This window comes from Ralstonia insidiosa, from assembly GCF_008801405.1.
Taxonomy (GTDB): domain Bacteria; phylum Pseudomonadota; class Gammaproteobacteria; order Burkholderiales; family Burkholderiaceae; genus Ralstonia; species Ralstonia insidiosa.
On record NZ_VZPV01000002.1, the window covers coordinates 514452 to 628546 of the forward strand.

106 protein-coding genes, 1 tRNA gene and 2 pseudogenes (2 of these 109 cut by a window edge) are annotated in these 114095 nt (G+C 63.8%); 43 read left to right on the forward strand and 66 right to left on the reverse strand.

What is annotated here, in order from left to right:
* Positions 1-627 carry the 5' portion of a restriction endonuclease gene (locus tag F7R11_RS19080; protein WP_418324525.1) on the reverse strand. 294 nt of this gene lie to the left of the window's left edge, so 627 of the gene's 921 nt are visible here — the first part of the coding sequence; its start codon is at positions 625-627; its stop codon lies off the left edge, out of view.
* 464 nt (positions 628-1091) lie between these two features.
* Here F7R11_RS19080 and F7R11_RS19085 point away from each other — a divergent pair, with 464 nt between their 5' ends.
* From F7R11_RS19085 to F7R11_RS27540, 11 genes and pseudogenes are all read left to right on the forward strand, one after another.
* Positions 1092-1400, forward strand: coding sequence for a YcxB family protein (locus tag F7R11_RS19085; protein WP_167317183.1), 309 nt, complete (start codon positions 1092-1094; stop codon positions 1398-1400).
* A gap of 33 nt (positions 1401-1433) precedes the next feature.
* Positions 1434-2174, forward strand: a complete 741-nt coding sequence (locus tag F7R11_RS19090) for a metallophosphoesterase family protein (RefSeq protein WP_064808706.1) — start codon at positions 1434-1436, stop codon at positions 2172-2174.
* A 15-nt stretch (positions 2175-2189) separates the two neighbouring features.
* Positions 2190-2903: a hypothetical protein gene (locus tag F7R11_RS27330; RefSeq protein ID WP_231973322.1), complete on the forward strand. Its 714-nt coding sequence runs from the start codon at positions 2190-2192 to the stop codon at positions 2901-2903.
* A gap of 358 nt (positions 2904-3261) precedes the next feature.
* Positions 3262-4344 carry a DUF4272 domain-containing protein gene (locus F7R11_RS19100; RefSeq protein WP_064808704.1) on the forward strand — a complete coding sequence of 361 codons (1083 nt, stop codon included), beginning with the start codon at positions 3262-3264 and terminating at the stop codon, positions 4342-4344.
* 33 nt (positions 4345-4377) lie between these two features.
* On the forward strand, positions 4378-4986 hold the full coding sequence (locus tag F7R11_RS19105) for a DUF4291 domain-containing protein (protein ID WP_064808702.1): 609 nt from the start codon (positions 4378-4380) through the stop codon (positions 4984-4986).
* 64 nt (positions 4987-5050) lie between these two features.
* Complete coding sequence (locus F7R11_RS19110) at positions 5051-5503, forward strand: hypothetical protein (RefSeq protein ID WP_064808700.1); 453 nt, start codon at positions 5051-5053, stop codon at positions 5501-5503.
* Between the two features lie 210 nt (positions 5504-5713).
* Positions 5714-6598 carry a DUF2242 domain-containing protein gene (locus F7R11_RS19115; RefSeq protein ID WP_064808698.1) on the forward strand — a complete coding sequence of 295 codons (885 nt, stop codon included), beginning with the start codon at positions 5714-5716 and terminating at the stop codon, positions 6596-6598.
* A 576-nt stretch (positions 6599-7174) separates the two neighbouring features.
* Positions 7175-7318, forward strand: coding sequence for a hypothetical protein (locus F7R11_RS27070; RefSeq protein WP_156669039.1), 144 nt, complete (start codon positions 7175-7177; stop codon positions 7316-7318).
* Positions 7319-7426: 108 nt separating this feature from the next.
* Positions 7427-7798: a DUF6697 family protein gene (locus F7R11_RS19120; RefSeq protein WP_064808696.1), complete on the forward strand. Its 372-nt coding sequence runs from the start codon at positions 7427-7429 to the stop codon at positions 7796-7798.
* Positions 7799-7924: 126 nt separating this feature from the next.
* Positions 7925-9661 (forward strand): potassium-transporting ATPase subunit KdpA, encoded by a 1737-nt coding sequence (gene kdpA / locus F7R11_RS19125; protein WP_064808694.1) that lies wholly within the window; start codon positions 7925-7927, stop codon positions 9659-9661.
* Position 9662: 1 nt separating this feature from the next.
* Positions 9663-9950 (forward strand): annotated as a pseudogene (locus F7R11_RS27540) (MFS transporter); the annotation flags it as partial.
* On the opposite strand, the gene F7R11_RS19130 reads toward F7R11_RS27540, so the two are convergent.
* The 6 genes from F7R11_RS19130 to F7R11_RS19155 form a co-directional block, all read right to left on the reverse strand.
* Positions 9943-10545, reverse strand: a complete 603-nt coding sequence (locus F7R11_RS19130; protein ID WP_064808690.1) for a GNAT family N-acetyltransferase — start codon at positions 10543-10545, stop codon at positions 9943-9945. The pseudogene F7R11_RS27540 and the gene F7R11_RS19130 sit on opposite strands and share 8 nt — an antisense overlap.
* Before the next feature lie 40 nt (positions 10546-10585).
* Positions 10586-11290 carry a hypothetical protein gene (locus F7R11_RS19135; RefSeq protein WP_064808688.1) on the reverse strand — a complete coding sequence of 235 codons (705 nt, stop codon included), beginning with the start codon at positions 11288-11290 and terminating at the stop codon, positions 10586-10588.
* A 100-nt stretch (positions 11291-11390) separates the two neighbouring features.
* Positions 11391-12776 (reverse strand): ATP-binding protein, encoded by a 1386-nt coding sequence (locus tag F7R11_RS19140; protein WP_064808686.1) that lies wholly within the window; start codon positions 12774-12776, stop codon positions 11391-11393.
* On the reverse strand, positions 12773-13435 hold the full coding sequence (locus tag F7R11_RS19145) for a response regulator (protein WP_064808684.1): 663 nt from the start codon (positions 13433-13435) through the stop codon (positions 12773-12775). The genes F7R11_RS19140 and F7R11_RS19145 overlap by 4 nt, the downstream gene beginning before the upstream one ends.
* 283 nt (positions 13436-13718) lie before the next feature.
* Positions 13719-15251, reverse strand: coding sequence for an FAD-dependent monooxygenase (locus F7R11_RS19150; protein WP_064808682.1), 1533 nt, complete (start codon positions 15249-15251; stop codon positions 13719-13721).
* 264 nt (positions 15252-15515) lie between these two features.
* Positions 15516-15947 carry a hypothetical protein gene (locus F7R11_RS19155; RefSeq protein WP_031328791.1) on the reverse strand — a complete coding sequence of 144 codons (432 nt, stop codon included), beginning with the start codon at positions 15945-15947 and terminating at the stop codon, positions 15516-15518.
* Between the two features lie 222 nt (positions 15948-16169).
* On the opposite strand from F7R11_RS19155, the gene F7R11_RS19160 reads away from it, so the two are divergent.
* Complete coding sequence (locus tag F7R11_RS19160; protein WP_064809119.1) at positions 16170-16739, forward strand: cysteine hydrolase family protein; 570 nt, start codon at positions 16170-16172, stop codon at positions 16737-16739.
* A gap of 26 nt (positions 16740-16765) precedes the next feature.
* Here F7R11_RS19160 and prpR read toward each other — a convergent pair whose 3' ends face one another.
* Positions 16766-18718 (reverse strand): propionate catabolism operon regulatory protein PrpR, encoded by a 1953-nt coding sequence (gene prpR / locus F7R11_RS19165; RefSeq protein ID WP_064808681.1) that lies wholly within the window; start codon positions 18716-18718, stop codon positions 16766-16768.
* A 194-nt stretch (positions 18719-18912) separates the two neighbouring features.
* Between prpR and prpB the strand changes: the two genes are divergently transcribed.
* The 4 genes from prpB to prpF all read left to right on the forward strand — a co-directional run bounded on the left by prpB (position 18913) and on the right by prpF (position 25086).
* Positions 18913-19821: a methylisocitrate lyase gene (gene prpB, locus F7R11_RS19170; RefSeq protein ID WP_064808679.1), complete on the forward strand. Its 909-nt coding sequence runs from the start codon at positions 18913-18915 to the stop codon at positions 19819-19821.
* Positions 19822-19858: 37 nt separating this feature from the next.
* A complete protein-coding gene (gene prpC, locus F7R11_RS19175; protein WP_064808677.1) occupies positions 19859-21028 on the forward strand; it encodes a bifunctional 2-methylcitrate synthase/citrate synthase in 1170 nt (389 codons plus the stop codon).
* 270 nt (positions 21029-21298) lie between these two features.
* The gene (acnD, locus tag F7R11_RS19185) at positions 21299-23896 is read left to right on the forward strand and encodes a Fe/S-dependent 2-methylisocitrate dehydratase AcnD (protein WP_064808675.1); all 2598 of its coding nucleotides are present in this window, start codon (positions 21299-21301) and stop codon (positions 23894-23896) included.
* Complete coding sequence (prpF, locus tag F7R11_RS19190) at positions 23893-25086, forward strand: 2-methylaconitate cis-trans isomerase PrpF (protein WP_064808672.1); 1194 nt, start codon at positions 23893-23895, stop codon at positions 25084-25086. The genes acnD and prpF overlap by 4 nt, the downstream gene beginning before the upstream one ends.
* A 51-nt stretch (positions 25087-25137) precedes the next feature.
* Here prpF and F7R11_RS19195 read toward each other — a convergent pair whose 3' ends face one another.
* The 7 genes from F7R11_RS19195 to F7R11_RS19225 all read right to left on the reverse strand — a co-directional run bounded on the left by F7R11_RS19195 (position 25138) and on the right by F7R11_RS19225 (position 31822).
* Positions 25138-26469, reverse strand: a complete 1332-nt coding sequence (locus F7R11_RS19195) for an ATP-binding protein (protein WP_064808670.1) — start codon at positions 26467-26469, stop codon at positions 25138-25140.
* Complete coding sequence (locus F7R11_RS19200) at positions 26466-27131, reverse strand: response regulator (protein WP_064808668.1); 666 nt, start codon at positions 27129-27131, stop codon at positions 26466-26468. Before F7R11_RS19200 ends, F7R11_RS19195 begins: the two co-directional genes overlap by 4 nt.
* Before the next feature lie 35 nt (positions 27132-27166).
* Positions 27167-27940 carry a thiol:disulfide interchange protein DsbG gene (gene dsbG, locus F7R11_RS19205; RefSeq protein ID WP_231973320.1) on the reverse strand — a complete coding sequence of 258 codons (774 nt, stop codon included), beginning with the start codon at positions 27938-27940 and terminating at the stop codon, positions 27167-27169.
* A 50-nt stretch (positions 27941-27990) separates the two neighbouring features.
* Complete coding sequence (dsbD, locus tag F7R11_RS19210) at positions 27991-29805, reverse strand: protein-disulfide reductase DsbD (protein WP_082932970.1); 1815 nt, start codon at positions 29803-29805, stop codon at positions 27991-27993.
* Between the two features lie 159 nt (positions 29806-29964).
* The gene (locus tag F7R11_RS19215; RefSeq protein WP_064808663.1) at positions 29965-30378 is read right to left on the reverse strand and encodes a hypothetical protein; all 414 of its coding nucleotides are present in this window, start codon (positions 30376-30378) and stop codon (positions 29965-29967) included.
* Positions 30379-30417: 39 nt separating this feature from the next.
* Positions 30418-31209, reverse strand: a complete 792-nt coding sequence (locus F7R11_RS19220; RefSeq protein ID WP_064808661.1) for a COG4705 family protein — start codon at positions 31207-31209, stop codon at positions 30418-30420.
* Positions 31210-31513: 304 nt separating this feature from the next.
* Entirely contained in the window at positions 31514-31822 is a 309-nt protein-coding gene (locus F7R11_RS19225; RefSeq protein ID WP_021193089.1) for a putative quinol monooxygenase, read from the reverse strand.
* A gap of 109 nt (positions 31823-31931) precedes the next feature.
* On the opposite strand from F7R11_RS19225, the gene F7R11_RS19230 reads away from it, so the two are divergent.
* A complete protein-coding gene (locus F7R11_RS19230) occupies positions 31932-32891 on the forward strand; it encodes a GlxA family transcriptional regulator (protein ID WP_064808659.1) in 960 nt (319 codons plus the stop codon).
* Between the two features lie 62 nt (positions 32892-32953).
* On the opposite strand, the gene F7R11_RS19235 is transcribed toward F7R11_RS19230, so the two are convergent.
* The 6 genes from F7R11_RS19235 to F7R11_RS19260 all read right to left on the reverse strand — a co-directional run bounded on the left by F7R11_RS19235 (position 32954) and on the right by F7R11_RS19260 (position 40120).
* Complete coding sequence (locus F7R11_RS19235) at positions 32954-34168, reverse strand: collagen-like triple helix repeat-containing protein (RefSeq protein WP_064808657.1); 1215 nt, start codon at positions 34166-34168, stop codon at positions 32954-32956.
* A gap of 354 nt (positions 34169-34522) precedes the next feature.
* Positions 34523-35230 carry a GNAT family N-acetyltransferase gene (locus F7R11_RS19240; protein ID WP_064808655.1) on the reverse strand — a complete coding sequence of 236 codons (708 nt, stop codon included), beginning with the start codon at positions 35228-35230 and terminating at the stop codon, positions 34523-34525.
* A gap of 15 nt (positions 35231-35245) precedes the next feature.
* Positions 35246-37294 carry a transglutaminase TgpA family protein gene (locus tag F7R11_RS19245; RefSeq protein WP_064808653.1) on the reverse strand — a complete coding sequence of 683 codons (2049 nt, stop codon included), beginning with the start codon at positions 37292-37294 and terminating at the stop codon, positions 35246-35248.
* On the reverse strand, positions 37291-38376 hold the full coding sequence (locus tag F7R11_RS19250) for a DUF58 domain-containing protein (RefSeq protein WP_064809117.1): 1086 nt from the start codon (positions 38374-38376) through the stop codon (positions 37291-37293). The genes F7R11_RS19245 and F7R11_RS19250 overlap by 4 nt, the downstream gene beginning before the upstream one ends.
* A 12-nt stretch (positions 38377-38388) precedes the next feature.
* Positions 38389-39369 (reverse strand): AAA family ATPase, encoded by a 981-nt coding sequence (locus F7R11_RS19255; protein WP_031328795.1) that lies wholly within the window; start codon positions 39367-39369, stop codon positions 38389-38391.
* A 97-nt stretch (positions 39370-39466) separates the two neighbouring features.
* Complete coding sequence (locus F7R11_RS19260) at positions 39467-40120, reverse strand: TetR/AcrR family transcriptional regulator (protein WP_064808650.1); 654 nt, start codon at positions 40118-40120, stop codon at positions 39467-39469.
* A gap of 179 nt (positions 40121-40299) precedes the next feature.
* Here F7R11_RS19260 and F7R11_RS19265 point away from each other — a divergent pair, with 179 nt between their 5' ends.
* The gene (locus F7R11_RS19265) at positions 40300-41607 is read left to right on the forward strand and encodes an MFS transporter (RefSeq protein ID WP_064808648.1); all 1308 of its coding nucleotides are present in this window, start codon (positions 40300-40302) and stop codon (positions 41605-41607) included.
* Here the strand turns inward: F7R11_RS19265 and modA are convergent, their stop codons facing one another.
* From modA to F7R11_RS19285, 4 genes are all read right to left on the reverse strand, one after another.
* On the reverse strand, positions 41608-42381 hold the full coding sequence (modA, locus tag F7R11_RS19270; RefSeq protein ID WP_064808646.1) for a molybdate ABC transporter substrate-binding protein: 774 nt from the start codon (positions 42379-42381) through the stop codon (positions 41608-41610). It abuts the gene before it with no gap.
* A 109-nt stretch (positions 42382-42490) separates the two neighbouring features.
* Positions 42491-43363, reverse strand: coding sequence for a LysR family transcriptional regulator (locus F7R11_RS19275; protein WP_064808643.1), 873 nt, complete (start codon positions 43361-43363; stop codon positions 42491-42493).
* Positions 43364-43413: 50 nt separating this feature from the next.
* On the reverse strand, positions 43414-43857 hold the full coding sequence (locus F7R11_RS19280) for a VOC family protein (RefSeq protein WP_021193100.1): 444 nt from the start codon (positions 43855-43857) through the stop codon (positions 43414-43416).
* Positions 43858-44104: 247 nt separating this feature from the next.
* On the reverse strand, positions 44105-44683 hold the full coding sequence (locus F7R11_RS19285) for a GNAT family N-acetyltransferase (protein ID WP_064808641.1): 579 nt from the start codon (positions 44681-44683) through the stop codon (positions 44105-44107).
* 132 nt (positions 44684-44815) lie between these two features.
* On the opposite strand from F7R11_RS19285, the gene F7R11_RS19290 reads away from it, so the two are divergent.
* The 7 genes from F7R11_RS19290 (at position 44816) to F7R11_RS19320 (ending at position 50386) form a co-directional block, all read left to right on the forward strand.
* A complete protein-coding gene (locus tag F7R11_RS19290; protein ID WP_031328796.1) occupies positions 44816-45358 on the forward strand; it encodes a winged helix-turn-helix transcriptional regulator in 543 nt (180 codons plus the stop codon).
* A gap of 190 nt (positions 45359-45548) precedes the next feature.
* Positions 45549-46382, forward strand: coding sequence for a GntR family transcriptional regulator (locus tag F7R11_RS19295; RefSeq protein WP_104577574.1), 834 nt, complete (start codon positions 45549-45551; stop codon positions 46380-46382).
* A gap of 123 nt (positions 46383-46505) precedes the next feature.
* A complete protein-coding gene (locus tag F7R11_RS19300) occupies positions 46506-47735 on the forward strand; it encodes an MFS transporter (protein WP_064808639.1) in 1230 nt (409 codons plus the stop codon).
* A 98-nt stretch (positions 47736-47833) separates the two neighbouring features.
* Positions 47834-48133: a type II toxin-antitoxin system RelE/ParE family toxin gene (locus tag F7R11_RS19305; RefSeq protein WP_021193105.1), complete on the forward strand. Its 300-nt coding sequence runs from the start codon at positions 47834-47836 to the stop codon at positions 48131-48133.
* A 2-nt stretch (positions 48134-48135) separates the two neighbouring features.
* Entirely contained in the window at positions 48136-48438 is a 303-nt protein-coding gene (locus tag F7R11_RS19310) for an addiction module antidote protein (protein WP_064808637.1), read from the forward strand.
* Between the two features lie 198 nt (positions 48439-48636).
* Entirely contained in the window at positions 48637-49941 is a 1305-nt protein-coding gene (locus tag F7R11_RS19315; RefSeq protein ID WP_064808634.1) for an MFS family transporter, read from the forward strand.
* Positions 49942-49993: 52 nt separating this feature from the next.
* A complete protein-coding gene (locus F7R11_RS19320; RefSeq protein ID WP_231973311.1) occupies positions 49994-50386 on the forward strand; it encodes a hypothetical protein in 393 nt (130 codons plus the stop codon).
* A gap of 49 nt (positions 50387-50435) precedes the next feature.
* Here F7R11_RS19320 and F7R11_RS19325 read toward each other — a convergent pair whose 3' ends face one another.
* The 10 genes from F7R11_RS19325 to F7R11_RS19370 form a co-directional block, all read right to left on the reverse strand.
* On the reverse strand, positions 50436-50828 hold the full coding sequence (locus F7R11_RS19325) for a RidA family protein (protein WP_064808632.1): 393 nt from the start codon (positions 50826-50828) through the stop codon (positions 50436-50438).
* A gap of 25 nt (positions 50829-50853) precedes the next feature.
* Positions 50854-51270 carry an acyl-CoA thioesterase gene (locus F7R11_RS19330; protein WP_064808630.1) on the reverse strand — a complete coding sequence of 139 codons (417 nt, stop codon included), beginning with the start codon at positions 51268-51270 and terminating at the stop codon, positions 50854-50856.
* Positions 51267-52886 (reverse strand): AMP-binding protein, encoded by a 1620-nt coding sequence (locus F7R11_RS19335; RefSeq protein WP_064808628.1) that lies wholly within the window; start codon positions 52884-52886, stop codon positions 51267-51269. The genes F7R11_RS19330 and F7R11_RS19335 overlap by 4 nt, the downstream gene beginning before the upstream one ends.
* Positions 52887-52912: 26 nt before the next feature.
* Positions 52913-54088, reverse strand: a complete 1176-nt coding sequence (locus tag F7R11_RS19340) for an acyl-CoA dehydrogenase family protein (RefSeq protein WP_064808626.1) — start codon at positions 54086-54088, stop codon at positions 52913-52915.
* A 1-nt stretch (position 54089) separates the two neighbouring features.
* Positions 54090-54941, reverse strand: coding sequence for an enoyl-CoA hydratase family protein (locus F7R11_RS19345; protein ID WP_064808624.1), 852 nt, complete (start codon positions 54939-54941; stop codon positions 54090-54092).
* Between the two features lie 17 nt (positions 54942-54958).
* On the reverse strand, positions 54959-55534 hold the full coding sequence (locus F7R11_RS19350; protein WP_064808622.1) for a MarR family winged helix-turn-helix transcriptional regulator: 576 nt from the start codon (positions 55532-55534) through the stop codon (positions 54959-54961).
* A complete protein-coding gene (locus tag F7R11_RS19355; RefSeq protein WP_064808619.1) occupies positions 55531-56304 on the reverse strand; it encodes an SDR family NAD(P)-dependent oxidoreductase in 774 nt (257 codons plus the stop codon). Before F7R11_RS19355 ends, F7R11_RS19350 begins: the two co-directional genes overlap by 4 nt.
* A gap of 1 nt (position 56305) precedes the next feature.
* Complete coding sequence (locus F7R11_RS19360; RefSeq protein ID WP_064808617.1) at positions 56306-58669, reverse strand: bifunctional salicylyl-CoA 5-hydroxylase/oxidoreductase; 2364 nt, start codon at positions 58667-58669, stop codon at positions 56306-56308.
* 136 nt (positions 58670-58805) lie between these two features.
* The gene (locus F7R11_RS19365; RefSeq protein WP_064808615.1) at positions 58806-59621 is read right to left on the reverse strand and encodes a dienelactone hydrolase family protein; all 816 of its coding nucleotides are present in this window, start codon (positions 59619-59621) and stop codon (positions 58806-58808) included.
* A gap of 21 nt (positions 59622-59642) precedes the next feature.
* A complete protein-coding gene (locus F7R11_RS19370; RefSeq protein WP_231973309.1) occupies positions 59643-60125 on the reverse strand; it encodes a tautomerase family protein in 483 nt (160 codons plus the stop codon).
* Between the two features lie 70 nt (positions 60126-60195).
* Between F7R11_RS19370 and F7R11_RS19375 the strand changes: the two genes are divergently transcribed.
* The 3 genes from F7R11_RS19375 to F7R11_RS19385 all read left to right on the forward strand — a co-directional run bounded on the left by F7R11_RS19375 (position 60196) and on the right by F7R11_RS19385 (position 63524).
* Positions 60196-61167 (forward strand): GlxA family transcriptional regulator, encoded by a 972-nt coding sequence (locus F7R11_RS19375; protein WP_064808611.1) that lies wholly within the window; start codon positions 60196-60198, stop codon positions 61165-61167.
* 102 nt (positions 61168-61269) lie between these two features.
* Positions 61270-61965 (forward strand): DUF2076 domain-containing protein, encoded by a 696-nt coding sequence (locus F7R11_RS19380; RefSeq protein WP_064808609.1) that lies wholly within the window; start codon positions 61270-61272, stop codon positions 61963-61965.
* Positions 61966-62453: 488 nt separating this feature from the next.
* Positions 62454-63524, forward strand: coding sequence for a glycosyl hydrolase family 18 protein (locus tag F7R11_RS19385; protein ID WP_080981216.1), 1071 nt, complete (start codon positions 62454-62456; stop codon positions 63522-63524).
* 242 nt (positions 63525-63766) lie between these two features.
* Here F7R11_RS19385 and F7R11_RS19390 read toward each other — a convergent pair whose 3' ends face one another.
* From F7R11_RS19390 to F7R11_RS19410, 5 genes are all read right to left on the reverse strand, one after another.
* Positions 63767-64705, reverse strand: a complete 939-nt coding sequence (locus F7R11_RS19390) for a hypothetical protein (protein ID WP_151180550.1) — start codon at positions 64703-64705, stop codon at positions 63767-63769.
* Between the two features lie 134 nt (positions 64706-64839).
* The gene (locus F7R11_RS19395) at positions 64840-65898 is read right to left on the reverse strand and encodes a hypothetical protein (RefSeq protein ID WP_064808605.1); all 1059 of its coding nucleotides are present in this window, start codon (positions 65896-65898) and stop codon (positions 64840-64842) included.
* A gap of 3 nt (positions 65899-65901) precedes the next feature.
* Positions 65902-67209, reverse strand: a complete 1308-nt coding sequence (locus tag F7R11_RS19400) for a glycosyltransferase family 2 protein (RefSeq protein ID WP_064808603.1) — start codon at positions 67207-67209, stop codon at positions 65902-65904.
* Between the two features lie 54 nt (positions 67210-67263).
* Complete coding sequence (locus tag F7R11_RS19405; protein WP_151180551.1) at positions 67264-67998, reverse strand: glycoside hydrolase family 16 protein; 735 nt, start codon at positions 67996-67998, stop codon at positions 67264-67266.
* A 242-nt stretch (positions 67999-68240) separates the two neighbouring features.
* Positions 68241-69611, reverse strand: a complete 1371-nt coding sequence (locus F7R11_RS19410) for a nucleotide sugar dehydrogenase (RefSeq protein ID WP_082932969.1) — start codon at positions 69609-69611, stop codon at positions 68241-68243.
* A gap of 338 nt (positions 69612-69949) precedes the next feature.
* On the opposite strand from F7R11_RS19410, the gene F7R11_RS19415 reads away from it, so the two are divergent.
* Both F7R11_RS19415 and F7R11_RS19420 read left to right on the forward strand, forming a co-directional pair.
* Entirely contained in the window at positions 69950-70372 is a 423-nt protein-coding gene (locus tag F7R11_RS19415; protein ID WP_082932995.1) for a barstar family protein, read from the forward strand.
* Between the two features lie 66 nt (positions 70373-70438).
* Positions 70439-71092, forward strand: coding sequence for a glutathione S-transferase family protein (locus F7R11_RS19420; protein ID WP_064808599.1), 654 nt, complete (start codon positions 70439-70441; stop codon positions 71090-71092).
* A 51-nt stretch (positions 71093-71143) separates the two neighbouring features.
* Here F7R11_RS19420 and F7R11_RS19425 read toward each other — a convergent pair whose 3' ends face one another.
* Positions 71144-71791, reverse strand: coding sequence for a LysE family translocator (locus F7R11_RS19425; protein ID WP_021193129.1), 648 nt, complete (start codon positions 71789-71791; stop codon positions 71144-71146).
* Positions 71792-71894: 103 nt separating this feature from the next.
* On the opposite strand from F7R11_RS19425, the gene F7R11_RS19430 reads away from it, so the two are divergent.
* From F7R11_RS19430 to F7R11_RS19445, 4 genes are all read left to right on the forward strand, one after another.
* Positions 71895-72743: a LysR substrate-binding domain-containing protein gene (locus tag F7R11_RS19430; protein WP_021193130.1), complete on the forward strand. Its 849-nt coding sequence runs from the start codon at positions 71895-71897 to the stop codon at positions 72741-72743.
* Positions 72744-72802: 59 nt separating this feature from the next.
* Positions 72803-73618, forward strand: coding sequence for a HEAT repeat domain-containing protein (locus tag F7R11_RS19435; protein ID WP_021193131.1), 816 nt, complete (start codon positions 72803-72805; stop codon positions 73616-73618).
* Positions 73619-73855: 237 nt separating this feature from the next.
* Positions 73856-74248 (forward strand): VOC family protein, encoded by a 393-nt coding sequence (locus F7R11_RS19440; protein WP_064808597.1) that lies wholly within the window; start codon positions 73856-73858, stop codon positions 74246-74248.
* A gap of 97 nt (positions 74249-74345) precedes the next feature.
* Positions 74346-74915, forward strand: a complete 570-nt coding sequence (locus F7R11_RS19445) for a YdeI/OmpD-associated family protein (protein WP_064808595.1) — start codon at positions 74346-74348, stop codon at positions 74913-74915.
* Between the two features lie 101 nt (positions 74916-75016).
* Here F7R11_RS19445 and F7R11_RS19450 read toward each other — a convergent pair whose 3' ends face one another.
* From F7R11_RS19450 to F7R11_RS19475, 6 genes are all read right to left on the reverse strand, one after another.
* Positions 75017-75940 (reverse strand): recombination-associated protein RdgC, encoded by a 924-nt coding sequence (locus tag F7R11_RS19450; RefSeq protein WP_064808594.1) that lies wholly within the window; start codon positions 75938-75940, stop codon positions 75017-75019.
* 163 nt (positions 75941-76103) lie between these two features.
* Positions 76104-77612, reverse strand: a complete 1509-nt coding sequence (gene mctP, locus F7R11_RS19455) for a monocarboxylate uptake permease MctP (protein WP_064808592.1) — start codon at positions 77610-77612, stop codon at positions 76104-76106.
* Complete coding sequence (locus F7R11_RS19460; protein ID WP_064808589.1) at positions 77612-77791, reverse strand: DUF3311 domain-containing protein; 180 nt, start codon at positions 77789-77791, stop codon at positions 77612-77614. The genes mctP and F7R11_RS19460 overlap by 1 nt, the downstream gene beginning before the upstream one ends.
* 461 nt (positions 77792-78252) lie before the next feature.
* Positions 78253-81315, reverse strand: coding sequence for an autotransporter outer membrane beta-barrel domain-containing protein (locus F7R11_RS19465; protein WP_064808587.1), 3063 nt, complete (start codon positions 81313-81315; stop codon positions 78253-78255).
* Between the two features lie 774 nt (positions 81316-82089).
* Positions 82090-82779: a glutathione S-transferase family protein gene (locus F7R11_RS19470; protein WP_064809113.1), complete on the reverse strand. Its 690-nt coding sequence runs from the start codon at positions 82777-82779 to the stop codon at positions 82090-82092.
* Between the two features lie 98 nt (positions 82780-82877).
* Positions 82878-84245 (reverse strand): MFS transporter, encoded by a 1368-nt coding sequence (locus F7R11_RS19475; protein ID WP_231973420.1) that lies wholly within the window; start codon positions 84243-84245, stop codon positions 82878-82880.
* Positions 84246-84383: 138 nt separating this feature from the next.
* Here F7R11_RS19475 and F7R11_RS19480 point away from each other — a divergent pair, with 138 nt between their 5' ends.
* Positions 84384-85109, forward strand: a complete 726-nt coding sequence (locus tag F7R11_RS19480; RefSeq protein ID WP_064808583.1) for an ArsR/SmtB family transcription factor — start codon at positions 84384-84386, stop codon at positions 85107-85109.
* A gap of 9 nt (positions 85110-85118) precedes the next feature.
* On the opposite strand, the gene F7R11_RS19485 is transcribed toward F7R11_RS19480, so the two are convergent.
* Positions 85119-85958 carry an OXA-22 family class D beta-lactamase OXA-574 gene (locus F7R11_RS19485; RefSeq protein WP_064808581.1) on the reverse strand — a complete coding sequence of 280 codons (840 nt, stop codon included), beginning with the start codon at positions 85956-85958 and terminating at the stop codon, positions 85119-85121.
* A 190-nt stretch (positions 85959-86148) separates the two neighbouring features.
* Between F7R11_RS19485 and F7R11_RS19490 the strand changes: the two genes are divergently transcribed.
* Positions 86149-86233 (forward strand) — tRNA-Leu (locus F7R11_RS19490).
* Between the two features lie 110 nt (positions 86234-86343).
* Positions 86344-86916: a dienelactone hydrolase family protein gene (locus F7R11_RS19495; RefSeq protein ID WP_082932967.1), complete on the forward strand. Its 573-nt coding sequence runs from the start codon at positions 86344-86346 to the stop codon at positions 86914-86916.
* A 241-nt stretch (positions 86917-87157) separates the two neighbouring features.
* On the opposite strand, the gene F7R11_RS19500 is transcribed toward F7R11_RS19495, so the two are convergent.
* From F7R11_RS19500 to pip, 4 genes are all read right to left on the reverse strand, one after another.
* Positions 87158-88306, reverse strand: a complete 1149-nt coding sequence (locus F7R11_RS19500) for a DSD1 family PLP-dependent enzyme (RefSeq protein ID WP_064808577.1) — start codon at positions 88304-88306, stop codon at positions 87158-87160.
* On the reverse strand, positions 88303-88971 hold the full coding sequence (locus tag F7R11_RS19505; RefSeq protein WP_390624387.1) for an HAD-IA family hydrolase: 669 nt from the start codon (positions 88969-88971) through the stop codon (positions 88303-88305). The genes F7R11_RS19500 and F7R11_RS19505 overlap by 4 nt, the downstream gene beginning before the upstream one ends.
* Positions 88972-89074: 103 nt before the next feature.
* Positions 89075-89980 (reverse strand): LysR family transcriptional regulator, encoded by a 906-nt coding sequence (locus F7R11_RS19510; RefSeq protein ID WP_064808574.1) that lies wholly within the window; start codon positions 89978-89980, stop codon positions 89075-89077.
* A 9-nt stretch (positions 89981-89989) separates the two neighbouring features.
* Positions 89990-90943: a prolyl aminopeptidase gene (pip, locus tag F7R11_RS19515; RefSeq protein ID WP_064808572.1), complete on the reverse strand. Its 954-nt coding sequence runs from the start codon at positions 90941-90943 to the stop codon at positions 89990-89992.
* A 130-nt stretch (positions 90944-91073) separates the two neighbouring features.
* Between pip and F7R11_RS19520 the strand changes: the two genes are divergently transcribed.
* From F7R11_RS19520 to F7R11_RS27075, 3 genes are all read left to right on the forward strand, one after another.
* Positions 91074-91703, forward strand: coding sequence for a TetR/AcrR family transcriptional regulator (locus tag F7R11_RS19520; protein WP_064808570.1), 630 nt, complete (start codon positions 91074-91076; stop codon positions 91701-91703).
* Positions 91703-94240, forward strand: a complete 2538-nt coding sequence (locus tag F7R11_RS19525) for a PEP/pyruvate-binding domain-containing protein (RefSeq protein WP_064808568.1) — start codon at positions 91703-91705, stop codon at positions 94238-94240. The genes F7R11_RS19520 and F7R11_RS19525 overlap by 1 nt, the downstream gene beginning before the upstream one ends.
* A gap of 108 nt (positions 94241-94348) precedes the next feature.
* Positions 94349-94495: a hypothetical protein gene (locus F7R11_RS27075; protein WP_167317182.1), complete on the forward strand. Its 147-nt coding sequence runs from the start codon at positions 94349-94351 to the stop codon at positions 94493-94495.
* Between the two features lie 56 nt (positions 94496-94551).
* Here F7R11_RS27075 and F7R11_RS19530 read toward each other — a convergent pair whose 3' ends face one another.
* From F7R11_RS19530 to F7R11_RS19540, 3 genes are all read right to left on the reverse strand, one after another.
* On the reverse strand, positions 94552-95238 hold the full coding sequence (locus F7R11_RS19530; protein WP_064808566.1) for a Fe2+-dependent dioxygenase: 687 nt from the start codon (positions 95236-95238) through the stop codon (positions 94552-94554).
* Positions 95239-95295: 57 nt separating this feature from the next.
* Positions 95296-97551 carry a TonB-dependent receptor gene (locus tag F7R11_RS19535; protein ID WP_064808565.1) on the reverse strand — a complete coding sequence of 752 codons (2256 nt, stop codon included), beginning with the start codon at positions 97549-97551 and terminating at the stop codon, positions 95296-95298.
* Between the two features lie 268 nt (positions 97552-97819).
* Positions 97820-98722 carry a LysR family transcriptional regulator gene (locus F7R11_RS19540; protein ID WP_064808563.1) on the reverse strand — a complete coding sequence of 301 codons (903 nt, stop codon included), beginning with the start codon at positions 98720-98722 and terminating at the stop codon, positions 97820-97822.
* A 136-nt stretch (positions 98723-98858) separates the two neighbouring features.
* Between F7R11_RS19540 and F7R11_RS19545 the strand changes: the two genes are divergently transcribed.
* A complete protein-coding gene (locus tag F7R11_RS19545; protein ID WP_064808561.1) occupies positions 98859-100136 on the forward strand; it encodes an MFS transporter in 1278 nt (425 codons plus the stop codon).
* Between the two features lie 6 nt (positions 100137-100142).
* Here F7R11_RS19545 and F7R11_RS19550 read toward each other — a convergent pair whose 3' ends face one another.
* From F7R11_RS19550 to F7R11_RS19560, 3 genes are all read right to left on the reverse strand, one after another.
* Positions 100143-101585 carry a ClcB-like voltage-gated chloride channel protein gene (locus F7R11_RS19550; RefSeq protein WP_064809111.1) on the reverse strand — a complete coding sequence of 481 codons (1443 nt, stop codon included), beginning with the start codon at positions 101583-101585 and terminating at the stop codon, positions 100143-100145.
* 61 nt (positions 101586-101646) lie between these two features.
* Positions 101647-101964 carry a YciI family protein gene (locus tag F7R11_RS19555; RefSeq protein ID WP_082932966.1) on the reverse strand — a complete coding sequence of 106 codons (318 nt, stop codon included), beginning with the start codon at positions 101962-101964 and terminating at the stop codon, positions 101647-101649.
* 119 nt (positions 101965-102083) lie between these two features.
* Complete coding sequence (locus tag F7R11_RS19560; protein ID WP_064808558.1) at positions 102084-103082, reverse strand: quinone oxidoreductase family protein; 999 nt, start codon at positions 103080-103082, stop codon at positions 102084-102086.
* 198 nt (positions 103083-103280) lie between these two features.
* Here F7R11_RS19560 and F7R11_RS19565 point away from each other — a divergent pair, with 198 nt between their 5' ends.
* A complete protein-coding gene (locus F7R11_RS19565; protein ID WP_064808555.1) occupies positions 103281-104153 on the forward strand; it encodes a LysR family transcriptional regulator in 873 nt (290 codons plus the stop codon).
* 106 nt (positions 104154-104259) lie between these two features.
* Here the strand turns inward: F7R11_RS19565 and F7R11_RS19570 are convergent, their stop codons facing one another.
* From F7R11_RS19570 to F7R11_RS27500, 7 genes and pseudogenes are all read right to left on the reverse strand, one after another.
* Positions 104260-104985, reverse strand: a complete 726-nt coding sequence (locus tag F7R11_RS19570; protein WP_064808553.1) for an ABC transporter ATP-binding protein — start codon at positions 104983-104985, stop codon at positions 104260-104262.
* The gene (locus tag F7R11_RS19575; protein WP_064808551.1) at positions 104982-105761 is read right to left on the reverse strand and encodes an ABC transporter ATP-binding protein; all 780 of its coding nucleotides are present in this window, start codon (positions 105759-105761) and stop codon (positions 104982-104984) included. Before F7R11_RS19575 ends, F7R11_RS19570 begins: the two co-directional genes overlap by 4 nt.
* A 10-nt stretch (positions 105762-105771) precedes the next feature.
* Positions 105772-106668, reverse strand: coding sequence for a branched-chain amino acid ABC transporter permease (locus tag F7R11_RS19580; protein WP_064808550.1), 897 nt, complete (start codon positions 106666-106668; stop codon positions 105772-105774).
* A gap of 10 nt (positions 106669-106678) precedes the next feature.
* A complete protein-coding gene (locus F7R11_RS19585) occupies positions 106679-107560 on the reverse strand; it encodes a branched-chain amino acid ABC transporter permease (RefSeq protein ID WP_064808549.1) in 882 nt (293 codons plus the stop codon).
* A gap of 107 nt (positions 107561-107667) precedes the next feature.
* A complete protein-coding gene (locus tag F7R11_RS19590; protein ID WP_021193160.1) occupies positions 107668-108828 on the reverse strand; it encodes an ABC transporter substrate-binding protein in 1161 nt (386 codons plus the stop codon).
* A gap of 474 nt (positions 108829-109302) precedes the next feature.
* A complete protein-coding gene (locus F7R11_RS19595) occupies positions 109303-111984 on the reverse strand; it encodes a sensor domain-containing diguanylate cyclase (RefSeq protein WP_064808548.1) in 2682 nt (893 codons plus the stop codon).
* A gap of 110 nt (positions 111985-112094) precedes the next feature.
* A pseudogene (locus F7R11_RS27500) lies at positions 112095-112536 on the reverse strand (surface-adhesin E family protein).
* A gap of 127 nt (positions 112537-112663) precedes the next feature.
* Between F7R11_RS27500 and F7R11_RS19605 the strand changes: the two are divergent.
* A complete protein-coding gene (locus F7R11_RS19605; RefSeq protein WP_064808547.1) occupies positions 112664-113464 on the forward strand; it encodes a YhfC family intramembrane metalloprotease in 801 nt (266 codons plus the stop codon).
* A gap of 22 nt (positions 113465-113486) precedes the next feature.
* Here F7R11_RS19605 and F7R11_RS19610 read toward each other — a convergent pair whose 3' ends face one another.
* Positions 113487-114095, reverse strand: partial view of a sigma-54-dependent transcriptional regulator gene (locus F7R11_RS19610; protein WP_064808546.1) — the 3' portion only. It continues 753 nt past the right edge of the window; the window shows 609 of its 1362 coding nt (coding positions 754-1362); the start codon falls outside the window, past its right edge — the gene reads right to left on this strand; it ends in the stop codon at positions 113487-113489.

Sequence of the window (114095 nt, forward strand, 5' to 3'; positions counted from 1 at the left end):
CTTGACCTTGTGCGCCAGCATTGAGCCGCCCAGCGCCCGCACCTGCTCCACCTTCACGGGCTTGGACCACGCCTTGCACTGGACCACCGCCACTGGCGCGTCCAGGCCGGCCTTGTACAGCGTGGCGTCAATGCCGCCATCCGGGCCGTGCGGCACCGTCTTGACCGTGAACCCCATCAATTCGTAGTACTGCACGCACAGCAGCTCGAACCGCTTCCACTCAAGCGACTTGATGGCTTCCAAGGTCCAGCTCTGGGGTGCGGCGGCTTCTGTCTGCATGGGTGCTGGCTGGGGCGTGGCGGTGTCGCGCGTTGCGTTGGGAGCATCACCACCCACTGTTTGGCGTGCGGGCTGGGATGGCGCTTTCACCGGTCGGGGTCGCATGGCCGGTTCGCTGCGTGCGGGGTCGAGCCGGGCATCGGCCTGCTGGCGACGCTCCTGCAAATACGACAACACGGCAAAGAAGGCGAGCAGCAGCGCGGGCACCCACGCCAGCCCGCGAATCATCATCACGACGATGCCCAGAAACGGATTGGCCGCAAACGCCGCCGGGAGGATGTTGTGGAAGATCAGATAGCTGGCCGCCGAGCCAATCGCCAGCATCCACCACGGCAGTGCCAGCAGCACGTCGCTCGTGGAGGGTTGTTTCTTTCTCCTGCGCCCCATTTGCCTGACCCTTGTGAAGGTTTTCTTTCTTGGGAACCGCCTTTTAGATCATTAGGATTAGGCGATTTTTTATAATCCGAATAAGGTAATGGCACTCGGATTTTGTCGGCAAATAGCATAGCCCACGTTTTGGGGTTGAGAAGCCCTCTGCGGTGGGGATTTCTGACGGTACGTTAATAAAACTAAGCGCTACAGGTGCTGACTGACGCAAAAGCACTCAGGTACGATGCGTCACCTAATCCGCACATCCCCATGCCGCACCCATTCCAGACAACAGAACAAGAGGTGATTGCCGGATACCGGCTTCACTACACCATGAGCCGCGCAAAGGCTGCGTGGTTGGCCGCCGCGTTTGTATTGGGGGTCGCGGCCTATATCGCAACAGGAAGCCCGTACGCGGCTGGTTTGGCGGGGGCTCGGTGGGCGTGGCCGTGCTGCACATCGTGGTCCGCTACCTGCTCATTCCAAATCGGGGCCGGCGCATCTATCACCAACAGAAGAACCTGCAGCGCGAATATCAGTTTTCGTGGGACGACCAGGGCGTCACCGTCCATGCCGAGGGTTATCTGGAAAATCTGCGCTGGGCTGACATCACCAAGGCCAAAGAGAATGAGGCGATGGTGCTGCTGTATCGGTCTGACTACAACTTCAGCCTGTTCCCCCGGCGCTGCTTTTCTGGCGCGGAGGAGTATGCGCAATTCCGCTCGCATCTCGTGCCCCGGCTTCTCGGGTAATGCCGAGGCAAACCGCACTCTCCAAGAATCCCCATGAGAATCGCCGCCCTCTCCGATATTCACGGCAACCTGGCCGCGCTGGACGCTGTGCTGGAAGACATTCATGGCCAGGGGGTGGATCTGATCGTCAACCTTGGCGATATTGCGTCCGGCCCGTTGCAGCCGAGCGAGACGGTCGACCGGTTGATGGCACTGAACCTGCCGACCATTCGCGGCAATCATGAAAGGCAGGTTCTCGCGGGCGATCCGTCACGCATGGGGGCGTCGGATCAGTACGCATTTGCCGAGCTGCGGCCCGACCAGCTCGCATGGTTTGCCAGCCTGCCGGAGCTTCGGTACATCGAAGACGATGTTCTGCTCGTTCACGGGTCTGCTGAGAGCGACGTGACCTACTTTCTGGAAACGCTTTGGGAAAAGGGCTGCCGCGCGGCCACGCACGATGAGGTGCTCTCCCGCGCTGTTGATGCCGACGCCAAGCTCGTGCTGTGCGGCCATACCCATGTGCCACGTGCAATGAAACTGACGGACGGCCGCTTCATCGTCAACCCTGGCAGCGTTGGGCTGCAGGCGTACAGCGACACGCATCCCTTCGCCCACTCCATTGAAGTGGGCAGCCCGCATGCGCGTTACGCCATCGTGACGCAGCAAGCAGATGACTGGGCCGTAGAGTTTCGCGCGGTCGAATATGCGTGGGATCACGCGGCAGAGCTTGCAGAGCAGCACGGGCGGCCGGACTGGGCTGTAGCGTTACGCACAGGCAGGGCGAATGTGTAGGGAGGGCTGTGTGCCATGACGCAATCGCCTGACATCGTCACGCTGTTGGAGCAGCCCTATCGGCATGACTTGCCCGCCGCACAGGTTCGGGCCGCGCTGCTGACCGCGCTCGCGTGGCCGACGTCTTATTGGTCAGACTTGGCGGTGGGGTGGATCGAGCACGGGGCGCCTGTCGACATGGAAGTACAAATTGCGCTCGCCCAAGTGGCAATGAACAGCCGCTTCCCGCAGCGCTTGCGGCACAGGGCATTCGCCCTCACGCGCAAGCGCAGTAAGTCCAACGCCACAGGCGCAAACGTGATGACGTGCCAGTTGTCCGTTGAGGGCTCAGCCCTCTGGGCCGGCATGGCGGATATCGAGCTGATCACGCCAGACGGCCGCCACCAAATCTATCTGGGCTTTGAAGGTGAGCCGCCACACGGCGATTCCTATCACTCGATCTGGATCAACAACGTTCGGGCGCCTGGCTATGCGTGGGGGTGCCTGTTTGCGTGCACGCCGGACTCACGCTTTCTGGCGATGAGCTGGATGGAAAAGCTGTTCGAGCGAAAGACGGCGGTGTTTGATCTGGAGGAGCGGCGGTATTTCGTGCTGCCGTTCTATCTGCAGAGCTTTCGGTTTCGTTGGCCGCGCCTGGAGAGCACGGAGATTGAGTCTGACGGGCGCTCGTATGAATTTAATGGCGCTGAGGTTTGGCGCGCTTCGCACTCACTGGTCGAATCTCAATGACTCACCACTCGCGCCCACCTGACCTCATCGTCAAATTCCAACTCACGGCGCCCGACCGATTCGTACGGTCCGGATACCGCCCCACCTACGGAATTCGACCGGACTATTGGTCCAGTGCCTACCATGCGTTTATTGGCACCAATAGCGCAAAGACAGGCGAAGCTTGCCAAGCAGAAGTCTGGCTGCTGACGCCGGAGGCGTACCCACATACCTTGTGGGTTGGGCGCCAGCTTGACGTTGCCGAAGGCCCTCATGTTGTTGGAACAGCCGAGGTCCTGCAGATACTCAATCCGTTGCTGGAAGGCGCAGCGCCAAGTACCTAGCCCACTAGCCACTGTTGGAACGATTCACAAACCCCATGCTCAACCGACTCAAAACCCTGCTTGGCGGCACCAAACCCACGCCCGCTGATGCACTCCTGGTCAACGCCTACAGCACCCTGACCACGCTGCCCGCGATCGACTTTCCGCATCAGGTGCAAGGCCAGCGAGACCTAGGCGATCCGGAACTCAAACCACATCTGGATGGCTTCATCGGCTACGTGCTCAGCCGTGGCGACGGCCAGATGACCCGCACGCGCTATCACCTGATGCGGCACCTGCAGCGCGTGCAGCAGCACGTGAGCCTGTCGATCTCGGCCGCAGACCACGCAGCGTTCTCGCGCTGGGCAGAACAGGCAAATGCCGTGGCGTTCATGGAAGATGGCAGCGTGCGCGACCCACAGGGGCGCATTCTGCTCAACGGAGCCGGGCAGCAAGACGTAGAGGCGCAGGTGCCCTATCCGCAGTCCGCATGGCAACGCAAAGCGCGCAGCGAATTCCTGCTGGCCGAGCATGGCATTCGTGTAGCGAGCAGCCTGCCACCGCTGGTGAGCGAGCCCGAATTGCAGTTGCGTCCGGCGGCCGAGGTAGCTGGCCGTGTCATGGCACTACTAGCGGTGGCGGCGCGGGCGGAAAGCCTGAACGATCCCAACAGCAAGCCGCTCACGATTGACGCACTCCGGCAACGGCTGGCCCCCGCGTTCTCCTATCTCTCGCCACGGGAGCAGGCATATCTGCAGGATGACGCACCTGAAGAGAAAGCCACCATCCAGATGGTCTGGCGTTACGAAAGCCTGGCGTTGCTCGAATGGGCGCTCGGCCTTCTGCCGGAGCTACCGTTTCCCACCGGGATTTGCGACGTGCCGCAGGTCGCGCGGAATGTGCTGGACATCGCCTCAGAAGATTGGCCGGCCAAGGTGCAGTTGCGCCCCGCTGCAGAGATCCTCGATGCGCTGGACTTGCACTACCGCCTGCACTGGATCAAACGAGAAGCGGAACTGGGCCGGCAGGCGTTGCCCGATGGCCTGGTGCCGGGTGTCATCCTCGAACGGCACTACGCGCTCAATTGGCTGGTGCGATTCGAGAATGCGGATTGGGATGAGGTGGATACGCCATCCTGACAGGACACACTCCCATGCCCAACTGAAGAACCTATGCAATATCAACCGTATCTGGAACAACTCCAACACTGGCCCAGCGCGGGCCAACACATCATGGCGCAGTACGACGCAGATTCGATCTACGTCTACCAAGCCTACAAACCATCGATTGCCGAGTACGCCGTCGCCCACCAAGCCTTTGGCGGCGATTTCAGCTTTAGCCGCATGAGCTGGATCAAGCCGAACTTCCTCTGGATGATGTTCCGCGCCGGCTGGGCAACCAAGGAAGGCCAGGAACACATCCTCGCCATTCGATTGCCGAGAACATTCTTCGACGAGTTGCTGCGCACCGCGGTGGCATCATCGTTTGCCGCATCCGACTGCGCGACCGAAGAGGAGTGGCGTGCGCAAGTCACGCACTCCGATGTCCGCCTTCAATGGGACCCAGACCACGATCCGACCGGGCGCCCAATCGAGCGTCGCGCCATCCAGCTCGGCCTGCGCGGCCGCACGCTGGAACGGTTTGGGCGTGAAGTGCTGTTGTCGGTGGAAGACATCACGCCGTTTGTTGCTGAACAACGAGAGAAAGCCACGGGGGATTTTCAAGGGCTGATCGTGCCTGCGGAGGCCTCCTATATTCCGGGCGATTCTTCGGCAGGCTGACCCCGCGCGAACAAGAGCCAGCACATTACAGTCTGGCCACTACTCCCCCCTTCGGAACGTGTCCATGACCCGCGAGAGTCTCAAGCAAGCCCACAGTCGAGCGTATTGGTATCTGGCAATGGGGATTGGCGGCATCGCACTGACTGCCTACACCATCGACAGAATTGCGGCCGCACTGAACTCGCTTGCCAATCCGCTCACATTTGTCGTCATGCTCGTCTTGGCTGCCTGCCTATTCGTTGTCGCGACGTGTGCGGGATTTGGCTTGGCGTTCCTGTTCTCCAAGCGTTTCGTTGCCGAGGTCCGTTGTGATGGCTCGACTTTCACACTGATCTCCGCGTCAGGCCTGCCCTTGGTTCGAGCCGATGCCGTTCGGGTGATCAAGCGAATGGGCAACCCCTTTGAAATCCCACCACCGGAAGAAGACCTCTTCACCATCTTCTCGGCAGACAAGCGCTGGTGGATATGCCCATCAGCGGGCTATGCACCAGGGTTGGTTGCGGAAAAGCGCACCTAGGTCATCACACGCATCTGGCCCCAGCCGGGAAATAGACGGCCTGTCCCCGAAGGACCGCTCGGTCGCGTCTTAGCCACCCAACAAACTTATAATGACGCCCGGCCACGCAAACCCACGTGGCCGCCAGCCAGCGTCGCGCACAAAACTTGCGCCGCACCCGCGATGTCAAAGCACCGCACATCGCCAGGCCTTGCCCTTTTGACCCACACCATGCCCTACCGCTTCCGCCTGTTGTCCGCCTCGTGTGCCGTTGCCGCCCTGTTGTCGGCATGCAGCTCTGCGCCCACGCCGCTCTATCAGCAAGAGCAGTTTGACGCGGCGGCCAGCCCGTACTCGCGCACGTTCCACGCCAAGGCGGATGCCACGTGTGAGGCCGCGCGCCGCGCGCTGCTGAGCCAGGGGTATGTGTCGACATCACCGCGCGCTGACACGATCGACGGCAGCAAGAATTTCCAGCCGAGCAATGACTCGCACGTGGTGATTGCCTTCCACGTGGTGTGTGCAGACGCCAATGCAGACGGCACGTCCAGCACGGCGTATGTGAACGCGGTGCAAGACCGCTACTCGCTCAAGAAGACGAGCACGTCGGCCAGCGTGGGGTTGAGCATCCTGGGCTCGGTGTCGCTACCGATCGGCTCGGGTGACGATTCCATGGTGAAGGTGGCCAGCGAGACAATTCCGGCCGGCGTGTTTTACGAGCGCTACTTCAACCTGGTTGATCACTTCCTGAAGATCGACCCGGTGCGCCGTGACCGCGCGGCAGTGAAGGCGGCGGAAGCGGCCGAGAAGGAACACGTGGCCCCATTGCCCGAGCCCGCACCCACGGCGCAAGGCGAGCCGATGAAGATGACCACGCCCGTGGTGCCGACGCCGGCGGCTCCGCCGGTGCCTGTGGAGCCGCCCAAGGCAACGCCTGCGCCGGCTCCATCTGCGGCCCCTGCGTCTGCATCGGCTCCAGTTGCTACGCCGCCAGCGCCGGAGGTCAAAGCGCATGCTGAATCCGCACCGGCTTCGACGCCTGCGGCAACCACGCCATCGACGATGCCGACGCCGGCACCGGCTTCCGCCCCCGCAGCCACAGGCGGCGCGAACTGAGCGCACGGCATGCCGAATTTACGCAATCTTTATTTGCTGCGTGCCATACTGCCCGCACTTTGATTGCAGGCCCATTCACCCCGACAGCCCTGGCAAAAACGCCATGAACCGAGTGCGCATCAACGTTGCAGTTGTTCCGACGGCCGTTGCCGACCTGCGGGTCAAGGCACTGGCGGAACACGCTCGTGCGCGTGCTGGCATCGCTGGAATTGGGCGCAGTGTCGTGGTGCCGCCCAAGCCGTGCCGATCGCACACAAACCATCCGCGGAGTCGTCCTTGGGGACCGTCACAACGCGCACGGAATGCGTCCATGCGCTAGATCGAAAGCTCGATCCAACCCTCAAGCCCGGTGATCCGCTCAGGATGCCGGGCTTTTGTTTTGGGTGGTTGATGAACGCGGCAAAACACGACAGCCCGCTCAGCAATCAAGAACAGAAACACAACAGGAGGTAACGCTATGCCCGCAGACGACAGTCGACCTCGACCTTACCAAGCAGACCTTCGCTAATTCGTCTCCGACGCAGTCCAGGCATTGATCGGCCTCGGCGCTCTGGAGACCGCTCCAGGAGCCGCGCCATGTTGTTCGCACTACTCGTCGCACAGGATCGCCACCACGATGACGATCACACCCCCATCGTCCAGACAGCGGTAACGCACGCGCAACCAAGCCTGTGGCAACGGCTGATGCACCGCTTTAGCCGGCGCGCCTCGCACGGCTGAGCGCTCTCACCGCCAGTCTGATCCGTCATTCCCTTGACAGCCCGGGCCGCCCGCGCGGCCCGGCAGGGCCCGTTTTTTTTTTTTTTTCAGTGATGCAAGGAGCATCCCATGTTTGAGCAAGGCAAGGAGTACACACGTGAAGACATCCATGTCATCTGCGGTGGCAACAAGCAATCGCATTTGCCAACCAAGAACGGCAAAGTCGTGGCCGCATGCCTGCGCCCCGATCTGAACCCGCAGGCCCCTGATGTGATCGTCTGCAATAGCGGGGCCGCAGCCCGCGCTGCGGGCCGGACGCTGGCGCACCAGGCAGAGGCGATTCCTGTCTTTATCGAGTTGACGACGGACCGGCTGCGCTACGTGGGTCAGTACAAGGTTGCGGAATCGCTGACGACGCCGCTGGATTGCGCACCGTACGCACGGGGCACGAGCTTCACCAGCGGACAAGTGTCTCGCGTGCTGAAGATGCAGCGTTGCTAAGCGCTATCGCAATGGGGTCTCTTGCGTGGAGACCCCCTCAGGCCTGGAAGATGTCTTGACGCCATTTTTACGGTGGGTCGTGCAAATTTGCCGCCGTCTTTGCGTGCCGAGTGCTGCAATACAGGCATGCAAGCCTTCATACCACCACCGCACCTGCTGCTGTACGCGCTGTTTCTGGGCATCGTCACGCTGCTGGTCAAACCAGTCGGCCGCTATCTTGTCTGCGTGTTCAACGGCCAGCCCACTTGGCTGGATCGCGGCTTGCGCCCCGTGGAGCGCGCCATCTACCGCATCGCCGGCGTGAATCCACAGCAGGAGATGGGTTGGCAAGCGTACGCCACGGCCTTTGTGCTCTTCAGCCTGCTCGGCACCCTGTTCATCTACGGCCTGCTCCTGCTACAACCGCTGCTGCAGCCGGGCGACCCCAACTACCACCCCGGCCCGTTGGGCCACCTGCTGGCCATCAACACGGCCGTCAGCTTTGCCACCACCACCACTTGGCAGGCCTACAGCGGTGAAGCCGCGCTCAGTTATCTGAGCCAATCCCTGGCGCTGACATCGCAGAACTTTCTTGCCGGTGCTGCCGGCCTGGCTGTGGGCTTTGCATTCATCCGGGGCTTCGGCCGGTCGCACAGCCGCACCATCGGCAACTTCTGGGTGGATGTCACACGTGCAACGCTGTGGGTGCTGCTGCCCATTTCCGTGATGGGTGCGCTGCTATTGATCGCACTGGGCGTGCCGCAAAACTGGAGCCCCTACACGGTGGCACGCACTCTTGAGGGCGCCAACCAACTGTTGCCACAAGGCCCGGTGGCCACGCTGGAGTTCATCAAGAACCTGGGCACCAACGGCGGCGGCTACTTTGGTGCCAACGGTGCGCATCCGTATGCCAACCCAACGGGGCTGACCAACTTCATCGGCATGCTGGCCATTGCCGTGATTCCCGCCGCAATGACGTATGCCTTTGGCAGCGTGGCACGACGCCGTGCACACGGGTGGATGCTGTACACGGTCATGGCGGCATTGTTTGCCGTGGGGTTGTGCGTGTACGACCATGCCGAGCAAATGGGCAGTCCGCAGTTGGCCGCACAGGGCATCGACCTGCGTGCTGGCACAGATCAGGCTGGCGGCAACATGGAGGGCAAAGAAACGCGCTTCGGCATTGCCTCTTCAACCTTGGCGGCCATCACCACCTCCAATGGCGCAACCGGCTCGCAAAACCAATCCATCGACAGCAACACGCCGCTGGGCAGTGCAGTGCTTCTGGTGAACATGCTGCTGGGTGAGGCCATCTTTGGCGGGTTGGGGACTGGCCTGTACAGCATGGTGCTAACCGCGCTGTCGGCGGTGTTTGTGACCGGGCTGATGATCGGCCGCACACCGGAGTACCTGGGCAAGACGGTCGGGCCCAGAGAGGTGAAGCTGGTCGGGCTCTATATCGTGATCGGCCCGGTGGTGATCCTGGCGCTGACAGCCCTGGCGGTGGTTACGAGCGCGGGCACAGCGGCCTTGAGCACCAACCACGGCGCCCATGGCTTTACGACCATTCTGTTTGCCTATGCTTCGTGCTTTGTAAATAACGGGCAGACGTTTGGCGGATTGAGCGCAGACGCGCCGTTCTATCACGTGACCACCCTCATCGCCATGTTGGCGGGGCGCTTTGGGTTGGCCATTCCGGCGCTGGCGTTGGCCGGTCGCTTTGCCAACCAGGGGCGTCGCGCCATCTCGCTGGGCACCTTGCCGACCGATGGCCTGATGTTTGCCATGGCGCTGGTCGGCGCCCTCTTCCTGATTGGTGTGCTGAGCTATCTGCCGGCACTGGCCTTGGGCTCGATTGCCGAGCACCTGCAAATGTGGTCCTGACGCTATCTGCACAGTGATCATGATCGGCCGCAGCTCAGACCGCACCAAGGAGCGCCGCTGGCACGTTGCGCTGCCGGCAGTGGTTGGTGCGTTGGGTCTGATGGCCAGCACGCTGGTGTCGCATCAGCCTGCCATGGCGGTCCTGGCACTCACGTTTGCAACGGTCGGCATTCTGGGCGCGCTGTGCCAGTTCTGGTCGATTCCGCCGGCATTCCTGGGCGGTGCAGCGGCCGCAGCGGGCGGTGCGCTGATCAACTCGGTGGGCAATCTGGCGGGGTTCGTCAGCCCCTAGCAAGCTTGTCTGCCAGCATGGCCTTCACCTCCGGCCATTCGGTATCGATGATGCTGAAGCGCACCGAGTTGCGCTTTCGACCATCGGGCATGATTCGCTCGTGGCGGACGATGCCCTCTTGCTTGGCGCCGATGCGCAGAATTGCCGCGCGGGATTTTTCGTTCAGCTCGTCGGTGGTGAACTGCACGCGCACGCACTGCATGACGTCAAACGCAAACGTCAGGAGCAGCAGCTTGGCCTCGGTGTTGATGATCGACCGTTGGGCCGACCGGCTCAGCCACGTATGCCCGATTTCGAGCTTCCGGTTGGCGCGGTCGATCTTCCAGAAGCGCGTGCTGCCGACGATCTGGTCGGTGTCACGCCGGACGATCACAAACGGCATGACGGTGCCGGCCTGGCGCCCTTGCAGCGCCGTCGCAATGTAGCCGTCCACCGTGTCTGGGCCAGGCACCACCGTCACCTTCAGATTCCACAGCTCGCCATCTGCCGCAGCGGCAACGAGTGCCGCGGCGTGATCTGCCTGCAGGGGGCGCAGTTCGACGTTGCTGCCAACCAACGTGGGTTGCGGGTTGTCAGGCGTGGGGGCGGTCATGGCTTTTCAGATGGCGTGCTGGCAGACACCACATGATCGCCTATCCGATACCGGTCTCGGAAAGCGTGGCCGGTTTGGGTGCGGCCAGTGCCGTCTGAAAGCTGTCGGCCAGGCGCAGGATGGTCAGTGCGGTCAGCCGCCCGAACAGCGCGTCGTAGTCCTTCTCATACTTGTGCAGCAGACGCGTGCAGTTGGCGTCTTCCCATAGCCAACCGAGCTTCTTGCGCGTGGTGTTCATCTGCGCGCGGGCGTCATCCGGCACGTCACCCAGGGCTTCTTCCCACTCCCACAGGTAGCTGGGTGCGCCCGTTCGGGTGAATGGCACGCCGAGCAGATTCGCCACCTGTTGGTCATGCCTGGCGGTAAAGTCGACGATCTCCACGCGGGGCCGGTTGGGCGCGTCGTCGTGCAGTGATTGAATCCAGCAGTGGTACTCCCTGAGCTCCGACAGCTTGCGCGCCGTGCGTCGCGCAGCCCTGGAAGGATTCAGCACAACGTAGCGGCCGCTACCGCAGTCGATGAGCTCGCCGCCAGAGACCGCCACATAGGGATGGCGGGTCAGCAAGGTCAGCACCCGCGCACCAACGATTGCGTAGTCGCCACATCGTCCGATGGGCCCAGCCTCAAGTCCGGAACTCGACGCGGCCTCCTCCAGAATCGCATTGATGGTCTGGTCGATCAGCGACCGTAGAACGGGCGGCACCGGCACGGGCAGTATGGGTGCAGAAGAGGATGTGGCTTGCATTGACTGATCGACCAAAATGAATGAGATACAACGCCGCGCGACGGCGTGCCCGTTGTTGACGGTACCACTACCGCGCGCGGATACCGGGAGCGAGCCCGGCCTAGTCCTGAACGTATCGGCGTGCTGCGGTGTCTGCGAACGGAAACTCGGCGGCTTTCCGGTCGACCGGTGGAAACGCAACGGTGACGACAAGACCATGCCCCGCCGGGTTGTCGCTCAACGCAACGGTGGCGTGGTGGCGCTCGGCAATGTTCTTGACGATGGCAAGACCAAGACCGCTGCCGACCGTCGCGGCGTCGACCAAGCGGTAGAAGCGGTCAAACACGCGCAGGCGCTCCTGCCACGGAATGCCCGGGCCGGAATCCACCACGCGCCATGCCGGCGCATCGTCCTTCCACAGCGCGGCCACTTCCACGCGGCCACCTGGCGCGGTGTAGCGCACAGCGTTGTCGACAACATTGCTGAGCAGCGTGCGCAGACCGTCTTCGTCTCCTTGAACGCGGGAGGGCACATCGCCCGTCGTGTCCAATGTCAGCGCAATGTCCTTGCTCTCCGCCAGCGGTACGAAATCGGCCACCACCTGATGCGCGAGCTTGGCCAGATCGACAGGACGCATGTCCTCATCTTGCAAACCCCGCTCGTGACGCGCCAGGGTGAGCAACTGGAGCACCAGATGCGTCGCCCGATCCAGGCGGGCATGCAGCTTGGCGAAGGCTTTGACGCGCTGCTCGTCGGTTTGCACGCGCTCGGCCAACTGCAGTTGCAGCTTCAACGTGGTCAACGGTGAACGCAGTTCATGCGCGACTTCCGCGGTGAACTCCTGCCGCCAGATCAGCTCGCGCTCCAGGCGCTTCATCAGGCTGTTCAGCGCATCGACCATCGGGCGCAGCTCACGCGGCAATGCGAGCGTCTCCACCGGTTCCAGCGCATTGGGCCCACGTTGTTCGATGGACGCAGCGGTGCGGCGCAACGGGCTCAGACCCCGGTGGACGGTGAACCAGATGATGGCCGCCAGCATCGGGACCAGCACAAAGAACGGCGCCAGCGCCAGCCAAATCAGCCGCAAGCCCAGGGCCTTGCGCACACCAATCGGCTGCGCCACCTGCACGAATTGCCCTGAGCGTGCCTCGCCATACACCCGCCAGCGCTCACCACGAAATGGAACGGTCTTCAGTCCGTCATCGGGGTAGCGCGGGAAGATGAGCGCCGGACGCGACGTGTAGATCAGCTTGCCGCTGGTGTCCCAGACCTGCACCACGATGCCGTCATCCGGGGCATCGCTTTCGTCGGTGCCTGGCTTGCCAGGCTCGGTGGTCAGCGGCGGCAAATGGATCAGCAACGACCCTGCGATGTGCTTGAGCTGGTTGTTGAACAGCTGGCGGTTTTCTGCCCGCACAACGTTGTACAGCAAGACACCGGCAATGAACGTGCAGAGCAGCATGCCGCCGATCAGCCAGGCCAGGAGGTACCCCCGGATCGTCTTCATGACGCCTGCGTCAGCTTGTAGCCCACGCCCCGTACGTTCTTGATGACGTCACGCCCGAGCTTGCGGCGCAACGCGTGGATGTAGACCTCAACGGTATTGCTCTCGATGTCGGCATCCCAGTCGTAGAGCTTTTCTTTCAGAAGCTCGCGCGACACGACTTCGCCGCGCGCGTCCATCAGCACAAGCAGCAAGGCAAACTCGCGCTTGGACAGATTAAGCGGCTGATCACGCAGGTGCGCTTCGTGCGTGCCGGGGTTCAGACTGAGGCCGCCGTACGCGATGGTGGCGGAGCGCCGACCGGAGCGCCGACGGAGCAAGGCGCGTATGCGCGCCATGAGTTCGCCAAAATCGAATGGCTTGATCAGGTAGTCGTCCGCTCCGGCATCCAGCGTTATCACACGGTCGGCTGGCGTGTCCCGCGCAGAGATGATCAGTGCGGGAATGTCGCCGCCCTGATCGCGGTAGGCCTTCAGGACTTCGCTTCCGGAGCGGCCCGGCAAGCCCAGATCCAGCAGTAGCAGGTCATACACCTGCTGGCGCAGGGCAAGCACCGCGGCTTCGCCATCGCGCACCCAATCCACCGCATAGTTTTCTTGGCGCAGCCCCTCTTCGAGGTCCTCCCCGATCATCGGATCGTCCTCGACCACCAGCAATCGCATTGCGCCTCTCCCCAAAACCGCATGCGGCTGCGACGGCTCTGTCGCGCACTGCATTGCGGTGATACGGCCAGCCCACGTATGGATCTGGCCCATTTTTTGATTTGTTCGCCCTTGAAAGCCGTCACATCAGGCCTCCAGAGCACACCCCGTAATAAATCGTAACAGTCGATTCGTTAAGGAAAACTTAAAAAATCGCCTTGCATGGGGCTTCCGTAAGGAAGCTGTTAACACCGAAAGCGACGCTGACGACGGGCCGCCTCCGGCACCTCGCGGCCTGGCATTGTCAGGCCGCGCCAAACCATTGCAATACGGCTTGCGTCAACGCTGCCTGGTCGGCCGCCCCCTCCCCCGCCCAGGCAACGACGCCGTCGGGGCGCACCAGCACCGCGGCAAGGCCAAGCCTGTCGGTGGCATCGCTTGCGACATAGGCGATACGGCCGTGCCATCGGCTTGCCAGCGCCCGCAGCGGTGCACGCGCGTCAAAGTCCAGCAGAAGGCCCTTGGCGTTGCGCAAACGCTCGCCGAGCCGGGTGCCGTCGGCGAGTGCGAAATCGGGTGCACTGCGGCCGACCAGCGGATGGCCACCGCCGCTGCCGCCCATCTCGTAGCGCAAGGACAGTCCCCAGACGCGCTCGGCAAAGTAAGTCGCGCCGTCGCGTGTCTCGATGAGATCGCGCATGATAGCTGCCAGCGCGCGCGTACTCCGGCTCGGCCGCATGAGTGCAACCTGCGCGCGCGACCAGTCCAGGATCTGTGCGCCCACCGGATGCCGTTCCGCCTCATAGCTGTCGAGTAGACCGTCCGGCGCATCGCCGCGAAGGGTGGCCGCGAGCTTCCAACCGAGATTCATGGCGTCGCCCAGCCCGAGATTCAGCCCCTGACCGCCCAATGGGGAGTGAATGTGCGCCGCATCCCCGGCAAGCAGCACACGCCCGTTGCGATAGGTCGTCGCCTGGAAGGCGCGGTCTGTCCAGGTGGTCGCCTGTTTGAGCGCCGTCACAGTGACAGCGGTGCCGGACACCTGGCGCAGCACCCGCTGCACATGGTCCTGCGTGATCGGCTGGGTGCGATGGAAGGCGCCGCCGTCAAAATCCACCATGGCGATGGTGCCCGGCGGTTGATACGTGAACATGCCCGTGGGCGTGTACTGCCGCCCCGGGGCGAGCGTGTGCGGATCGGCCAGTTCTACCACGACGGAATAGCCGGTGAACTCGGGTTCGGTGCCGACAAATTCAAAACCGCCTGCCTTGCGCACTGCGCTGCGCCCACCATCGCACCCGACAAGCCAACGCGCACGGAAGGTCTGGCCGCCGGCGCGAACGATCACGTCTGTGTCGGTCTGCGCGACGTCATCCACACAGTAGCCGCGCCGGATCTCCACACCCAGCACGTTGGCACGCGTGGCCAGAACGGATTCGATATGCGCCATGTCGCTGGCCATGTGGGTGCCGGCCGGGCTCGGCAGGCGGTACGGCCACTCCGACTCGTCGACCCTGTCGTGGAAGAACTGGATGCCCGCAAAGTGACCACCGGGGCCACCGCGGCGCGGGGTCTGCTGCCTCCAATGCGTGGCTGGCACCGCTGCGCGCTGCGGTGCAGCAACGTCATCCAGCAAGCCGCGGCGGTAGAAGGCTTCAAGGGTGGGAGACGACAGCCCGCGCAAGCCGAACGGCAGCTGTTTCAGGGGCGAATGTGGATCTTCGGCTTGCTCCAGCACCAGCACCGAGAGGTGGGCGAGGCTCAGCTCGCAGGCCAGAAACAAGCCAACCGGGCCTGCGCCGGCAATGACAACGTCGTAGATGGGTACATCGTGCATGAGCGACTCCGTGATGGTCGTTCGACCGGAGCAGCTCGATGTCTTGAGAACCGCACGGACGAACAGAAAACAACGCCTGAGCGGCGTCGATGTTCGTCGTGGGACTCATGCACGAGGCATGGACAGAGCTTCCGCTGGATCTTGCTCAGGGAAGGACTTGGGCTGGACCACACCAAGTCTGCCTTTTTCGACTGGGCGTCAATGTAACGTCGGAACCCGTAACCTGCAACGCTGGGCGGATCGTCTTTGCTGACGATCCGCAAATCACCCGCGCATGCGCAGCAGATCGGCATACGAAACCAGTTTCCGTTTTCCGGCGCTCAGCGTCTTGCGTTTTGACGTGGAACGGGCGGGCTTGCTGCGCTCGAACTTGGCAGCGGCGCGGGCGTCTTCCTTGGCATGAATGCTTGCCGTCTTGGCTTCTGCCTTCAGGCGATCGGCTTCCAGCTTGGCGGCAACGCGCTCTTCTCGGGCAACATCCTGCGCGGCCGACAGGATCTCGGCCTTGAGCTGTGCGCGCCGTTGCTTGGCCGCTACCCGAGCGGCCTGCAATTGCGCTTTCCTTTGCTTCAGCCAGTCTTTCCGGCTCACCGGCGCGGGTCTGGCCTCTGGCGGCACGCTCAGGCGTAAAGCCCGGCTGACGGCGGCTTTGTCCGTTTGAAGCGTGCGCCGTGCGTCCTGTTTCGCATCACTCACGGTGCGTCACTCTCCTCAACAGCACATTCATGTGGCCCATGCACCCACCGTTAATGCGTGTGCACGGGCAAGACTTCTCAACCGTACCATAGGACCCCACGTCGCGCTCAGGTGACGGGCGTCAGCCAAATTGACGCAAAACCGCCACGCGTGGTTGCCTGAAATTCGGCGCCAGGGGGCCGTGATAGAGTCGGCCACCACCGCCCACCACCCAACATGGCCATGCCGACTCCGACCATTGTTCCGTCGCAAACCGCGCTGTTGGTCATGCATTACCAGACCGACATCATGGGGTTGTTTCCGTCGGTCGCGCCCACGCTGCTCTCCAACACGCGCACGCTGTGCGACGCGGCACGGGCCAAGGGCATCCGCATCTATTTCGCCAAGTTCCACTTCAGCCCCGGCTATCCGGAAGTCAGTCTGTTGAACAAGAACGGGCAAGGGGTCAAGCAGCTTAGACTGTTCGTTCACGACCGGATCTCGCCGGAGCTTGGCCAGCAGGACGATGAACCGCTCGTCATCGCACACCGCGCCAGCGTGTTCTATGGCACCGACCTGCAGGTTCGGCTGTCCGCGCAGGGCATCAATACCTTGATCATGGTGGGCGTTGCATCAACGGGCGTGATGCTGTCGTCAATTGCGCACGCGAGCGATGCGGACTTCCGGTTATTCACGGTCAAGGATTGCTGCTACGACCCGGATCAGGTCGTGCACGATCACCTGTTTGCTACGGCTTTCGAGTCGCGCACCACGGTGCTGTCGCTGGTGGACGCGTTGCGGTTGCTGGAATAGCGCAACAATCCTGACGGGGGACTCCGTTACCCCGCCTGCAACCGCCGCCACAACGTCGTCTTGCTGATGCCCAACGCCGCGCACACGGCGTCGCGGTCTCCGTCATGTGCCGCCAGCGCTGCGCGTATCTCTTCTGCTTCCACTCCCCGGCTACGCTCGCGCAACGTCAGCGCGGGCGTCTTGCTGCGTGCACCATGGGCAAACACTTCCGGCGCAATCAGGCGCAGCACGTCTTGCGTGATGGTGCCCGCGTCGGCGTCGTCTGCGTGGGCCAGCTCCACTGCAATGCGCTCAACCACGCTCTGCAGCTCACGCACATTGCCGGCCCAAGGGTAGTGCCGTAGTGGCTCGGCAACGTCGGCCAGGACTTGCGCGGCAACTTCGGTATCGGGAATACGCAACAGCAGGCGCGGCTCGCGGCGTGCGGCCTGCACGAGCAACTCGGCGGCCAACGTCATCACGTCTTCTGGGCGTTCGCGCAGCGGCGGCAGCGCGATGCTGAGGATGTTGAGGCGGTAATAGAGATCGGCGCGGAAGGTGCCGGCCTCCACCGCATCCGTCAGCGCGCGATGCGTGGCGGCTACCACGCGAATGTCCACGCGCGTGGGTTCCGTGGAGCCCAACCGCACCACTTCGCGCTCCTGCAGCACGCGCAACAGACGGCTTTGCAGCGGCAGCGGCATCTCGCCAATCTCGTCGAGGAACAGCGTGCCGCGGTGCGCAGCTTCAATCAGCCCGGTCTTGCCGCCCTTGCGTGCGCCGGTGAAGGCGCCCTCTTCGTAGCCGAACAGTTCGCTCTCCAGCAGCGCCTCAGGAAACGCACCGCAGTTGATGGCGACAAACGGAAAGTCGCGCCGTGCGCTGAGCTGATGCATGCCCTGCGCGACCATCTCCTTGCCGGTGCCGGATTCGCCCAGCACGAGCACGGTGGCGTCCGACTTTGCATAGCGGCGCACCAGCGTACGCACACGCTCGATGGGCGCGGATTCTCCCACCAGATCATCCAGCCGGTAACGCGCGCTGAACTGTTGCGGGCGCTGGCGTGAGCGCAGCGTGCGGTCCAGCCGCTCCACCGCGCGGGATTCCTGGAAGGTGAACACGGTGCCTTCCGAGGCGCCCGCGCCCGTGCTTGCAAGCGGGCCGCGATGGATGACGTAGTTCACGCCGTGCACAGTGCCCAGCGTATCCCCCTCGGTATCGGGCAGCAGGCCCAACAGGTTGGGGGCGATGTTGAGCAGCGGCTGGCCGACAGCCTGCTTGGCGTCGATGTCCAGCGCGGTGGCAAGCCGCTGGTTGATGGCCTCCACGCGGCCTTGTGCGTCCAGCGCGACCACACCGTCGCGCAAGTGCTGCAGCAGGTTGTCGAGCCGCTGGCGGCGCGCCGATTCTCGACGGGTAGCCTGCACGACTTCCAACGCGGTGTCGAAAGCGGCCCTCACGGAATCACGCGAATACAGAAACACCGCGTTCATGCCTGCCTCCGTGGCTAGGTCCGTCACCAAGCCGGGGCCGACCACTACGCCCACCCCGCGGTCGCGCAAATCCAGCACGCAGCTCTCTGCACCCTGGCGCGAGGTGTACGAGGCAAACACCACGTTCATGCCATAGGCAGCAACGAAGCGGCGCACTTCATCCGGCGTGTCGCCGTGAGTGACGAGCGCTACCGACTCTGCATCACGCCGCGCACGGGCCAACGCGTGCATCACGTCAAAGCCGCTCGGGTTGATGACGACCACGGGCAGCGACAGACGCGGTTTCAGATACGCACCATTGGACCCGCCCGCGACCACTACGTCGGGGCGGTCAGCACCGGCTGCGTCGATCTCGCGCACGATGTCTTCAAAACCGCGCGTGACGACGCGCAGCTCGGCGCGGTCGTTGTACTCGGCAGCAATGTCGAGGAACAGGTCGCTCAAGCGGCTGATGCCGCAGGCCCAGATGCGCGGGCGGTCGGCTTGATCAGCGGGGGCGGGGCTCATGGTGCGGTGCGGGATGCAGAAACGGCGGTCCGGTCATTATGCGCCGCGCATTTCCACATTGAAATCTAAAATTTCATTTTTGAAATGATGTGCGCGAGGGCGGCAACGTCACTTCCATACAAATCAACGGGTTACGTTGGGTGGTGAAGGTGGCCCGCTTCCTGCTGTATGGGGCCAACCTTTTTGGAGCCCACATGAGCACAACCCAACGACACCCCACCAGCGCCGGCGCCAAATTCCGCGCTGCCGTTGCCGAATCACAGTCACTGCGCCAGCCGCTGCAAGTGGTGGGCGCCATTACCGCCTACGCCGCCAAGATGGCGGAGCAAACCGGCTTCAAGGCCGTGTATCTGTCGGGCGGCGGTGTGGCAGCCAACTCGCTCGGTATTCCGGATCTGGGCATCAGCACGATGGAAGATGTGCTGATCGATGCCCGTCGCATTACCGATGCCGTGCAGGTGCCGTTGATGGTCGACATCGACACCGGCTGGGGCGGTGCCTTCAACATCGCACGCACCGTCCGCTCGTTCATCAAGGCAGGCGTGGCCGCCGTGCACATGGAAGACCAGGTCGGCCAGAAGCGCTGCGGCCATCGCCCGGGCAAGGAAGTGGTGCCCATCGAAGAAATGGTCGACCGCGTGAAGGCCGCTGTGGATGCCCGCACCGATGACGACTTCGTCATCATGGCCCGCACCGATGCGGCTGCCTCGGAAGGCGTGGACGCCGCCATCGAGCGCGCCGTGGCCTACGTGGAAGCGGGTGCGGACATGATCTTCCCCGAAGCCATGAAGACGCTGGACGACTACCGCCGCTTCAAGGCCGCCGTAAAGGTGCCCATCCTGGCCAACCTGACCGAGTTCGGCAGCACGCCATTCTTCACCACGCAAGAGCTTGCCAGCGCCAACGTGGACATCGCCCTGTACTGCTGCGGCGCGTACCGCGCGATGAACGCGGCTGCGCTCAACTTCTATCAAACCGTGATGCGTGACGGCACCCAAAAGGCCGCCGTGGAGACCATGCAATCGCGCGACGATCTGTACAAATACCTCGGCTACCACGCGTACGAAGACAAGCTCGACGCACTGTTTGCTGCACAGAAATAACGCCTACACATTCCACGCATCCAAGGAGACCATCACCATGAGCGAAGCCGATAACAGCACCCCGAACGCCGGCGCTTTCAAGCCTAAGAAATCCGTGGCCCTGTCGGGCGTGACAGCCGGCAATACCGCACTGTGTACCGTCGGCCGCACCGGCAACGACCTGCACTACCGCGGCTACGACATCCTCGACCTGGCCGGCGCGTGCGAGTTTGAAGAAGTCGCCCACCTGTTGGTGCACGGCAAGCTGCCCAACAAGGCCGAACTGGCCGCCTACAAGGCCAAGCTGAAAGCCCTGCGCGGCCTGCCCGCCAACGTGAAGGCCGCACTGGAATGGGTGCCCGCCTCCGCCCACCCGATGGACGTGATGCGCACCGGCGTGTCCGTGCTCGGCACCGTGCTGCCCGAGAAGGACGACCACAACACCCCCGGCGCGCGCGACATCGCTGACCGCCTGATGGCGAGCCTCGGCTCGATGCTGCTGTACTGGTACCACTACAGCCACAACGGCAAGCGCATCGAAGTCGAAACGGACGACGACTCCATCGGCGGCCACTTCCTGCACCTGCTGCACGGTGTGGAGCCGTCCAAGTCGTGGGTCGACGCGATGCACGTATCGCTCAACCTGTATGCCGAGCACGAGTTCAACGCATCGACGTTCACTGGCCGCGTGATTGCCGGCACGGGCTCCGACATCTACTCGGCCATCACCGGCGCCATCGGCGCGCTGCGTGGCCCCAAGCACGGCGGCGCCAACGAAGTCGCGTTCGAAATCCAGAAGCGCTACGACACCCCGGACGAAGCCGAGGCCGACATCCGCCGCCGCGTTGAAGCCAAGGAAGTCGTGATCGGCTTCGGCCACCCCGTGTACACCGTATCCGACCCGCGCAACAAGGTCATCAAGGAAGTCGCGCGCAAGCTGTCGAAGGAAGCGTCCAACACCAAGATGTTCGACATTGCCGAACGCCTGGAAACGGTGATGTGGGACATCAAGAAAATGTTCCCGAACCTCGACTGGTTCAGCGCCGTGTCGTACCACATGATGGGCGTGCCGACCGCGATGTTCACCCCGCTGTTCGTGATTGCACGTACGTCCGGCTGGGCCGCACACATCATCGAGCAACGCATCGACAACAAGATCATCCGCCCGAGCGCCAACTACACCGGCCCGGACGATCTGAAGTTCGTGCCGATCGCAAAGCGTCCGTAATAAGTCAGAAGGAACGTCAGCCCCAGCCCACAGACGGTTTGGCCGTTGACGTTCCTGCCCTAGATGGCGCCTTGAATTTCTGTAAGCGGGCGGAAAAAAGAAGGAGGCTTGTTTGAGCGAAGCGAGTTTGCCTCCTTCTCCGCCCGGTTACAGAAATTCAAGGAGGCTTTCGCCATCTCGGGCGCGCCTTTCTTTGCTTACTTTCTTTGGCAAGACAAAGAAAGTGAGTCAGCCCCGGCAGGGGATGAAACAAGGGATGTACCAGACACCATGAACACCACCCACAGAAAGCCCCTCCCCGGCACAACGCTCGACTACTTCGACGCTAGAGAAGCTGTAGAAGCCATTCAACCAGGCGCCTACGACAAGCTGCCGTACACCTCCCGCGTCCTAGCCGAGAATCTGGTACGCCGCTGCGACCCGGCCACGCTCATCGATTCCCTCAAGCAACTGATCGAACGCAAGCGCGATCTCGATTTCCCCTGGTTCCCCGCCCGCGTGGTCTGCCACGACATCCTCGGCCAAACCGCACTGGTGGACCTCGCCGGCCTGCGTGACGCCATCGCAGACCAAGGCGGCGACCCCGCCAAGGTCAACCCCGTCGTGCCGGTCCAACTGATCGTCGACCACTCCCTAGCCGTGGAATGCGGCGGCTTCGACCCCGACGCCTTCGCCAAAAACCGCGCCATTGAAGACCGCCGCAACGAAGACCGCTTCCACTTCATCGACTGGACCAAGCTCGCGTTCAAGAACGTCGACGTGATCCCGGCAGGCAACGGCATCATGCACCAGATCAATCTGGAGAAGATGTCGCCGGTCATCCAGGCACACGACGGCGTGGCCTACCCCGACACCTGCGTCGGCACTGACAGCCACACACCGCACGTCGATGCGCTGGGCGTGATCGCCATCGGCGTGGGCGGCCTGGAAGCCGAGAACGTGATGCTCGGCCGCGCGTCGTGGATGCGCCTGCCGGACATCGTCGGCGTGGAGCTGACGGGCCAACGCCAGCCTGGCATCACCGCCACCGACATCGTGCTGGCCCTGACCGAATTCCTGCGCAAGCAGAAGGTGGTAGGCGCGTACCTGGAGTTCTACGGCGAAGGCGCATCGAAGCTCACGCTGGGCGACCGCGCCACCATCTCCAACATGGCCCCCGAGTACGGCGCCACCGCCGCGATGTTCTCGATCGACGACAACACGCTCGACTACCTGCGCCTGACCGGCCGCAGCGATGAGCAGGTCAAGCTGGTGGAGACGTACGCCAAGGCCGCAGGCCTATGGTCCGACACGCTCAAGCACGCCGAATACGAACGCGTGCTGCGCTTTGACCTGTCGAGCGTGGTGCGCAACATGGCCGGCCCGTCGAACCCGCACGCACGCGTGGCCACGACGGACTTGGCCGCCAAGGGCATCGCCGGCAAGTGGGAAGAGACCCCGGGCCAGATGCCGGATGGCGCGGTCATCATCGCCGCCATCACGAGCTGTACCAACACCAGCAACCCGCGCAACGTGATTGCCGCCGCGCTGCTGGCGCGCAATGCCAACCGCCTGGGGCTGACGCGCAAGCCGTGGGTGAAGAGCTCGCTGGCACCGGGGTCCAAGGCAGTGGAGTTGTATCTGGAAGAGGCCGGCCTGAAAGCCGAACTGGAAAAGCTCGGCTTCGGCATCGTCGCGTTTGCCTGCACCACGTGCAACGGCATGAGCGGCGCGCTGGACCCGAAGATCCAGCAGGAGATCATCGACCGCGACCTGTACGCCACCGCCGTGCTGTCGGGCAACCGCAACTTTGACGGCCGCATCCACCCGTATGCCAAGCAGGCGTTCCTCGCCTCGCCGCCGCTGGTGGTGGCCTATGCGATTGCCGGCACCGTGCGCTTCGACATCGAGCGCGACAGCTTCGGCACCGATGCCAACGGCCGCCCGATTCTGCTCAAGGACCTGTGGCCGACCGACGAAGAGATCGACGCCATCGTGCGCGCCTCGGTCAAGCCGGAGCAGTTCCGCAAGGTCTACATCCCGATGTTCGAGCAGCGCAGCGCGTCTGTGGCCAACGTGAGCCCGCTGTACGACTGGCGCCCGCAGAGCACCTACATCCGCCGCCCGCCGTATTGGGAAGGTGCGCTGGCTGGCGAACGCACGCTCCAGGGCCTGCGTCCGCTGGCCGTGCTGGGCGACAACATCACGACCGATCACCTCTCGCCGTCCAACGCCATCCTGGCCAGCAGCGCCGCCGGCGAATACCTTGCCAAGATGGGCCTGCCGGAAGAGGACTTCAACTCGTACGCCACGCACCGCGGCGACCACCTGACCGCGCAGCGCGCGACGTTCGCCAACCCCACGCTCATCAACGAGATGGCCGTGGTGGACGGCGTGGTGAAGAAGGGTTCGCTGGCGCGCATCGAGCCCGAAGGCAAGGTCACGCGCATGTGGGAAGCGATTGAGACCTACATGGACCGCAAGCAGCCGTTGATCGTGATTGCCGGCGCCGACTACGGCCAAGGCAGCTCGCGCGACTGGGCTGCCAAGGGCGTGCGCCTGGCCGGTGTGGAAGTCATCGTGGCCGAAGGCTTCGAGCGCATCCACCGCACCAACCTGATCGGCATGGGCGTGCTGCCGCTGGAGTTCAAGCCGGGCACCACGCGCCTGACGCTGGGCATTGACGGCACCGAAACCTATGACGTGATCGGCGCGCGCAAGCCGCGTGCAGACCTGACGCTGGTGATCCATCGCAAGAACGGCGAACGTGTGGAAGTGCCCGTCACGTGCCGCCTGGACAGCGATGAGGAAGTCTCGATCTACGAAGCGGGCGGCGTGCTGCAACGCTTTGCGCAGGACTTCCTGGAATCGAACAAGGAGGCGGCATGAGCCATCCCGCACAGATCAAAGTCCCCGCCACGTACATCCGTGGCGGTACCAGCAAGGGCGTGTTCTTCCGCCTGCAGGATCTGCCGCAAGCCGCGCAACAGCCGGGCGCTGCCCGCGATGCGCTGCTCATGCGCGTGATCGGCAGCCCCGACCCATACGGCAAGCAGATCGACGGCATGGGCGGCGCCACGTCCAGCACCAGCAAGACGGTGATCCTGGCCAAGAGCACGCGCCCGGACCATGACGTCGATTACCTGTTCGGCCAGGTCTCCATCGACAAGCCGTTTGTGGATTGGTCGGGCAACTGCGGCAACCTTTCGGCCGCTGTCGGCCCGTTCGCCATCAGCAACGGCTTGGTAGATGCGAGCCGTCTTCCGCCTAACGGGCAGAACGGCACCGCCATCGTGCGCATCTGGCAAGCCAACATCGGCAAGACCATCATTGCGCACGTGCCCATCACCAACGGCGCGGTGCAGGAGACGGGCGACTTTGAACTGGACGGCGTGACCTTCCCGGCGGCGGAAGTCCAGCTCGAATTCCTCGACCCGGCAGCGGAAGAAGACGGCGACGGCGGCGGCGCGATGTTCCCCACCGGCAACCTCGTCGATGACCTGGAGGTGCCCGGCGTGGGCACGTTCAAGGCGACGATGATCAATGCCGGCATCCCGACAATCTTCGTGAACGCCGAGTCCATCGGTTACACCGGCACCGAGCTGCAGGACGCCATCAACGGCGATGCAAAGGCGCTGGCGATGTTCGAAACCATCCGCGCGCACGGCGCGGTGCGCATGGGGCTCATCAAGAACATCGATGAAGCCGCCACGCGGCAGCACACGCCCAAGGTGGCATTCGTTGCGCCGCCGAAGGACTACGTCGCCTCCAGCGGCAAGAAAGTCGGTGCGGGCGATGTGGACCTGCTGGTGCGTGCCATGTCGATGGGCAAGCTGCACCACGCGATGATGGGCACGGCTGCCGTGGCCATCGGCACGGCAGCGGCCATTCCGGGCACGCTGGTCAACCTGGCGGCCGGCGGTGGCGAACGTGGCGCAGTGCGCTTCGGGCATCCGTCCGGCACGCTGCGCGTGGGCGCGGAAGCGAAGCTCGTCGACGGTGAATGGACCGTCACCAAGGCCATCATGAGTCGCAGCGCGCGCGTGCTGATGGAAGGCTGGGTGCGCGTGCCGGGTTGAACCGGCGCCGACACTGTTGAGCAAGAGGCGGCAAGCATGCCGCCCTTGCGCTCAGGTGAAGGGAATCTGTAGCGCTGCGACCAGGCCCCCGCTTTCGCGGGGCGTCAATTCCAGCGCGCCGCCAAAGCGCCCCATGATCGCCCGCACGATCGAGATGCCCAGGCCGGCGCCTTCCCCCTGGCGCCGCCCCTGGTCGCCTCGCCAGAAGCGCTGCCCGATCTGCTCGGCCTGCTTGTCGTTCAACCCCGGCCCGCAATCGGCCACTTCGATCCGGCAACGCTTGGTCCCACGGTCAAACACCACATTGAGCGCGATCGGCTGATCTGCGGGGGAGTACCGCAACGCGTTGTCTACCAGATTGCGGATGCTGGTATCGAGCATGTGCTTTGGAATCGGGGTACCGGCATCCGGGCCGTCGGTGGTCAGCACAATGCGGGCGCGCGAAGGTGCATCCATGCGCGCGAGCATGTCACTGACCACCGTGGTGATGGATGCGCACGGGTCCACGTTCTGCATCGCACCTTCGGTACGCGCCAGCGTCATCATCTGATCGAGCGTATGCCGCAAGCGCCGGACGCCCGCCTCTGCCTGCCTCAGCGAGACTTGGGCTTCGTCCCCGTCAACCAGCCGGGCCACCTGCAAATGCGTGTCGATAGCAGTCAGGGGCGTGCGCAATTCATGCGCGGCGGCATCGGTAAAGGCACGTTGGTGCGCCAGTGCCTGGGCCAGGCGGCCCAGCAACCCATTCAGCGCGCCAATCACGGGTTGCAGTTCAGCAGGGGCATTCCCGGCATCAATGGGGCTGGTGTCATCCGTGCGTTTGTCGCGCAAGGTCTGGCGCAGGGCCTTCAAGGGGGAGAGCCCCCGGTCAATGCCGATCCACAGCGCCACCAAGCCGCCAATCACTGCAATCAGAAAAGGGATGCTGGCCGCGCGCAGCATTTGCGTGGTCAAGACATCTCGCTTGTCGATACGGTCGGCCGTGATGATCTGGTAACCGCGCTTGTTTTGCAGAAGGTAGATGCGCCACAGCTTGCCATCGACATCGCGCGTGCTGTAGCCCACTGGCAACGCGTGGCCCATCGCGCCTGGGCTGGTATCGGTCTGGGCGAGCACCGCCCCCTGCTCTGTGCGGATCTCGCAGGCAATGCCGTTCTGCCCGCTGACGCGAATCACGTCCGCCCAGTCCGGCTGCGGCACGTTGGGCGACAGCGCCGCTCGCGCAAGCAGCCCTGAGACCATATGCGCAGACATGGCCAGCCGTTCGTCCAGCGCATGATCGAGGTTGGTCCGAACGCCGTGCATCATCCATGCCGCCGCCAACGCCCACGGCACGATCAGCGCAATCCCGGCAATCAATACGGCACGCCAACGCAGGCTCACGACAACCTCCAGCCCAGTCGATAGCCCAGGCCGCGCGAGGTCTCGATCACGTCCCCGCCCAGCTTGCGGCGCAAGTTATGGATGTGCACGTTCAGGGCGTTGCTACTGGTGGACTCGGTCAGCCCGTACAGGCGTTCGTGCAGCATCTCGGGCGTGAGCCACCTGCCGCCGGTGTTGGCCAAGTGCGTCAACAGGTCGATCTCACGGCGGGTAAGTTCGACGGGCTGGTCATTGAGGCATGCCAGACCGCTGTCGGGCTCCAGGCGCAAGGGGCCCGCCTGGATCACCTGGGTCGTGCGGCCCTGTGTGCGCCTGACCAAAGCGTACAGGCGCGCCGCCAGTTCGCGCAGGTCGAAAGGTTTGACCATGTAGTCATCGGCACCGCCATTGAAACCGGTCAACCGGTGCTCAATCGCATCGCGCGCGGTGAGTATCAAGACCGGCAGCGAGGGCTCCACCGCCCGGATCACGGCCAGCAAGTCCATGCCGTCCCGGTCCGGCAGGCCGAGGTCCAGCACAAGCGCGTCGAAGGTGTTCTCGGCATGCGCCATCTCGGCCGACTGTGCATCCTCCACATGTTCAACTGCAATGCCATGCGCGCGCAAGCCAGCGATGACGCCGCTTGCGATCAATGGATCATCTTCCACCAGTAACACGCGCATGGATTCACACCTTGAGTGGACGAGGGGCCCTAGTGTCAGCGTGGCCCCAACACCTTGGCAAGTGCCGCCTGCAGTGGCATGCCGTTTATCTTCTGGATCAGCCCCTGCTCATCCTCGTAGACGATGCCGGGCGTTCCGCGAAAACCCAGCGCCCCCATCAGGGCTGTGTTGGTATCGATCGTGCGCTTCAGGTTGTCGGGCACGCTGGCCACTGGCTCGATACCGCCTTTGGAGAAATTGCGTTCGTTCTGGAACAACGCCGCTGTCTTGTCTTTTGCCCCGAGAATGGCTGCGGCCTTGGCACTACTGTCTGCTTTGATCACCCCCACGAGGATGTGCCGCAACTGCACCTTGCCGGAATCCACCCACGGGCGGGCTGCCTCAAAGAAACGGTTGCAGTACGGGCAATTCGGATCGGTGAAGACATACACGGTGCGTGGTGCACTCTCTTTGCCGTCCTGCACCCAGGTGGAGGCCGCGAGGTTCGACCAGATGCCTGCACTCATCGGCTTGGCCACCAGATTCTGCAGGCGTTGATCGTCAAGCGCCCGCCCATCCGCCGCCACGCGAACACCGATCACAGCATTGCCATCCGGCGTGACATACACGGCTAGCGGCTTTTGCTCTGCAACACCGCCAAAGCCGCGCAGACCACTACCTGCCGGAAACTCCTCGACAATGGTCACCCCCTGCTTCTCCAGCGACTGGATCACCGCTGGGCGATCCTCGCCTGCGGCAACACTGGATGTAGCAACAGCCAATGCGGCCAGACCTGCAAACAACGGAACACAATGCATGCTTCGAGACATCAATGACTCCTGGTTGGATAGACGTTGGGTTGTTCGCTCAGGCACGGGCATCACGGTGCGCCCGCGGCATCAAGACGGCTGATGAAGTTGCGTGCGTCCAGTTCACCCACCATCCGATGCGCACGCACTTCCTGACCATCCGGCCCGATCAGGATCAAGGTGGGGGGACCAAGCACGCCCCAATGCTTCATCAGCGCCTGATCCGTTGCGTCGTTGTGGGTGACGTCGGGGCGCAGTACCTGCATCCTGGCCAGCCGCGCATTGACTGCGGGGTCGCTGAAGACGCTTTTCTCGATCACCTGGCAGCTCACGCACCAGTCCGCGTAGAAGTCGATCAGCGTCCATTGGCCGCGCGTAGCAGCTTGCGCAATGCGCGCATCTACGTCCTGCACCGACTTCACGCTCGCGTGACTGGCGGCCGCAGCGCTGCCGTTGGCGTTGGTGTTGGCAAAGCCACCCACGGCGCGCAACGTCTGCAACGGCTGCGTGGGGGACGCACTGCCGGCCGCAGCGCCGGTCAGCATCATCACCGACCACACGCCGACAAAAACCGCCCAGAACGCCAACAGCCAACTCAAGCGATGCTGCAGCGTGATGGCATGAATCCATCCGATCAGCCCCACCGACACGGCCAGGCCGAATGCACTCCACAGCATCAGGCTGACGTTGCCGGGCAGAAAGCGAGCGAGCATCAGGATCGCCATGCCCACCATCACGTAACCGAACACCACGCGCACACGCTCCATCCATGCGCCGGGGCGCGGCAGAACGCGCGCGCCAAACACGGCAATCACCAGCAGTGGCAAGCCCATGCCCACACCCAGCGCAAAGAGCGCCACACCGCCCATCACTGCGCTACCCGTCTGTCCGATGTATAGCAGCGCACCCGCGAGCGGCGCCGTCATGCATGGCCCCACCAGCAAGGCGGACAGCACGCCAAGCACGGCGGCGCCCAGCACGCTTCCGCCTGCCTGGCTCTGACCCGATGCGTTGAGACGGTCCATCAAGGCCGCAGGCAAGCGCAGCTCAAACGCCCCAAACAATGAAGCCGCCAGCACCAGAAACAACCCTGCAAACGCACCCAGCAACCACGGCGATTGCAACGCCGCCTGCAGGTTGGCCCCCGCCAGACCCGCCGCCACACCAACAGCGGCATAGGTAGCGGCCATCGCCAGCACATACGACAACGTCAGCATGAACGCGCGCCGAGGCTTGGCCTGGCTGCCCACCACCATCGTCGAAACAATCGGGATCATGGGCAGCGTGCACGGCGTGAACGACAGCAGCAGCCCGAAGCCGAAGAACAGCAGTGCCCCCGCAACGGGCCCAAGCGCGGCCAGGCGTTGTGACACGGCCTGATCCTCTGCGACTGCCCCAGCCGCCGCACCATCACCCGCCGCCACGGCCAATGACGACGACGCCTGCGCGGTGGGCACACGCGCGGGCAAGTCGATCTTCATCGTCTGCGGCGGATAGCAGATACCGGCTTGCGCGCACCCTTGCCAATGCAGAACCACAGGCCCAGGCGTCTGGGCCGGCAAGCGCAACTGGAGGGCATCGCCCGTATAGATGTCGACGTCCCCGAAGAATTCGTCGGTGTGATGCGTTCCGGGCGACAGCGTCACGTCAACCGCCGTGCCGCGCGCATCGTCAAGCCGCAAGGACTTGCGATACACGTAGTAGCCATCCGCAACATGTCCGGCAGCGACCACGTGATCGCCTTGCAACTGCGGGGCACTCAGTGTGAAAACCTGTGACGCATCCAGGAAATCCGTCTTGGCTTGCCACGGCAACGGGCCGGCAGCCCAAGCGGCGCCCATGGTGAAGAACGTCAACACCAGGGTGATGAGATTGCGACGAAACAAGATGAACCCCTCTCCGTACCGAATAGGAGCAAGGGTCTGTGAAACCGATTAACCGAAAATTAAGCGGCACCGACACGCGTGACTGATGCGTGATCGTGAAGCGTGCGCCCCGATCTGGCGAGCGTCAGACCGGGGCTTTGGTGATTGTGTGCAGCACGCTCAGCGCTTGCCGCTGACCTGATCCATCGTCCGAATCAGGTCAGCCAACGTCTGCTTGCAGTTGGCAGCATCGGGCTTGCTGGCGCGCAAGGCTTCAAGCGCGCGGTCGATGGCCTTGTCAACGACGTGCCAGTCCGATGCGGCACGCGGCTTGAGGCCGGCCTCGGCGCTGTCCCACGAGACTTCCAGATCCTTGATGCGGGTCTTGGCACCGGCCAGGTCGCCCTTGTCGACAATGGCAGCCGTGTCGACCGCAATCGCGCGAAACGGACCCAGATCGCCCAGCTTGGAGGGCGTGGCCGCCTGCACGGTTTTCACCGGGCCAAAGTTGGCGGGCACCAGATGGCCGGCACCCGCCATGAACAAAACGAGCGCGGCAGCCGCCAGCGGCGGCGTCAGTTTGACGAGCTTCATGACATCTCCAGGGTTGGATGAAAAGCAGGGGCTTGCGGATCAGGCAGTCGACACAGCGTGCGCCGCACGGGCAATACGACCTTCGTGGCGTTGAGCAAACGCCACCAGCACAACGATGACGGCGAGGAAGACGGCACTGGTCAGCATCGCGCCCAGGCCCAATCCACCATAGCTTTGCGATTGCGACAGGAAGTCCCCCAACGCCGCACCCAGCGGGCGCGTGAGGATGTAGGCCAGCCAGAACGCCAGCACCTTGTTGGCGCCCAGCAAGTACGCAACGGCAGCCAACGCAATGAGCGCGCCAAACGCCACGATGCCTAGCTGGAACCCGAGGCCAAGCGCTTCGGTGGCAAGGTCACCAGCGGCCGTGCCCAGCGCGAACGTGCAGAGAATGGCCGCCCAATAGAACAGCTCTCGGCGGCGTGTATCGATGGACTGGATCGACAGCGTGTGTTCCACGCGATACCAGATCGCAAACAACGTGATCAGCACCACGCTAAAGACGGCGGTGCTCACGTACAGGCTCACGCCCAGCTTGTCGGTCAGCAGGTCGGTGATCTGCGTGCCGACAACGCTCACCAGCACCACCGTCAGCCAGTACAACCACGGCACATAGCGCTGCGCGCGCACCTGCGCCACGAGTGCAACAGCAAGCAAACCCGCCATTGCACCGCCGGTGATGGCCGTACCCAGCCCAACGTTGACGGCCAGAAAATCCGCGCCCGTCTCACCCACCGTGGTGGAAAGAATTTTGATGATCCAGAAGCCCAGCGCCACCTGGGGCACCTTGTTCAATAGGCTAGGCACTACGCGTGCCGGTCGTGTGTGCATTGCTTCCTCCGTCAATTGCGCCGTCAACTTCGCGAGCGCGAAACAGTGATGACGGTGACAGGCTAGGCACGCAGACTTAGATGCCACTGAGATGTGGCGAGTGGATGGAATGGCGTGATCAGTGGCCCGCTGCCGCGGGCGCCATGCTGCTCGGCAGCGCCACAAAGTCGCCCGCATGGCGGATAGCTTGCAGTGCACGCAACAGTGCCTCGGGCGGACACTTTTCTTGCGTGATGCATCAGGCCGCTTGCTGCTGCGCGCGACCTGACGCATGGGCCAATCCCTCGGACAGGCTCAGACAAGATCAGCCTGCCAGCGTGTTCTTCAAGCCCAGCACTTCAATCGGTGCGATCTCGGGCGGCGAGGCCAGCAGCGCGTCTGCGTTGGCCATGAGCGCCTTGGCAATTGGGCCATCCAGGTGGGCCTGGCGGTTCTGCTCGCTGGTAAAGGCATCGAAGATGCCGAACACGTTGGGCGCAATGCGCAACGCAAACCAGATCGGGGTGGTGGCTTCCTGATTGGCCATCTCCAGGCCGGCCTGCAGAAAGTCAGCCACAGCCTGCTCCTTGCCCGGCTTGGCAGTCAGCCGGGCGAACAATGCGTACTTGATCATCTTGGGTCTCCAGATGCCGCGCAGGGGGTCTGCTCGGACAGACGTACTTTACAAAGCGGTCGTGACGGAAAATACTGTCTCGATTGACAACTTTGATATCGATACTGCCATGCGGATTGTCGTGCTCACGCTGGAAGGTGTGTTCGATACGGGGCTGGCCACGGTGCTCGATGCCTTTGCCACGGCCAATGAACTGGCGCGGGTGGCCGGCATTGATGTGCCGGCGTTTGAAGTGGCAGTGGTCGGTATGCGGCCGCAGGTGCGCAGCGGGCTGGGCCTGCAGGTGCCCGTGTGCAGCGTGGGCGATGCGCCCTCCCCCAACTGGGTGATCGTGCCGGCCATCAGCGCCAAGATGCCCGACGTGCTGGTGCCCGCGCTGGGCCGCGAAGATGTGGTGGACGCGCTGCCCGCGCTGCGCACGTGGTCGGCTGGTGGTGCGCGCATGGCGGCTGCCTGCATCGGCACATTTGTGTTGGCAGAAAGCGGCCTGCTGGACGGCCATGACGCCACCACCACATGGTGGCTCACGCCGCTGTTTCGTCAGCGCTACCCGCAGGTGCGGCTCGACGCGCATCGCATCATCGTGCCCAGCGGCACGATGCTCACGGCTGGTGCCGCGCTCAGCCACATCGACATGGCGCTGTGGGTGATCCGCCAGAGCAGTCCGGAGCTGGCCGCGCTGGTGGCGCGGTACCTTGTGTTCGACACGCGGCCGTCGCAATCGGCCTACGTGATTGCCGACCACCTCTCGCATGCCGACCCGCTGGTCGAACGTTTCGACCGCTGGGTGCGCGAGCGGCTCGACACCGCCATCACGCTCGACGCGGCTGCGGGTGCGCTGGCCACCAGCAAACGCACCCTATCGCGACGGTTGAACGAGGTCCTCGGCAAAACGCCCATCGCCTACATCCAGGATTTGCGTATCGAGCGTGCGGTGCATCTGCTCAAGACCAGCAAGCACAGCGTCGACCAGATTGCCGAACAGGTGGGCTATGCCGATGGCGTGACACTGCGCACGTTGCTGCGCAAGCGGCTTGGCAAGGGCATTCGCGAGCTGCGCGCGACGTAGGCCGTGTCCATAAAAAAAGCCGTCCAGCGCAAGGCATGGACGGCCCATCGGCACAGCGTGAATCAATGATGCGGCGCGCCCCCCAGCGCACCACCCACCGTCCCCACCGCACCACCCACAGCGCCCGTGACCGGGGCCAGCGGCGTGGCCGCACCGGTTGAGCTGAGCGACGAGCCCAAACCAGTCAGCAACGAGCCAACCGGCGCCGTCACACCGGCTGCCGGGTTGCTTCCCCCCGCCGCAGCGCCACCCAATGCACTTGTCACCGGGGCCAGCGGGTTGCTCCCCGCGCCACCACCTGTGGCACCGCCCAGAGCCCCCGTCACCGCACCCAGCGGATTGCTGCCGCCCGCAGCACCGCCCAGCGCATTGGTAATGGGCGCCAGCGGGCTGCCCGATGTGCCGCCGCCCGGCGTGGAAACCGCGCCGCCCAACGCCGCTACCGTTCCGCCCGTGGCGGTCACCACGCCGCCCAAGTTGGACACCACCGGCGCATTTGTGCCGGTGATCGACGTACCGACGTTCGCCACCGTACCGCCCACGGTCTGCAGCAAGTTGGTCGCGGGGGCACCCAGGCCTGTGGCATTACCCAGTGTCTGCGTGGTGGTGGTGACTTGCGAGGTGAGCGGCACCACGGTCGAACTGAGCTGTTGCGTGACCTGCTCCACTGGCCCGGTCGACAGGACCGTACCCAGCGTGCCGCCCGCATTGGCCACGGCCTGCCCCACTTGCGAGACCGCGCCACCCACCGGCGTAGTCACCGGCGCGAGCGGCTGAAGCGGGCCCGTGCCCAGGCTGGTCAGCAGACCGCCCGTGGCATTGACGGTATTGCCGACCTGGGTGACCACGTTGCCCGTGCTGGACACCGTGGTCCCCACCGGGTTCGGATTGGTGCCCATGCTGCCCAGGCCGGACTGCACGCCGGTGCCGAGCGCGGAAACGGTGTTGCCGACGTTGTCGACCACGCTACCCAATCCAGACGCACCCGGCGCATTGGAGCCCCCCACAACTGCACCCAAGCCGCTGATGGCACCGCCCGTGGCCGTGAGCACGCCGCCGCCCTTGTTGGCGACGTTGCCTGTAGGCGTGGTCGAGGCTGTGGAGGTGGACCCGCCTGTGCCGCCCGAGTTGCCCGAACCACCGCTGCCGTTGTTGGCGGAAGTGCCGCCACCGCTGGTTCCGCTCATGTCGCCCGATCCCGAGCTTGCGCAACCGCCCAGTACCAGCAACCCGGCCAGCGTGGCTGAAACCAGCGTACCGCGATGCATTTTCGCCATGTCAGTCTCCCGTTTCAAAAATGCGCTTGATAATGTACCAACCCACTCAACCCCATTCATGATTCAAATGGGCCAGCCCATTAACCGCATATCGGCTTGAAATGCAGTCTATGAAGCCATATTGGCTGAATTGCAAACATTTTCAAACGGTGCAGAACCCTGACCGAAGCCGCCCTGCCTTGATGGCAAGCGGCACGAATCCAGCCGCAGCAAGGGCGCAAACGTTGACGAGAAACGGAGAAAAAACGGGATTATGTTCTGAAGGCTGACTCTAAATTACTCAATATGAGTAATATACCGACACGCGTGCAAATAAAATCACCGCGCCGCGCCACAGCGTTGGAAAACGTCCGATTACGCCTCCAGGCGGGTGACCTTGGTCAGGTAAAACGACTGCCGGATTGCAAACCCCAGGCGCTCATATAGCGCAATCGCCACACGGTTATGGTCGAACACGTGCAGGAACGGCGTCTGCCCGCGCTGGGCGATGTCATGTTGCAAAACGCGGATGAGCCGGTTGGCAAAACCTTTGCCGCGGTGAGCATCGTCCACGCAGACAGCGCTGATCTCCACGTAGTCATCCAGTTGCATGCGCTCGCCGGCCATGGCGATCAGCCGGCCGCCCTCGCGAATGCCGATGTACTGGCCGGTCTCCTGCGTGCGTGTGCGGAACGGGCCAGGCTTGGTGCGCTCCGCCAGGTCGAACATGTCGGCCGCATCGGCACGCCCCAAGCGCACGATGCCCGTGGTATCAACGGGCCCGCCAGGGTCACGCACCACCATCATCTGCTGCAGGAGGCCCGCCCGCTCGACGGCAAACTCCTGCGGCACATCAATGGCCGAACGCGCAAACAGTGACAGTTGCTCACCCGGTTCGAGCAACCGGTGCAGTGCCTGCCATGCGGCGGCCGTCTCGTCAGAGCTGGCAACAATGGCCGCAAACGGTGCAACGTCGGCACGGTAGCGGCAGGCAAGCGGGCCGCCCTGCCGGAAATGCAGGTGGCCACTCGCCAGCGATGACCAGATGGGGTTGTCGAGCACGTGCGCGTCAGGTGCAGCCATTTCGTCGTCCTTGGGTCATGCGGACACGCGCAGCGCGGCCACATAGTCTTTCCAACGCGCCAACGTCTGGGCACGCGCCTGCGTATCGCCATCATCACGGCCATAGCGCAGCGCGATATAACCGGCGGCCACGCGGCGCAACGCCTCAGCCGATTGCGGAAACCGCACGGCGGCACGCTCGGCGTAGGCCATCGGCCCTTCAGTCGGGCTGCGCGGGCAGCCGTGCCGCGCGAGCTGGTTGCACACGCGCTGCCATTGCACTTGTACTGGGTCAGGCTTGGGCTTGCGCTGCTGCCACAGCAGCGGCAACGCCGCCAACAGGAAGATGGCCGACACCCCCCACAGCACCGCACGCGGGTCTGCCGCCTCCAGCCCCAGCCACGCAAAGAGCTGCGCCTGCCGGTTGCGGTCATAGCCGAGCACCCAGCGGTTCCAGCCGCTGATGAGGCCATCCAGCCCCCAGCGCACGCTGCGCAGCCACGCGGGTTCCTCCACGCGGCGCGAGCGAAATTCGCTGGCGGGCACGGCAGCAGCCAGGCCACGTTCCACGCGCTGCGGCGCGACGGCGGCGGTCGGGTCCACACGCACCCAGCCACGTCCGGCCAGCCACACCTCCGCCCAGGCATGCGCATCGGACTGGCGCACGATGATGTCGCCGCTCACGGCGTTCACCTCGCCACCGAGGTAGCCCACCACCACGCGCGCCGGCACGCCCGCCGCGCGCATCAGGAAGACGAAGCTGCCCGCGTAGTGCTCGCAAAAGCCGCGATGCGTGCGGAACAGAAAGTCGTCAATCTGCTCGCCCTGCAGCGGCTCGGGGTCGAGCGTGTAGGCAAACGGGGCGCTGCCAAACAGCTTGAGCGCTGCCGATACGCGGTCGGCCGGCGGCAGCTCTGCCCATTGCACGGCCAGCGCGCGCGTCTGGTTGTTGCCCGGCGGCAGCGCCAATGCGGTCTGCAGCGTGAGCGGGTCCAGCGGCTGTGCATCATCCACGCGACTACGATCAGGCAAGCGTGAACGCGCGTGGTAACGCATGCGCTGGTCGATCGGCTGCCGGCTGAGGAACTCCGCATCGACACTGCGCCCGATGTCGTCACGCGCATCGATCGATACGCCGCGATCGAGCGCAAACAGCCAGCGCTGGTGCGTCGTTTCCAGCGTGATGTTGTAGTCGACCACGCCCGGCAGACCCGCAATCGCCCCACCTTCCGCGCTCGCAGAATTGGGTACGCTTCCGGGCACGGCCCGTTGCCGCATCGACGCTGCCGTCCATGCCTGGCCATCAAAACGCCACAGCACCATGCCGCGCCAATAGAGCGTATCGAGTGGTGGCGGCGTCCCCGCAAAGTCGGCGCGGAAGGCCAGGTCATCCGACAGGATCAACTGGCCGATGGAGCCAGGCGCCATGCGATCCGTGATGCCGCTGGTGCCGGTTTCAGCGGAGCGCGGCAGGCTCCACAGCGGATGATCCAGGCGCGGAAACAGCAGGAACAGTACGGCCGCGCATGGCAAGCCCATCGCCACCAAGCGCCCCAACACACGCACGGCCGACACCCGCATGCGCGCCTGCGGATGCAACAGCAGCAGCCAGTTGCGCAGCAGCAGCGCCGCCGTTGCCAGCAAGGAAACGGCCATCCAGGGCGGCTGGTCGAACAGCGTTTGCGAGAGCAGCAGGAAACAGCACAGCTGCGTCGCCAGAATGCCGTTGCGCACCGTATGCGATTCCATCAGCTTGAGCACCAGGAACGCGCCCAACAACGCCACCGACAGGTCTCGGCCGATGTTGCCGCCGGTGCGCAAGGACAGCGCCAGCGTCACAAGCAGGGTCGCCACACCTGTGAGGCCGAGCACCCATTTACCTGGCAACGGCGCGCGGCGTACCCACAGCAGGGTGCGCCAGAGCAGCAGTACGCCAAACACGGCACACGTCACCAGCGGCAGCGCGCGCAGCAACGGCACCAGCACGACGGCAAGCTGTGCGATCAACCAACCGTGCTCGCGGTGTGTGAGGGCGCGGGCCGAACCAAAAGCCGCAGCCTGCGTGCCGATGGTGGCGGTGCTCATGCTGATTCCTCAGGCATTGCCGGCTTGCCCCACAGCGCCAGTGCGCGCAGACAGGCATCACGATGCGCAGGCCCGCGCGACGGGCCAATCGAGATGCCCGGCAAGGTCAGCGTGTATTCGGGTTCGTCACCGGCAGGTGCGTGTTCGGCGGCCAGCACCCAGGCGCACAGACGCGACAGGCGCTGCTCCGCATTCATGGATGGCGGCAGTGCCTCCCACGCGAGCACGCACTGCGCATGGCGTACCTGTTGGCCGGTGCGGCTCATCCACATGTCGAGCCGGGCACTGTGCTTCCAGGCGATGCTGCGCAGCGGATCACCCGGGCGATAGGCACGCAATTGGTCGGCGGCTTCTTCGACCTGGGTACGCGCGGCACGCGGGTTGTCTTCCTCGCCCGGGTCGGGCGCGAAGCTGGCGGGCAGCGGCGGCGCAGAGGGCTCGGGTTCGGGATAGACCAGCAGCGTGAGCGGCGCATCGGCATAGCTCCATGCGCGAAACAGGCCCAGCGGAAAGCGCGTCGATACCGTCAGACGCGGCAGTTTGAACCAGCCGCGCGGTTGTGCTGCAAACGCCAATGCCGCCACCGTGGCGTCCTGCGCATCAAGCGCGGCTTCAACCGGTGCGGCCTCGCGCGCGCTCACATCCAAACCCACGCGCGCCCAGGGTGTTACGTTGGCCAACGCCACGCTCACGTTGAGCGCATGCCCGGCAAACACCGCCTCGCCCGCCGCGCCGCGCACTTCCAGGTCGACGAGGTTGCGGTGCGTCTGCCACATGGCCGACGCTGCCACACCAGCCAGCACGAACGTCAGCAGAAAGCCCAGGCTCACGTTGTAGTTGAGCGAGGTGACGAGCATGACCACCAGCAGCAGCGCAAAGCCGGCACCCGATGCGGTGGGCAGAATGTAGACGTGGTTACGGTCCAAGCGGATGCGGCCTTCGCGCGGCTTGCGCGGCCGTTGCAGGAAACGCTGCACGCGTGCTCGCGCAAAGCGTACGCCCGGCAACGCCGCCAAGCCTGCACCCAGGATGCGAAACAGCGCGCGGAACGGTGCCGCCAGCCAGGAGGTGAAACGCGCCATGGCGCCGTGCACTTATGGAATGGCGACCGTATCGAGCAGCCGCTGCGCCAGCGCCGTGGCCGACAACGTACCGCCCGTCGGCAGCAGCCGGTGCGCCGCCACGGCCTTGAACACGGCCTGCACATCTTCGGGCAGCACGACATCGCGGCCGTCGATCAGCGCCCACGCGCGGGCCGCCGCCAGCAGCGCCAGACCAGCACGCGGCGACAGGCCCATCTGCACCTGTGTATCGGTGCGCGTGGCATTGACCAGCGCAAGCACATAGTCGACCAGCGCGGGTGCCACGTGCACGGCATCCGCAGCCGCTTGCAGGGCGACGACCTGCGCGGCAGTCAGCACGGGCTGAATGTCCTGCGGCGCGCCGCCACCCAGATACAGCGCGCGTTCTGAGCTTTGATCGGGATACCCGAGCGAGAGCCGCATCGTAAAACGATCCAACTGCGACTCCGGCAGCGGATGCGTGCCAATCTGGTTCAACGGGTTCTGCGTGGCAATCACGAAGAACGGTTCGGGCAGCGGATACGTGGCGCCATCGTGTGTCACCTGCCCTTCGGCCATCGCTTCGAGCAGTGCACTCTGCGCTTTGGGCGTGGCGCGGTTGATTTCGTCGGCCAACACCACCTGGGCGAACAGCGGGCCAGGATGGAATTCGAACGCGCTCTTTTCTTTTACGTAAATCGACACGCCGATCAGGTCGGTCGGCAACAGATCGCTGGTGAACTGCACGCGCTGATATTGCAGCCCGAGCGTGCGGGCCAGCGCGTGTGCAAGCGTGGTCTTGCCCACGCCCGGCAGATCCTCCAGCAGCAGGTGCCCGCGTGACAGCAGACACGCCAGCGCCAAACGAATCTGCAGCGGCTTGCCGAGCACGATGCGGTCGAGTGCGCGTTGCGCCTGCGACAACGCTGCCGACAGCGACAGCATTGCAGGCGGCTGTACCGGAGCAACCGGCGTCGAACGAACGGGAGAAAGCGGGACTTGGTTGGGCGTCATCGAATCGGGTGCGGCCGAAGCAACAATGCCAGCGAGTGTAGCGGCATCGTGCAGCGCCGGTACGCGCCCGTTTCCACTCCGTGCTGCGGCTACAACATCAGTTCGACTTGGCTGCGGGAATACCGGCGTCCAGCAGCACGCGTGCCGTACGCGGCAAACTCTTGATCAGCCGCGGCGCGTCGGTGCCGAACGTCTGGCTGGCGGTATAGGCGCCCTCGATCAGGAAGGCAAGATCATCGGCCAGCGCATCCGGGTCAGTGGCGCCGGCAGCTTCGGCGCGATCACGCAGGCACGCGAGCAACAGGGCCTTGTTGCGTTGGACGAATTGCCGCGCTGCATGCGACAGGTCCGGAAACTCCGCCGCCACATTCACGAACGGGCAGCCCCGGTAACCCGGGCGCGAGGCACGCTCGGAAACATCAATAAAGAACTGCAGCAGTTGCGCACGCGCATCGTCCGGGTGCTTGGCCATGCTCGCGTTGAAATAGCCCCAGAAGTTCTCGTCACTGCGCTCCAGGTAAGCGAGGACGAGGTCATCCTTCGACTTGAACTGGCGGTACAGGCTCATCTTGTTGACGCCTGCCTTCTCAACCACCGCCTCCACGCCCACGGCACGCACGCCTTCGTAGTAAAACAACTCACGCGCGGCTTCGAGCAGGCTGGCATGCGCATCCTCACCGCTGATGCGGCGGGAAGTCGGCTTGGGTTGCTCGACGGAAGGAGAAACGGCGCGTGGACCGCGTGCTGCCATGAGGGTGCTCCTGCAGACACGGCGGGTCACAAACCCCAGCCGTGTCGATGACATTCGATTGCTGCTTGACATGTTACCGAGCGGTACCTACCATCGCAAGCACGTTGTTACCGGTCGGTAACGAATAGCGCATTGTCGAGCCCACAAGAATCGAAGAACCGGAACCGGACACCCCTCCCATGCAGAGACTTGCCCGCCTCATCGCCCCACGTTTTCACTACAGCTGGATCGCCCTGGCGGTGGTGTTCCTGATCCTGCTGTGTGCGGCCGGCACGCGCGCCACGCCCAGCGTGATGATGCTGCCGCTTGAGCACGAGTTTGGCTGGAGCCGCGGCACGATCTCGCTGGCCATCTCGATCGGCATTGCGCTGTACGGGCTGACGGGGCCGTTTGCGGCGGCGTCGATGCAGTACTTCGGTATCCGCCGCACGGTGCTGGTCGCGCTGGCCGTGCTGGTCTCGGGCACGGCGCTCTCGGCGATGATGAGTCAGCCATGGCAGATGGTGCTGCTGTGGGGCGTGATGGTGGGCGGTGGCACGGGCGTGGCGGCCATCACCTTGGGGGCCACGGTAGTCAACCGCTGGTTCACGAGCCACCGCGGGCTGGCCATGGGCATCTTGACGGCCAGCTCCGCCACCGGCCAGCTCGTCTTCCTGCCGATGATGGCGGCGGTGGTCGAGCGCTACGGCTGGCGCCCGGTGGTGCTGATCGTGGCCGGCGCGCTGACACTGCTGCTGCCGATCGTTGCGATGCTGCTGCCGGAGTCGCCCAAGAGCGTGGGCCTGCGAACCTATGGTGAACCCGCCGATGCGCCGGAAGTCGACCAAGGCCCGCGCGCCAACCCAATCGTGCTGGCCATGAACACGCTCGTGCAGGCGGCACGCAAGCGGGATTTCTGGCTGCTGTTCTTCAGCTTCTTCATCTGCGGCGCCAGCACCAACGGCTATATCGGCACGCACTTCATCGCCATGTGTGCAGACCACGGCCTAACCGAGGTCAAGGGCGCCAGCCTGCTGGCTGTCATGGGGATCTTCGATCTGGTGGGGACCACGCTGTCGGGCTGGCTGTCCGACCGCTACAACAGCCGCGTGCTGCTGTTCTGGTACTACGGCCTGCGCGGGCTGTCGCTGATCTACCTGCCGTATGCATTCGGCTTCGAGTTCTTCGGCCTGCCGGTGTTTGCGCTCTTCTACGGTCTGGACTGGATTGCCACCGTGCCGCCGACCGTGCGCCTGACCAACGATGTGTTTGGCAAGGCAGCAGCGCCCATCGTCTTCGGCTGGATCGTTGCTGGGCACCAGCTGGGCGCGGCGTTTGCCACGCTGGGCGCGGGCATGATGCGCTCCACGCTGGGCAACTACACGCTGGCCTCAATGATCTCGGGCGGGCTGTGCGTGGCAGGCGCCTTCCTGGTGCTGCGCATCCACCGCACGCCCAAGCAAGATGCTGGGCGCGCGGGTCAACCAGTTACCGCACCCTCGGCGTAATTACGGCTTCAAGAAACCGTACTTGGCCAGCACTGCCTGGCCAGCCGGCGACATCACGAAGGCTACAAAGTCGGCCGCCTGCTGCGGCTGCTTCGTGCCAGACGTCACGGCAATCGGGTAGGTGAGCGGCACGTTCAGCGGCACGGGGCTCGCCACCTTCACCTTGTCGGCGGCGATGGCGGCATCGGTGGAGAACACCAGGCCCGCTTCGACCTCGCCGCGCGACACATAGTCCAGCGCCTGGCGCACGTTCTGCGCCAACACCGCCTTGGTTTCCACCGGCCCCCACAGCTTGGCGGCTTCCAGCGCACGCTTGGCATAGCGGCCCACCGGCACCGACGCCGGGTTGCCGATCGCCACACGCTTCACCTCGGGCTTGGTCAGATCATTGAGCGCATGCACGGGCACCGTACCGGTGGTCGGCACGATCAGCACGAGCTGGTTCGCCACGAAGTCATGGCGCGTTTCGGTCTTGATGGCCTTCTCGTCCACGGCCTTGTTCATCGCTTCCTGGTCGGCAGAGGCAAACACGTCGGCGGGGGCGCCGCGCACGATCTGCTGCATCAGCACGTCCGACGCGCCAAAGTTGAGCACGACCTTGGTGTCCGGATGCTGCGCTTCGTATTGCTGGGCGATTGTCTTGAAGGCGTTGGTCAGGCTGGCGGCAGCCGAGACGACCAGATCAGCAGCGTGTGCCGGCGCGGCCAGGCCCAACGACAACACGGCAACCAGACCCATGGCGCGCACGTGCGGGCGAAGCGAGAAACGTTGCATGAAAGACCCAGATGAATGGAGGAAGGATCACCGTAATATACGAGCCGATATAACGCTCGGTCAACGCGCAGTGGCGCATGCCGGGTATCACGCGATGCTCATGGCTGGTTCAGACGCCGCGCGCCGCTTCATCGATGCAATCGGCCAGGCGGCCGGCAATGGGCTGGCGACTGTGGCGCGGGCGCTCGATCAGGCCGATCTCGCGGGTGAAGGTGTCGTCGCCCAGGCTGATGGTGCGCACGCCGGGTGGCCAGGCGCCCTGTGCAGCGGTCTGCGGGGCAAGTGCCACGCCCTGCCCGCGCGCCACAAGCAGCGTCATGCCTTGCAGCTCGTCGAGTTCGATCACGTCGTGTGTGGTGATGCGCTGATCGCGCAGGAACTGATCAACGCGGCGGCCGCCGAACGAGCGGCGGTCATAGCGAATGAACGGCTGGTGCTCCAGCACGACGCGCCAGTCGTCGCCGGGCAGGCTATCGGGCACCAGCAGTACGAAAGGCTCCGCCACCAGCGTGCGCCATTCCAGATCGGCCGGCACCGCAAACGGCGGGCGGATCAGCACGGCCAGATCGATCTCACCCGCGTCCACCAGACCGAGCAGGTCAAGCGACACGCCGGGCAACACGCGCGCGCGGCAGTGCGGGAATTCGGCGCGGAACTGCACCAGCGCATCCACCAGGAACGACGTTTGCGCAGAAGCAATCGCGCCAACGCGAACAAGGCCGCGCTGCTCGCTGCCGCTGGCCTGTTCACCAAGCCGGTCGTACAGCGTGACGATGTGCTCGGCCAGCGCCAGCGCATCGCGCCCGGCGGCATTGAGCGTGGCCGAGCGGCCGGTACGGTCAAACAGTTGGAAGCCGAGCGACTCTTCCAGCCGCTGGATCTGCGCGCTCACGGCCGATTGCGTGAGGCCGATGCGCTCGCCCGCGCCCGCAAAGGTGCCGTGCCGGGCAACGGCGATGAAGGTCTTGAGTTCTCGAAGCATGGCGCGCGCGGATCAGGAGAGAACCGCAAGGATACGCGCGCCCCGCCGCCTTACTTGGCGAACAGCGATGCCATATTGGCAAATGCCTTCATCTCCATCGCATTGCCCGACGGGTCGAGGAAGAACATCGTGGCCTGCTCGCCCACTTCGCCCTTGAAGCGGATGTGCGGCTCGATGATGAAGTCGATGCCGGCGGCGCGCAGCTTGTCGGCGGCGGCTTCCCACTCGGCCATGGAAAGCACCACGCCAAAGTGGCGCACCGGCACGTTGTCGCCATCGACGGCGCTGGTCTGGCGGTGGCCGACTTCGTCCGGCGCGAGGTGCGCGACGATCTGGTGGCCGTAGAAGTTGAAGTCGACCCAGTCCGGCGAGCTGCGTCCCTCAGGACAACCGAGGATGTCGCCATAAAACGCGCGCGCGGCGGCAATGTCGTGCACGGGGAAGGCCAGATGGAATGGGGCAAGCACAGGCCGGACGTCGCTTTGGTCGCTCATGGTATGGGGCGATGGATCTTGAATGGTTGGAATCAGGCGGCGCCGGCACGCAGGAGGGGGGGCCACCCACGCACCAGGCCACGCGGATGAGTCTATGCGCATCCATTCATCCATAAAAGCGATGTTTTTTTGCACTGAGCACCATGAATTTCGATGAATCAGGCAAAAAAGAAGCCGCACAACGGCGGCGAAAGAGACACGCGGTAGGCGTGCCTGCATGGGCAGCAGGCACGCGAAGAGGGAACGATTAGGCGAAAACGAAGGGGGTGATGGCCGCCTCAACCTGCGCCAACGGCAGGCGCACGGTACACACGGTGGCATCGCCCGGCACAGCGGCGACACGGAAACCGGCATCGCGCGCGAGGCCGATCATGCGACGGTTGGTGGAGAGCACTTCGCCAAAGACTTCGCGGGCGCCGGACACACGCGCCACGCGTACCAGCGTGGCGAACAGGCGTCGGCCCACACCCTTGCCCTGCCATGCATCGGCCACCAGCATGGCGAACTCGGCCACGCCGTCTTCAATGACGAAGCGGCCATCGGCGATCAGGTCTTCGCCGGTGCCGTCCGCGCGGGCCACGCTCACGACCAGCGCCATGTGGTTCACATAGTCGATTTGCGTGTAGGCGGCGAGCATCTCGTCGGACAGCCGCCCGCCGCCCACCAGAAAGCGCGCATAGCGCGACTCAGACGACAACCCCTCGACCAGGGCGGCCTCCAGTGGCGCGTCTTGCGGCAAAATCGGGCGCACAGTAGCGATGGAGCCGTCGTGCATGGTCCAGCGGTCGATCCATTCGGCGGGATAGCGGTAGATGGTGTAAAGCATGGGGATCTCCTCACGCGATGGATCGTCTTATGGCTGCCAGCGCGGGATCGCCGCCTGACTTTTCAATTTGAACCTAGATTAGCAGAAACCCTGACTTTTGCAAGTAAAGTCAGAATTGACTATGATTTTGGTATGAAAATCCCGGAACCCTTCCCCGTCCCTGCGGCGTCCGCGTTGGTAACGTCGATGGAGGAGCCGTGCTCGATCGCGGCGGCGGTATCGATCGTCGGCGAGAAGTGGACGCTGCTCGTGCTGCGCGAGGCGTTTTCGGGCGTGACGCGGTTTGATGAGTTTCTGCGCCGTACGGGGTGCTCGACGGCGATCCTATCGTCGCGGCTCAAGGCGTTGGTGGCATACGGCATCCTGCGTCGCGTGCCTTACCAGGAGCCGGGCGACCGCGTGCGCGATGCGTACCGGCTGACGCGTGCGGGCGTCGATCTGCTGCCTGCCATCGTGGCGCTCATGCAATGGGGCGACCGCTATCTCACCCCCGACGGTGAAGGCCCGATGCTGCTGCGCGACCGCGAAAGCGGCACGCCGATCCATGTGGCGCTGGTCAACGCGCTGGGCGAACCGGTGGCGCCCAAGAACTCGATGCGCGAGCCGAACCCGCGTTACAGCCATGGCAAGCATCCGCCGGCGAATGACGCCGACACGCCAGTGGCCAACGGCTAACGAACGGGTAACAAGCGGGTAACACACAACTTTACACGCTAACCAAAACCCCCTATCGTCGCGGATGGACGGGCGTACGCCCGGCTTTTTGTCGTCTTTTTCTAAAGTCATCCCGCACTTGGTCGTTCTCTCCTAACGACCACCCTTTCCGATCTCGACCTCGCCGCACACGCACGGACCCACGACCGCCATGCCCGATGCCGTGGTACCGCTCTACCACCAGATCTACGTTGTCCTGCGTCAGCAGATTCTCGAAGGCAAATTCGGGGATGGGCCGATGCCGGGCGAGATCGAACTCGCCCGTCAGTTTGGCGCGTCACGCGTCACGATGCGGCGCGTGTTCGACTATCTGGTCAAGGAAGGTCTGGTGCGCCGCCACCGCGGCATGGGCACCTTCGTGGTCAAGCCCGATGACCCGCTGGTGATGGGCGGCGGGCAGACGCTGCTGCAGAACATCATCGACGTGGGCGAGCGCACCTCTGCCGTCGTCGTCGAATTTGAAGACGTGCTGGCCCCGCCCGACGAGGCCAAGTGCCTGGACCTGGCCCCCGGCACGCCGATCAAGAAACTCGTGCGCGTGCGCCATCTGGAAGACACGCCCATGGCGCTCATCACCACGTGGCTGCCGCTGGACGTGACCAGCAAGCTCACGCTGGAGCGGCTGGCCAACCAATCGCTGCTGCGGCTGATCGAGGCCTCCGGCGTGCGGATCGATCGCGCATCGCAGGTGGTCTCCGCACGGCTGGCGGACGTGGCGACGGCGCAGTACCTGGACGTGTCCGTCGGCGCGCCGCTGCTGTCGGTGCAGCGCATCGTGCGTGAGATGAGCGGGCGCCCGGTGCAACTGCTGCAGGGCCTGTACCGGCCCGATCGCTACGAATACCGCATGGAACTCTCGCGCGTGGGCGAAGACCGTGCCCGCCTGTGGATCGACAACGCCGGCCACGACGTGCAGGGCGGCCACAGCGAAGACGTGGAAGACGCCTCCCCCGCATCGCCCACCCCCGCCAGCACGCGCGCCTGATCCCCTGGCCGGCACTGGCCGACATCACCGGCAACGGGGTTATTCCGCCGTCAGCAATCTCAAAGGAAAGTTGCTAGGATCGCCCCTTCGCTGCGATGCAGCAACCTTCTGCATGAGGTTCCCATGTCGGCCTCGCCTGCGCCCCCCACGCCCCCCGCCTCCACTGCAACTACCGCAACTACCGCCTCCCATGGCGACACGCAAGGGCTGATCCGCCTGCTCACGGCCGGTGCCGGGATCAGCGTGGCGTGCATCTACCTGAACCACCCGCTGCTCGGACTCATCAGCCGCGACCTGGCCATCGCGCCACACGCACTGGGCGTATTGCCCACGCTCACGGCGGCCGGCTACGCCAGCGGCATCTTCTTCTTCGGCCCGCTGGGCGACCGCTACGACCGCCGCCTCGTCATCCTATGGAAGGCAGTGCTGCTCACGCTCGCGCTCATCGGCAGTTGCCTGGCACCCAACCTGCCGCTGCTGGCAGCGTCCGGCTTTGTGATCGGGCTGTCGGCCACCATCGCGCAGGACTTCGTGCCCAGCGCCGCCGCCATCAGCACAGACCAGAACCGCAACCGCAACATCGGCACGGTGATGACGGGGCTGCTGATCGGCATCGTCAGCTCGCGCGTATTCAGCGGCATCGTGGCGGACCACTTCGGCTGGCGCGCGGCGTTTGGCGTGTCGGCTGTGGCGATCGTCGGGCTGGCGATTGCCGTGCGCGCATCCCACTTTGGTGTGGCGCCGGCCACGCGGCAACCGTACTTCACGCTGCTGCGCTCGCTGGGTACGCTGTTCATGCAGCATCCGCGGCTGCGGGCGTCGGCACTCACGCAGGCGTTCATCGGCATCGCGTTTTCGGGGTTCTGGTCGACCGTGGCGCTGCACCTGACAAGTTCGCTCGGGCTGTCGACCGGGCAAGCCGGTCTGCTGGGGCTGGCGGGTGCCGCGGGTGCGCTGGGCGCGAGCATCGCCGGACGCCTGTCGGGCCGTGTAGCGCCAGGCCATATCGTCGTGGGCGGTGCGCTGCTGATGGCGGTGACGTTTGCTGCGATGACGCTGTTTCCACACTCGCTCATCGCCATCGTGATCGGTACGCTGCTCTTTGATGTGGGTGTGCAGGCGGCACTGGTCTCGCACCAGACCATCATCTATGCGCTCGCGCCCGAAGCGCGCAGCCGGATCAACGCGGTGTTCATGACCTCGCTGTTCATCGGCATGTCGGTGGGGGCCTACGGCGCCAGCCTGGCGTGGACCAGCGCGCGCTGGTCGGGGCTGACGACGTTCTGCGCGGTGGCGTCGCTCGTAGCCCTGGTGCTGCGGGTGGTGTTCAATGCGCGGCAAGGGGCGCGCTGACAAACACGCATGCACGCACGAGTACGGGCAGCACTTGCCGATGTCATCATCTGTGAACTATAGTTTACAGGTTGATTTGTGGTGCCTAGCATGCCCGCATGCTGACGATCCGCACCACCGAAGTGTTCGATGCCTGGTTCGCGAAGCTGCGTGACAAGACTGCGCAGCGGCGCATCCAGGTGCGCATCGACCGTCTGCAACTGGGCAATCCGGGCGATGCGAAGGCGGTGCGCGATGGCATCGGTGAGCTTCGGATCGATCATGGCCCCGGCTATCGCGTGTATTTCGTACAGCGTGGCGCGGTGCTGATCATCCTGCTTTGCGGCGGCGACAAGTCGACACAGGAAGCGGACATCCGGCGCGCGATCGACCTGTCGCGCCATCTCGACGTGGAGTAATCATGCCGACCGACAAACCTGTCAAAACCCGCCTCTGGGACTCTGCCGAACACCTCAAAACCGAGGCCGACATGGCCGAGTATCTCGACGCTTGTCTGGAAGAAGCCGGCGATGACCCCGCCTTCATCACGCACGCGCTGGGCGTGGTTGCTCGTGCACGCGGCATGACGCAACTCGCGCGTGACACTGGCATGACACGTGAAGGCCTCTACAAAGCACTGTCGGAAGAAGGCAATCCAAGCTTCGCCACCGTGCTCAAGGTCATGCGTGCGTTGGGTATTCGGTTGCACGCTGTGCCAGCCTGAATCGCCAAAGCGTACCCGTTTCTGCGTAGCCAAAAACCACCGGAAGTGCCCTGTTTCGCGCACTTCCGGCAACGTGCCATATCCCCCAATCGGGGCAATTCCGGGGCGCGGCAATCCGTCACTTGTCGCTACAATTCTGAGGTCCGGCTTAGACCCAGCCCAAGCCGCTCCACAAGAACATCCACCCGAGACGCTCCCATGGACATCACAGCCACCCAGCAAGCCGTCGACCCACATGACACCCGACGCCGCATCCTTGCGATCGTCGGTGCATCGTCGGGCAACCTGGTCGAGTGGTTCGACTTCTACGTCTACGCATTTTGTTCGCTGTACTTCGCGCCGGCGTTCTTCCCCAAAGGGGATCCGACAACGCAGTTGCTGAACACGGCCGGCGTGTTTGCAGCAGGCTTCCTGATGCGGCCGATTGGCGGCTGGCTGTTCGGCCGCATTGCCGACCGGCACGGCCGGCGCACGGCCATGATGATCTCGGTGCTGATGATGTGCGGCGGCTCGCTGCTGATCTCGGTCTTGCCCACCTACGCACAGATCGGCGCACTCGCACCATTCCTGCTGCTGGTGGCGCGCCTGTTCCAGGGCCTGTCGGTGGGAGGGGAATACGGCACCAGTGCCACGTACATGAGCGAAGTGGCGCTGGCCGGGCGGCGCGGCTTCTTTGCCTCATTCCAATACGTGACGCTGATCGGCGGTCAGTTGGGCGCGGTGCTCGTGCTGGTGATCCTCCAGCAGTTCCTGAGCACCGCTGAAATGGAAGCCTGGGGCTGGCGCATTCCGTTTGTGGTGGGTGCACTCACCGCGTTGATTGCGCTGTATCTGCGCAAGTCGCTGCACGAAACGCAGACCACCGCATCGCGCAAGGCAGAGGGCGCAGGCACGATCCGCGGCGCGTGGAAGCACAAAGGCGCGTTCCTGCGCGTGATCGGCTTTACCGCCGGCGGCTCGCTGATCTTCTACACGTTCACGACGTACATGCAGAAGTACCTCGTCAACACAGCCCACATGGACAAGAAGACCGCCTCCAACGTCATGACGGTGGCGCTGTTCGTGTACATGGTGCTGCAGCCGGCGTTCGGTGCACTGTCCGATCGCATCGGCCGCCGCAATTCGATGCTGCTGTTCGGGGCACTGTCGGTCATCGGCACGGTGCCGCTCATGAACGCGCTGGCTACGGTGTCAAGCCCGGTCGCGGCATTCGGCCTGATCACGGTGGCGCTGGCCATCGTCAGTTTCTATACGTCGATCAGCGGTCTGATCAAAGCCGAGATGTTCCCGCCGGAAGTGCGCGCCATGGGCGTGGGCCTGTCGTATGCGATTGCCAATGCGGTGTTTGGCGGCTCGGCCGAGTATGTGGCGCTGTGGTTCAAGCAGGCCGGCAGCGAATCGACGTTCTACTGGTACGTGACCGCGCTGTGCGCCGTGTCGTTCATCGTGACGTACTTCATGCCTGACCCGAGCAAGGAAGGGTATCTGCGGCACGAACCTTGATGGCATTTCACGGACTTCAACGCGAAGGCACGCTTGTCGTGGCGTCGCTGCCATGTTCATGCTGAAGAATTTCGTACTTGCAGCACTCCTGTACGGCGTTTTCTTTGCCTGCAAGGTGGCTTCTGCGCAGCCGCAGAAGCCACCGGAGCCGGCGCTGATGGTCCATTTCGATTACTACCCGAAGGACCACCCGCTCATTCGTGCGCTGGAGCAGCGGTTGCAAAAGGCGATCCAGCGGGCGGGCGCGGGTGAACTCGGTGAGACCGAACTCCACCTCGATGGCAATGAGGGCTATTTGTATATGTATGGCCCCGATCCCGATCGACTCTATGGCGTGGTGAAACCCATCCTGAAGTCATCCACACTGATGACGGAAGCGGAAATCACGAAGCGCCACGGCAACCGCAAAGACACATTCGTGATGCGCCGGGACAGCGTGCAATAACACCAACGGTGGTGGCGTGGCTGAGGTGCCCGAAGCCTGGCGACCATGCTCAGTCCGGCACCACCGCCGTCACCTCGATCTCCACCTTCGCGCGATCCTCAACAAGCTCCGACACCTCCACCGCCGTCATCGCAATGCTGAAGCTGCCGATCAACTCGCGGAAAGCCTTGCCGATTTCCGGGTACGCGGCCACGTAGGCTTTCTTGTCGGTCACGTACCAAGTCATGCGCACGATGTGCTCGGGCTTGGCGTTGCCTGCAGCAAGCACCTCGACGATGTTCTGCAGCGCCTGGCGTACCTGGCCGGCAAGGTCATCCGTATGGAACACGCCCTGCGCATCCCAGCCGATCATGCCGGCCACGAAGACCATGCGTCCGCTTGCGGACACGCCGTTGGCATAACCTTTCGGGCGCGGCCAGCCGGGGGGGAGGAGTACTTCCATGATGCGGTTCCTTCTAGTTCGATTTCTACTGTTGAACGCTCGCCTCGATTGCCTGCCGCACATCCGGCGGCACCGCAATCGCGCGATGCGTATTGAGATCGGTAAACACCAGCACCTGCTGTGAGCGCACACGCTGCTCATCACCGGCCCAGCAGTCGAGCGACAGCGACAGCGATTTGCCACCCAGCCGGTCCAACTTCAGCTTGAACTGCACATCGTCGCCCATGCGGCTGATGGCGCTGAACTCGCAATGCAGCTTGACGATGGGCAGGCCGATGCGGCGCGGGCCCAGCATGTTGGCATACGAAACGCCCAGACCATCGGTAAACCAGTCTTCGACCAGCCCGTTGAACAGCACGAGGTACTGCGGAAAGTACACAATGCCGGCCGGGTCACAGTGGCCAAAGCGGATGCGCGCGGTGCGCTCGAAGTGATACGTCATGATTTGGTGTTCTCGCGCAGGCGATAGCGCAGCAACTTACCCACTTCGCTGCGCGGCAGTGCAGCGCGAAACTCGATGGCACGCGGATACTTGTACGGTGCCACCGTCTGCTTCACAAAATCCTGCAGCGTCTTGACCATCTCCGGCCCCGGTTCGTGGCCAGGATGCAGCACCACGAAGGCCTTGACGATCTGACCGCGCTCCTCGTCCGGCACGCCGATCACGCCGCACTCGGCCACGGCCGGATGCTGCATCAGCGCGTCTTCCACCTCGGGCGAGGCGATGTTGTAGCCCGACGAGATGATCATGTCGTCAGTACGCGAGTGATAGTGGAAGTAGCCGTCTTCGTCCATCACATAGGCATCACCCGTGAGGTTCCAGCCATCGCGCACGTAGGCGCGCTGGCGGTCGTCAGCCAGGTAGCGGCAACCGGTCGGGCCTTGCACAGCGAGGCGGCCGACCGTGCCCGGCGGCACGGGGTTGCCTTGGTCGTCTACCACGCGCGCAACATAGCCGGGGACGGCCTTGCCGGTGGCGCCGGGGCGCACGTCGGTATCGGCGGCGGAGATGAAGATGTGCAGCATCTCCGTCGCGCCAATGCCGTCGATCAGCTCGATGCCGGTGGCGTTCTTCCACAGCGTGCGCGTGGCCACGGGCAGTGCTTCCCCAGCCGATACGCAGCGGCGCAGCGGCGTGGCACGCAGCTCATCCCCACGCGCGGCAATGTTGCGGTATGTGGTGGGCGCGGTGAACAGCACGGTGGCACCAAACGTGCGGATGCCCTCCACCAGATCGCTCGGGGATGCCTTCTCCAATAGCACCGTCGACGCGCCCACGCTCATTGGAAACAGCAGCAGGCCGCCCAGCCCGAACGTGAACGCCATCGGCGGGCTGCCGATGAAGATGTCATCCGCACGCGGTTTCAGCACGTGTGGCGGCCAACACGCGCAGATCGCCAGGATGTCGCGGTGGAAATGCATCGTCGCTTTCGGCACACCAGTGGTGCCCGAGGTGAAGGCGAGCAGGCAGGTGTCATCGGCCGCCGTATCGACGTTGGTGAAGATGGCCGGCTGGCGCGCCATGGCCGCTTCCAATCCTTCCGGCGTGTCATCGTGGAAGCACAGCACCTGCACCGGCTTGGCCGCCTGCGCGACAGCATCCCGCAGTTCATCGAACAGCCGCGCATCGCACAGTGCAAAACCGATCTCGCCCTTGGCGATGATCTGCCCCAGCTCCTTGGCGCGCAGCAACGGCATGGTCGCCACGGCAATCGCGCCCACCTTCATCACCGCAAACCAGCACGCCGCCAGCATCGGGCTGTTGGGCGAGCGCAGCAGCACGCGGTTGCCCGGCACCACGCCCATCTCATTCACCAGCACATTGGCGATACGGTTGGCGTGCTCCTGCAGATCGGCGTAGGTCCAGCGGATACCACCGGGCGCCTGGATGCAGAGACGGTCGCCCTCACCCGCCGCAACGCGTTTATCGAGCAGTTCGGTCGCGCAATTGAGCTGCGCCGGAAACTGCAGCGAAGGCAGGTCGAAGCGATAAACCGGTTGCAGCTCCGCCGGCGGCAGCCGGTCGCGGGCGAAGGTGTCGATATGGGCGCTGGGCATGGCGAGCTCTCCGTCTCTGAAACGTATCAGTGCGCTGCGGGCGTGGCGGTGCGCAAGAGTTCGCGCGCGATGATGAGTTGCTGCACTTCGGTCGCACCTTCATAGATGCGCAGCGAGCGGATCTCGCGATACAGGCGCTCGACCGGCTGCTCGCTCACCACGCCCAGGCCGCCCCACATCTGCACGGCGGCGTCGATCACTTGCTGTGCGTTCTCGGTAGCGGTCAACTTGGCCATGGCCGCTTCGCGCGTGACGTTGCGGCCCTGATCACGCTGCCAGGCGGCGCGATAGGTCAGCAGCGCAGCGCTGTCGATGGCGGTGGCCATCTGCGCGAGCTTGGCCTGCGTGAGCTGGAAGTCGGCCAGCACGCCGCTGAACATTTTGCGGGTGGTGGCGCGCGCCAGCGCTTCGTCCAATGCCCGGCGTGCGAAACCCAGCGCTGCGGCCGCCACCGATGTGCGGAACACATCCAGCGTGCGCATCGCCACCTTGAAGCCCTCGCCCGCCGCGCCCACGCGCTGGCTGGCCGGGATGCGGCAGTTGGTAAAGCGCAGGCGTGCGAGCGGGTGCGGCGCAATCACGTTGATGCGCTCGGCAATCTCAAAGCCCGGCGTGCCCGCCTCAACAATGAACGCGCTGATGCCGCGCGAGCCCGGTGCCTCGCCCGTGCGGGCAAACACGACATAGAAATCCGCAATACCGCCGTTGGAGATCCACGTCTTCTCGCCGTCGAGCACGTAGTCGGTGCCATCTTCGCGTGCGGCGCAGGCCATGGCGGCCACGTCGGAGCCGGCGTCGGGCTCGGACAGTGCGAATGCGGAGATCGCCTCCCCACGCGCCACCTTCGTCAGATAGCGCTCACGCTGCTCGGGCGTGCCGTGCAGCGAGATCGCACCCGAGCCCAGCCCCTGCATCGCAAACGCAAAGTCGGCCAGGCCGGAATGGCGGGCCAGCGTCTCGCGGATCAGGCAAATGGCGCGCGTGTCGATGGTCTCGCCCGCACCACCGTTGGCCGTGCCGCCCACCGCATGGCGCAACCAGCCGCCTTGGCCGAGCAGCTTTACCAGCGCACGGCATTCGGCATCCACATCAGCGCCGTGGTCGTGCGGGATATGCTTTGTGGCCCACGCATCCAGCTCGGCTTCAAGCTGACGGTGCTTGTCATCAAAGAACGGCCACTGCAGGTAGTCCTTGTCGCTCATGTCAGTTGCCCTCGAATACCGGTTTTTGCTTGGCGACGAACGCGTGGTACGCCCGCGAGAAGTCTTCGGTCAGCATGCAGATGGCCTGCGCTTGCGCCTCGGCCTCGATCGCCTGCTCGATCGTCATCGTCCATTCCTGATGCAGCATGGTCTTGGTGATGCCGTTGGCGAAGGTGGGGCCGGCGGCCAGGTCGGCAGCCAGCGCTTGCGCTTGGGTCAGCACCTCGGCGGGGTCGCACAGGCGATTGAAAAAGCCCCAGCGCTCGCCCTCTTCACCGCTCATCGAGCGGCCGGTGTAGAGCAGCTCGCTCGCGCGGCCCTGGCCGATGATGCGCGGCAGGATGGCGCAGGCACCCATGTCGCAACCCGCCAGGCCGACGCGGTTGAAGAGGAAAGCGGTCTTGCTGCGCACGGTGCCCAAGCGCAGGTCCGATGCCATCGCCAGGATGGCGCCCGCGCCAGCGCACACGCCATCAATTGCAGCGACGATCGGCTGCGGGCACGCCCGCATCGTCTTCACCAGCTCGCCCGTCATGCGCGTGAACATCAACAGCTCCGGCGCCTTCAGTTGAACCAGCGGGCCGATGATCTCGTGTACATCGCCGCCGGAGCAGAAGTTGTCGCCCGCGCCCACCAGCACGACGGCCTTCACGTCATCCGCCCACTTGAGCTGGTGGAACAGGTCGCGCAGTTCGGCGTACGAATCAAACGTGAGCGGGTTCTTGCGCTCCGGCCGGTTGAGCGTGATGGTGGCAACGCCGCCCTCCACGCTCCACAGGAAGTGCTTGGCCTGATAGCCCGCCAGCGGGCGGCGGTTGCCGGCCACGAGGGCCGGATCAATACGGTCGGTCATGGTTGGGTCGTGTTCGTTCAAGGTTGATCTTCTCGGGCGTCGAGCTCGGCTTCGCGCTCGGCCAGATGCATGCGCAGCCTGCCGAGTTGCGCATACAGTGCGTCTTTATTCGAAACACCCAGGCCGTCGAACATCTCGATCAGCCAGCGTTCATGTTCAGCGGCCATCTCGGCAAAGTTCCGGCGGCCGGCGTCGGTCAGCGACACGCGGAAAGACCGGCGGTCGTCCGGATCCGGCTCGCGCTTGACCAGGCCCTCCTTCTCCAACTGGTCGGTCAAGCCGGTGACGTTGCCGCCCGTCACCATCAGGTAGCGCGACAGCACGTTCATGCGCATGCCGTCCGGATAGCGGTCAAGCTGCGCCAGATAGTCGAAGCGCGGCAGCGTGGTGTTGAAGCGCGTGCGCAGGCGCTGGCGGATCTGCTGTTCGATCTGCGTGCTGCACGCCAACAGGCGCAGCCAGATCTTTACGTCGATGTGGTCGTCCACATGCGCGCGCGCTTCCAAGCCGATGCGTTCATCGCCCAGGGCCTGCACGACCTTGTGATAACCAGACGTGCGGGTGGCGAGCGCGGTCTTGCGGGGCTTGCTCACATGACCTCCCCGCCAGAGACCGAGATGGCCTGCCCCGTGATCGACGATGCGCCTTCGGAGCACAGCCACACCACGGCATTGGCCACTTCATCGGGCGTAATCAGCCGGCCTTGCGGGTTGCCCTTCACCAGCTCGGCGCGCGCCTCTTCTGCGCTACGCCCGGTGCGAGCGACGATGCGGTCAATGCTCTCGCGCACGATGTCGGTCTCCGTGTAGCCAGGGCACACGGCGTTGACGGTGACACCGCGCGTCGCCAGCTCCAGCGCGAGCGAGCGCGTGAGGCCGATCACGCCATGTTTGGCCGCTACATACGCCGACACATACGCATAGCCGCGCCGCCCTGCCGTGCTGGCGATGTTGACGATGCGACCGCGGCCAGACGCCTGCACATCCGCCAACGCCGCCTGTGTACACAGGAAGGTGCCGGTGAGGTTGACAGCCAGCATGCGCTGCCACTGGTCGAGCGTGGTCTTGGCAAACGGTGCGCTCTCCGCCTGCCCCGCGTTGTTGACGAGGATGGAGATGGCGCCCAGCCCCGCGCATGCCGACTCAAACGCTGTGGACACGCTCGCCGCATCCGTCACGTCACACGTGACGACCTGCGCGCGGGCGCTGTCGGGCAGCGTCTTGGCGGTCGCCTCCAACACGGCGGCGTTGCGGCCCATCAGCGTGAGCGTGGCGCCTTGCGCGGCCAGTTGTGCGGCGATGGCCGCGCCAATCCCGCGCCCTGCTCCGGTGACGACGGCGTGTCGCCCTTCAAGCATCGCCATCTCAAACCCCCTGCATGCGATTGGCCTGCTCCAGCGGCGAGAGCCCCGCCGCCTGCGCCGCCATCGCGCGTTCCCGTTCGAGATTGCGTTCGAGCTGCAGCTTGCCTGCGCGGTACTGCTTGGGCCACGGCATGTCGAGGTAGCCGATGCGCGCGGCTTCGTTCAGCGTCCAGGCCGGGTTGGCCAGATGCGGACGCGCCACGGCGCACAGGTCCGCGCGGCCGGCGGCGATGATGCTGTTGACGTGGTCCGCCTCGGAAATCGCACCCACGGCAATCGTGGCGATGCCCGCCTCGTTGCGCACGCGGTCGGCAAATGGCGTCTGGAACATGCGGCCGAACACCGGCTGCTCTTTCTTGCTGACCTGGCCCGACGAGCAGTCGATCATGTCTGCGCCCGCTGCCTTGAAGATACGCGCAATTTCCACCGCGTCGTCCGGCGTGATGCCGCCTTCCACCCAGTCGTGCGCGGAAATGCGCACCGACATCGGCTTGGTGCTCGGCCACACCTCGCGCACCGCATGGAAGACTTCCAGCGGAAAGCGCAGGCGGTTTTCCAGCGAGCCGCCGTATTCGTCATTGCGCTGGTTCGTCAGCGGCGAGATGAACGACGACAGCAGATACCCGTGCGCGCAGTGCAGCTCCAGCCAATCGAAGCCGGCCTCCGCCGCCAGTCGTGCCGAGTGGATGAAGTCATCCCGCACGCGGTCCATGTCGTCGCGGGTCATGGCGTGCGACCACTGGCTCACGCCATCCAGATACTGCTGGGGCGATGCGGAGATGAGCGGCCAGTTCTGCCCTTCGTCCAGCGGCAGATCGATGCCCTCCCACGCCACGCGCGTCGATCCCTTGGCACCCGCGTGGCCCAACTGGATGCCCAGCTTCGCATCGCTGTTGGCATGCACGAACTGGACGATGCGCGCCCAGCCGTCGCGGTGTTCGGTGTTCCACAAACCCGGGCAGCCCGGCGTGATGCGCGCATCGGGCGACACGCAGGTCATCTCGGCCATCACCAGCCCGGCGCCGCCCATGGCGCGCGCGCCCAGGTGTACGAGGTGGTAGTCGGCGGGCTGGCCGTCTTCGCACGAGTACTGCGCCATGGGCGACACCACCACGCGGTTCTTGAGCGTGACGCCGCGCACCGTGAACGGCGTGAACATCGGCGGCACGGGACCATGCTCGGGCGCACGCGGTGCGCCCGCCTGCTCGGCAATCCAGTCTTCAAACTGTTCGAGATACCGCTTGTCGCGCTGGCGCAGGTTTTCGTGGCTGATACGCTGGCTGCGCGTGAGCAGCGAATACGCAAACTGCTCGGTCGGCAGGTTGGCGTAGCGGTCGACGTTTTCAAACCACTCGGTCGAGTTGCGCGCCGCGTTCTGGATGCGCAGCACTTCTACGCTGCGCACGGCTTCGTAGTGTTCGAGCGCACCTTTCAGGTCGCCGGGGTATTGGCCGATGCTGCGTGCGAGTTCAATCGAATCTTCCAGCGCCAGCTTGGTGCCCGAGCCGATCGAGAAGTGCGCCGTGTGCGCCGCATCGCCCATCAGCACCACCGGTGTGTTGTTCTCATTGGTGTGCACCCAATGCCTGCAAACCACGCGCGGAAAGCGAATCCACTGTGCCGAGCCCCGCAGGTGCGTGGCGTTGGAGATCAGCTTGTTGCCATCCAGGTACTTGGCGAACAGGCGCTCGCAATAGGCAATGGCGTCTTCCTTCTCCATCGTTTCCAGCCCGGCCTTGCGCCACACCTCTTCGGGTGCCTCGACGATGAAGGTGGAGGTCTCGTCGTCAAAGCGGTACGCATGCGCCTGGAACCAGCCGTGCTCGGTCTGTTCAAACGCAAACGTGAAGGCCTCGAACAGCTTGTGCGTGCCCAGCCAGACAAAGCGGCAGCGGCGCGTGTCGATATCGGGTTGATACGTGGCGGCGTACTTGGTGCGGATGCGGCTGTTCAGGCCATCGCTGGCGATGATGAGATCAGCGTCGGCATACGCCGTGTCATCTTGCACATCGGTTTCAAAGACGAGCTTTACGCCCTCTTCTTCGCAGCGCGCCTGCAGGATGTTTAGCAGGCGCTTGCGCCCGATGCCGCAGAAGCCGTGGCCACCCGAGCGCACCACCTGGCCGCGGATGTGGACTTCAATGTCGTCCCAATGGTTGAACGCGTCGAGGATCTGCGCGGCGCTCTTGGCGTCGGCGCGCTGCAGGTTGCCCAGCGTCTGGTCGGAGAAGACCACGCCCCAGCCGAAGGTGTCATACGGCCGGTTGCGCTCCACGACGGTGATGTCGTGTGACGGGTCCTGCAACTTCATCAGCAGGGCAAAGTACAGGCCAGCCGGCCCACCACCAATACAGACGATCTTCATGACAACGGCTCCGCGTTCGATGCGGTGTTACATTAGTCATGAATAGTTTAGTTGTAAAGCAATTTGGCAAAACAACGCCCCCGGGGTTTACACCAAAGGGGCGGCGCTGAGTGCACTCCAGGGCATGGCGGGCAGTTCAGGCAAGGCGCTGCCGGAAGAACGCCAGAATCTCGTCGCGGGCGGCTACCGTAGGTTCTCCGGCGGCGTCGATCAGGTGGGCAGTGACCACGCTGTGCGGACACGGCACATGCTGCGCAAAGAACGGTGGCGGGCACGGGTGCGCAGCGCTGTCGGGCAGCACGCGTGCCACGAAACGATCACCCAGCGCCTGCGCATACGCCGCAAACCGCTGCGCACGGCAGAAGCGGTCGCCTTCAAACCGGTAGGCCAGCACGGTCAGGTCTTCGCGCTCCAGCCGCTGGCGCACGGCGGCCACCTCCTCTGGGGCAATCTCGATCCCGCCCGGCTCGTTCAACGGCAACGATGGCTGACACAGCACCGGCGCCAGCATGGCGGGCTCCAGCATCATCGCCAGCGCAAAATTGCCGGTGAAGCACATGCCGATGGCGCCCACGCCGGGGCCGCCGCACTCTGCCTGGGCCAACCGCGCCAGCGCGCGCAGCCACTGCGTGACCGGGCTTGACTGGTTGGCCGCGAACGCGCGGAACTCCGCACTCACGCACGCGTGGCGGAAGACCTCTGCACCCGCGTCCGCCTCGGGCACCGCACCATCGCGCCCGAACAGCGACGGCATGTAGACCGTCAGCCCCGCATCGCGCACCCAGCGCGCAAACCGCGCCACGTGCGGGCTGATGCCGGGCATCTCAGCCATGACGATCACGGCCGGGCCCGTGCCGGCCACGTACACCGTTTTGGTGATGCCATCCAGGGTGACCTGGCGGCGCGTGAAGTCTTCCAGGCGGTCGTCTTCTTGCGGGTGGTGGCGTGTCATGCGCGGGCTCCGTTGGTGTGGTCAGGGTTGGGCAACCAGGTGTTGAAGATGCGCATAACCAGCGGCCCTGGCGAAATCAGGCAGCGCCCACAAGGCGCCGTTCACGCCCCACGTGCCATCGGCTACGTCGCGCAACATCACAGACGTCACCACGCGCCGGCCATCGGCTGCGGGCAGCGCCTGCGCAAACGCCTCGTGCATCTGCTGCACGAACAGCGCCCGCGCAGCGGCATCCAGCACACCCGCCGGCACATGGGCAATGGCCAGGCACGGCACGATGTGCGCGGACATATCGGTACCACCGCACCACCATGCGCCCGCGGGCGCTTCTTCAATCACCACCCAGGTGGTCGCGCGGCTGCGCGGGTCATCGGCAATCTGCTCGGCCTGCGCGGCGGCATGGGTGATGCGGCGGGCGAGCGCCGTACGTGCATCACCATCAAACGTGTCGGCGGGAATCTTGACGAGGATGTTGGGCATGTGAACCGTGGGTGCAGTGGACATGCCTCCATTGAACGCCCGGAGCCGCTAGACTGGCAGTGTCGATTTCGACATCTTTCGGGCAACTTTGGTCATGGCGGATTTCACCATCCTCGTCCTTTCAGGCGCATATGCCACCAGCGTGGCGGCCACGCTGGATGTTCTGCAGGCGGCGTCGACGCTCGCGCCGCGCGTGAAGGCGGCACGCCCAACGTGGCGCGTGCTGTCGGCAGACGCACCCAGCGTACGACTGAGCAGCGGCATGCAGATCGGCGCAGCAGCCTTGCCCAAACGGCCCCGGCCCGACAGCAGCACGTGGGTCGTGCCCGGGCTAGGCATCGACGATGTCGGTGCCCTGGCCGCACGCATGGCGCGTGACGATGCCCAGCGGGCGGCACACCACTTGGCCGCCCATGCCGCAGCAGGCGGCCACGTGGCGGCATCGTGTTCTGCGGTGTTTCTGCTGCAGACGGCAGGGCTGCTGCCAGAGCGCCGTGTGACGACCTCATGGTGGCTGGCCGCCACGCTGCAGCAGTTGGAGCCCGCATGCACGGTCGATGCGGATCGCATGGTCTGCGCCGATGGCCCCGTCAGCACCGCCGGTGCCGCCTTCGCGCAGACTGATCTGATGCTGCACCTGCTGCGCACACGCTTTGGCGTGGCGCTGGCCGATGCCGTGGGGCGTGTGCTGCTGATCGACGGCCGCCACGCGCAGGCGCCGTTTGTGGTGCCTGCCATGCTGGCCAACGGCAACACACTCGTCGCCCGGCTGGTGGCGCGCATTGAAGCCGCCCTGCCCAATCCGCCCAGCGTGCAGGCGCTGGCCGATGAATTTGCCATGTCGCAACGCACGCTGTCGCGCCACGTGCAGGAAGCCACGGGCAGAAGCACCCTGGCGCTGGTGCAGAGCGTGCGTCTGAACCGCGCCCGCATGCTGATCGAATCCAGCCGCATGACCATCGACCGCGTGGCCGAGGCCGTGGGGTATGAAGACGCCACCGCGCTGCGGCGCCTGATGCGCAAGGTGTCGGGTGCCAACCCCAGCCAGTACCGGGCCGCATCCTAGTGTTACAGGCCGTTACACAAGAACCCGCCGCACTTTAATTTTCGTTTAAGACTTTGCCCCTAACTTGAACACGTCGCATCCACCCAAATAGGAACAAGCGCCATGTCCCCGCAAGAACAGCAAGCCCTGGAAAACTTCCTGGCCCAACTGACGCAAGCCCGCGCCGGGGCAAAAGACCCGCAGGCCGAAGCCCGCATTCTGGAAGCAGTCGCCCGCCAGCCGGATGCCGCCTACCTGCTCGTGCAGCGCGCCATGCTGCTCGACCACGCGCTCGCATCAGCCCAGGCGCAGATCGCCGCGCTGCAGAACCAGTTGCAGGCCGCACAGGCCGGCCGCAGCACCTCGTTCATGGATTCGGCCAACAACTGGGGCAGCCACGCCAACAGCGCGGCACCCAACCCGGGATTCGCGCCCCAACAGGCGGCCCCCATGCAGATGCCGCCGCAGGCTCAACCAGTACAACAGGCCCCGGCACAACCCGCGCGCTCGGGCTTCTTCAGCGGCGGCCTGGGCAGCACGCTGGGCAGCGTGGCCACCACGGCAGCCGGCGTGGCCGGCGGCGCGCTCCTGTTCCAGGGCATTGAGAACATGTTCCACCACAACAGTGGCGGTGACGGCTTCTTTGGTCAGCAGCCGTTGATGGGCGGCACCACGGAAACGGTGATCAACAATTACTACGACAATGACAGCGGCAATAGCAACGGCAACACAGCGTCGCGTAACGACAGCCTCGGACTGATCGACGATAGCGACCTGGGTGGCAGTGACTATTCGGATGATGATTCGACGTTGATCTAGGCAAACAAAAGGCCCTTCTTCGATTCCCCACGGTGTCAGTGACCTGCCAACTGGGTCATCTGCCGTACCAAGAAGTGTCCGATGCGCATCCGAGAAAGTGCAAAAGCCCGCGTGGTGCAAGCTTCGCGGGTTTTTTGTTGTCTACGGTAATGCCAAAGGACGCCCGCCCCAATCCCAACATCACTGAGGGCTTAAACGGGGACAACATTCCGCGCCTGGCGACGCCCTCAATCGGGGTTGGCCCTCTTACCCCTAGGCGACGTCCGTGCCGTCAACGCTGCCGGCAATTCCAGCTGGGGGCCGTTTGATGGGCGTGGCGGTTCACTACTGGTCGTTTCCCGCAACCGACCGTGCTCTCGCACACGCGTTTGGAACGCATGACTTCACACATCTCTACTAGTTGATACGGACGAGACGTCTGAGCATCAAGGTTTCTCCTCGCCACGCCGTTATTCCCTTGCATATCAGTAGAACGCAAAGGGACCCCCATGAAGCGGGTATCTATGATCGGTGCAGCCTGTGCTGTTCTGTTTCTCTTCGGATGTGGCGGCGGTAGCGAGGTGGCGACAACCACGGCAACACAGTCCGTACCCGCTGCGGCCACGCCGGCTACGACGGTGAGCAAGGTCGTACTCGGGTACGTGCTCAATACCACGGCCTCGTTGACCTCTGCCATGAGTGCCACCACCCCCGTGAATACGGTGTCGATCGACGTCCTGCGTGCGTCCGCCAACGGCGATCTCACTGGAACGCTGCCATCGGGCCTATTGGTGAACAACCGCGCGGCGGGCAAGGGTTCGTACGCGTGTATCACCAACCACGGAGCGGCGGGATTCGACCCCGATATCGGCCATGCCGCGCTGGTGACCAATCGCGCCGCCACGCTGCAGAACATTGTGACGCTGGCGCGCACGCAAGGTCTGTCCGGTATCAACCTCGACTTCGAAGGTCTATACCCGGCTGACCGGGCCGCCTACAGCAGCTTTGTGGCGGACTTGGCGGCGCAACTCCACGCGATCGCATCCAAGCTCATCCTCAGCGTGCCACCCAAGCAGGCCGATACGGCCAGCAATACCTGGACATGGCCGTACGATTTTGCGTCGATCGGCCAATCTGCCGACTTCATCCAGGTGATGACCTACGATCAGCATTTCACCGGAAGCGCCCCGGGCCCGGTTGCCGGCATCGACTGGATGCAGACCGTGCTGCAGTACGCGACGAGTGTGGTACCGGCAAGCAAGGTGCTGCTCGGCCTGCCCGCCTACGGCTACGACTGGAACCGGACCGCAAACACTGGTGTGTCCGTGGCTTTCAAGGACATGCAGACCCTCATTGCTTCAACGAATGCTGTGCCACAGTGGGACACCGTCAACCAGTCCGCCCACTTCAACTACGTCGCGAGCGACGGCAGCACCCATGAAGTCTGGTACGAAACGTCGCAAGGACTTCAAGCCAAGGCGCAACTGGCCAACACGCTCGGCTTGGCCGGCGTGTCAGTCTGGGTGCTGGGCAGCGAAGACGCGAGCTTCTGGACGGGCATCTCTGCCGCGTTGAAATAGTTCTGGCGCGAGAGCGGGGAGCGGGCCTTGCGCTCCGGCGACGCGCGCCCCATTAAGCAACGTCGAATGTGCGCAGCACAACAAGCGTCGTCAAGCACGAATCCACGACAAACCAGAGTCGGAGCGCGCCCACTAAGCATCGCGAAACGTTTTGCTCAAGGTTAGGTTGACGGATGTTCCACCGTCATCGTGCGCGACAACGCTGCGCTCCATCACAGCATCACGAGGAAACCCGAGACCGTTCAGGAATTGCGGTCCAACCAGCCCTTCAAGTATTGCAAACGGGCCTGCGAGCCAATGAGTTGCGCCTCTGCTGAGATTCGTTCCACCTTCATCGTGCGCTGTACGCGCAGGCCCTCTTCAGTGTCAATTCCTTGCAGGCGCTCCAGCGTGGAATTGGCCAGCGCTGTACGTTGCTCCAAGGTGGAGACATTCATGGCTTCGCCGGCTGCCAGACCGGCGACCGTGTTCTTTGCACGACGTAGGCCCTGTGCGCTGGCATCGTGCTGCTCGTTGAGCAACTGTTCGGTGAGCGCCGACACCTTCCCGGCAGCCCGGTCAGCAGCCGGCTTACCCAAATTGAACGTGGCCTGTACAGCGACAAAGCCTTCGCGTTGGCCATTGGCCCGGAAGTCACTGCGCATACCCGCAGCCAGCGACACATCCCATCCCGATTGAACAATGATCTTGCTGCTGAGCGCGGCGATTTCGCTCCGGGCTGCCACTGAGGCAATCACCAAGTCGTTGAGTGGCTCATCAATGGGGGGCAGCAGGCCTTGCAGCTGGCTCCGACGCTTGGCGAGACTGACCAGTTCGCCGCGCAGGCGGTCCGCCTGGTCAAACGCTTCCTTCACATCAGTCAGACGCGCCGAGCGTGCGGCCAGCATGGCTTGTTCCTTCTGGACGTTGTTTTCGGCCTGCTCCAGCGCCTGCTTCAGCAAGGGCTCCATGGCATTGAGTGCCACGAGATCGGCGCGCAGCTCGACATTCGCCGCTTGTTCAGCCAACCGGTTCTCGAGGCGATAAGCATCGCATTGGGCCTGCGCCAACTGCCGGACTACGCGCGCCTGTCGGTGTTTGGAGAGCGATTTGCGTACGCCGACGGCAATGGTGTGGATACCTGTATTTGGGTCGCCAATGTTCGTGAAGGCCTCGGCGGAACCCAGCAGTTCGCTTTGCACTTCTGCTTGCGCCTGGTTCAATGCGCAGAATGTGTCACTCTCACCCGCAACTGCCATGGTGGCAAACAGCGTGGCTGCAGCTGCCACGATCGCCTGAATCGCCTTGCTCATTTTGTTCTTCTCGTTGGTCGCGATTACAGGATCAGAGGACGGCCACCAAAGAACAGTACTCGCTCTTTGGCGGCGGCTTCGTCGGTCAACTCAAGGTCGACCAAGAACCCGCGAATATCACGTTGAAACACCGGATGACGGCCTTTCTCCTCATCCTGGGTCACCGCCCTGACCACACCCACCTTGGAGCACAGCAAAACTTCGAGGAAGCACGAATACACTGGAGCGCCAACCGCTACCGACTCTTCATTCTCGTAGGGAACGAAAGCGAACTGGTGCACGGCCTGGGCACCGTAGGCAGCTAGGTAATAGGGGCTGCTCATCAGCTTCTCCAGGAATGTCTCCAGCTCCTTACGCTCAGCTGTATTGACTGCGGTTTCCGCGTCGAGGTCAGCCAGTTTCAGCTCGGCTTCGGTCAGTTCACGCTTGAGGACACTCAGACGAGCCAAGCTTTCGAGGGTCTTGGGGGACGTTGCAGCACCGTCGATGGTCCGGATGCCGTAGTTGAGCTCACTCATTCGAGACTCCAGCGAGACTGTGTCGATGAGGCCGGTGTTCAACAAAACCTCAGCAGACACAATCTGGGAGCGAGCACGAGCGGCGGCCTCCTCAGTAATCAAGCCGGCGTTCAGGTTTTTGTCGATGGACTCGGCCAGCACTCGATTGGCCTTCACAACCTCAGCCGATTTAGCATCCACACTGCGCTTCTCCCCAGCCAGTCGGCCCAGCTTTCCAGTCAAAGCTTGGTCAACCCGCTTTTGTACTTGCAGCGACTCTTCATAGCGCGCAGCGAGATCAATGAGCCATTCCTTCTGCTTGATGAGGGCGGTGCGGGCTTTTTCAGCGCTGTTCAGCTTGAGCTTCAGCATATCAAGTGCTTGACGCGCCCGGAACACGTCCGCAGTCATCGACACGATGCGGGGGCTTGATTTGGACATGATGACTGGAGCCCCCCAGCTTTTGTTGACCCCGTATATAAACACCATGCCGAAGTAGCAAGCCGCAGCGAGCAGCACCGACGCCAAAATGAGGACGGCCAACCAACGATAGCCCTTAACAAAAAATTTTTGGAACAGCGTCATTTTCTACTTCCCCGTGGAGGTTTTATGTACTTTTTCAAGATAAAAATCAGTAACGAAACCCAGCCACTTGTACTGATTTTTTTGAACTGTATTAACCTCCCGCGTTCCCCAGACACCTACGTCAAAGGTGCACAGCGCGAGAATGGTAATGAGCAGCGAATCCATAAAGAACCAAGCGCCCGCCAAACCCGCCAGCAGTGGATACCTGATCTTGTCCGAGCCATACGCAATGTGCTTGATGAAGTGGTTGTAGGAGACTGCGGCCACCATAAACACAGAGCAGAACATCAGGAAGGCGCTCGCCACGGTGTCCAAGGCGTTGCCAATGCCGAAGACGGGGATCACCGTCACCAGATACATGGCCCAGATTACCGTGAAGAGTTCGGGCAGTACCGCCGTAAGGAGCGGGCGCGGACCCATCACGCGAAGGTGTTGCGGAAGACGGGCTAGCGTCCAGAACAGGTCTCGCAGACCTGAGCGGCGCCAGCGCAGTTGCTGCGAAAACAGCTGCGAAAGCTGGGCGGGCGCAGCAGTCCAGCATACGGCCGCTGGATTAATGATGGTCTTCCAACCGCGCATGAGGATGGCGTGCGTCATGTAGCGGTCTTCGCCATCCCGAACCTTCACCCCGAACCAGTTGCGGGTGCGGACTTCTTCCTCGACCTCCTCGAAGATTTCACGGCGAACTGCGAACAGACACCCGCTGATGCAGAACATGCTGCCTTGCACGTTCTGAAGCATTTTTCCCACCTGAAAGCTCATGAAGTAGACAAGAGCCTGCACCATCGTAAAGACGTTCTCGTTGACGTTGGTGATGCCGATATGGCCCCCGACGGCACCCACCTTGGGGTCGCAGAAGCAGGCCACCAATTCGCGAATAACGTTCTTGTCAAAGATGCAGTCGCTATCGATGCAGATAACGATCTCCCCGGTAGCTTGCTCGAGCGCGCGCGTGAGCGTGACGTGCTTCCCCGAGTTGACTGGGTTCTGGCTAATACGCAGTCGGTCCGGATTCGCTTGCTGGGCCTGCTGCAAGTACTGGTACGAGTTGTCAGTACTGCGGTCGTCGATGGCAATGATTTCAAGTTTGTCCTTGGGCCAATCCGCAACCATGATGCTGTCAATCGTCTCCAGGACGTGCGCCCCTTCGTTGTAGACGGGAAGTAGCACACTGACCTTTGGCTGGTAGCGGTAGTCACGAGGCGGACGGGCTGCCTCAGTCGTCAGGCGGACCAACAGCCCCCCACCGAACATAAAAAGGATGAGCATGATGGGCAACGAATGCCACAGAGTAAATTGCGCATCGAACATAAGGAGCTATCCGCGGTTTTCGGGATGTTTCTATAACGCTCACCGCCACCTGTTTTATTTGGCGGAGCGCATGGATTCTTCCTGACGTCGCAATCCGGACTCAGGCGTGAAGGCAAATCGTTTGACTACAAAATCGATGGGTTGGTTATTTTGTGGGGAAGCGCCTTTTACCAACCACAAATTCATGTCGATTTTGGCGTCACCCGGATCAGGGACATTCTCCGTTCGAACCCAGCGGTGAAGTATCTGACCGCTAACAGCGCTCACAGTGAATTCCACCATGCCTTTAGTCCAGTGAATCGCGTAAACGGTGTTTGATTGATTTACGTTGAACCGGCGAATATTGTCTGGATTGCCTGAAGGCTGTACAACGAACTGCGCGTTCTGGCCGGACGGCTTGCCCCAATAAGATAGTTCGACGTCCAATTCGCTGTGGCTATTCTCGGCCGAACTTCCGTAGGTAAAAAAACCAAAGACCGCCTGTCGATCCATATCAAACGGATTGGTTTCCACTTCTATCTCGTAAGTGCCATATCCCGGTGCCTGGGTCAGCATGATCTCCGAGCAAGCCCAGCCCATTGCCGCTTTTCTGATAGATAGATGGAGCTTTCCATCAACGTCCACGCTGACGAAATCAGCGGTTCCTGAAAACACATTCGGGCCAGGGCCGGCTAATTGCCCGTCTGACGAGCGGACGAGCCATCGGTAACCAGAAAAATCAAGTTCTCTTGCGGAGGCCGGCAACATCAAGAAAGCGAGCAGTCCGATGGCGCAAAGGCGGCCAAACATCAAACCCCTTGCCAATAAAGAATTGGCACGAGTAAGGCACGCAATACGGCGAAAATGAACGTGGAATTTCACTTTTTGAAATTAGTAAAAGATGCATTGCGCCAGAAGAGATATCGGCTTCGCTTCGCTTTAATGCTTTAAGCGACGAAACCCGCACTACGGAACACCATTTTTTGTAAGCCATCCCAGCCCAGCAAGAGCGTCAGCTGAAGACGGGCCACCGGGAACATCCGTTCACCAGATCACGGCCGCCACAGCACGGCGCGATCCGGGCAGGTATCCCGGTCCAGCACGGCCTTGAGATCACTCACAACGAACGACGCACCGGGCTTGGCGAGCGACTCCACCAGCGTCCAGCCACCCTCGCGGTATTCCGTGTGCGGCACGGCCAGCACGATGGCATCTGCCGGTTTGGCATCGGCCAGGCGTGTCAGGCTGAAGCCGTATTCGTGCGTCACCTCGCCGCTGTCGGCCAGTGGGTCGACAACCTGCGTGCGGATGCCCAGCGCACCGAGCTTCTTCACGATGTCGGCCACCTTGGAGTTGCGGATGTCGGGCACGTCTTCCTTGAACGTCATGCCAAGGATGGTCACGACGGTATGCGGGCCCAGCAGGTAGCACTGCGTCATGCGCCGCATGAGCTGGTCCACCACAAACTGCGACATGCTGTCGTTGGTCTCGCGCGCCGCCAGAATCAGGCTGGCATTGAAGCCGCACGAGGCCGCCTTGTGCGTCAGGTAATACGGATCCACCGAGATGCAGTGCCCGCCCACCAACCCCGGCCGGAAGTCCAAAAAGTTCCACTTGCTACGCGCAGCGGCCAGTACGTCGTGTGTGTCCACACCCAGCGTCGCCAGCAACTGAGACACCTCGTTCATCAACGCGATGTTCACGTCGCGCTGCGTGTTCTCCAGCACCTTGGCGGCCTCGGCCACCTTGATGCTCTTGGCCGGATGCACCTGCGTAACGGCGCCATACAGACGTACCAGCGCGTCGAGCGTCTCCGGTGTGTCGCCGGCCACGATCTTGGTCATCGTGGTGAGCGTGTGCACGCGGTCGCCTGGGTTGATGCGCTCGGGTGAGTAACCGACGTGGAAGTCCTTCAAGTGTTTCAGGCCGCTGTGGCGCTCCAGCAGCGGAATGCAGATCTCTTCCGTCACGCCGGGGTAGACCGTGCTTTCGTACACGACGATGGCCCCGCGCCGCATGTGCTTGCCCACCGAGATGGATGCCTGCATCACCGGGTTCAGGTCGGGAACGCGAGCCTGGTCCACCGGCGTGGGCACTGTCACGACAATGACGTCGGCCTGCCCCAGCACCGTGGCATCGGTTGTGAAGCGCGCAGCAGCTTCAAGCAACGCGTTGCTGGTGAGCTCATTGGTCCGGTCATGTCCTTCACTCAGATCCGCCACACGTGTGGCATCAATGTCGAGCCCGGTCACGGCAAAGTGCCGCGAAAATGCCACCGCCAACGGCGCGCCCACATAACCCAGGCCAACCACGGCAATCTTGATCGTTGCAGGCTCAACCGCCAGCCTGGTCGAATCCGGCCAGCGTGGTGCCGGCTTGATGAACACGCTGTCGCCAAACGCCGACTTGCCAGTCAGTGACATCGTCCTCTCCCCTCATAGGTCCAGACCGGCTACCCGAGCGCCAACCTGTTGTGATGGTTCGCCCAGACGCATTTCCGGCGGCGGCTGGCGACCAATTTTTATGAGGCGAGAATCTGCAAAGAGCGTGCCACGGCGATAGCAACATTCTGCGGATCTGATGAAAACGTTGTCATATAAGGCACGGCGGGCCGCCAAACCTGTAAGGATTGCAACGAAAAAGTGCTATGAAAAGCGCTTAAAACGTTTCGTGTTACGTAACGTCTGCCCGAGCGGGTCATGTGTGTCGTGATGAAGATCACGGAATTTGCATAATGCGGGGCGCCGGGGCGCGCGCCAGGATGAACCGTATCGCCTACCTCTTTCAGAGTAAGGTGCCTTGCTTGGGCGGCAGGATCGGCAGCCGTGGCCATAGCTTGGTGTCCACTGACAAGACGGCTCGGCTTTTGGTGAAACCTCCCCTCGGAGAACAGGCGTTGACACGCTTAGACGTTGTAGAAATCGAACTGGGTGACATCGAATCGATTGAGCAGCTCCACGAGCGACTGATGGACAAGCTGCGGTCTCCAGCTTGGTACGGAAAGAACTGGGACGCATTCTGGGATGCGATTACGGCGCTGGTAGACATGCCACACGTTCTGCGGCTCAAACACTGGGCTGAGTTCGAACGCAAGTTCCCGAGCGAGGCAAAGGTAATGGCCGATTGCCTGCACGATATGGAGAAGCAGTTTCCGTCGTACGCTGCGCGGATTGACCGTATATGACGGCGTTCAGCCAGTAACGACTGTCCCGATAGCGGAAGACCTTCACTTCGTTCAAGGAGCACGCCAATGACCCCCATCATCACTGCCTTTGAACGGTCGCCCGATGGCGGCAAGGGACTGGCGCGTGACACGCGCGTTCGCTGGGCGCTCGAAGAAGTGGGCCAACCCTATGAAGTTCGCCTTGTCTCGTTCCACGCGATGAAAGAGCCCGCACATCTGCACCTGCAGCCGTTCGGCCAGATTCCCACCTATGAGGCAGGCGATCTCGTCTTGTTCGAGACGGGCGCGATCATTCTCCATATCGCCGAGCGCCATGCGGGTCTATTGCCGGACGATGGCAATGCGCGGGCGCGGGCAATCACGTGGATGTTTGCGGCGCTCAACACCGTGGAGCCGCCGATCCTCGAACTCTCCACCGCCAAGTTTCAGGAGGGCGACAAGCCCTGGACCCAGGCGCGCCTGCCGTTGATCATGGATCGCATCCGCCATCGGCTAGACCAGCTTTCTGCCCGCCTGGGCAATGCGGATTGGCTCGATGGAGCGTTCAGCGCGGGGGATCTGCTGATGGTGTCGGTGCTGCTCAGGCTGCGGTCATCGGGCCTGCTGGATGCGTTTCCGACGCTGGCGGCCTATGTTGCTCGTGGTGAAGCGCGGCCTGCTTACCAGCGGGCTTTTGCGGCGCAGTTGGCGGTGTTCACGGGCAAGCCATCGGCTGGTTGATGAAAGGCCGCGTTGGGCCCCAGCCACGCTTCAACCGCCGCTGCACGCCGCTTAATAAACGCCCGCCAGCTTCAACGCATCGACGCACATATGTGCGCCCAGTACAGCCAGCACAGTGCCCATCGCCCAGCGTTGTGCCAGCAGCAGCCCTGGTCGACGCGATAGCAGCGTCGCCATGCTGCCGGAGCAGATTGCCACCAGGCCATTGACGGTGGCGAATGCGACGATCAATGACCCGCCAAGCGCGAGCGATTGCTTGAGAACGCTCCCGTGCTGATAGTCGATGAACTGCGGCAGCAGCGACAGAAATATCATCGCGAGCTTGGGGTTCAACAGGCTTGTGGTTGCGCCCATCATCAGCAACCTGCGCGGCTGCTCACGTGGAAGATCGCGAACCTCCAGAGGAGACCGGCCACCCGGCCGCACTGCCTGCCACGCCAGGTAGAACAGATAAGCCGCGCCCACCGCACCCAGAACGCTGCCGGCATACGGCACGCTCAGAAAGAACGCCGTGATACCGAACGCCGCCCCAAACATGTAGAAGAGGTAGCCGAGCATGACGCCCGCCAGCGAGATCAATCCCGCCGTGCGCCCTTGCGCGATCGAGCGCGACATCACGTAGACCATGTTCGGGCCTGGTGTCACGGCAAGCATGCCGCCGACTGCCAGAAATCCGTAAATTGACCCCGCACCCTGCATGTTCGTGGGCTCCTCCAAGTACTCGTTGTTCGTAGTATCGGATTCGTGTTTGCTCCAGTAAAACGAATTAAACTGAACCGATTCCTCAGGTTTTCTGACGAAAATGAAGAAGCTCGATCTGGATGTACTGGAGATGCTGGTGGCCGTTGCCGAGACGGGATCGTTTGTGCGTGGGGCGGAATCCGTGCATCGGTCACCGTCGGCGGTGAGCATGCAGATCAAGGGGCTGGAAGAAGCGCTGGGCAAGCCGCTTTTCGTGCGGAGCACCCGCAGCGTGGCGATTACCGCAGAAGGCAAAACACTGCTGGACTATGGCCGCCGCATGCTCGCGATGCGCGATGAGGCATGGGCCTCGGTCGTCCGCCCGGAGATCAAGGGCCGCGTCACAATCGGCGTTCCGGATGACTACGCCTCATCATTGCTGCCGCAGGTTTTGGGCAAGTTTGCGGTTGCGCATCCGCGTGTGGAAATCCGGGTCATCGGCCTGCCCAGCAGTGCGCTTGCTCCACTGCTCAAGGACAACACGCTGGACCTGGCCTGCATGACGAAAACGAAAGGCATTGCGGGCGAATTCGTCCGGTACGAGCCGATGGTGTGGGCCGGGTCGCCCGCAAGAAAGGTGTGGCAGGAGCGCCCGCTTCCGATTGCCGTGTTTGCGCAGGGCAGTACGGCACGTGCCTACGCCATCAGTGCGCTGCAGCGGGAAAACATCAAGTACCGGATGTCTTACGAAAGCCCCAGCCTGCTGGGCCTGATCAGCATGGTTGAAGCTGGGCTCGCCATCGCGCCGCTTGCCAGATGCAGTGTGCCGGCGCACCTTGTTCAGCTATCGCAGAATGAGGGGCTGCCGCCCCTGGATGATCTGGAGGTGGTGCTCGCCCGCAGCGCTCGGTCCGGACGGCCGCCCTGCGATTTTCTTGCTGAGCAGATCTTGGCGGAGTTGCGGAGTTGAGCGGGTTGCTTGATGACAGACATCGCCCACAGCACGCGAAATTGAAAATCGATAGCCAAATGACACTTAGCCTAAAAAGCCTCGTCGGTATGGCACTTCAAGATTGGGGGAGTGACGAGAGCTGGCAAGCAATTTCGGAACTCCAGATGCGCGGATCGCCGGAGGCACTGGCCCTTGCCCGCAGGTTGGCAAACAGTCGAAATTGTCGAAAGCGTGCGCTTGGCCTGTATATGGCGTCGCAGCTGTACCGACGCCAAAAAGGTGTTCCTTTTGGAATTGCTAAGTACGCTGTAGAAGACACACAGGAAATGCTGTTGGCGGGATTGCATGACATCAGTCTTGACGCACTTTTTGCAGCAATCTCTGGGCTTGGTCACCGGCCACACCCGCTTGCGTTGCCAGAGCTCGTCAAGTTCGCTTCGCACCCCAACCAAAGAGTTCGCTTTGAAGTTGCAGTTGCGTTGGGCGGCTATCCCGAGCCTGACGCAGTTGATGCGTTGTTACGCCTTGCCAAAGACGACTCAGATGCTGTTCGTGACTGGGCCACGTTTGGAATTGGCTCCATGCACGAGGTGGATAGTCAAAGGATCCGCGATCTGCTATGGGACAACCTCCAAGACACGGACGAGGATGTTAGAGGTGAAGCACTGGTCGGTTTGGCCATTCGCAAAGATGAAAGAGTCATCCCGGTTCTACTGAAACAGCTGGACACGAACTGCCGTGCGTATGAACTGAGTGCTTCGGAAGCGATTGGAAGTCCGCATCTGTTGGAGCGCCTCAATGCAATAAGGGACTCAGTAGCCAACGAAAACAACATTCGCTCACATTGGTATGGTTGCCTCTTGGACGCAATCGATGCGTGCGGTAGGAAATAGTCGAGGACTTCTCGGATGCGTCCGAACGTCTGGTGCGGAGAGACGTGAGCGCCATGCTTGGCGCGAAAATGATCGCTGACTGCTCAGTACGCGAGCGGCGACTTTCTGCCACCAAGAAACATCCAGCGCTATCTACGTAGATGAGACATCGCCCAGCACTACAACATCATTTCCAAGGCGCCGGAAAGCCCTGGAATGCCTGAATAAATCACACAACCCGCCTCTGGAGTTGCCAACATGCCTGCATCCGGAACAGATCTGCGCTCGTTCTCTTTTGTGCTTGCAGTACCCGATCTTCAGCGGAGCGCCCACTATTTTCGTGACGCTCTTGGGTTTCAGCTTGCGTGGCCTGAAGGTTCAGATTGGCAACTCGCGACACGAAATGGTGTACGCATCATGATGGGGCACTGCCCTGACGCACTTCCACCTTCCGCAACCGGCGACCATAGCTATTTCGGCTATCTCGAAGTGGACGATGCGGATGCGCTTCACAACGAGTTTGTCAGCAACGGCGCCATCATTCTTCAGGCCCCGGCCGACAAAGCGCATGGCATGCGGGAGTTTGTTGTGGCAACGCCGGACGGGCACCGTATGGTGGTGGGACAAGATCTGTCCGGGAAAGACGAGTAAAGCATCAGGCCCAAGGTCATTGCCAGGAATCTCGCCCTAACACCCACTCCAGCGGACTCTCGGTGCAGACGCTGAACAAACTCGTTGGCCTAGTGAGATGCACAGCCCAAAACTCACGTTCAGCAATCAGGAAGCCTGGGAAGCCTGGCTCGAAGCCAACGCAGAGGCTGTGCCCGGTGTCTGGCTTCGCATCGCCAAGCGATCTGCCGACCAATCCACCGTGTCTTATGTACAGGCACTTGAGAGCGCGCTTTGCTACGGGTGGATTGATGGGCAGAAGCAAGCGGAAAACGAGCACTACTGGCTACAGCGATTTACGCCTCGAACCGCCAAAAGCATCTGGTCCAAGATCAACAAGGCAAAAGCCGAGGTATTGATCTCCGCCGGAAGGATGCGGCCCGCGGGGCTTCGTGCAATCGATCAAGCCAAGCGCGACGGGCGTTGGGAGGCTGCCTATTCATCTGCGAGTACATCGACCGTGCCCGATGACCTGCAGCAGGCGCTCGATGCCAACCCGAAGGCAAAGCAATTCTTCGCCACCCTGAACAGCCAGAACCGGTTCGCCATTCTGTTCAGAATCCAGAACGTGAAGAAGGCCGAAACGCGTGCAAGGAAAATCGCTCAGTTCGTTGACATGCTGAACAATGGCGAAAGGCTCCACCCGTAGCATTCCCCCAAAACAGACGGTCCGGCACCTCCTGGCGCCAGCCCCTGTCTTTGCTGCAGATGCGCGAGTGCGCTAGCTGGAACACCGAAAGCCGACGGGTTTCAGGCTGCTGCGGCCAGTTGCGCCGCATCTTGCGGATCGCCGCCCAGAATGTCGACCAGATCGGTCAGCATCCGCGCCAGCTCACCCGTCATCAGGGCAACGTCCGAATCGAAGCGTTCGTCGTCGTTTTGCGCGGTGGGGTCTGCCGCCTCCTTGATCACGTCGAGCGGCGTGACGCGCTTGATCGTGAGCGATGGCGTCAGCAGGAAAGAGACGCGGTCATCCCAGGTCATAGCGAGGCGCATGCATTGTTTGCCGGCCTCGATGTGCCGCCGCATGTCGTCCGCTTCCAGCGCGTGGCCGACGTATCGCACCGTGGCGCCGCCTTCTCCGGTGGAGCGCAGCTCAGCGTCCTGGTCTACGGTGAATCCGCCCGGGGCCTCGCCGGACAGCAGCCACTCCGTCATCGCGGCAACCGGTGAGTGCGCCACATGCACGTTGGCGAGCGGCAGCTGGTCGATCGATTTCACAAGCAGGCCGCGAACCTCGTCGGCAACCGTCTGAGAAGCGGCATCGATGACGAGCCAGCCGTTGACGGGGTCGATCCACACCCGGGTATCGCGGCGGATGCTGAACGCGCGCGGCAGCAACTCGTCGGTCACCTGCTCCTTGAGTTCGCGCAGTTGCTTGCGCCCGGGCTTGAAGCCCTGCTGCTCTTCCATTTCAAGCGCGCGGGCTTTGGTCACCTGATTGACCACCGATGCCGGAAGCAGCTTCTTCTCAGCGCGAAACGTCAGCAGCATCTGCCGGTTGATCGAGTACACGAGCGCGCCGTCGTCGCGGGGCGATGCCCATCCGAAGCTCTGCTTCTCGACGCTGTTGCCCGGTTGGAACGCATGGGGCGCCAACCATTGTTCAAGCTGATCAGGGGTAACGGCCCAAGGTGCCGGAAGACGATGAAGCTGGAGATTCTTGAACCACATGGCAGGGAGGGGAGTCCGGGCAAAGTCCGCGATTTTAAATGACGCGGCGCTCCCGGGCCCATTGCTGCCATTCCGACTGCGGCCGCGCACCAAGCAAAAGGGGCCGGCACCCCTCGGTACCGGCCCCTTCTTCTTCGTTACTGCAGATGCGCTAGCGCACCAATCAGCTCGGCTGACGCACAGCGTGCGTGGCTTCCCCACGCTTGCCAAAAATCACCTGCACCACCACAGCCACGACAATGTTGAACACCAGCGCCGCCAGGCCCGTGTAGACGGTGTACTTGTCACCGCCAATCACGAAGGTGTGCACCGGCTTGATGCCGTCGGAAAACGCCAGCCAGCTGCCGCTGATCATGCCTGCCGCCCAGCCCGCCAGCAGCGCCGGTGCGCGGAAGCGGTTGGAGATGTTGAACAGCCCAAACACCACCGATGGGAAGGTCTGCACGATCCACACGCCGCCCAGCAGTTGCAGGTCCAGCGCAAACTTGGTGGGCAGGAACAGGATGAACACCAGCGCGCCCGCCTTGACGATCAGCGAGATCACCTTGGCCACCTTCTCTTCGCCGGCCGGCGTGAGATCGGGGGTCACGTAGGGCTTCCAGAAGTTGCGCGTGAACAGGTTGGCCGCACCAATCGACATGACCGCCGCCGGCACCAGCGCGCCAATGGCGATGGCCGAGAACGCAAACCCCGTGAACCAGCTCGGGAACAACGCGTTGAACAGCGCGGGCACCACATCGTTGTTGTTGGTGACCTTGACGCCTGCCGCATAGGCCATGAAGCCCAGCAGCGCAATCAAACCCAGCAGCACGGTGTAGGCCGGCAGGAACACGGCGTTCTTGCGGATGGTGTCTGCACTGCGCGCCGCAAAGATGCCGGTGAGCGTGTGCGGATACATGAACGCCGCCAACGCCGAGCCAATGGCCAGCGTGGCAAACGGCAGGAACTGTGCAGACTTGAGCGTCAGACCTGTCGCCCCACCCTTGAGGGCAAACGCGTCATGCGCCGAGGCAAACACCGCACCGTAGCCGCCCAGCTTGGCCGGCACCAGCACCACCGCCACCAGCACCACGATGTAGATCATGATGTCTTTGACGAAGGCGATGAGCGCCGGAGCGCGCAGCCCGGCCGAGTACGTGTACAGCGCCAGGATCACGAACGCAGCGGCCAGCGGCAGCTCGCCCGTCAGACCCAGCGCCTTGATCACGACCTCCATGCCGATAAGCTGCAGTGCGATGTAGGGCATGGTCGCCACCACGCCCGTCAGCGCCACCGCAAACTCCAGCGAGCGCGAGCCGTAGCGGCCGTACACGGCATCTGCCGCCGTCACGTGGCCGTTGGCAGCCGCCACCTTCCACAGCTTGGGCATGATCAGGAACACGATCGGGTACACCAGGATCGTGTACGGCAGCGCGAAGAAGCCATACGCGCCCACCGCATACACCAGTGCCGGCACAGCGATCACGGTGTAGGCGGTGTAGAAATCGCCGCCCACCAGGAACCACGTGATCCAGGTGCCGAAGTTGCGGCCGCCCAGGCCCCATTCGTCAATATGCGCGCCCTTGTCAGACTGCCCACGCTGCCAGCGCGAGGCGATGAAGCCCAGCACCGTGACCAGCGCAAAGAAGAAGACGAAGACCGAGAGCGCAGTCCAGTTGATCTGTCCGTCCATCATTCTTCTCCTTTGCTTTGACCGTTCTTGAAGACGATCCAGATCAGCGCCGAGGTGATCGGCACCCACAGGAACTGGTACCAGTAGAAGAACGGAAAGCCGAAGAGCGCGGGCGTTTCCTGGTTATAGAACGGCACCCACAGCAGGCCGATGAATGGCAATGCGAGCAAGAACTTCATGGGTTGTCTCCTGATGCTCGAGGGACTTCGGTTGTTGTTGTGAAGCGGTGAGGCGCCACGCATGTCGCGTGACGGTCGGAATGCTGAGGAAGTGCTTTCCGTCGTTTTTGTTATCCGGCGCACTGTGATCGCAGCATCCTCGCCATGCCATCCGCACCTGTACGCACTCACCACACGTAGCACTACCTAGTAAGCGTAGGCTTTTCGTGTGAAATAACCAATCGCTAAGGTTGGCGCGGGTTTCCTAGGGTTTCCACGAATTCCAGCGTCATGTCTTGCGCACCGGATGCGTGAGAAAAACGCGCAAGCCAGCCATCGCACCGCGTGGCACCAAGCAAAACGGGGAGCCGCCGGCATAGGCCGGGGCTCCCCGTTTTGGGTTGTGGCATTGCAGCAGAACCCCCGGCGCGACCGGGGGTATTCAGGCTGCGCGTGTTACAGCCGGTTTCAGTGCACTCGCATTACCAGTTCCAGCGCAGACCGAGCTTGCCGTCGTAGCCGTGCAGGCGGCCATCGGTGCTGATCTGGTAGCCCACGCTGGCATAGAACGATGCCGTGCGCGTGAACTGCGCCGTCACGCCGGCCTGCAGGTCGACCACGGTGGCGGGCATGCTCGAGGTGAACGGCACCCAGCCGTTGGCCGACGAGAACGACGTCGTGGTCGTGCCACGGAACTCCTGCCACACGCTTGCCCGGAACCACGTCGAACGCGGACGCTCGGGCGTGTCGCCCCAGTCCTTCGCCACACGCACGCCCACACGGCCCAGCAACGATTGCGCGTTGCCAAAGTGCACCTGCGCTGCCGGGTCTGCGCCATCGGCCAGCCCAATGTTCTGATAGATCAACTGCGCCTGCGGCTCGATGCGCCAGCGGTTCTCCAACGCAATCGGGTACCCCGTTTCCAGCGACAGGGCATAGCCCAGGCCATGCGAGGTCAACCCAGCCATGCGCGTCGGCGACGACGTCACGTCGTAGCGCGTGCCCTGCGCAACCGCGTCGACGTACCAGTCATTCGGGCTGAAGTGCGTCCAGTAGACACCCACCGTGGTGGCGTTGATAGCGTTGCTGCCAGCGTCGGTGCCGTCAGCGTGCGTCACGTCGCCGGTGATGCGGCCGGTGGAGAACATCACGCCAGCGTGGTCGCGGCTGTTGTCGGCGTTCTGCGCGCGATAGACATCGCCACCGAGCTGCACGGCGGCCAGCTTGTAGTCGAATGCGGGGCCGTCGGCACCGTAGATGCCGCCGTCCGACATGCGGCTGCCCTTCTGGCCGATCACGCGTGCCCAGGCACCGTTGAAGGCCTTGTCGCCATCTTTGCCCCCACTTGGCACACCAGTGCGCAGCAGGGTTTCATCCCCCACGCGCTCGTGCAGCGTGTCGAGCATGGCGCGGCTGTACATGAGGGCCATCGACGGCACGGCGGTGTACAGCGACACCTCGGGCCGGTAGTTCGGCACCTCGGGCGTTGGCGTGGTGCCAGTGCCGCCGCCGTTCGGGTCCGGGGTCACGTTTGGTGTGGGCGGGTTCGGGTCCGGGTCCGGGGTCACGTTCGGCGTGGGGTCCGGGTTCGGAGCCGGACGTGTCGAACGCAGATACCAGCTATCCGCCGCACCATTGCCACCGCGATGCAGCGTGTACTCATACGGTCCGGCAACCACCGGTGCGCCCAGTGCAAACGCACCCGCCTGCGTGGTCGCGCCATTGATGGCCACCACGACCGGAATGCCGTTGCCCGTGGTCTGTGCACCCGCGCCGCCCACGTTGGTGATACGCACGGCTGTGTTGCCCGCAGCGCCACCACCCGACAGCACGAGTTGGTCGGTCGGCGAGTTGTCGGCGCCCAGTTGCGTGTTGAGCGCCAGCGTGCCGCCCGCGCCCATGAAACCGCCGTTGACTGCCAAACGATTGCCTACGCCCGCGCCGCCAACCTGCATCAGGCCCGTATTGAACAGCGCACCGTTGATGGTGAAGGTGCCGGTGCCTACACCGGTACCCGCCAGCGACGGCACGGCATCGGCCACGGCCAGCGTGCCGTCGTTACGCACGCTGCCACTTACGCTGCCATAGCCGCCCAGCGTGGCGCCGCTGTTGACCAGCGTCGAACCCGCCAGCGAGGCATTGCCGTGCGTGGCATCGCCCACCACCAGCGTGCCGGCCGCAACGGTCGTGCCGCCACCAACGCTGTTGTTGCCGTTGAGGGTCAGCACACCGCTGCCGAGCTTGGTGAGCGCGCCGCTGCCCGTAATGCCCTGCGACAGCGTCGACGAGAAGCCTTGCGTATCGATCGTGCCGCCGCCCGCGTTGAGCGTGACAGCACGCGTGCCGGCCAGATCGAGATTCTGGTTCAGTTGCAGCGTACCGCCGTTGAACGACAGCCCACCGATGGCCGCACCCAGCGCGTTGTCTGCGCTGATGGCCACGGTGCCGCCGTTGATGCTGGTGCCGCCGGCATACGTATTGCCACCAGCAGCCGTGGGCGCCAGCGTGAGGGTGCCGGCGCCCGTCTTCTCGACCGCACCCGCACCGGAGATCAGCCCCGCGTAGGTGCCAGCATCCGGCTGGTCAAAGCGCACGAGGCCGTTGTTGACGATGGTCGGCATCAAGCTCTGCGCGCGGCCTTGCAGTGTGCCTGCCGCATCCACGGTGATGTTGCCGGTGTAGGCGGCGTTGTTGCCGGTGAGGATGAGCGTGCCCTGTTGCACGGTGGCGTTCTGCACGCCGCTCACGGTGCCCGTCAGCGTCCAGGTGCCGGTGTCGTTCTTGATGAGGGTCTGGAAGTTGCTGATGTTGCCGGGCAGTGCGCTATCGCCCGTGCCGCTCAGGTAGATCGTGTTGGAGCCGCCGCCGCCATTGAAATTGCCGGTGATGGTCGAGCCCGTGTACAGGCGCAGCGTGTCGTCGCCACCCGCAAACACGAGGTTGCCGCGCACGATGCCCTTGTTGGTGAAATCCACGCTGGCGTTGCCCGCGCTGCCGATCACGTTGCCGGGCGCCTGGATCACGCCCGTCTCGTTGTTGATGATGGTGTTGCTGCCGCTCAGGTTGTCGAACCAAATGGCCGCAGCGTTGTTCGCGCGGATCGTCCCGTTGTTGATGACGGTGTTGCCCGACCCCATCACGTTGACGGCCTCGCCGTTGTTCTGACGGCCGTTGGACAGCACGCTGCCGCCCTCGGCCACCGTGAGCGTGCCGTTGTTGCGGAACTCGATCGTGTTGTTGCCGGTGTTGAACAGGCCCGGGCCGCTGCTCGCGTTGTTGCTGACGGTGGCGCCACCCTGCACGTTGATGTTGGCGTTGTCGCGCAGGCTGATGGCGTTGGCGCTACCCACGCTGATCGTGCTGCCGGTCTGCACCGTCACCGTACGGTTGTCTTCAACGGCCTTGTTGCCGGTGCCGACAGTTTGCGTCCAGGGGTTGGGGGCGGTGGCATCGCACGTGGTGGTGGTGCCCGTGGTGGTGCAGGCGGCCTGAGCCTCCAGCCCGTACAGTGCCAGCGGCGAAGCCACTAGCGCGATGGAAAGCATGCGTTGCCGCTTGCGGCGGCGTAAGGATGTCGTCGGCATAATGATTCCCCGTGCCGGCGCCGCCGACGACATCCCCGCATACCGCGCCCATGCCGGACCCGACACACCAAGCTTCGTCAGCGGAGCAGACACCGCTCCGAGAAAACAATGGGTGGATGGATGGAAACGAACTTCCCCGTTCGTTGCCGCCTTGCAACCGGCACGCAGATCACGGTGCCGGGCAAGCGGGCGGGCCACTCTGATGGCGGCTCCAGCCCGCAAACGATTCAGTTGCACGGCCCCGGTGGGTGTGCAGGCGACACTGATTCGTCGATGGAGTGCATTGTGGGCGACCCCGACCCACGGAAATTCAACAAATGTAAAAATACTGCTCAGGCAGATAAGTGATCGCGGAGATACGCAGAGTTGCCGTCTTGCACGTTCAACTCGCTCTGTTCAAGCGTTTTTATTGGGTCCGATTCAGACGCTTGTTTTATTTTTATTTCACTGATTGTTCGCCGATATTTTTAATGATTTCTAAGGCGATATTGGATTCGTATTATTTTCCACAAATCGTTTGCGACCTCTCGCAAACCCTTACCAGCAAAGGACCAGGCGCAACCGATTGCGTATAACTAAGCACCCATTTACTTAGAGTGATCCCTCCAAAAACCACCGTTTTTTAATATTCTTTTCAATCTCAAAAAATGAACTCTTGTAATGTCGTTTCACCAACTGGATTGTGCATCCCACTTAGCCCGGCATTCCCCTCGCCGGGTATTTTTTTTGTGGGCCTCAATTGACCGTACCTGCGACCGTGCGTCGCGACAATGCGGAGCCTCGTGTCAGTAGGAATGTGCGTAGACGCGCGGCGTAGTCTGCACTGACGGCATCGCGCACGGAGGGTCGAGCCGCCAGTGCGCGGCGCCATGTACCGACGTTCGGCAGGTCATCCAACACGCCAAACGCATCGATCGTGTCGAACACGTCGAAGTAGCGGAACACGGGTCCGAACACGGCATCGACCATGCAAAAGCGTGCGCCATCAAAGTAAGGGCCGTCGCCCAACTCGGCCTCCAGTTGCGTAAAGCGCCGACGCAGGTCTAGGGCACGCGCAGCAAGCGCTGCATCATCCGGCGCGTTATAGAACGCAGCAATGCCGTTCAGCACGGCGGAACCGAACTCCATCCATGCGCGATGCTGTGCGCGGGCGAGCGGCGCCTCGGGGTGCAGGCGTGGTGCTTCGGGCCGTGTCTGGGCTTCATCCAGGTATTCGCAGATGACGGCGGATTCGAAGATGGGCGTGTCACCCGCCAATAGCACGGGCGTCTTGCCCAGCGGCGAGATACGCAGAAACCAGTCGGGCTTGTCTGCGAGGTCGATGTCGCGACGCGTGAACGGCACGCCTTTCTCGTGCAGGACGATGGCGGCGCGCTGCACGTATGGGCACAGCGGATGGCTGACGAGGGTGAGTTGCAATGGCATGGGCGGCTCCAGAGTGTGGATGTCCAGTCGACTGTAGAGCCGCGCCCGCGCCGCGAGAATGCGCGACGCTGCAAAGCGTGCATGCGCCAGCGCAATGCTCAGCGGCGCGCGGCACCGTGCAACCAGGCCACGGCAGCGCACACGAGCTGCACCATGCCCCCACTCAGCATCGCCATGCGCAAGCCCTGCGTACCGCCACCGCACACGGCGTACACCGTACCCAGAATCGCCACACCCAGCGTCGCGCCACTCATGCGCGCCACGTTGACGAGCGCAGACGCCGTGCCCGAACGCTCCGGCCCCACCGCACCCACCGCGGTGTTCATCAACGGCCCGGTGGCAAAGCCCATGCCGAGCCCGGTCAGCGCCAGCCCGATCGCTGTCGGCACGATGGACGCGTCACCAGCAAACGCGCCCAGCGTGAGCAAACCCAGCGCGATGATGCCCACGCCGCCGGCCATCGCCAACCGCGCGCCAAAGCGACGTACCACCACGCCCGAGGTGGGCGACACCACCATGAACACCACGGCCATCGGCATCAACGCAATGCCCGCGCCGGTCACGCTCAGGCGCCCGGTGCTTTGCCACATCAACGGCAGCAGGAAGAGCGCGCCGTACATGCCGAAGGTCATGCCTGCCGTGGCGACCACGGCGCCCCGGAAGTGCCGGATGCGGAAGAGATCCAGCGGCACCAGCGCGGCACTGCCATGACGCGCTTCAACATGGATGAACCACACAAGCGCACCAAGGGCCACCGCCAGCACGCAGACAGCCAAGCGCCAGTCCTGATGCGCTTCAATGGCGGCCAACGCCAAGCCGCCCAGCACGATGGCGCCCAGCACTTGCGCCAATGCATCGAAGCGGCGGCGCGTGGCATCCGACGATTCCGGCACTACGCGCAGGGCCAGCACCATGGCGGCCACGCTCACCGGCACCACGACCCAGAACACCGAACTCCAGCCGAAGTGCGTGACGAGCAATCCGCCCACCGTCGGGCCGATCGTCATGGCCAGGCCGTTGCACGCCGCCCAGACACCCAGTGCGTGCCCACGCTCGACCGGGTCACGCCACACCACCCGCAGGATCGCCAATGACGCCGGCAGCATCAGCGATGCCCCCAACCCAGCCAGCGCCCGCGCGCCAATCAACCAGTTGATCGAGGGCGCCAGCGCGCACAGCACGGAGGCCACCGAAAACACCACTGCTCCCGACACGAACGCGCGCCGCCGTCCGTACAGATCGGCGAGCAGGCCACCGGTGAGCAGCAGCGTGGCATAGGCGAGGTTATAAGCGTCAATCACCCACTGCAGCGGGCCGACGCCCGCATGAAAGAACTGGCCGATCGGGCGTACGGCCAGGTTGACCACCGCGGTGTCGATCTGCGCGACCAGCACGGCCATGGACAACACGCACAGCACCAGCCGTTTGCGCGGCACGGCGTTCGGGTGCACGTGCTGCAGCGTCATGCCATCCATCTTCGGGCTCCAAGGGATATCGAAACGATGGCCCCAGCGTAGTGCCGGCACCCCACACGACGTTTCGATGCGTGTCGAAGCATCGCGGCACGGGCGTCCCTAGAATGGGCACATGACGAGGAGTCCGACATGTCGCATCTGAACAGCTTTTCCGGCACGGCCTTCCTGATTGCCGACCCGGCACGGGCTGCCATGCTCACCGCGCTGCTCGACGGGCGCGCGCTACCAGCGGGCGAACTGGCGCATGCCGCCGGCGTCACTGCGCAGACGGCCAGCACGCACCTGGCCAAGCTGCTCGACGGCGGCCTGCTGGCGGTGGAAACGGAAGGGCGGCACCGGTATTTCCGGCTGGCCGGTGGGCATGTGGCGCAAGTGCTGGAGCACCTTGCCGCCATCACGCCAACGGCGGCCGTGCGGCGGACCGCACCCAGCCCCAAGGCGCGCGAACTGGGCTTTTGCCGCTGTTGCTACGACCACCTTGCCGGGCAGGTTGGGGTGGCCGTCACGCAGGCGCTGCAATCGCGTGGCTATCTGCTGCCGATGCCCGACAAGCAATACGAGATCAGTACAGCAGGCGTGATCTGGTTTGGCGACATGGGGCTCGACGTGGGCGGCATCCGCTCAACACGGCGCGGGCTGGCGCGGCAATGCCTGGATTGGACCGAACGCACGCATCACCTGGCCGGGCCGCTGGGTGTGCAGTTCCTGCATCGACTGTGTGACGCAGGCTGGATGCTGCGTTCGCGCAACTCACGCGCGGTGCTGGTCACGCCCAAGGGCTGGCAGGAGCTGCACCAGCGCCTGGGCGTGGATGAAGCGACGGTGCGTAGCGAGGCCGAGCACCGTCATGCATGACCCCGAGGTTCAGTGGCTCGCAAGGGCCAGCACTTCCGGCAGGCGCGCCAGCAGCGCATCGCGCGAGCGCAAGCCCCCCGATGTCGGCTCAAGCTTGTCGTCCTGGATCAGGTTCGCAAACACGTAGGTCCGACTGTCGTCACCCGTGCCCTTCTTCGCCCAGCCGACAAACCAGCCATAAGCGTGTGCCTGATCCCACGTGCCATCGGGCGACGTATTGCCGGGGCCCGGCCCAGCAGTGCCCGTTTTGCCCTGCACAGCCCAGCCACCCGGCACCGGCCAGGTCTGCACCGTACGGTCCACCATCTCATACGTATGCGCAGACACCGGCAACTGGCGGTTGACGATCTTGCGCATGAAGCCCACCTGCTCCTCCGGCGAGATCTTCAGCGACGAGGTGATCCACGAGCGGTCCAGGCCGTTGTTCTTCCCCGGATCGCCGCTCGCGTCCATGTTGCCGTAGTCGAATTTGCGCAGATACGCATGCAGCGTCTGCGCACCCATCGCATGCGTGATGCGCTGCGAATACCAGACCACGGAGTACTTGAGCCACAGCGTGGGGTCGATGGGCTGGTGCCAGGCCTCGCCACCCCAATCGGGGTCGCCAGCCTTCATGTGCTCGATGGGGGTGTGCTCGTCCCTCAGGAAACCGTGGTCGTAGCCCATGACCGCCAGCGCCAGCTTGAAGGTGGACGCAGGCGTGACGCGTTCGGCGCACTGGCCTTCGTGCAGAACAACCTTGCCGGTGGCGGCATCGGCAACGATCGTGCAGATCGTGCGCTCGGCATGGGCAAAGGTGGCAAGCGCGGCCAGCAGGGCGCCGGTCGCGGCGTGGCGGAGTTTCATCATCGATCAACCTCGAGAAGGGGAAAGAATGGACTGCGGAAAAGCGCGGCAGCGTAACAGCGGGGCCACCGTTTCATAGGCCGCCACACGCGTAACGGCTGTAACGCTCGCGCGCCTGGCGGGGCGGAATCCCCCTCTTCTCAAGAAAAGCTTGCAAATTTCGCGGGGGTCTGTAAAATGCGGCGCTCACCTAGCCCAGGTGGCGGAATTGGTAGACGCACTAGTTTCAGGTACTAGCGGGTAACTCCGTGGAGGTTCGAGTCCTCTCCTGGGCACCAAACACAGTCCTCAGCTGTTCGAGGACGACCAAAAACCCGCGTGGCGATAAGCCTCGCGGGTTTTTGCGTTTCTGGCGCCCAGCCAGCGCCTCGCCAACATCACCCTCCGTATGAAAATCGTCGTCGCCTCAGACATTCATGGCATCAACGCGTCGTTGCGGTCGTTGCTCGCCGTGCTTGGTGATCCCGTCATCCTATCGCCGTGGCCCGAAGGCGGTTGCCCATTTGCCAGCGAAGAAGACGCTGTTCATGCATTCCACGCGAAGAACGGCCTGCGCTCGTATGCGCAAAAGATTGCCGATGTCGTTGAAGACCAACCCGCCTTTCTGATCGGATTCAGCGTGGGGGCGACAAGCCTATGGCATTACATCGCGAGTCAGCGATGCCACGTGCAAAGTCGAGCATTTCTGTACTACGGTTCCCGCATCCGCGACGCCGTCGGGTTGATTCCTCGATGCCCGGCGACGGTCGTCTTTGCAGAGCATGAGCCGTCGTTTTCCCCAGCGTCTGTTGCCGCCTCGATTGCCGGCCCCGGAGTCGCATGCTCCGTCATTGAAAACACGCACCATGGGTTCATGAATCCTTCCTCGCGGCACTACCGGCTCGATATTGCGGGCCGACAACTGGAGCTTCTGCGCAGCGCGACGGAAGAAGGGGCAACGACGCAAGTGACGGGCGGATAGTGGTGACAATGAGCGCCTGAAGGGTAATCGTTTCGATGGGAATGGCAGTCAGAGCAGATGCTTGCCTTCTGGGAGACCGGTCGCTCGATGAATATCGGAATCGTCGTGGATGGCTTGGGCTTCTGCGTCCCCAATCACGCAAGGAGCACATTCCGATACGCGTGCGCGCCGGAATGGCACCAATGAATCAGGCAAAGGCCCACAGCAATGTGGGCCTTTTGCTTTTGGCGCATTGCGCACCTCACCAGCCGTGGAACCGCCCCCACACCTCCACTCCGCCACGTGACGACACTGCGTGATACTCCGGAAACTGTGCGCCCGTTGCGCACGCATGGTTCGGCAGGATGCGCAGCTTCGTCCCGACCGGGAAGCGCGCTGCAAGGTCGTCGCGAACCGAGCCATCGCTCGCGGCAAGGATGCCGTGCTCCTGGTTCGCGCCAATCAACGTGAGCCCGTCGAACGGCGTGCCATCGAGCGCGCAAGGCTGCCCGTAGCCGAAGTCATGCGACTGCTTGGCCGTACCACGGTCACGACTCATCGCCATCCAGCCCGCATCGACAATCACCCAGCCCTTGTCCGCCTGATGACCAATCACGGTGGTCAACACACTCAGGGCAATCTCATCAATCTTGCACACGCCCACGTTGTGCATGACCAGATCGAAGAACACGTAGACGCCCGCGCGCACTTCGGTCACGCCTTCCAGGTGCGCCGTCGCCAGCGCCGTCGGTGTGGAGCCAACGCTGACTGCCGCGCACGGAATGCCCGCCTCACGCAAACGCTGCGCGGCGCGCACGCACCCGGCACGCTCCTGCTCGGCCAGCGCAGCAAGCGCGGCCTGATCATGCAAGTCGTAGCTGGACCCAACGTGCGTCATCACACCACCCACCTCAATGCCGCCCGCCTGCAGGATGCGGCCGACGTCCAGCAGCGCATCCTGCTCGGGCGTGATGCCGGAGCGGTGGCCATCGGTATCGACTTCGATCCACACCTCGCAGCGTTCGTCGTGCGTGCGGTAGTGCTCGACCACGGCGTTGGCGGCCTCCACGTTGTCCACCACGAGCTTGAGGTGGCAGCCCTGGCGGCGCAGCGCCATCGCGCGCGGCAACTTGGCGGCAACGATGCCCACGGCATACAGGATGTCGGTGATGCCGGCAGCAAAGAACGCTTCCGCCTCTTTCAACGTGGATACGGTGATGCCCTGCGCGCCGGCCGCGACCTGCGCGCGCACCACGTCGAGGCATTTGGTGGTCTTCACATGCGGGCGGAATGTCACGCCCATCGCGTTCATGCGCTGCTGCATGCGCGCGATGTTGTGCTGCATCCGCGGCAGGTCGATCAACGCAGCGGGCGTGTCGAGTGCATCAAGGTTGCTGGTGCTGGAGGTCATGGTTGTGTTCCTGATGCGGCGAAGCGGCTGGCCCAGGGCACAAGCCCATCCAGTGTTGGCGATTCAATTTCCGGCGGCTGCGCACCGTCTACCAGCGAGAGGCCGATGCGGTTGTGCCAGTACGTGCGCAAACCCACCACTGCCGTGCCAAACATGTCGTAGCTGGAACCGGCAACGAATGCGGCATCAGCAGCCCCCACGCCAAGCTGCTCCAGCGCCATGCGATACGGTTTGGGGTCGGGCTTGTAGACGCCCGCCTGCTCCGCCGTGATGACAGCGTCCCAGGCAACAGGCAACCGCGCTGCCGCCTGCCGGCCCAGTCGCTCCGAGCAGTTGGTCACGACGGCCAGCTTGCAGTGCGGTTGCAGTTGCTTCAGCGCTTGGGCAGCACCGCTCCAGGGTTCAAGCTGCAACCAGCCGGCTTCCAACGCATCAGGTGCCGAGGCCGGCAGGCCGACGTTCTGTGCCGCCTCCCGCACCATCACCTCATACGGGACGTACACGCCGCAGCCGTACGTCAGGCGCAGATACTCCGCACGCCACGTGCGGCCCGCCTGCTGTGAGCCGGCTGCGCGATCCCACAATGCCCACGAATCCAGCAGCGCGGTCAGCAGGTCAAACAGGATGGCCTTGGGATAGCCCGGGGAAGACGTAGAGGAAGTCACGCTGGTCACCTGCAAATCGGCGTTGATTGATGCAACGGATTGTAGGCAGCGCCGGCCGACTTGAGGTGAAGCCGATTTGATTCAAAGATTCAGTACAGCTACATCATGCGCGCCATGGCGGCTGCGGCTTGAAGCGGCTCTGCAGGAACTGCATAAAGTGGCGCGTGCGCTGCGGCAGCCCCGCGCGGTTGTGCGTGAGTGCGATCACATTGGCGTCCGGCGCCTTCCAGCCCGGCAGCAAGCGCACCAGTCGCCCGGCGCGCAGGTCATCCGCCACATCCCATTCGGAGCGCAGGATCGCGCCACGCCCCTCGCAGCCCCAGCGGCGGATCACGTCACCGTCATTGCAGATCAGCTTGGCTTGCACGCGCACGCTGCGGCTCGTCCGACCCTTGCTGAAATGCCAGAGCGATACGTCCTCCTTGTTCTCGCGCAGCACGATGCAGGGCAGCGCGGCGAGATCGTCTGGCGTCTCAGGCATGCCGTGGCGCTTGATGAACGCAGGCGACGCACAAAGCAACCGCGCATTCGGCGCAATCGCGTAGCCCACACGGTTGGACACCTGCAGCGCACCGATATGAACCACCACATCAAAGCGCTCAGCCGCTTCGGTCAACGGGGCATCGGAGAGCATCAGCTCGATGTCGACGTCGGGATGTTCCTGCTGGAAGTCACTGATGACGGGCGCGATGTAGCGTCGCCCGAAGCCCAACGGCGCGTTGACCTTGAGCGTACCCACCAGGCCACCCTGGCGCGTTTGCAGATCCTCCGACAGGGCATCGAGCTGCCGGATCAACTCCGCGCCGCGCTCACACAGCAGTGCGCCCTCTTGCGTAAAACGCAGGCTGCGCGCGGTGCGGTCAACAAGCCGCGCGCCCAGCTTCTTTTCCAACTGCTGCAGACGCTGCGACACCGCCGAGGGCGTCAGGCCCAACGCCCGCGCCGTGGCAACCAGGCTGCCGTTTTCCTGGATGGCCAGCAGGAAGCGCAGATCGGCGGAGTCGGTCATGGGTGCACTTTACTTGCCGGCAAAGCGATCGGTGGCGGCGACGAGCTGGTCGAGGATGCCGGGTTCGCTCCATGCATGACCCGCCCCTTCGATCAGGTGGAAATCCGCGTCGGGCCACGCCTGGTGTAGCGCATAGGCATAGCGCACCGGGCACGGCATGTCGTAGCGGCCGTGCACGATCACGCCAGGAATGCCGGCCAGCTTGTGCGCCTCACGCAGCAACTGCCCTTCTTCCAGCCAGCACTGGTGCGTGAAGTAGTGGTTCTCCAGCCGCGCAAAGGCCAGGGCGAAATGGTCATCGGCGTGCTTGGCGCTGTTGCTCGGGTCGGGCAGCAGGGTGATGGTTTCGCCTTCCCAGACGCTCCAGGCGCGAGCGGCTTCGATCTGCTTGGCGACGTCGTCGCCGGTGAGCACCTTGCGGTAGGCGGCGATCATGTTGTCACGCTCCGCCTCGGGGATGGGCGCCTGAAAGCGTGCCCATTTCTCGGGGAACATCTCCGACACGCCAAATTGGTAGTACCAGCGCAGCTCAGCCTGCGAGACGGTGTACACACCGCGCAGCACCAGTTCGCTCACGCGCTCGGGATGCTTCTGCGCGTAGGCCAGCGCCAGCGTCGAACCCCAGGAGCCGCCAAACACAAGCCAGCGATCGGCGCCGGCAATGGCACGCAGGCGCTCGATGTCATCCACAAGATGCCAGGTGGTGTTGGCCTCCAGCCCCGCATGGGGCGTGGAGCGCCCGCAGCCGCGCTGGTCAAACAGCATCACGTCGTAGCGTGCCGGGTCAAACAGGCGGCGGTGGTCGGCCGAGATGCCGCCACCCGGGCCGCCGTGCAGAAACACCGCTGGCTTGGCACCGGGCGTGCCGACACGCTCGTAGTAGATGGTGTGGCCATCGCCCACATCGAGCATGCCGGTTTCATACGGTTCGATGGGTGGATACAGCGTGCGCAGTGCAGACATGGTCGGTCCTGTCGAAAGGTTGGCGCTTGGGTTGCCGATGAATAAACCGATTCTACAGAGGGGATCTTGCTTGCACATATTTTTGAACGACGTATAAAATTGTTCATCGTCAAAAATTGGTAGGCCCACCATGTCGACCACCCCGATCCCCATCGAAGCCGGCCGCCGCGAACGCAAGCGCACCCAGACGCTCGATCACCTGGCCGCCACCGCCTTCGCCCTGTTTGAACAGCGCGGCTACGAGGCGGTGACGATGGAGCAGATTGCCGAGCAGGCCGATGTGTCCAAGGGCACGCTGTACAACCACTTTCCGGTCAAAGAGGCGCTGCTGGCGCACCAGTTTCACGCCGAGCTGGTGGCAGGTGGCGCGCAACTGCGGCCGCTGATCGAGGCGCAAACGGGTTTTACCGGGCGCCTGTCGGTGCTGCTTTCCGCTTCGGCCGATTGGTGCAACGCGCGTCGCCCATACCTCGCACCCTACTTCCGCTACCGCTTCGCCAGCGCAGACCTGGCCGCACGCAGCCGCGATGCCGACAAGCGCAGCGGGTTCGAAGCCATCTTCGCGGCACTCATCGATGCAGGCCAACGCTCGGGCGAGCTCGACACGCGACTCGACGCAGAGCACCTGGCCGGGCTGTTCGAATACCTCTACCTGGGCACGTTGATGCGCTGGCTGGCCCACCCGGAGATGGATCTGCAAGAAGGCTTCTCAGCCGCCATCGACCTGTTTTTGCACGGCATCGGCAACAAGGAGGCGTGATGGACACCTCTGTGCTGGATTGGTCGGCCGCAGCGGCGGCGGGTGCAGCGGTAGCGGGTGGCAAGGGCTGGCAACTCGGTCGGCTGGCGATACTGGGCGTGCCCGTGCCCGAAGGCTTTGTGCTGAGCGCCGAAGCCAGCCGTGGGCGTGCGCAGGGCGATGCGGTGCCGGACCCCGTGCTGGCCGCGATCACGCAGGCGCTGACCGCGCGCGGCTGGCTGAATGCCCCGTTGGCCGTGCGTTCCTCAGCGCCACAGGAGGATTCTGCGCAACGCTCGTTCGCGGGCATCCACGAGACGCGCCTGAACGTGATCGGCGCACAGGCACTGGCGGAAGCGGTGCGGGCCGTATGGGATTCGGCATACGCGCCACAGGCGGTGGCGTACCGCGAGCGCTTCAACATCGACACCGCAGATCTGGCGATGGCCGTGGTCATCATGCCCATGCTGCCGGCGGTGGCTGCGGGCATTGTCTTCACGTGCGACCCACTGGGCGGGCGGGATGACCAGATCGTCATCAACGCGCATTGGGGCCTGGGCGAAGCCCTGGTGGGCGGACAGGCCGATGGCGACACGTTCAAGCTGGAGTCGTCTCCGCAAGACGACACACTGCGCGTGCTCGAACGCCAAATCGGCAAGAAGGCCCGCATGACGCAAGCGTTGGCGGAAGGCGGCACAGCACTCGTCGACACCACCGCAGAAGATGCGCACCGCGCCGTACTGGACGATGCGCAGCTCATCGCGCTGGCAGCACTGGCGCGCGACACCGCATGCGCGCTCGATTTTGCGCAGCCGCGCTATGACATCGAATGGGTCTGGGACGGCCAGCGGTTCTGGATCGTACAGGCGCGCCCCATCACCACGCGTGGCCGCCACACCTACGCTGCACTCCAAACGCAACCGCGCTTCTGGACGCGCGGCAACACGCGCGAAATGTTTCCCGGGCCGCTGTCGCCCATCGACTGGACGCTCTACCGCCACGCGGCCAACCGCATGCTGACGCTCACCTATGCGCTGGTCGACTATCCGCTGGTGCCGGGGCTGGACCGTGCCGCGCTGTTCCACGGCCGGGTGTACCTCGATGTCTCGCTGATGCAGTGGGAGGCGTTCGATGCGTTCGGCATCGCACCGGATGCCATCAACCGCATGCTGGGCGGCACGCAGCCGGAGATTGTGGTGCCGCCGGTCACATGGTCACAGCGCCTGGCACGCGGTGGACGCCTGGTGCGCTATCTACTGAGTGCCGGTGCCACGCGCCGCCATGCGCAAAGCGACCTCAACCGTGCGCGCAAGGAGGCCGCGCAATGGCGCGAAGGCGCGTGGCCTGAAGATGCGGCAGAACTGGCCGTATGCCTGCGCGAACGCTTCGCCACCGCGCGCCGCGCTGACAGCCTGTTCTTCCTGCAGGGCTCGGCCGGCGGCTCAGTCTCTGGACTGGTCGACATCATCGAAAAACAGCGCCCCGCAGAGGGCCATGCACTCGCCGCAGCGCTCATGGCCGGCGCCGAACCCAGCGTGACCGCGCAGCAAAGCTATGACCTGATGGCGCTGGCGCAGACGGCCGCAACCGATTCAGAGGCGCTAACCTGGCTACGGAGCACCACACGCATCGGCACGCAATGGGCGCAGCAACTGCCCGCACACAGTCCGTTCCGCCAGCAGTTCAAAGCATTTCTGGAGCGCAACGGCCACCGCGCGATCGAAGAGAGCTACTTCCGCCATCCGCGCTGGCGCGAGCAGCCGGACTATCTGCTCGACCTCGTTGTTGGCCTGATCGGCAGCGATGCGCAGGCGGTGCGGCAACGGCAGCAGACGGCGTCTGCGCAGGCTTGGCAGCGCTTGCCGTTCTGGCTACGGCCAGTCGTGCGGGCGATGCTCAAGAGCGCCGTGCGCGACAGCAACCAGCGTGAAGCCGCACGTAGTGCGCTGGTGGCCTACGTAGAGGTGCTACGTGCTGGCCTGCTGAAACTGGCCGACAAGCTGGGCGGCCAAGGAGGCGCAGAGGGGCTCGATACGCCGGAAGACATCTTCAACCTGACGCTGGATGAATGCGTGCGGGCGGGCAACGGCACGCTGCCGCTGCGCTTTGCTGCACAGCGTGCGCGCGAGCGCCGGCAGCAGTTGGCGCATTGGGCCGCCGAGCAGGAGCCAGACGTCATCGCCGAACACGGTGAAGCCCCTGCCACAGCCATCGCACCGAGCGCATCCACCGGTGATCACTGGACTGGCACCGCCGTCGGCGCGGGCACGGCACAGGGTCAAGCCCGGCTGGTGGACAACGCCGCCGCCGGCACCGCGCTGCAAACTGGCGACGTGCTGGTCGCCCCAAGCACCGACCCGGCCTGGACGCCGCTGTTCCTGAAGGCCAGCGCGCTCGTAATGGAAACCGGCGGTTACCTGTCGCACGGTGCCATCGTGGCGCGCGAATTCGGTATCCCGGCGGTGGTGAACGTGCCGGGCATCCGCGCACGGTTGAAAGATGGCGAGACGATCCGCGTGGACGGCAACACCGGCACGATCAGCAGAGTGTCGGTGTGATCACATCAATGTGGCGATGAGGCGACACGAACAGGCAAGAATTGCTGCGGCGCAATATTCCGACTAACATTAGGGTAATCCCTAGGTTATCGCTCAGAAGGAATCATCATGGAAGCCGCCGCTCTCAACGTCGCCCCCACCTCCCGCTTCGCCCGTTTCTGGCAAGTCCTGCGTCGTGAAGCCAAGCGCGCCATCGCGCTGCACGTGGAAAGCTGCGGCATGATGGCCGAGCTGTATCGCCGCTCGGGCCGCTAAGCCCGTTTGCGCTTTTGCGTCGCACCATCCTCCGGGTGTGACACAGGCATCTCAGCTCAGGTCTCGCTCCACTGCCGCATCAGGTTGTGATACACGCCAATCAGCGTGCGGCGCGCAGTGGCATCCGCCTCAGTCTGGTTGAGGGTCTGGATCGCGTTGTCCAGGTCGAACAGCATGGCGCGCTGGGTGTCATCGCGAATGAGGCTTTGGATCCAGAAGAAGCTCGCCACACGCACGCCGCGCGTGATGGGCGTGACTTGGTGCAGGCTCGTTGCCGGGTAGATCACCAAGTCCCCGGCATTGAGCTTGATGCTGTGCATGCCGTAGGTGTCTTCGATCTGCAGTTCGCCGCCGTCATAGCTGGCCGGATCTGACAGGAACAGCGTGGCCGAGATGTCGGTACGCAGCTTGGCGCCGTTGTGCGGGTGGATGCGTACGCTGCCATCCACATGCGCGCCGAAGGTCATGCCCTCGCCGTAGCGGTTGAACATCGGCGGGTACACCACGTTCGGCAACGCCGCGCTGATGAAGCGCGGGTGCCGCTCCAGCACGCTCAGGATGAGTTGCTGGCACTGCAGCGCCACTTCCGCGCGCTCATCAATCTGCTGGTTGACCTTGACTGGCGCCCCCGAATAGCCGGCCGACACGCGGCCATCCACCCAGGCATCGCCCGCGTTGTCGAGCAGCTCGCGCAGCGCAGCCACCTGCGCGGCGTTGAAGACGTTGGGAATACAGACAAGCATGGTGTGGAACGTGCAAAACAAAAGGGGGACGTGCCCGAGGGCCCATCCCCCAAGCCATTACATGCGATACACGACCGACAGCATCGCCGCGCGGCCGGTACCCGGCACGGCGCGACCGCCATCGGACGGAATCAGCGCATCGTAATACGTCTTGTTGAACAGGTTGAACACGTTCAGGCGCACGTCGTACTTGGGCTGGTGGTAGGCCAGCATCGCATCCCAGCGCACGAAGCCGCCTACCTGCACGGTGTCGGTGTTGTTGGCGTAGCGCTGCGACATGTAGAACGCGCCCGCACCCACCTCCCAGTTCGGCATGAAGGTGTAGCTCGTCCACACTGTGGCGGCATGCTTGGGCGTGTTGGCTGGCGTCATGCCTTGCGTGCCCGCAGCGATACCGTTGACGATCTCCGCATCCAGGTACGTATAGCCCGCGAAGATCTGCAGCTTGTCGGTCACGTGGCCCGTGGCACCCAGGCGCGCGCCGCGCACGCGGATCTTGCCGGCCGAGGTGTACGTCGTGCTGTCGATTTGCGTGCGCGCGTTGTCCTTGGTGATCTGGAACACCGCCGAGCTGACCGACAGATCGCCATTGAGCAGATCCCACTTGCCGCCGGCTTCGTACGACTTGTTCTTCTCCGGGTCTAGACCCTGTTGGCCCGTGGTGCCCACCAGTTGCTCCAAGGACGGGTTGAACGACGTGCCGTACGACACGTAGTACGACTGCCAATCCGTCGGCTGCCAGATGCCGCCCAGGCGCGTGCTGACAAAGTTCACCGTCTGCTGCGCATACGGCAGCGCGGTGATCTTGGCCGACGCCGGCGTGTTGGCCGCATTCAGCGAGTTCGAAATGCTGGCGATGTAGCGGTCATAGCGCAGGCCGGCCACCGCCTTCCATTGTTTGGTGAACTCGATCGAATCGTTGAAGTACGCGGCCACCGTGTTGGCCGAGCCGCCCTGCACATTGCCCAGCACGGACGGCGCATTCGACGGCGAGTTCGTATAGCTCGGGCTGAGCAGCGGCTCGCACGACACAAACCCGCTCGTCATGCTCGACTGCGCCAGCGGCGTGCCGTTGCACGAACCGTTGCGGTAATAGTTCTGGTTGTCGTAACCGTCGTGGCCGAACTCGGTGCCCACCAGCAGCGTGTGCTTGACCGAACCCGTATCGAACTTGGCCGTCAGCTCGGTCTGGTTGAACAGCGAGTAGTCACGGATGCGGCGGTCGTGGCTTTGCAGGCGCACCGACAACGCAGACAGCGGCAGGTTGCTGTTGGTCAGCGCCGTAAACACACCCGACGAGTTGACTGTACCCACTGCGTTGGGCGCCGTCTCGCGCGCATCGGTCTGCACGTAGTTGAACTGCGTCTGGTTGCGCAGCCGCAGGTTGGGCGAGAACTTGTGGTCGATGTTGGCCGAGAAGGCAGCCACGTCCTGCGTGGTGCGGTCGTCCGTAAAGCCGTAGTACGTCTTCGGATCCACGTTGACCGGGTGGCCGTTGAGGTTCGGCACGCCGTAGTCGGGCATGTCGCGGTTGTGCTGCAGCAGCGCGGAGATGGTCACTTCGGTGGGCGTGCCGATGCCGAAGCGCCACGACGGCGCGATGCCGAAGTCCTGCGCGGTCATCTCGTCGCGGGTGCTGGTCTTGCCGTTCTGCGCCATGGCGGCCACGCGGAAGGCCGACGTATCGGACGTCGGCGTGTTGACGTCCACCGTGGTGCGCACCAGACCGTTGGTGGTGACCGAACCGGTGATTTCCGTGGCGGCCTTCAGCGACGGCTTCTTCGTCACCTGGTTGATCACGCCGCCGGTCGAACCGCGCCCGAACAGCATCGACGACGGGCCCATCAGCACTTCCACTGAATCGAGCGCGAACAGGTCACGGTAGTACTGACCGCGATCGCGGAAGCCATCCAGGTAGATGTCGGTACGCGCCGAGAAGCCGTTCAGGTTGATGTTGTTGCCGATCTGTCCGCCTTCGGCCGCACCGATGGTGATGCCCGGCACGTTGCGCAGCGCATCGGCCAGCGAGCTGGCGCCCTGCGCATCGGTCAGAGCCTTGGGCACCACCGTCACCGATTGCGGGATATCGCGCAGGTTCTCGGGCAGCTTGGAGATCGAGCTCTTGGCGGCGTTGTAGTCGTCACGCGGGGCAGTGGCCTTGACCACGGCTTCAGGCAGCGTGGCGGTGGCAGTCGCAGCGCTGGTGGCAACAACAGGGGTGGATGCGGCTTGCTGGGCGAGTGCGACGGTGGGCGTGGCAAACAGCGCCAACAGAGCGCTGGCGAGTGGGCTGGGGCGATTCGGGCGATTCATCTGGGTGGTTTCTCCGGGCGGCGCCCTTCCTTCTGGATGCCGGCCGCTGCGGAACGCCCTCCTGCGCCCGTGCCGCCGTGCACAAGAGCGCACTACGAAATTCGGACGCAAATATAAATGATAATGATTCGCAACAGCAATCACTTATCATAGATCGCTTGGAAAGTCGTTAAAAACGCACACCAAAAAGCGATCTTAGATTCGCTTTTCCTTGGCATCGGCTGACAAAGCAAAGCTTGTCGCCACGCGAGATCCGCAGCCCGGGGCGCTAGGCAAAGCCGGGCAGGGACTGCAGATGAGCGTCCAGCTGTGCCAGGAATGCGCGCGTCTTTGGGGGGATCGGCCGAGCGGCCGGAATCAGCGCATGCAGATCAAAGCCCGGCACAACGTAGTCGGGCAAGACGCGTATCAACCGCCCTGCGGCCATGGCCTCGGCGCACACCGGTTCCTGCAGCACGCCGACACCGCCGCCACCCTCCAGCAACGCATATACCGGGCGCCAATGACTCAAGCTCATCGTCACGTTGATCGGCGTGGTGATGGGCTTCTGCCCCGCATCAATCAGCGGTAGCTGGCCATCGCCAAACAAACCCAGCACGCGGATGAAGGTGTGCGCCACCAGCGCCTGCGGTGTTTCTGGCGCGCCATGCCGGGCAAGGTAGTCCGGCGCCGCCACCAGTACGCGGCGCACGTGGCCAAGCCGGCGCGCGATGAAACTGCCGTCTCCGGTTGGCCCGAGGCGCAACGACACATCCACGCCTTCTGTAATGGGATCGACCAGGCGATCGTTGAGGATCAGGTCGATCCGCAATTGCGGGTGCTGTTCGCGCAGGCGGAGCAACAACGCGGGCAGCACCACCTCGCCCAGGCCCTGCGGCGCGGCGATGCGCAATACGCCGCGCAACACCTGATGGTCTTGCGAGACCACCGCGCAAGCCTCATCGGCGGCTTCCAGCACCTGCTTGCAACGTTCGTAGAAAACGTGGCCCTCGTCGGTGCAAGACACCGCGCGCGTGCTGCGCAAGAGCAACCGCACGCCAAGGTGCCGCTCCAGTTGCTGAATGCGCTCACTGACGGCGGGCTGGCCGATGCCGAGATCGCGCGCAGCCGCCGACAGGCTGCCGCGTTCAACAACGCGCACGAAGATCCGCATGGCGGCAAGAAGGTCCATGGGGCCGGATCGTAGCAGGATCAGCCATCGGCCAAACCGATAAGAGTCATCTGTGATGCGGGTCTACCGACGCCCCGGGCGCCAACGCTACGCTGGCCGCCATCGTTCATTCGCCCGGCACACTGCGCCATTGCTCATGTCTTCACTCAACCTCAAGCGGCTCGGCCCCTGCCTGTTTGCCATCGCCATCGACGCCATGGGCTTTGGCCTGGTCTACCCGATGATGTCGGTCATCTTTGGCGATCCGCATACCAGCCTGTTGGCGCCCGAGTCCAGCACGACCCTGCGCAACTTCTATCTGGGGCTGGGCTATGGGGTCTACCCGCTGTGCATGTTCTTCGGGTCGTCGCTGATGGGCGAGCTGTCCGACGCCTATGGCCGCCGCAAGATCCTGCTGCTGTGCGTGTTCGGGCTGTCGCTCAGTTACTTCCTGATGGCGCTCGGCGTTCTCTGGCCGAGCGTTGGGCTGCTGCTGTTTGGCCGTGGCTTGAGCGGTCTGATGGCGGGCTGCCAAGGTATCGCCCAAGCGGCCATCACCGACATGAGCACACCGGAAAACAAGGCGCTCAACATGAGCTTCATGTCGCTGGCCTTCAGCGCCGGAGTGATTGTTGGGCCGGTGCTCGGTGGTGTTGCCTCCGACCAGCGGATCGCCCCCATCTTCGGCCACGAAGCGCCGTTTCTGCTGGTCGGTGTGTTGGCGCTGGCGTGCGGTGTGTGGATGTGGGCGTCATACCGCAACACGGTCACCCCTTCGGGGATGCACCGCGTTGATGTGCTGCTGCCACTGCGCGTCATGCACGAAGCGGTTCGGCACAAGGCGGTGGCCTATCTGTCGGTGGTCTTCTTCCTCATGCAGATCGGCTACGGCCTCTATCTGCAGACCATCATGATGCTGCTCCAGACACGCTTTCACTACGGCAGCGCGCAGCTGGGGCTGTTCAGCGGGGCGATCGGCGTGTGCTTCGTCTTTGGACTGCTGTGTGTCGTGCGCCTGATGCTGCGGGTGTGGAGCGTCATCGATATCGCCAAGACCGGCCTGTTGGTGGCCGGCATCGCCCAGATCCTGTCGAGCCTGCTGCCATACGAAAGCGTGCTCTGGGCGCTGGCAGCGCTGGTCGGCTGCTTTGACATGGTGGCCTACACGACGATGTACACCGCCTTCTCTGACGCCGTGACGGAAGATCGTCAAGGCTGGGCGCTTGGCGTTGCGGGCTCGGTCATGGCGGTGGCGTGGGTCGTCACGGGTTTCCTGACCAACCTGCTCCCGGTGTTGGGCGAAACCGGGTTGCTGTTGGTTGGCGGAATCGGTTTCCTGCTCAGCTTCCTGATGATGCGAGCGCATGGCCGCAAGCGCGGCACGGCATCCAACAAGGAGGGTGCGGACTCGCCAGCGCCGGGCGTAACTGGCTGAGCGTACCTATTTCTGCGTAGCGTCCGGAGGCACGGAAGACGCGGGTGACGACGGGTTCTGCGCGTTATCCGCATCTTCGCGCGCCTCTTTTTTGTTCTGTGCCAGCGCCCGCGCATAGACAGACGGCGCGCCTGCCGCATGCGCAGTCACATAGCCGGTGATGCACGCCAGCATGAGTGGCAGCACCACCTGGTACGACAGTGTCATCTCAAAGATCATCAGGATCGACATGAGCGGCGCATGCGTAGTAGCCGCCAGCAGCGCGCCCATTCCAACCACCGCATAGCTGATCGGAACCGGCGCTGCGCCCGGCAGCAACGCGTGCATGCCGGTGCCATACAACAACCCCAGCGCCGCGCCGCAAAACAGCGTGGGCGTGAACACCCCGCCCACCGCGCCCGACCCCGCGCTGGCCGCCGTCGCCGCCACCTTGCAGATCAGCACCAGCGCCACGGTCTGCCACAGCCACGGCTGGTGCAGGAAGCTGTTGACCACGCTGTAGCCGTTGCCCCAGACCTCAGGCAACTGGGTCGACAGTGCACCCACGATCAACCCGCCCAGCGCCAACCGCAACGTCAGCGGCAACTGGGTACGGGCAAAGGCATCACGTGCGCGGTCAATCAGCCCCAGCAGCAGCGGCCCCGCCATGCCTGCCGCCAGGCCGAGCCCCAGATAGGTCAGCACTTCCCAGCCGGATACGAAATCGAAATGCGGCATCTCGTAGACCGCGCCGTACCCGAAGAACTGGCGCAGCACGATGTCCGCCGTCACGGCCGACACCAGCAGCGGCCCGAGCGTGGCCGTGGTGATGACGCCGAAGACGATCTCGCTCACAAACACAGCGCCCGAGATGGGCGCGTTGTAGGCGGAGGTAATGCCTGCTGCCGCCCCGCACGCAACCAGCAGACGCAGTTGCTCGACCGAGACCGGTCTGATGTGCCCAAACCCGCGCCGCAGCGCGCGCCCCAGCAGCGAGCCACACATCGCCGCCAGTTGCACCATCGGCCCTTCGCGCCCGATGGACGCGCCGCTGGCCACCGAGCACAGCGACGACACACTGCGTACCAAGCTCTGCCGCGCGCTCAACACACCGTCGCCCACGGCGATGGCTTCCATATAGTCTTCCGAGCCCTTGCGCGGAATCCATTTCAGCCCGATCTGCAGCGTGAGCCCAGCCAGAACGCCGCCAATGGCAGGCACCAGCAGGCGCGCCCACCACGGCAGCGCGCGTGCCGTAGCCACCAGCCCCTGGTCCGTGCCGGAGAGCCACCACTGCAACTGGCGCAAACACTCGCGAAACAGGATCGTCGACAAGGCGCCCGCACAGCCGATCACAGCGGCATAGACGAACACCAGATGCTCGCTGCCGAACGGCAACCGCGCGCCCACGCGCTGCCACCACGCAGGGCGCGTTGATGGGGTGGGCGATGGTGTCGGTGTATCCGGAATGTGGGTCATGACGGCCCCGTGAACGGCAGGCCATCATGATAGCGGGCGCACTGCGCTGGGATTACGTCGGCGCGCTCACGGCCCCATCAACAAACCACGCCTCTGGCAGGCCCGCCACGCGCCGGTTCGGGCTCCATGCAATGACGCGCGCCTCGACCAGGTTTTCCAGCACAAATGGATCGCGCGCCACGATGGCATCGATCTCCTCGCGCGACGCAGCGCGCGCCAGGATGCCGCCGCCTTCGCGAGGGAACAACGGTCCGGACATCAGGAAGTGCCCGCTCGCGTAGTGCGCGTCCAGGTGCTGGCGGTGGGCAGGCAGCACGCGGTCCATCTCGGACAACGGTGCGCGGTAGGTGAAAAGAATCAGGTACAGCATGGGGAGACTCCTTGTGCGTAACGAATGAAGTGGGGTGAGACGACGCAACGCGAGACGCCACTACCGTGCCGGACGCCACGCAGAAACGGGTACGGTGTGCGCCGCAGAAACGGGTACGCTCACGGCCGCAGCAGCAACGCGCCCGTGGTTTGGCCAGCTTCCAGCGCCGCGTGCGCGGTGGCTGCCTCTTCCAGCGCATAGGTACCACCCACCGGCACACGCGCCCCTTCGAGCATGCGTTGCAACGCAGCCTGTGCACCGGCACGGTAGCGCGAGAGATCCGCCATGTAGCGGAACACACCCGGCCGCGCCAGCGCGATCGAACGCGATGGCCCTAGCCCAGAGAGGTCGACAGTGTTCGTTTGCGTATTGCCGACGTCGCTCGCCTGGCCGATGCTCGCCACCATGCCGAATGGCCGCGTCACCGCCAAGGACGTTTGCAGCATCTCGCCGCCCACACCGTCAATGACGTAGTCGACGCCTTCACCATCAGTTAATCGCAGCACGGCTTCGCGCACATCCTGTTGGCGGTACAGCACGACGTGGTCTGCGCCATGGCCGAGCGCAGTGGCCGCCTTGGCTTCGCTGCCAACCGTACCAATCACCCGCACACCCAGGCGCTTGGCCCACTGCACCAGCAGCAGGCCCAGGCCACCGGCTGCCGCATGCACGAGTACCGTGTCGCCAGCCTGTACCCGGCGTACCCGGGACAGCAGCATGTGTGCGGTGATGCCGCGCAACAGCGTGGCTGCGACAGTCTCGTCGTCCAGCGCATCCGGCAGCGCGATCGCGCGCTCCGCAGGAATGTTGCGATGGCTTGCATAACCGCCGGGCGCGCCGTCCATCAGTCCAGCCCAGGCCACGCGCTGGCCCACCACAAAGCCGCGCACGTCCGACCCCAGTGCTTCCACCACCCCAACGCCCTCCACCCCCAGCACAGCCGGAAACGCGGGCACTGGGTACAGCCCGGCACGGTGATACACATCCACAAAGTTCACGCCGATGGCGGTGTGGCGTACCGTCAACGCGTTGGATGCGGGAGGCGGCAGCATCAGGCTGACGGGCTGCAAACCCAATGCTGGAGCGGGTTCACGGAGTTGAATGACCTTGGCATGCATGGCAAATGTCCTCGCAGAAATGGGTACGCTTTTCAGTTTTGTGACGGTGTGTACCGTCACCATCACGTTGTGAAACAAGCGTATTCCGTTCAGAATCACCCGGGAATTCGTAAAAATAGACCATCTTCTGTGCAAAAAAGCCCAGATCGACCTAAGCGAACGCTGACGAGCGCCGCGGCGGTCGAACCTTCTTCTTCCTTGCAGTGGGATGACGTGCGCTACTTCCTTGTGTTGGCGCGCGAGGGCAGCCTGTCGGCCGCGGCACGTCGGTTGGCGGTGGAGCACACCACGGTGGCGCGGCGTGCCGATGCACTGGAGCAATCGCTGGGCGTGCGGTTGTTCGACCGCCTGCCGCGCGGCTGGCGCCTGACCACCGAAGGCACCGCACTGGCCGAGCGCGCAGAACGGATGGAGCAGGAGGCCGCCGGCTTCGCCCGCGCAGCGGCGGGTGCAGGTAGCCTGCGCGGGACGGTACGCATCTCAGTGCCGCCCACCATCGCGAGCCACTTCATCGCACCGCACTTGGCCGCGCTGCACCGCCAGTGGCCCGGTATCAGCCTGGTGCTGCTGGGCGAGACGCGCAACGCCAACCTGATGGCGCACGAGGCCGATCTCGCCATCCGGCTGTCGCGCCCCACCGCATCCACGCTGGCCACGCGGCCGCTGGGCGATCTCGGCTACGGCCTGTACGCAACGCCGGAAGTCCTCGCGCAACCTGAAGCAGAGTGGGAGTTCATCGGCTACGACGAGCGCCTGCGCCACGTGCCGCAGCAGCGCTGGCTGGACGCGTACGCGGGCGAGCGCCGCGTAATCCTGCGCTGCAGCGATCTGGCGGCAATCCACCAGGCAGCGCTGGCGGGATTGGGTGTGGCAGCGCTTCCGCACTTCCTCGGCGCGCCCGCAGAAACGGGTACGCTTTTGCGCCGATTGCCGATCGACGACCCCGCGCTGCACCGGGAAATCTGGCTCGCCATTCATCCAGACGTGCGTCGATCACCGCGCGTACGGGCGGTTGCCGATGCACTGATCGCGCTATTCGACGCGCAGCGACACGTTTTGGCGGGGCATTGAACGCACGCAGAAACGGGTACGCTTTTGGGGAAACGCACGCAGAAATGGGTACGCTTTGAGATAAAAAACCGGCGCCAGGAGGTGGCGCCGGTTGTCATTTACGCACTCAACCGCCCAGATAGGCTTCAAGCACGCGCGGATTGCCCAGCAGGTTTTTCCCGCTGTCGGCCAGCACGATCTGACCCGTCTCCAGCACATAGCCGTGCTGCGCAATCTTCAGCGCCTGCCGCACGTTCTGCTCCACCAGGAAGATCGTCAGCCCTTCGGCATTGATGGTGCGCAGGATGCGGAAGATCTCCTGCACGATGATCGGCGCCAGGCCCATCGACGGTTCGTCCAGCAGCAGCACACGCGGGCGAGCCATCAACGCACGACCGATGGCGAGCATCTGCTGCTCGCCGCCCGACAGGTTGCCGGCCAGGCCGTCGATGCGCTCCTTCAAACGCGGGAACAGGTGAAACACACGCTCCAGGTCGGAGGCGATCTGGCTGCGGTCCTTGCGGGTGTACGCGCCCAGCTCCAGGTTCTCGCGCACTGTCATGGTGGTCAGCGTGGCACGCCCCTCCGCCACCTGCACGAGGCCGCGCTGCACGCGCTTGTGGGGCGACCACTGCGAAACGTCTTCGCCCTCGAACAGGATCTGGCCGCGCACCTCGCCCTGCGACTTCGGGATCAACCCCGACAGCGCCAGCAGCGTGGTCGACTTGCCCGCACCGTTAGCGCCGACCAGCGAGGTGATCTCGCCAGTCTTGAGCGCAAAGTCGATGCCCTTGACGGCTGCGATGTGCCCGTACGACACGTCCAGCCCTTTGACTTCCAGCAGCGTCGTCATGCTGCCACCTCACCTTCATCGTCATCATCGCGGCCCAGGTACGCCTCGATGACTTGCGGGTTGTTGCGGATCGCGTCGGGCGGCCCTTCGGCGATGATGCGGCCGAAGTTCAGCACGGCAATGCGCTCGCACAGGCCCATCACGAAGCGCATGTCGTGCTCGATCATGAAGATCGTGTAGCCGCGCGCCTTGATGTTCTCGATCTCGGCCATCAGGTCGACCTTCTCGCCCGTGTTCATGCCGGCGACGGGCTCGTCGAGCAGCAGCAGCTTGGGTTCGGTGGCCAGGGCCCGCGCGAGTTCGAGCTTGCGCTGATCGCCGTACGAGAGGTTGTCGGCAATGTCGTGTGCCTTGTGGTCGAGCTTGACCCACGAGAGCAGCTCCAGCGCGCGGTCGCGCGCGCGGCGCTCGGCAGCGCGGTACTTCGGTAGCGACAGCAGCAACCCCGGTGCGCCGTAATCCAGATGCCGGTGCATACCCACTACCACGTTCTCCAGCAGCGTCATCTCCTTGAAGATGCGGATGTTCTGGAACGTGCGGGCGATGCCCATCTGCGTGATCTGGTGTGGCTTCTTGCCGACGAGGTTGTCGCCGTTGAAAGTCAGCGTGCCACCGGTGGGTGCGAGCAGACCAGTGATCAGGTTGAACACCGTCGTCTTGCCCGCGCCGTTCGGGCCGATCAAACCGAAGATGCTGCCTTGGGGCACCTCGATGTTGACGTCCTGCAGCACCGACAGGCCGCCAAAGCGCTTGGAAATGGATGCGAGTTTGAGCATGGTGGCCTCCTCAGTGCGATTCGTTGGAAGCCGCAGCGCTAGGCATGGTGCCGCCGCGCTTGATGCCAAACCAGCGCGCAAAACGCGCCGGGTCCCAGATGCCCTTGGGCAGGAACAACACGATCACCATCAGGATCACGCCGTTGACGACCAGGCGGAAATCCTTGAACGCGCGCAGCAGCTCGGGCAACAACGAGAGGATCAAAGAGCCCAGCACCGGGCCGGTCAGGCCGTTGGTACCGCCCAGGATCGTCATCGTGAGGATTTCCACACCGCGGTCGAAGCCGAATTCGTTCGGGCCAATGAAGAACGTCAGGTGCGCGTTCAATGCACCCGCCAGGCCGGCGATGGCCGCACCCAGCACGAATGCCAGCAGCTTGGTACCCGCCACGTTGATGCCCATCAGGCCGGCAGCGGTTTCGTCTTCCTTGATGGCCTCGAATGCGCGGCCCACTTTCGAGCGGCGCATGCGCGCCAGCACGAACAGCGTCAGCAACACGGCCAGCGCCACGTGCCACCACTGCGTGAGCTGCGGAATGCCGTTCAGGCCCAGCGCGCCGCCGGTCCAGTCCTCGGTGTTCAGGATCAGCACGCGCACCACTTCACCGAAGCCCAGTGTGGCCATGGCGAGGTACACGCCCGACAGCCGCAGCACCGGCACACCGATGACGAGCGCCACCACAGCCGGTGCCGCCATACCGCCAGCCAGCGCCACCGAAAACGGCATCTCGGCATTCATCGTCAACAACGACGCGGTGTACGCGCCGATGCCCATGAAGGCCGCATTCGCCATCGCCAGCAAGCCACACGACAGCGTCAGATAGATGGACAGCGCCAGCAGCGCATTGATGCCGAGCGTCAGCACCAGGTTGCTGTAGACCGACCAGAAGTTGTCGAACCATTCCATGTCGGTCTCCTTATGCCTTGCGTTCCAGCACCTTGCCGAACAGCCCTTGCGGCCGCACCAGCAGGATCAGGAACAGCAGACCGAACGCCACCGCATCGCGCATGGTCGAGCCGATGTAGGCCACCGACAGCACCTCCGCAAAGCCGAGGAACAGCCCGCCCAGCATCGCGCCGCGAATATCGCCCAGACCACCCAGGATGATGACCGCGATGCCCTTGTGCAGCATCGGCTGGCCCATCAGCGGGAACACGGCGTTGGAGTACAGGCCGATCAGCACGCCCGACAACCCGCCCAGCGCCGCCGCGGCAAACGAGGTCAGCAAGAAGAGCCCCTCCACGTTGATACCGAGCAGCGCCGCCGCCTTGGGCGACTCCGCAATCGCGCGCAACGCACGGCCGAGCTGCGTGCGCTTGAGCAGCAACATGAGCGCCGCCATCAGCACGAACGACAGCACGATGATGCTCAGCTCCAGCGGCGTGAGGTGAATGCCGCCCAGGTCCAGCGAGGCATCCGACACGAGCCCGGACGGAAAGCGCATGTTCTCCGCGCCGAACACGCCCTGCATGGCGTTGTTGATGGCGATGCCCGCACCAATGGTCGCGATCATCGGGATCAGGTGAGGCGCGTTGCGGCGGCGCAGCGGGCGCAGCAGCAGCACATCGATGATGAGCCCGGCCACGCCGCTCACGACAAAGCCGACGGCCAGGGCCGCCCACAGCGGCAGTTCAAAATGGTTCACGACCTGCAGCGCCGCATAGGCACCGAGCATGAAGACCGCGCCGTGCGACAGGTTGATCACGCCCAGGATGCCGAAAACCAGCGTGAATCCCAGGGCAAACAACGCATACACGCAGCCGAGCGACAGCGCATTGACGAGTTGCTGTTCCAGCATGATGAGTCAGATGAAGGTGTGACCGAGGTTGTCCCCCAAGCCACAAAAAAGCGATGGGGCGTAGGTTTAGCTACGCCCCGCGTTTTGGTCTCAAAGCTGACCGGAAATTACTTCTCGATCGTGTACTTGCCGTTCTTGGTCACGCTAACGATCGGCGTCTGCACAGCGTCGTAGCCGGCCGGCTTGCCGCGTGCCGTGACCTGGCGGAACGCAAACGCGCCGGTTGCACCGGTGTGCTTGACTGCCGGAAGTGCATCGCGGATGGCCTTGCGATCGGCTTCCAGGTTGCCGCTGAACTTGACCGCCTTCAGTGCCTTGGATGCGATGTACAGGGCGTCATACGCCTGCGCTGCAAACTGGTCCGGCGCAGCCTTGTACTTGGACGTGTAGGCGGTGATGAACTTGCTGTTCTCGGCCGTGTGGTTCTCGATCGACCACGGGCTGCCCACCCACAGGTTGTCGGACTTGTCCTTGGCCAGGTCGAACACCTTGACCGAGTTCATGCCGTTGCCGCCGATGAAGGGCACGTTCAGACCGAGCTGGCGCGCCTGCACCATGATCGGACCACCTTCGGCAATCAGTGCCGACAGCACGATCGCATCCGGGTTCGTCGCCTTGATCTTGGTGAGCTGGGCCTTGAAGTCCACGTCGCCCTTGGCGAAGGTTTCGGTGGTCGTCACCGGAATCTTCAGGTCTTCCAGCGCCTTCTTGAAGTTGTCGTAGCCGCTCTTGGTGAAGACGTCGTCATTGCCGTACAGCACGGCAACCTTCTTCACGCCGGCCTTCTTCACCACGGTCTGGATGGTGGCCGGCAGCACGTCGGCTTCGGTCACGGAGTTGCGGAAAACGTAGTCACCAATGCTGGTGATGCCGTCTGCCGTGTTGGAGGTGCCAAACGCCACCGTCTTGGCAGCCTGTGCAATCGGGTCAGCCGCCTGGGCCGAGTTGGACAGCGTGGGGCCAAACACCATCGCCACCTTGTCCTGGAAGATCAGCTTCTTGAAGACATTGATGGCCTCTTCCTTCTTGCCCTGCTCGTCTTCGATCACCAGTGCGATCTTGCTGCCATTGATGCCACCGGCGGCGTTGATCTCGTCAGCCGCCAGCTGGAAGCCGTTGCGGATGGCCACGCCGTACTGGGCTGCACCGCCCGACAGTGCTTCGGCCACGCCGATCTTGATGTCCTGGGCTGCCGATGCCGCGCCCGTTGCGATTGCCGCCCCCGCAGCCACTGCCGTCAACAGCAGCCGTTTGATCATTTTTTGCATGCGAACCTGCTCCTTTTTGTCCGTCGCGATTGCCGATGGCAATTTTCGGTCTTTAAGAGTGCGCTGGCCCAACACCGTCGCTCCCCGCATGCGCCCTGCATCGCGTCCGGTCGCGTGTCTGTCCGGCTCATTGGCAAAGTTCGCGCCACGAAAACAAAAGCAACGTTGGCGAAACAGCGGAAGACCTGCCGTGCGAGCGATGCCGGATCAGGCACGCGCGCATCGAAGTGCGTCGGAGTGTGAAGCGAAGGCGCCATGGGTACAGCGCTCTTGTGCAACGCGCCGGGGTGGCCGGCGCGCGCAGTCAGTCGCGGGACTTTACCGGAAAGCGTACGACCGTGCGATAGGGGATTGTCCGCCGCCCGGCCTGGGGGGCGGATGTTGCGGTGCAATATTGCCTGCGCACAGCACCAGATCGCCATCGAGCGTACCCATTTCTGCGTAGCGTGCACACTGCCGTGCGGCACCGCAAAATCAGCCGGCAGAAAGCTCGTCGGCACTCACGAACAGGCCCTTGCCACGCGACTTGGCTTCGTACAGCGCCTCATCGGCGGCTTCGAAGACCGCGCTCTGGGCAAGCGTGCGGCTGTCGAAGCCGGCCAGGCCGATACTGGTGCCGATCTGCACGGTGATCTCGCCCAGGCGAAACGGCTTGTTGCACGCAGCAAGGACAGTGCGTGCGACGGTCTTGGCGTCTTCTGGCTGCGAGAGCTGCTCCAGCACGACAGCAAACTCATCGCCGCCAAAGCGGGCCACACCATCGTAAGGCCGCACGGCGCGAGCCAGGCGCTGCGCGAAGGCGCGCAGCAGCGCATCGCCCACGGAGTGACCATGCGTGTCATTGACAGCCTTGAAGCCGTCCAGATCGAGCAGCAGCAACGCACCCACGGTATCGGTCACGCGTGCCTGGTCCAGCGCGGCAAGCAGGCGCTCGTCAAAGCCGGCGCGGTTGAGCAGGCCGGTCAGGTGGTCGGTGGTAGTGAGCGCGCGCAAGCGCAGCTCCTGCTTTTTGCGCTCGGTGATGTCGAGCGTGACAGCATGCACGCCAGCCACGTGCCCCTGCGCATCGAACTGCGGCAGGTAGCTGATCTCTTCACAGCGGTACAGGTCGCGGCCGCGGTACTCGCGTTCGAAGACGATGGTCTCGCCGGCCAGCGCGCGCCGCAGGGCGTCACGCAGGATGCGGTAACCATCCTCGCCCACCACCTCGCGCACGGTCTGCCCCAGCATGGTCGCGGCAGGCCGTCCGTAGGCCTTCTCGAAAGCGGCATTCAGGAAGCGGAAACGCTCATCCGTGTCGACAAAGGACACCAGCGCGGGCAGCGCATCCGTCACCGTCTGGAGTGTTTCGCGGCTGCGCTGCAGTTCTTCCTTGGCGGCCTTGTCCCGCGTGATGTCGCGCATGATGGACGAGAAGTGTTCCATCCGGCCGCCCGGGTTGCGGTGCGCGATGATCATGTGGTTGATCGGTACGACCTCGCCGGTGACGCGGCGCACGGTGGTCTCGCCAATCCACACGCCGTCGCGCGCTGCGGCGGGTACGGCCACTTCACGCAGCCAGTCCATCGTCTCGGGCGGATAGAAATCTCCCACGGTGAGCGCGCGCACGTCAGCATCCAAAGGAATACCCGCAAAACGCCGACCAGCCGGGTTGATGTAGGTAACGTTGCCCAGCAGGTCAGTCTGCGCGACGAAGTCGGTGGTGGAATCGAGAATCTTGGTCAGCACGCGCGAGGCCTGCTCAGCGCGGGCACGCTCGGTGATGTCTTCCATCGCGCCGACATGACCAACCACTTCGCCATCCACACGCACAGGCGCAGTGTTGACCACAAGCAGACGCTCGCCAACGCCCGGCACGATCACGCGCTGCTCAGCGCTATAGCCCGTACCGTGCGCGACGGCATCGCGCCAGCCCGCCTCCCTGGCGTCCCGGTCGTTCGGGTGCAGACGGGCCAGCCACACATCGGCCAACGCCTCTTCATGTGTGGCACCGAGCAGCTGGCGATACGCCTCGTTGGCGTAGACCGTGCGGCCAGCGGCATCGGTACGGAACAGGCCCATCGGCGAGGCGTCGTTCACGGCTTCCAGCTCGGCACGCTGGCGGGTCACCTCGCTCATCAGCTTGTGGAACGCGTTGGAAACCGCTTCGATTTCCACCGAGGCACCGGGCAACTCCAGCGGCTGTGCGTCACGCAAGTCGGTGTGCGAGAGCTGCGTCATGGCGGCATGCAGGCGGCCCAGCGGGCGCAACAGCCATAGCATCGCCGCCCACACCGACACGCCGATCAGCGCTGCCAGCAACACGAGTGACCAGCGAAAGCGCTGGCGCATGATGAAGAGCTGACGGTTGGCCTCGGCGCCGGGCAATACGGCGCCCAGCGTCCAACCGGTGGCGATGATGTCCTGCGTGGTGACGACGTCGCCGCCGGGCTCGGGCAGCGCAGCCGGATCACTGCGGAACGCCGCCGCAATGGCCGGATCGGCATCAAGCGGTGCGAGCATCTTGTCGGCATCGGGGTGCACGATGTAGACGGGGTGCTCCCCGCGCGCGATCAGGTAGACGTGGCCAGTCTGGCCGACGCGCATATCGCGCAAGTCCCCCAGGAAGTTTGGCTTGAGCAGGTATAGCGCCGCGCCGATCAGCCCGACGAGGCGGCCGTCCTGGTCGTGCACAGGTGCGGCCAGGATGACGATGGGCTCACCGCCCACGCGGTTGCGCAGCGGTGCGGAAATGGTCGACTGGCCGACCACCATGACCTGCTTGAAGTAATCCCGATCAGAGATGTCGATGCCGATCACGCCTTCGCGGTATGGCGAAGTTGCGGTGACCTTGCCATCAGCAGACGCCAGGAACACGCCGTCGAACAGGCCGCTGGTGGGCAGAATGGACTCGAAGAAATGGGTACGCTGTTCCGGCGTATCGAACCGCACCGTGTGCATCTGCTGTGCGGTGCGCTCCAGCACGCCCAGGTAGGTGTCGAGCCGTTGCTTGAGGTCTTCGGCGGATTCCCGCACCAGCGCGGTCTGCTGCGCCTTGATCTGCGCCATCAACTCGCGGCGGATTGGCTCGCGCTGCGACCAGCCGAACAGGCTCACCACCGTCACGCTGATGACGGTCGCCATGATGGCCGCCTGCGACTTCAAGGTGAGTTTCATCGGACAGGAACAGTAGCCAGCCAACAGTGATAGGGAGCACTCACCATAGTGCTATGCCCGCAGGCTGCTGTCGAGTTGCCAGCGTGCCGGCGGCGCACGCACGCAACGGTCTAGCGACGCGCGCAGACGTAAGCGGCTGAGCGCGCCGCCAGCGTGCCCGGCCGGATGCGCATCCAGTGCGCGCCGGTAGCGTTGCCGGTGTCGAGCGTGGCGCCGCCAGGGTCGCGCACCACGTAGTCGACCAGACGGATGCGCTGGCGACGGCAGTCGATCTCCTGGCGCGAGAGGATCACCGTACCCGGCCGATAGCGCGTGCCATAGGCACGGCGCTCCCCCCCGCTTGAGCACGGTGCGGGCCAAAAAGGTCTTGTGGCCGATGTGGTTCGAGCGCAGCGAAGTGCGGTCGATCGAGGCCGCCACCGACGTCGTCGTCAGGTACTCGTGCCAGCGCGCCGCCCGAGCGGGCGCCGCCATGCCGATGACACCGATGCCCACGCCACACACCCAGATCCACCGCCACATCATGCGTTTCACGACCGTCTGCCCTGCCAGGAAGCGCGGCACCTGCTGCCGCCCGCAGACATTGTAACAATCGCGCCATCTGGGGCCGATGAAGGCGCACGAGGGCGTGGCCCGGCCCTCAGGTAGCATGCGGGCAACCTGATCTGCGTCATCCGCCATGCCAACCGTTCCACTTGCCACCCTTGCCGCCCACGCCTTTGCTGCCCTGCTGATCGCCTGCGTGCCGATTAGCGCGTGGCTCTGGCTGCGCCGGCGCTTTGACCTGGCGTGGCGCGACATCTTCGTGGGTGCGGCGGTGTTTGGCGTATTTGCGCTGGTGCTGGAGCGCCTGCTGCATGTCTATCTGCTGCAGCTCAATCCCGTGACGGCGCATTGGCTGCGCACACCCGCACTGTTCGTCATCTACGGCGCACTGATGGCGGGGCTGTTCGAAGAGGTTGGCCGCTGGCTGGGTCTGCGCTTTCTCACGCGCAAGCCCGGTGATGCGGCCACTCCCGTCGCCTACGCGCTCGGACACGCCGGCATCGAGGCGTGGCTGGTCGGCACGGCATCCCAAGCGCAGATGGTCATGTTCGGCATCGCCGCCAACCGGGGGGATCTGGACACGCGCCTGGCGGCCAGTGGCGCTGAATCCATGATCGGCGCGATCCACGCCATGCTGACGCAGCTCTCACCGTGGCTGGCTGCGGGTGCTGCGGTGGAACGCATCGCGGCGATGCTGATCCAGTTCACCTTGACGCTAGTGGTCTGGTACGCGGTGCGGCAGCGACGTTTTGCGATGGTCGTGCTGGCGATTCTGCTGCACGCGCTGGCCGACCTGCCCGCCGCGCTGTACCAGGTGCACGTGCTGCCGCTGGCGGTAACGGAAGCCGTGTATGCCGTCGTGGCCGTACTGCTGGCAGCCACATGCTGGCCGCCGCAGGGCGGCAGGAAGGTAGGCGAATCGTCGCTGCGTTAGGTCGCTGCGTTAGGTCACTGCGCTAGTTGGATCGGAAGCGATCCGGCTCGATGCCGTGCCGATTGAGCTTGTCGTACAGCGTCTTGCGCGGCACAGCCAGCAGATCGGCCGCGCGGGCGACGTTGCCTTCGGTGGCACGCAGCGCCTCTTCAATGGTGGTGCGCTCCACCGCCATCATGCGGCCGGCCAGTGAGTGCTGGCTCGCCTCCGTTGCGACGAGGCCATCGTCCAGACCCAGGCAGAAGCGCTCGGCCACGTTCTTGAGTTCGCGCACGTTGCCGGGCCAATCGTGGTGTTGCCAGCGCATCATGTCCTGCGCGGACCAATCCGGCGCAGCCCGGTCGTAGCGCACGCCGGCCTGCTGCAGAAAGTGGGCCATCAGCAGCGGGATGTCCTCGGCGCGCTGACGCAGCGGCGGCAGCGCAATCGATACAACGTTCAGGCGGTAGTACAAGTCCGCGCGAAACGCACTGCGATCCGACGCCTCCTTCAGATCCACCTTGGCCGCGGCCACCACGCGGCAATCGACCGGCACGCTCGCGTTGCTGCCCAGCCGCTCGATGCTGCGCTCCTGCAGGGCACGCAGCAGCTTCGCCTGCAAGGCCAGCGGCATCGATTCGATCTCGTCCAG

Excerpts from the sequence above, each read along its gene's own strand:
- F7R11_RS19090 (WP_064808706.1), top strand. The coding sequence starts at position 1,434 with ATGAGAATCGCCGCCCTCTCCGATATTCACGGCAACCTGGCCGCGCTG.
- F7R11_RS27330 (WP_231973322.1), top strand. The coding sequence starts at position 2,190 with ATGACGCAATCGCCTGACATCGTCACGCTGTTGGAGCAGCCCTATCGG.
- F7R11_RS19100 (WP_064808704.1), top strand. The coding sequence starts at position 3,262 with ATGCTCAACCGACTCAAAACCCTGCTTGGCGGCACCAAACCCACGCCC.
- F7R11_RS19105 (WP_064808702.1), top strand. The coding sequence starts at position 4,378 with ATGCAATATCAACCGTATCTGGAACAACTCCAACACTGGCCCAGCGCG.
- F7R11_RS19110 (WP_064808700.1), top strand. The coding sequence starts at position 5,051 with ATGACCCGCGAGAGTCTCAAGCAAGCCCACAGTCGAGCGTATTGGTAT.
- F7R11_RS19115 (WP_064808698.1), top strand. The coding sequence starts at position 5,714 with ATGCCCTACCGCTTCCGCCTGTTGTCCGCCTCGTGTGCCGTTGCCGCC.
- F7R11_RS27070 (WP_156669039.1), top strand. The coding sequence starts at position 7,175 with ATGTTGTTCGCACTACTCGTCGCACAGGATCGCCACCACGATGACGAT.
- F7R11_RS19120 (WP_064808696.1), top strand. The coding sequence starts at position 7,427 with ATGTTTGAGCAAGGCAAGGAGTACACACGTGAAGACATCCATGTCATC.
- kdpA (WP_064808694.1), top strand. The coding sequence starts at position 7,925 with ATGCAAGCCTTCATACCACCACCGCACCTGCTGCTGTACGCGCTGTTT.
- F7R11_RS19130 (WP_064808690.1), bottom strand. The coding sequence starts at position 10,545 with ATGACCGCCCCCACGCCTGACAACCCGCAACCCACGTTGGTTGGCAGC.
- F7R11_RS19135 (WP_064808688.1), bottom strand. The coding sequence starts at position 11,290 with ATGCAAGCCACATCCTCTTCTGCACCCATACTGCCCGTGCCGGTGCCG.
- F7R11_RS19140 (WP_064808686.1), bottom strand. The coding sequence starts at position 12,776 with ATGAAGACGATCCGGGGGTACCTCCTGGCCTGGCTGATCGGCGGCATG.
- F7R11_RS19145 (WP_064808684.1), bottom strand. The coding sequence starts at position 13,435 with ATGCGATTGCTGGTGGTCGAGGACGATCCGATGATCGGGGAGGACCTC.
- F7R11_RS19150 (WP_064808682.1), bottom strand. The coding sequence starts at position 15,251 with ATGCACGATGTACCCATCTACGACGTTGTCATTGCCGGCGCAGGCCCG.
- F7R11_RS19160 (WP_064809119.1), top strand. The coding sequence starts at position 16,170 with ATGCCGACTCCGACCATTGTTCCGTCGCAAACCGCGCTGTTGGTCATG.
- prpR (WP_064808681.1), bottom strand. The coding sequence starts at position 18,718 with ATGAGCCCCGCCCCCGCTGATCAAGCCGACCGCCCGCGCATCTGGGCC.
- prpB (WP_064808679.1), top strand. The coding sequence starts at position 18,913 with ATGAGCACAACCCAACGACACCCCACCAGCGCCGGCGCCAAATTCCGC.
- prpC (WP_064808677.1), top strand. The coding sequence starts at position 19,859 with ATGAGCGAAGCCGATAACAGCACCCCGAACGCCGGCGCTTTCAAGCCT.
- acnD (WP_064808675.1), top strand. The coding sequence starts at position 21,299 with ATGAACACCACCCACAGAAAGCCCCTCCCCGGCACAACGCTCGACTAC.
- prpF (WP_064808672.1), top strand. The coding sequence starts at position 23,893 with ATGAGCCATCCCGCACAGATCAAAGTCCCCGCCACGTACATCCGTGGC.
- F7R11_RS19200 (WP_064808668.1), bottom strand. The coding sequence starts at position 27,131 with ATGCGCGTGTTACTGGTGGAAGATGATCCATTGATCGCAAGCGGCGTC.
- dsbG (WP_231973320.1), bottom strand. The coding sequence starts at position 27,940 with ATGTCTCGAAGCATGCATTGTGTTCCGTTGTTTGCAGGTCTGGCCGCA.
- F7R11_RS19215 (WP_064808663.1), bottom strand. The coding sequence starts at position 30,378 with ATGAAGCTCGTCAAACTGACGCCGCCGCTGGCGGCTGCCGCGCTCGTT.
- F7R11_RS19220 (WP_064808661.1), bottom strand. The coding sequence starts at position 31,209 with ATGCACACACGACCGGCACGCGTAGTGCCTAGCCTATTGAACAAGGTG.
- F7R11_RS19225 (WP_021193089.1), bottom strand. The coding sequence starts at position 31,822 with ATGATCAAGTACGCATTGTTCGCCCGGCTGACTGCCAAGCCGGGCAAG.
- F7R11_RS19230 (WP_064808659.1), top strand. The coding sequence starts at position 31,932 with ATGCGGATTGTCGTGCTCACGCTGGAAGGTGTGTTCGATACGGGGCTG.
- F7R11_RS19235 (WP_064808657.1), bottom strand. The coding sequence starts at position 34,168 with ATGGCGAAAATGCATCGCGGTACGCTGGTTTCAGCCACGCTGGCCGGG.
- F7R11_RS19240 (WP_064808655.1), bottom strand. The coding sequence starts at position 35,230 with ATGGCTGCACCTGACGCGCACGTGCTCGACAACCCCATCTGGTCATCG.
- F7R11_RS19245 (WP_064808653.1), bottom strand. The coding sequence starts at position 37,294 with ATGAGCACCGCCACCATCGGCACGCAGGCTGCGGCTTTTGGTTCGGCC.
- F7R11_RS19250 (WP_064809117.1), bottom strand. The coding sequence starts at position 38,376 with ATGGCGCGTTTCACCTCCTGGCTGGCGGCACCGTTCCGCGCGCTGTTT.
- F7R11_RS19255 (WP_031328795.1), bottom strand. The coding sequence starts at position 39,369 with ATGACGCCCAACCAAGTCCCGCTTTCTCCCGTTCGTTCGACGCCGGTT.
- F7R11_RS19260 (WP_064808650.1), bottom strand. The coding sequence starts at position 40,120 with ATGGCAGCACGCGGTCCACGCGCCGTTTCTCCTTCCGTCGAGCAACCC.
- F7R11_RS19265 (WP_064808648.1), top strand. The coding sequence starts at position 40,300 with ATGCAGAGACTTGCCCGCCTCATCGCCCCACGTTTTCACTACAGCTGG.
- modA (WP_064808646.1), bottom strand. The coding sequence starts at position 42,381 with ATGCAACGTTTCTCGCTTCGCCCGCACGTGCGCGCCATGGGTCTGGTT.
- F7R11_RS19275 (WP_064808643.1), bottom strand. The coding sequence starts at position 43,363 with ATGCTTCGAGAACTCAAGACCTTCATCGCCGTTGCCCGGCACGGCACC.
- F7R11_RS19280 (WP_021193100.1), bottom strand. The coding sequence starts at position 43,857 with ATGAGCGACCAAAGCGACGTCCGGCCTGTGCTTGCCCCATTCCATCTG.
- F7R11_RS19285 (WP_064808641.1), bottom strand. The coding sequence starts at position 44,683 with ATGCTTTACACCATCTACCGCTATCCCGCCGAATGGATCGACCGCTGG.
- F7R11_RS19290 (WP_031328796.1), top strand. The coding sequence starts at position 44,816 with ATGAAAATCCCGGAACCCTTCCCCGTCCCTGCGGCGTCCGCGTTGGTA.
- F7R11_RS19295 (WP_104577574.1), top strand. The coding sequence starts at position 45,549 with ATGCCCGATGCCGTGGTACCGCTCTACCACCAGATCTACGTTGTCCTG.
- F7R11_RS19300 (WP_064808639.1), top strand. The coding sequence starts at position 46,506 with ATGTCGGCCTCGCCTGCGCCCCCCACGCCCCCCGCCTCCACTGCAACT.
- F7R11_RS19305 (WP_021193105.1), top strand. The coding sequence starts at position 47,834 with ATGCTGACGATCCGCACCACCGAAGTGTTCGATGCCTGGTTCGCGAAG.
- F7R11_RS19310 (WP_064808637.1), top strand. The coding sequence starts at position 48,136 with ATGCCGACCGACAAACCTGTCAAAACCCGCCTCTGGGACTCTGCCGAA.
- F7R11_RS19315 (WP_064808634.1), top strand. The coding sequence starts at position 48,637 with ATGGACATCACAGCCACCCAGCAAGCCGTCGACCCACATGACACCCGA.
- F7R11_RS19320 (WP_231973311.1), top strand. The coding sequence starts at position 49,994 with ATGTTCATGCTGAAGAATTTCGTACTTGCAGCACTCCTGTACGGCGTT.
- F7R11_RS19325 (WP_064808632.1), bottom strand. The coding sequence starts at position 50,828 with ATGGAAGTACTCCTCCCCCCCGGCTGGCCGCGCCCGAAAGGTTATGCC.
- F7R11_RS19330 (WP_064808630.1), bottom strand. The coding sequence starts at position 51,270 with ATGACGTATCACTTCGAGCGCACCGCGCGCATCCGCTTTGGCCACTGT.
- F7R11_RS19335 (WP_064808628.1), bottom strand. The coding sequence starts at position 52,886 with ATGCCCAGCGCCCATATCGACACCTTCGCCCGCGACCGGCTGCCGCCG.
- F7R11_RS19340 (WP_064808626.1), bottom strand. The coding sequence starts at position 54,088 with ATGAGCGACAAGGACTACCTGCAGTGGCCGTTCTTTGATGACAAGCAC.
- F7R11_RS19345 (WP_064808624.1), bottom strand. The coding sequence starts at position 54,941 with ATGACCGACCGTATTGATCCGGCCCTCGTGGCCGGCAACCGCCGCCCG.
- F7R11_RS19355 (WP_064808619.1), bottom strand. The coding sequence starts at position 56,304 with ATGGCGATGCTTGAAGGGCGACACGCCGTCGTCACCGGAGCAGGGCGC.
- F7R11_RS19360 (WP_064808617.1), bottom strand. The coding sequence starts at position 58,669 with ATGAAGATCGTCTGTATTGGTGGTGGGCCGGCTGGCCTGTACTTTGCC.
- F7R11_RS19365 (WP_064808615.1), bottom strand. The coding sequence starts at position 59,621 with ATGACACGCCACCACCCGCAAGAAGACGACCGCCTGGAAGACTTCACG.
- F7R11_RS19370 (WP_231973309.1), bottom strand. The coding sequence starts at position 60,125 with ATGTCCACTGCACCCACGGTTCACATGCCCAACATCCTCGTCAAGATT.
- F7R11_RS19375 (WP_064808611.1), top strand. The coding sequence starts at position 60,196 with ATGGCGGATTTCACCATCCTCGTCCTTTCAGGCGCATATGCCACCAGC.
- F7R11_RS19380 (WP_064808609.1), top strand. The coding sequence starts at position 61,270 with ATGTCCCCGCAAGAACAGCAAGCCCTGGAAAACTTCCTGGCCCAACTG.
- F7R11_RS19385 (WP_080981216.1), top strand. The coding sequence starts at position 62,454 with ATGAAGCGGGTATCTATGATCGGTGCAGCCTGTGCTGTTCTGTTTCTC.
- F7R11_RS19395 (WP_064808605.1), bottom strand. The coding sequence starts at position 65,898 with ATGACGCTGTTCCAAAAATTTTTTGTTAAGGGCTATCGTTGGTTGGCC.
- F7R11_RS19400 (WP_064808603.1), bottom strand. The coding sequence starts at position 67,209 with ATGTTCGATGCGCAATTTACTCTGTGGCATTCGTTGCCCATCATGCTC.
- F7R11_RS19405 (WP_151180551.1), bottom strand. The coding sequence starts at position 67,998 with ATGTTTGGCCGCCTTTGCGCCATCGGACTGCTCGCTTTCTTGATGTTG.
- F7R11_RS19410 (WP_082932969.1), bottom strand. The coding sequence starts at position 69,611 with ATGTCACTGACTGGCAAGTCGGCGTTTGGCGACAGCGTGTTCATCAAG.
- F7R11_RS19415 (WP_082932995.1), top strand. The coding sequence starts at position 69,950 with ATGAACCGTATCGCCTACCTCTTTCAGAGTAAGGTGCCTTGCTTGGGC.
- F7R11_RS19420 (WP_064808599.1), top strand. The coding sequence starts at position 70,439 with ATGACCCCCATCATCACTGCCTTTGAACGGTCGCCCGATGGCGGCAAG.
- F7R11_RS19425 (WP_021193129.1), bottom strand. The coding sequence starts at position 71,791 with ATGCAGGGTGCGGGGTCAATTTACGGATTTCTGGCAGTCGGCGGCATG.
- F7R11_RS19430 (WP_021193130.1), top strand. The coding sequence starts at position 71,895 with ATGAAGAAGCTCGATCTGGATGTACTGGAGATGCTGGTGGCCGTTGCC.
- F7R11_RS19435 (WP_021193131.1), top strand. The coding sequence starts at position 72,803 with ATGACACTTAGCCTAAAAAGCCTCGTCGGTATGGCACTTCAAGATTGG.
- F7R11_RS19440 (WP_064808597.1), top strand. The coding sequence starts at position 73,856 with ATGCCTGCATCCGGAACAGATCTGCGCTCGTTCTCTTTTGTGCTTGCA.
- F7R11_RS19445 (WP_064808595.1), top strand. The coding sequence starts at position 74,346 with ATGCACAGCCCAAAACTCACGTTCAGCAATCAGGAAGCCTGGGAAGCC.
- F7R11_RS19450 (WP_064808594.1), bottom strand. The coding sequence starts at position 75,940 with ATGTGGTTCAAGAATCTCCAGCTTCATCGTCTTCCGGCACCTTGGGCC.
- mctP (WP_064808592.1), bottom strand. The coding sequence starts at position 77,612 with ATGGACGGACAGATCAACTGGACTGCGCTCTCGGTCTTCGTCTTCTTC.
- F7R11_RS19460 (WP_064808589.1), bottom strand. The coding sequence starts at position 77,791 with ATGAAGTTCTTGCTCGCATTGCCATTCATCGGCCTGCTGTGGGTGCCG.
- F7R11_RS19465 (WP_064808587.1), bottom strand. The coding sequence starts at position 81,315 with ATGCTTTCCATCGCGCTAGTGGCTTCGCCGCTGGCACTGTACGGGCTG.
- F7R11_RS19470 (WP_064809113.1), bottom strand. The coding sequence starts at position 82,779 with ATGCCATTGCAACTCACCCTCGTCAGCCATCCGCTGTGCCCATACGTG.
- F7R11_RS19475 (WP_231973420.1), bottom strand. The coding sequence starts at position 84,245 with ATGACGCTGCAGCACGTGCACCCGAACGCCGTGCCGCGCAAACGGCTG.
- F7R11_RS19480 (WP_064808583.1), top strand. The coding sequence starts at position 84,384 with ATGTCGCATCTGAACAGCTTTTCCGGCACGGCCTTCCTGATTGCCGAC.
- F7R11_RS19485 (WP_064808581.1), bottom strand. The coding sequence starts at position 85,958 with ATGATGAAACTCCGCCACGCCGCGACCGGCGCCCTGCTGGCCGCGCTT.
- F7R11_RS19495 (WP_082932967.1), top strand. The coding sequence starts at position 86,344 with ATGAAAATCGTCGTCGCCTCAGACATTCATGGCATCAACGCGTCGTTG.
- F7R11_RS19500 (WP_064808577.1), bottom strand. The coding sequence starts at position 88,306 with ATGACCTCCAGCACCAGCAACCTTGATGCACTCGACACGCCCGCTGCG.
- F7R11_RS19510 (WP_064808574.1), bottom strand. The coding sequence starts at position 89,980 with ATGACCGACTCCGCCGATCTGCGCTTCCTGCTGGCCATCCAGGAAAAC.
- pip (WP_064808572.1), bottom strand. The coding sequence starts at position 90,943 with ATGTCTGCACTGCGCACGCTGTATCCACCCATCGAACCGTATGAAACC.
- F7R11_RS19520 (WP_064808570.1), top strand. The coding sequence starts at position 91,074 with ATGTCGACCACCCCGATCCCCATCGAAGCCGGCCGCCGCGAACGCAAG.
- F7R11_RS19525 (WP_064808568.1), top strand. The coding sequence starts at position 91,703 with ATGGACACCTCTGTGCTGGATTGGTCGGCCGCAGCGGCGGCGGGTGCA.
- F7R11_RS27075 (WP_167317182.1), top strand. The coding sequence starts at position 94,349 with ATGGAAGCCGCCGCTCTCAACGTCGCCCCCACCTCCCGCTTCGCCCGT.
- F7R11_RS19530 (WP_064808566.1), bottom strand. The coding sequence starts at position 95,238 with ATGCTTGTCTGTATTCCCAACGTCTTCAACGCCGCGCAGGTGGCTGCG.
- F7R11_RS19535 (WP_064808565.1), bottom strand. The coding sequence starts at position 97,551 with ATGAATCGCCCGAATCGCCCCAGCCCACTCGCCAGCGCTCTGTTGGCG.
- F7R11_RS19540 (WP_064808563.1), bottom strand. The coding sequence starts at position 98,722 with ATGGACCTTCTTGCCGCCATGCGGATCTTCGTGCGCGTTGTTGAACGC.
- F7R11_RS19545 (WP_064808561.1), top strand. The coding sequence starts at position 98,859 with ATGTCTTCACTCAACCTCAAGCGGCTCGGCCCCTGCCTGTTTGCCATC.
- F7R11_RS19555 (WP_082932966.1), bottom strand. The coding sequence starts at position 101,964 with ATGCTGTACCTGATTCTTTTCACCTACCGCGCACCGTTGTCCGAGATG.
- F7R11_RS19560 (WP_064808558.1), bottom strand. The coding sequence starts at position 103,082 with ATGCATGCCAAGGTCATTCAACTCCGTGAACCCGCTCCAGCATTGGGT.
- F7R11_RS19570 (WP_064808553.1), bottom strand. The coding sequence starts at position 104,985 with ATGACGACGCTGCTGGAAGTCAAAGGGCTGGACGTGTCGTACGGGCAC.
- F7R11_RS19575 (WP_064808551.1), bottom strand. The coding sequence starts at position 105,761 with ATGCTCAAACTCGCATCCATTTCCAAGCGCTTTGGCGGCCTGTCGGTG.
- F7R11_RS19580 (WP_064808550.1), bottom strand. The coding sequence starts at position 106,668 with ATGGAATGGTTCGACAACTTCTGGTCGGTCTACAGCAACCTGGTGCTG.
- F7R11_RS19585 (WP_064808549.1), bottom strand. The coding sequence starts at position 107,560 with ATGCTGGAACAGCAACTCGTCAATGCGCTGTCGCTCGGCTGCGTGTAT.
- F7R11_RS19590 (WP_021193160.1), bottom strand. The coding sequence starts at position 108,828 with ATGCAAAAAATGATCAAACGGCTGCTGTTGACGGCAGTGGCTGCGGGG.
- F7R11_RS19595 (WP_064808548.1), bottom strand. The coding sequence starts at position 111,984 with ATGAAACTCACCTTGAAGTCGCAGGCGGCCATCATGGCGACCGTCATC.
- F7R11_RS19605 (WP_064808547.1), top strand. The coding sequence starts at position 112,664 with ATGCCAACCGTTCCACTTGCCACCCTTGCCGCCCACGCCTTTGCTGCC.